Annotated in this window: 74 protein-coding genes, 1 pseudogene and 1 other annotated feature (1 of these 76 only partly in view); of the genes and pseudogenes, 16 read left to right on the plus strand and 59 right to left on the minus strand. The window is 47.8% G+C overall.

What is annotated here, in order from left to right; translation table 11 throughout:
* The 4 genes in view from ACFPXP_RS20855 to addB are tightly spaced (at most 41 nt apart) and all read right to left on the minus strand, a layout consistent with a single transcriptional unit that may run on beyond the window.
* Nucleotides 1-3,250, minus strand: the 5' portion of a protein-coding gene (locus ACFPXP_RS20855; protein WP_379896372.1) for an AAA family ATPase. It extends 188 nt beyond the left edge of the window; the window shows 3,250 of its 3,438 coding nt (coding positions 1-3,250); it begins with the start codon at nt 3,248-3,250; its stop codon lies off the left edge, out of view.
* Entirely contained in the window at nt 3,247-4,434 is a 1,188-nt protein-coding gene (locus ACFPXP_RS20860) for an exonuclease SbcCD subunit D (protein ID WP_379896373.1), read from the minus strand. Before ACFPXP_RS20860 ends, ACFPXP_RS20855 begins: the two co-directional genes overlap by 4 nt.
* A 10-nt stretch (nt 4,435-4,444) precedes the next feature.
* Nucleotides 4,445-8,290, minus strand: coding sequence for a helicase-exonuclease AddAB subunit AddA (gene addA, locus ACFPXP_RS20865; RefSeq protein WP_379896374.1), 3,846 nt, complete (start codon nt 8,288-8,290; stop codon nt 4,445-4,447).
* Nucleotides 8,291-8,331: 41 nt separating this feature from the next.
* Complete coding sequence (gene addB, locus ACFPXP_RS20870; protein WP_379896375.1) at nt 8,332-11,907, minus strand: helicase-exonuclease AddAB subunit AddB; 3,576 nt, start codon at nt 11,905-11,907, stop codon at nt 8,332-8,334.
* Between the two features lie 155 nt (nt 11,908-12,062).
* Between addB and ACFPXP_RS20875 the strand changes: the two genes are divergently transcribed.
* Nucleotides 12,063-13,031, plus strand: coding sequence for a Na/Pi cotransporter family protein (locus ACFPXP_RS20875; RefSeq protein ID WP_379896376.1), 969 nt, complete (start codon nt 12,063-12,065; stop codon nt 13,029-13,031).
* 103 nt (nt 13,032-13,134) lie between these two features.
* Here the strand turns inward: ACFPXP_RS20875 and mtaB are convergent, their stop codons facing one another.
* The 18 genes from mtaB to gpr form a co-directional block, all read right to left on the minus strand.
* A complete protein-coding gene (gene mtaB / locus ACFPXP_RS20880) occupies nt 13,135-14,475 on the minus strand; it encodes a tRNA (N(6)-L-threonylcarbamoyladenosine(37)-C(2))-methylthiotransferase MtaB (protein ID WP_379896377.1) in 1,341 nt (446 codons plus the stop codon).
* 2 nt (nt 14,476-14,477) lie between these two features.
* On the minus strand, nt 14,478-15,245 hold the full coding sequence (locus tag ACFPXP_RS20885; protein ID WP_379896378.1) for a 16S rRNA (uracil(1498)-N(3))-methyltransferase: 768 nt from the start codon (nt 15,243-15,245) through the stop codon (nt 14,478-14,480).
* A 106-nt stretch (nt 15,246-15,351) separates the two neighbouring features.
* The gene (locus ACFPXP_RS20890) at nt 15,352-16,035 is read right to left on the minus strand and encodes a site-2 protease family protein (RefSeq protein WP_379896379.1); all 684 of its coding nucleotides are present in this window, start codon (nt 16,033-16,035) and stop codon (nt 15,352-15,354) included.
* A 7-nt stretch (nt 16,036-16,042) separates the two neighbouring features.
* A complete protein-coding gene (gene prmA / locus ACFPXP_RS20895; protein WP_379896380.1) occupies nt 16,043-17,014 on the minus strand; it encodes a 50S ribosomal protein L11 methyltransferase in 972 nt (323 codons plus the stop codon).
* A 182-nt stretch (nt 17,015-17,196) separates the two neighbouring features.
* Nucleotides 17,197-17,568 carry a hypothetical protein gene (locus ACFPXP_RS20900; RefSeq protein WP_379896381.1) on the minus strand — a complete coding sequence of 124 codons (372 nt, stop codon included), beginning with the start codon at nt 17,566-17,568 and terminating at the stop codon, nt 17,197-17,199.
* A 38-nt stretch (nt 17,569-17,606) separates the two neighbouring features.
* Nucleotides 17,607-17,993, minus strand: coding sequence for a hypothetical protein (locus ACFPXP_RS20905; protein WP_379896382.1), 387 nt, complete (start codon nt 17,991-17,993; stop codon nt 17,607-17,609).
* A gap of 2 nt (nt 17,994-17,995) precedes the next feature.
* Entirely contained in the window at nt 17,996-18,151 is a 156-nt protein-coding gene (locus ACFPXP_RS20910) for a YfhD family protein (protein ID WP_379896462.1), read from the minus strand.
* Between the two features lie 215 nt (nt 18,152-18,366).
* Entirely contained in the window at nt 18,367-19,491 is a 1,125-nt protein-coding gene (gene dnaJ, locus ACFPXP_RS20915; RefSeq protein WP_379896383.1) for a molecular chaperone DnaJ, read from the minus strand.
* Nucleotides 19,492-19,574: 83 nt separating this feature from the next.
* A complete protein-coding gene (gene dnaK, locus ACFPXP_RS20920; RefSeq protein ID WP_379896384.1) occupies nt 19,575-21,413 on the minus strand; it encodes a molecular chaperone DnaK in 1,839 nt (612 codons plus the stop codon).
* Between the two features lie 74 nt (nt 21,414-21,487).
* Nucleotides 21,488-22,123, minus strand: a complete 636-nt coding sequence (gene grpE, locus ACFPXP_RS20925; RefSeq protein WP_379896385.1) for a nucleotide exchange factor GrpE — start codon at nt 22,121-22,123, stop codon at nt 21,488-21,490.
* Between the two features lie 215 nt (nt 22,124-22,338).
* Nucleotides 22,339-23,367 (minus strand): heat-inducible transcriptional repressor HrcA, encoded by a 1,029-nt coding sequence (hrcA, locus tag ACFPXP_RS20930; RefSeq protein WP_379896386.1) that lies wholly within the window; start codon nt 23,365-23,367, stop codon nt 22,339-22,341.
* A gap of 105 nt (nt 23,368-23,472) precedes the next feature.
* Nucleotides 23,473-23,946: an N-acetyltransferase gene (locus ACFPXP_RS20935; protein ID WP_379896387.1), complete on the minus strand. Its 474-nt coding sequence runs from the start codon at nt 23,944-23,946 to the stop codon at nt 23,473-23,475.
* A gap of 131 nt (nt 23,947-24,077) precedes the next feature.
* Nucleotides 24,078-25,238 (minus strand): radical SAM family heme chaperone HemW, encoded by a 1,161-nt coding sequence (hemW, locus tag ACFPXP_RS20940; protein ID WP_379896389.1) that lies wholly within the window; start codon nt 25,236-25,238, stop codon nt 24,078-24,080.
* Nucleotides 25,239-25,259: 21 nt separating this feature from the next.
* Nucleotides 25,260-26,072 (minus strand): undecaprenyl-diphosphate phosphatase, encoded by an 813-nt coding sequence (locus ACFPXP_RS20945; protein ID WP_379896390.1) that lies wholly within the window; start codon nt 26,070-26,072, stop codon nt 25,260-25,262.
* Nucleotides 26,073-26,219: 147 nt separating this feature from the next.
* Nucleotides 26,220-28,043, minus strand: coding sequence for a translation elongation factor 4 (gene lepA / locus ACFPXP_RS20950; RefSeq protein WP_379896391.1), 1,824 nt, complete (start codon nt 28,041-28,043; stop codon nt 26,220-26,222).
* A gap of 82 nt (nt 28,044-28,125) precedes the next feature.
* Nucleotides 28,126-28,476 (minus strand): hypothetical protein, encoded by a 351-nt coding sequence (locus ACFPXP_RS20955; protein ID WP_379896393.1) that lies wholly within the window; start codon nt 28,474-28,476, stop codon nt 28,126-28,128.
* A gap of 41 nt (nt 28,477-28,517) precedes the next feature.
* Nucleotides 28,518-29,759 (minus strand): stage II sporulation protein P, encoded by a 1,242-nt coding sequence (gene spoIIP, locus ACFPXP_RS20960; RefSeq protein WP_379896395.1) that lies wholly within the window; start codon nt 29,757-29,759, stop codon nt 28,518-28,520.
* A 143-nt stretch (nt 29,760-29,902) separates the two neighbouring features.
* The gene (gene gpr / locus ACFPXP_RS20965; protein ID WP_379896397.1) at nt 29,903-30,898 is read right to left on the minus strand and encodes a GPR endopeptidase; all 996 of its coding nucleotides are present in this window, start codon (nt 30,896-30,898) and stop codon (nt 29,903-29,905) included.
* Nucleotides 30,899-31,161: 263 nt separating this feature from the next.
* On the opposite strand from gpr, the gene rpsT reads away from it, so the two are divergent.
* Complete coding sequence (gene rpsT, locus ACFPXP_RS20970) at nt 31,162-31,428, plus strand: 30S ribosomal protein S20 (RefSeq protein ID WP_379896399.1); 267 nt, start codon at nt 31,162-31,164, stop codon at nt 31,426-31,428.
* A gap of 54 nt (nt 31,429-31,482) precedes the next feature.
* On the opposite strand, the gene holA is transcribed toward rpsT, so the two are convergent.
* The 9 genes from holA to ACFPXP_RS21015 form a co-directional block, all read right to left on the minus strand.
* The gene (gene holA / locus ACFPXP_RS20975; RefSeq protein WP_379896401.1) at nt 31,483-32,502 is read right to left on the minus strand and encodes a DNA polymerase III subunit delta; all 1,020 of its coding nucleotides are present in this window, start codon (nt 32,500-32,502) and stop codon (nt 31,483-31,485) included.
* A 209-nt stretch (nt 32,503-32,711) separates the two neighbouring features.
* Nucleotides 32,712-33,773: a zf-HC2 domain-containing protein gene (locus ACFPXP_RS20980; protein WP_379896463.1), complete on the minus strand. Its 1,062-nt coding sequence runs from the start codon at nt 33,771-33,773 to the stop codon at nt 32,712-32,714.
* Between the two features lie 20 nt (nt 33,774-33,793).
* Nucleotides 33,794-34,336: an RNA polymerase sigma factor gene (locus ACFPXP_RS20985; protein ID WP_379896403.1), complete on the minus strand. Its 543-nt coding sequence runs from the start codon at nt 34,334-34,336 to the stop codon at nt 33,794-33,796.
* Nucleotides 34,337-34,578: 242 nt separating this feature from the next.
* Nucleotides 34,579-34,707: a hypothetical protein gene (locus ACFPXP_RS20990; protein ID WP_379896405.1), complete on the minus strand. Its 129-nt coding sequence runs from the start codon at nt 34,705-34,707 to the stop codon at nt 34,579-34,581.
* 37 nt (nt 34,708-34,744) lie between these two features.
* Nucleotides 34,745-35,740, minus strand: coding sequence for a C40 family peptidase (locus tag ACFPXP_RS20995; RefSeq protein ID WP_379896407.1), 996 nt, complete (start codon nt 35,738-35,740; stop codon nt 34,745-34,747).
* Between the two features lie 140 nt (nt 35,741-35,880).
* Complete coding sequence (locus tag ACFPXP_RS21000) at nt 35,881-38,532, minus strand: DNA internalization-related competence protein ComEC/Rec2 (RefSeq protein WP_379896409.1); 2,652 nt, start codon at nt 38,530-38,532, stop codon at nt 35,881-35,883.
* Nucleotides 38,533-38,597: 65 nt separating this feature from the next.
* Nucleotides 38,598-39,116 (minus strand): deoxycytidylate deaminase, encoded by a 519-nt coding sequence (locus ACFPXP_RS21005; protein ID WP_379896410.1) that lies wholly within the window; start codon nt 39,114-39,116, stop codon nt 38,598-38,600.
* Nucleotides 39,117-39,140: 24 nt separating this feature from the next.
* Complete coding sequence (locus ACFPXP_RS21010) at nt 39,141-40,433, minus strand: homocysteine synthase (protein ID WP_379896411.1); 1,293 nt, start codon at nt 40,431-40,433, stop codon at nt 39,141-39,143.
* Between the two features lie 113 nt (nt 40,434-40,546).
* Nucleotides 40,547-41,005 (minus strand): ComEA family DNA-binding protein, encoded by a 459-nt coding sequence (locus ACFPXP_RS21015; protein WP_379896414.1) that lies wholly within the window; start codon nt 41,003-41,005, stop codon nt 40,547-40,549.
* Between the two features lie 144 nt (nt 41,006-41,149).
* Here ACFPXP_RS21015 and comER point away from each other — a divergent pair, with 144 nt between their 5' ends.
* A complete protein-coding gene (gene comER / locus ACFPXP_RS21020; protein WP_379896415.1) occupies nt 41,150-41,980 on the plus strand; it encodes a late competence protein ComER in 831 nt (276 codons plus the stop codon).
* A 63-nt stretch (nt 41,981-42,043) separates the two neighbouring features.
* Here comER and leuS read toward each other — a convergent pair whose 3' ends face one another.
* The 13 genes from leuS to ACFPXP_RS21085 form a co-directional block, all read right to left on the minus strand.
* Nucleotides 42,044-44,470 carry a leucine--tRNA ligase gene (gene leuS, locus ACFPXP_RS21025; protein ID WP_379896416.1) on the minus strand — a complete coding sequence of 809 codons (2,427 nt, stop codon included), beginning with the start codon at nt 44,468-44,470 and terminating at the stop codon, nt 42,044-42,046.
* Nucleotides 44,471-44,538: 68 nt separating this feature from the next.
* Nucleotides 44,539-44,766 (minus strand) — a binding site (T-box leader).
* Nucleotides 44,767-44,875: 109 nt separating this feature from the next.
* Nucleotides 44,876-45,631 carry a class I SAM-dependent DNA methyltransferase gene (locus ACFPXP_RS21030; RefSeq protein ID WP_379896417.1) on the minus strand — a complete coding sequence of 252 codons (756 nt, stop codon included), beginning with the start codon at nt 45,629-45,631 and terminating at the stop codon, nt 44,876-44,878.
* Nucleotides 45,631-46,530 carry a CvfB family protein gene (locus tag ACFPXP_RS21035; RefSeq protein WP_379896418.1) on the minus strand — a complete coding sequence of 300 codons (900 nt, stop codon included), beginning with the start codon at nt 46,528-46,530 and terminating at the stop codon, nt 45,631-45,633. Before ACFPXP_RS21035 ends, ACFPXP_RS21030 begins: the two co-directional genes overlap by 1 nt.
* On the minus strand, nt 46,527-46,868 hold the full coding sequence (rsfS, locus tag ACFPXP_RS21040) for a ribosome silencing factor (protein ID WP_379896420.1): 342 nt from the start codon (nt 46,866-46,868) through the stop codon (nt 46,527-46,529). The genes ACFPXP_RS21035 and rsfS overlap by 4 nt, the downstream gene beginning before the upstream one ends.
* Before the next feature lie 36 nt (nt 46,869-46,904).
* A complete protein-coding gene (gene yqeK, locus ACFPXP_RS21045) occupies nt 46,905-47,486 on the minus strand; it encodes a bis(5'-nucleosyl)-tetraphosphatase (symmetrical) YqeK (protein WP_379896422.1) in 582 nt (193 codons plus the stop codon).
* On the minus strand, nt 47,476-48,057 hold the full coding sequence (locus ACFPXP_RS21050) for a nicotinate-nucleotide adenylyltransferase (RefSeq protein ID WP_379896465.1): 582 nt from the start codon (nt 48,055-48,057) through the stop codon (nt 47,476-47,478). The genes yqeK and ACFPXP_RS21050 overlap by 11 nt, the downstream gene beginning before the upstream one ends.
* 21 nt (nt 48,058-48,078) lie before the next feature.
* Nucleotides 48,079-48,369, minus strand: a complete 291-nt coding sequence (yhbY, locus tag ACFPXP_RS21055; protein ID WP_379896423.1) for a ribosome assembly RNA-binding protein YhbY — start codon at nt 48,367-48,369, stop codon at nt 48,079-48,081.
* A 19-nt stretch (nt 48,370-48,388) separates the two neighbouring features.
* Complete coding sequence (gene aroE, locus ACFPXP_RS21060) at nt 48,389-49,249, minus strand: shikimate dehydrogenase (RefSeq protein WP_379896425.1); 861 nt, start codon at nt 49,247-49,249, stop codon at nt 48,389-48,391.
* Nucleotides 49,250-49,305: 56 nt separating this feature from the next.
* Nucleotides 49,306-50,421 (minus strand): ribosome biogenesis GTPase YqeH, encoded by a 1,116-nt coding sequence (yqeH, locus tag ACFPXP_RS21065; protein ID WP_379896426.1) that lies wholly within the window; start codon nt 50,419-50,421, stop codon nt 49,306-49,308.
* Nucleotides 50,418-50,939 (minus strand): YqeG family HAD IIIA-type phosphatase, encoded by a 522-nt coding sequence (locus tag ACFPXP_RS21070; RefSeq protein WP_379896427.1) that lies wholly within the window; start codon nt 50,937-50,939, stop codon nt 50,418-50,420. Before ACFPXP_RS21070 ends, yqeH begins: the two co-directional genes overlap by 4 nt.
* A gap of 170 nt (nt 50,940-51,109) precedes the next feature.
* The gene (locus ACFPXP_RS21075) at nt 51,110-53,395 is read right to left on the minus strand and encodes a transglutaminase TgpA family protein (RefSeq protein WP_379896428.1); all 2,286 of its coding nucleotides are present in this window, start codon (nt 53,393-53,395) and stop codon (nt 51,110-51,112) included.
* A gap of 4 nt (nt 53,396-53,399) precedes the next feature.
* On the minus strand, nt 53,400-54,650 hold the full coding sequence (locus ACFPXP_RS21080; protein WP_379896429.1) for a DUF58 domain-containing protein: 1,251 nt from the start codon (nt 54,648-54,650) through the stop codon (nt 53,400-53,402).
* Between the two features lies 1 nt (nt 54,651).
* Nucleotides 54,652-55,599, minus strand: a complete 948-nt coding sequence (locus ACFPXP_RS21085) for an AAA family ATPase (RefSeq protein ID WP_379896431.1) — start codon at nt 55,597-55,599, stop codon at nt 54,652-54,654.
* 461 nt (nt 55,600-56,060) lie between these two features.
* Between ACFPXP_RS21085 and ACFPXP_RS21090 the strand changes: the two genes are divergently transcribed.
* Nucleotides 56,061-57,527, plus strand: a complete 1,467-nt coding sequence (locus ACFPXP_RS21090; RefSeq protein WP_379896432.1) for a CAP-associated domain-containing protein — start codon at nt 56,061-56,063, stop codon at nt 57,525-57,527.
* 102 nt (nt 57,528-57,629) lie between these two features.
* On the opposite strand, the gene ACFPXP_RS21095 is transcribed toward ACFPXP_RS21090, so the two are convergent.
* The 3 genes from ACFPXP_RS21095 to ACFPXP_RS21105 all read right to left on the minus strand — a co-directional run bounded on the left by ACFPXP_RS21095 (nt 57,630) and on the right by ACFPXP_RS21105 (nt 62,676).
* Nucleotides 57,630-60,746, minus strand: coding sequence for a glycoside hydrolase family 2 TIM barrel-domain containing protein (locus tag ACFPXP_RS21095; protein ID WP_379896433.1), 3,117 nt, complete (start codon nt 60,744-60,746; stop codon nt 57,630-57,632).
* Nucleotides 60,747-60,881: 135 nt separating this feature from the next.
* Nucleotides 60,882-61,940 (minus strand): NAD(P)-dependent alcohol dehydrogenase, encoded by a 1,059-nt coding sequence (locus ACFPXP_RS21100; RefSeq protein ID WP_379896434.1) that lies wholly within the window; start codon nt 61,938-61,940, stop codon nt 60,882-60,884.
* A 250-nt stretch (nt 61,941-62,190) separates the two neighbouring features.
* The gene (locus ACFPXP_RS21105; protein ID WP_379896435.1) at nt 62,191-62,676 is read right to left on the minus strand and encodes a hypothetical protein; all 486 of its coding nucleotides are present in this window, start codon (nt 62,674-62,676) and stop codon (nt 62,191-62,193) included.
* 234 nt (nt 62,677-62,910) lie between these two features.
* Here ACFPXP_RS21105 and ACFPXP_RS21110 point away from each other — a divergent pair, with 234 nt between their 5' ends.
* Complete coding sequence (locus ACFPXP_RS21110) at nt 62,911-63,684, plus strand: hypothetical protein (protein WP_379896436.1); 774 nt, start codon at nt 62,911-62,913, stop codon at nt 63,682-63,684.
* Between the two features lie 76 nt (nt 63,685-63,760).
* Nucleotides 63,761-64,018, plus strand: coding sequence for a hypothetical protein (locus ACFPXP_RS21115; protein WP_379896437.1), 258 nt, complete (start codon nt 63,761-63,763; stop codon nt 64,016-64,018).
* Between the two features lie 168 nt (nt 64,019-64,186).
* Here ACFPXP_RS21115 and ACFPXP_RS21120 read toward each other — a convergent pair whose 3' ends face one another.
* The 5 genes from ACFPXP_RS21120 to ACFPXP_RS21140 form a co-directional block, all read right to left on the minus strand.
* The gene (locus tag ACFPXP_RS21120) at nt 64,187-66,295 is read right to left on the minus strand and encodes an S-layer homology domain-containing protein (RefSeq protein WP_379896438.1); all 2,109 of its coding nucleotides are present in this window, start codon (nt 66,293-66,295) and stop codon (nt 64,187-64,189) included.
* A 108-nt stretch (nt 66,296-66,403) separates the two neighbouring features.
* Nucleotides 66,404-71,575, minus strand: a complete 5,172-nt coding sequence (locus ACFPXP_RS21125; protein WP_379896439.1) for a 5'-nucleotidase C-terminal domain-containing protein — start codon at nt 71,573-71,575, stop codon at nt 66,404-66,406.
* 146 nt (nt 71,576-71,721) lie between these two features.
* Nucleotides 71,722-72,138: a DUF4386 domain-containing protein gene (locus tag ACFPXP_RS21130; RefSeq protein WP_379896440.1), complete on the minus strand. Its 417-nt coding sequence runs from the start codon at nt 72,136-72,138 to the stop codon at nt 71,722-71,724.
* A 136-nt stretch (nt 72,139-72,274) separates the two neighbouring features.
* Nucleotides 72,275-72,748: an IS200/IS605 family transposase gene (gene tnpA, locus ACFPXP_RS21135; RefSeq protein WP_379896441.1), complete on the minus strand. Its 474-nt coding sequence runs from the start codon at nt 72,746-72,748 to the stop codon at nt 72,275-72,277.
* 39 nt (nt 72,749-72,787) lie between these two features.
* Entirely contained in the window at nt 72,788-73,177 is a 390-nt protein-coding gene (locus tag ACFPXP_RS21140; RefSeq protein WP_379896442.1) for a DUF4386 domain-containing protein, read from the minus strand.
* Nucleotides 73,178-73,270: 93 nt separating this feature from the next.
* On the opposite strand from ACFPXP_RS21140, the gene ACFPXP_RS21145 reads away from it, so the two are divergent.
* On the plus strand, nt 73,271-74,140 hold the full coding sequence (locus ACFPXP_RS21145; protein ID WP_379896443.1) for a helix-turn-helix transcriptional regulator: 870 nt from the start codon (nt 73,271-73,273) through the stop codon (nt 74,138-74,140).
* A 246-nt stretch (nt 74,141-74,386) separates the two neighbouring features.
* Here ACFPXP_RS21145 and ACFPXP_RS21150 read toward each other — a convergent pair whose 3' ends face one another.
* From ACFPXP_RS21150 to ACFPXP_RS21175, 6 genes are all read right to left on the minus strand, one after another.
* Complete coding sequence (locus ACFPXP_RS21150) at nt 74,387-74,614, minus strand: hypothetical protein (RefSeq protein WP_379896444.1); 228 nt, start codon at nt 74,612-74,614, stop codon at nt 74,387-74,389.
* Nucleotides 74,615-74,660: 46 nt separating this feature from the next.
* Complete coding sequence (locus ACFPXP_RS21155; protein ID WP_379896445.1) at nt 74,661-76,709, minus strand: methyl-accepting chemotaxis protein; 2,049 nt, start codon at nt 76,707-76,709, stop codon at nt 74,661-74,663.
* Between the two features lie 334 nt (nt 76,710-77,043).
* A complete protein-coding gene (locus ACFPXP_RS21160; protein WP_379896446.1) occupies nt 77,044-80,454 on the minus strand; it encodes an Ig-like domain-containing protein in 3,411 nt (1,136 codons plus the stop codon).
* A gap of 26 nt (nt 80,455-80,480) precedes the next feature.
* Nucleotides 80,481-81,260: a hypothetical protein gene (locus tag ACFPXP_RS21165; RefSeq protein ID WP_379896447.1), complete on the minus strand. Its 780-nt coding sequence runs from the start codon at nt 81,258-81,260 to the stop codon at nt 80,481-80,483.
* A gap of 524 nt (nt 81,261-81,784) precedes the next feature.
* Nucleotides 81,785-82,558, minus strand: a complete 774-nt coding sequence (locus tag ACFPXP_RS21170) for an AAC(3) family N-acetyltransferase (protein WP_379896448.1) — start codon at nt 82,556-82,558, stop codon at nt 81,785-81,787.
* Nucleotides 82,559-82,785: 227 nt separating this feature from the next.
* Nucleotides 82,786-83,925: a 5-methyltetrahydropteroyltriglutamate--homocysteine S-methyltransferase gene (locus ACFPXP_RS21175; protein WP_379896449.1), complete on the minus strand. Its 1,140-nt coding sequence runs from the start codon at nt 83,923-83,925 to the stop codon at nt 82,786-82,788.
* 279 nt (nt 83,926-84,204) lie between these two features.
* Here ACFPXP_RS21175 and ACFPXP_RS21180 point away from each other — a divergent pair, with 279 nt between their 5' ends.
* The 9 genes from ACFPXP_RS21180 (at nt 84,205) to ACFPXP_RS21220 (ending at nt 90,013) form a co-directional block, all read left to right on the plus strand.
* The gene (locus ACFPXP_RS21180; protein WP_379896450.1) at nt 84,205-85,005 is read left to right on the plus strand and encodes an aminoglycoside N(3)-acetyltransferase; all 801 of its coding nucleotides are present in this window, start codon (nt 84,205-84,207) and stop codon (nt 85,003-85,005) included.
* 511 nt (nt 85,006-85,516) lie between these two features.
* Nucleotides 85,517-86,341, plus strand: coding sequence for a LuxR C-terminal-related transcriptional regulator (locus tag ACFPXP_RS21185; RefSeq protein ID WP_379896451.1), 825 nt, complete (start codon nt 85,517-85,519; stop codon nt 86,339-86,341).
* 129 nt (nt 86,342-86,470) lie between these two features.
* A complete protein-coding gene (locus ACFPXP_RS21190) occupies nt 86,471-86,713 on the plus strand; it encodes a hypothetical protein (protein WP_379896452.1) in 243 nt (80 codons plus the stop codon).
* Nucleotides 86,714-86,747: 34 nt separating this feature from the next.
* A complete protein-coding gene (locus ACFPXP_RS21195) occupies nt 86,748-86,969 on the plus strand; it encodes a hypothetical protein (RefSeq protein WP_379896453.1) in 222 nt (73 codons plus the stop codon).
* Nucleotides 86,970-87,002: 33 nt separating this feature from the next.
* A complete protein-coding gene (locus ACFPXP_RS21200) occupies nt 87,003-87,194 on the plus strand; it encodes a hypothetical protein (RefSeq protein ID WP_379896454.1) in 192 nt (63 codons plus the stop codon).
* A 30-nt stretch (nt 87,195-87,224) separates the two neighbouring features.
* Nucleotides 87,225-87,443, plus strand: coding sequence for a hypothetical protein (locus tag ACFPXP_RS21205; RefSeq protein ID WP_379896455.1), 219 nt, complete (start codon nt 87,225-87,227; stop codon nt 87,441-87,443).
* 70 nt (nt 87,444-87,513) lie between these two features.
* Complete coding sequence (locus tag ACFPXP_RS21210) at nt 87,514-88,434, plus strand: S41 family peptidase (protein ID WP_379896457.1); 921 nt, start codon at nt 87,514-87,516, stop codon at nt 88,432-88,434.
* 53 nt (nt 88,435-88,487) lie between these two features.
* Complete coding sequence (locus ACFPXP_RS21215; protein ID WP_379896458.1) at nt 88,488-89,084, plus strand: DUF3267 domain-containing protein; 597 nt, start codon at nt 88,488-88,490, stop codon at nt 89,082-89,084.
* Nucleotides 89,085-89,572: 488 nt separating this feature from the next.
* The gene (locus ACFPXP_RS21220) at nt 89,573-90,013 is read left to right on the plus strand and encodes a VOC family protein (RefSeq protein WP_379896459.1); all 441 of its coding nucleotides are present in this window, start codon (nt 89,573-89,575) and stop codon (nt 90,011-90,013) included.
* Between the two features lie 78 nt (nt 90,014-90,091).
* Here the strand turns inward: ACFPXP_RS21220 and ACFPXP_RS21225 are convergent.
* A pseudogene (locus tag ACFPXP_RS21225) lies at nt 90,092-90,407 on the minus strand (MerR family transcriptional regulator); the annotation flags it as partial.
* Nucleotides 90,408-90,779: the final 372 nt, after the last annotated feature.

Here is a 90,779-nt window from a genome sequence, read left to right on the forward strand (position 1 = left end):
AGCCTTCATCCAGGAAGAAAAATTCTAGAGGGAATTGTCCACGAAGCTGAATCTGTGAGCTTAAAGCAAGTGCCAACGCTAGCGAGGTTAAGAAGGTTTCACCGCCAGACAGCGTGGAAACCGGTCTTCTTAAGCCGCCATTATGCTGATCTCTGATGATAAAGCCACCTGCGGAATCCACCTCAATTGCATATCGCCCTCGTGTCAATTGTCCCAGTCGTTCGGACGCCAAGCGGCTTACCTGCATCATTTGCTCCTCGGCAATGTATTCTACAAAGGCATTTCCTCTCAGGATCGTCTGCAGATGGGCATATTGATCCAGCACATGTTTCGTTTCATCGGCCGCTTTTCTCAACTGCAGCCACAATGTATGCTTTGCGGATAACTCCTCCACATCCCTTTCAGCTTTCGCCTGCTCAGATAGCAGCGAATCCACCTGCGCTTTGACCGAATGCAGCTGTTCTGTCATTTGAACCCACTGTTCTTCACTGACCCGGTCTTCTCCCAGTTTGATTTCCAGATCTTTGATTTTTAGGAGCAGTTGTTGATGGGTCTCGCGGAATTGTTTAATTTCTGCAGCCCAACGCTGAATCTCCTCTGGAGCAGATAAAGCTTCCCTAAAGACAGCTTCGTCGTTGAATGGACTCGACTCCAACGCCTGCAGCCATTCCTTCTCGGTTCTTGATTTCTCCTCCTGCAAACGGCTGCCGGCTTCCTCCGCTCTGGAAAATGCATTATCAGCCTGGCTGACGGCCGCTCGAGCCGCATCCTGCTGGACCAACAGCTCCTGCTCCTTTTGTTTCAGTTCGTCATAACGGGTTTCCGCTTCCGACAATGCCTTCCGGGGCTCAAGTAGACCACACCAGTCCTGAAGCCTCTTGGACTTCTCAGAAATCAGCTGTCGGATACCCTGAAGCCGGGTGGAAGCTTCCAGACACTGCTTTTCCGTAACAGAAAATGCCTCTTTGAGCTGCTGGAGCTGCTCTCGTTTCGTCTCTAGAAACTCGATACTGGTATCCAGCCGTTTCCTCAGCTCTTCCGACTGCTGCTCCTTCTCTTCCATGGCGGCATGCACAGCGTCGATCTCTTCAAAGGTAAACGGCTCATATTTCTCCGCCCATTCTTTGATCGCGAGCTTCAGCTGAGTGGCTGCCTTCTGCTGCCTGTCATTGCTCTCCCGTTCCGAATCCATTAAAGCTTCTTTCAACAGCCGCCTTTCCCGCGCCTGCCACTGAAATTCTGTATACCTTTGAAGTGCTTGACGGCAATCGTCCAGCACGGTAGGAAGGCTGCTGCGATAGCGGTCTACGACTCGCTCAGTGGCTGCAAATTGTTCCATCCAGGACGTGTTATCCAGTACCGCATGGACATCCAGCTGCTCGGCCGCCGGCGCCGCCTCGGCGATCATGCCATCTTCTGCTTGAGGGAAATCCCCACCAGATACATGATTTCGCATTTCAGCCAGCAGGCGTTCCGCTTCCTTCTCCAGCGATTTATTATCGGTCAGCAAGGCTCTGCAGGTATCCAATGCTTCTCGGAGTCTGTGCATCTCATCAGAGCTTTGTACTCCGTCAAGCGGATGCCGCCGATCATCGCCTGCTAGTTCCGGGTGATGAGTAGAGCCGCAAACCGGACACGGCTCCCCATCCGCCAATTGAGCAGCCAGCTCTGCAGCGAGCCGCTCCCGTTCGCGTTCCAGACGTTCCCGCTCCAGCCGCTCCAGCCATGACGGACCCTGCAGTATAAAGCTCTCCAGCTGCTGTCTCGCGGAGAGCAAATACCCTAGCTCTTCCAGCAGCTGCAGCATATGCTGCGAAACTTGTTCCGAATGTAACTTAACCGCAGCTGCATCTTCAGCTTCTATGCGTTCGGCTTCGTTCAGCCTTTCCTTCAACTTGGCATACTCGGCTCCTGTGGTGTGAGCCACCGTCTCCAATGTTTGCAAGGGCAGCTTGTCCTTGAAGGCATCCCGAATACGCCTGCGCTGCAGAGCGTCCGTCTCGAGATTCTTCCACTCTTCCTTGAGACGGTTCTGCTTTTCCGCTGCACGCTTCAGCAAGTCTTGGAGCTGCGCCAGCTCCTGCTGCTGTTTCCCAAGCTGATCTGCATATTGTTCATGACTTTGCGATAGTCGCTTCTCTTCCCGCATATGCTCGGAGAGCTCTGATTCCAGCTCCACCGCCTGCTTGAATCGCTGAATATCCTCGAGCAGTTTAGGCTCTTCACGCTGGCGCAGCTGCTGAATGTCCAGTACCTGCTGCTGAATTTGTAAAAATGCTTGATCTTGCAGGCGTTTCGCTTCTTCGGCCTGCTTTATGTCCCGTTCGGCTTCACGCGAGCGTTTCTCCGTATCCTTCCACCTTTTCCAGTACGGCTCTAAACCGGAAGCCGCTTCTGCTTGAGAAACGCGCAGCTCCTTGGACCGAATCGCTTCCTCCTGCTGCGTCAGCTCGGACAGCTGCTTTATGTAATGCTCCCGCTCCAGTTGGTAGCCGCGGATCGCTTTCATCCGCTCATAAGATGCTTCCATACCGCGCTGCCGTTCCAGCGCTTCCTGCCGTCTGCTCTCCGCTTCCTTGAGCCTGGTCTTCGCTGCTTCAACGGTTTCTGCTGAAGCCTCCCCAAGACCTTCCAGCTTGGCGCTTTGCTGTTTGAATAGGATGTCGGTCTGCTTCACCTTCTGACTCAGCTTCATCTGCAGCTGATCTCCGTACTGCTCCAGATTAAACAGCCTTTGCAGCATTTGTCTTCGTTCGCTGCCCTTGAGCGACAAAAATTCTGCAAATTTCCCCTGCGGCAGCACGACGGCTCTGGTAAAGTCCTGCATACTCAAGCCCAGCAGTTGCTCAATCTTTTGATTGACATCCGTCCCTTTGTCGGCGAGTACATGTTCTCCATCCACGTCGAAACGAGTCAGCCTGCAGGCGCTCGTCGCAATAGACAGTTCATTCGTACGTTTAAATTGACGCTCCACCTGATAAGACACTCTTCCGCCCGGCTCCGAAAGCTCGAACGTAAACGAAACGTACAGCTTGTCCTCGCTTTGATTCATAATGCCCTGTGTCCCGCCGGAGGCTCTTTCTACTTTTCCATAGAGCGCAAGCGTCAGCGCATCGAGAATCGTCGACTTGCCGCTTCCGGTTGGGCCGAAAATACCGAAAACTCCGCCTTCGCACAGCACGGTAAAATCGATCGTCTGAAGCTCCCGATAGCTCTGCAGCCCGCTGATTTTTAACGTTACCGGTTTCATCCGATTCCCTCCAATGCCGTCTCGTCTTCCTCATCCCGGCTCGCGAGCTCCATAAACAAGCGGATCAGCTCATCACTTGCCTCCCCGCCTCCAGTCTGGCGGCTGTAGAACCTGCGAAACAGCTCATCCAGCGGCAGCGCCAGCCGCTGTCCTGGCGCATCTTGGCGCTCCATCTCAGGAAAGATCGGCCGAATGTGAATGATGCCGGAATGCAGACTTCGCAGCTTATGGATATCCTCCAGCGTCAGCGCATCCGTCAAATGGATTTTCAAATCAATCCACGCATCCGCATCGATGCCCTCTTCAAGCCAGCTGTAGACCTGCTGCAGACCGTTCTTCGCATCCCACGCGACCAATGGTTTTCCAGAACGAAGAAACCGTTCCTCATACCGAACCGGCTGCCCCGCAGCAGCTTCTATAATCGTCACCGACTTCGCCTGACCTGCTTCGGAAAAGCTGTATGCCAGCGGTGAGCCGGAATAACGAACCAGCGAAGGACCTTTCACGTTTTGCGGACGGTGCAAATGGCCAAGCGCCGTATAATGAGCGCCGACATCGAAAGCAGAAGGATCGACTGTATATGCGCCGCCCACCTGTACAGGACGTTCCGAGTCGGATTCCGCACCGCCCAATGTATAAAGGTGGCTCATGATCAGGTTGACGCTATGTGCGGAAAATGCCTTCGATGCCTGCTCCATCATGCTGCGAATCACTGCGGAGTATGCCTTTTGCAGACGCCCTTCATCCGCTTCCGCTGTCAGCGCCTGCTTCAGCCTCGATTCAGAAGGATAGGAGAACGGAATGATGATCGCCTCCTCTTCGTCCCGACCGACACGAAGCTTGAGCGGCTCCAACCGAGGCAGACCATACAGATGAATCCCGTACTTTTCGGCAATCGGGTGAGAGGCCATCAGCCGATCCGGACTGTCATGGTTGCCGGAAATAACAGCGATCGGTATGCGTCCGTTCTGCGTCAGCCTAACGATTGAATCATAAAACAGCTGTTCCGCCGCTGCCGGCGGGTTTACAGTATCGTAGACGTCGCCAGCCATAACAATCAAATCGATCTGATCGTCCTTGACGATCTCCACCATTTCATTCAGCACATCCTCCTGTTCCGGAAGACGGCTTCTCCCCTCGAGTGTTTTCCCCAAATGCCAATCCGCCGTATGAAGAATTCGCATATTTCCCCTCCTATACTTCGCGCATATCGATCACTTCTTCGGTGTCGAACAAATACAAGTAAGCCTCTACGACCTTCTGACTCAGGATTGCTTCAATCGCCTGTCGGTACAGCCGAATTTGCACCGCGTATTTTTCCTTGATGCGGTGCTTGCCAGAAGCAGCAACCGTATCGGTCTTGTAATCAACCAGCACTAATCCGTCCTTCGTCTCAAACAAACAGTCGATGACGCCTTGGATCAACACGGGTTCGTCCGTCATCGACGCTTCCGCTTCTGGGTACACTTCCCCGGCTTTAAGCACATAACTGAAAGGCAATTCCCGATACTTCCGAGGGCTGCTCAGCAATCGTTGTCCAATCTCGCTGCGGAAAAATCCGAATATTTTCTCCTGCTGAATCACTTCAGACTGCTTCTCGAGCATCAGCCTCTTCTCCACCATCATCCGGATCGTCTGCTCAACCGTTTCGAAGCTAACCGGCTCGTCCAACGGAATATGCTGCATCACGGCATGATACAATGTCCCCTTCTCTGCTGGGGTAAGCTTCTGTTCCTCCTTGAAACGGGGCCGCCGCAGCAGACTCTTGATGGAGCGGTATGATTTTACCTGCTCCTCCGCACGATCCCATTCCAATGCTTCGCCGAACATTTTCGAAGCCTGCAGCTCGGACAGCCGCTTCATTTCGGTTACGGAGGTTTTGGCATAAAGCATACCAGCCTGTGCATAAGGATACGCCCAACTCAAACGCGCTTTCACCTGCGGTTCCGCGGAAGAGCCCATATGCTGCAGCTGTGCTGCTTTCTGTAAGCTCTCGGTCAATGTTTCGGTGCGTCTCTCCACCGCTGCAGCAGCTTCCGCAAACTGCTGTGCCTTCACGAAATACAGCTTCCACTGTGAAGCGTCCTTCAGCAGCTTATCGGATTGAAGGTCCATTGCGCCGTTCGACCTGGACTGTATCTGTCCCTGTACTTCGCAATGACGAATAAGTACCGGTCCGAGCCAGTCCATATAGCTGTTTGCCTTCGAAAGCATCGAATCCGGAAGCGCCCAGCCATCTATATCCAATGCGTGCGACCATTGTTCGATCTTTTTTTCCATTTTTTTAACCGTACCGACAAGGAACAGTTTCTCCTTTGGACGAGTCAATGCCACATACAGCACGCGCATTTCCTCGGCCAGCATCTCCCATCGAAGCTTCCGCCGAATCGCTAGATTCGGAAGCGTAGGATAGCTGATTCTAAGCTCCGTATCGACCAGCTTCGGACCAAAGCCCAGCTCCTTGTGCATCAGGAATGGCTGATTCAAGTCCTGCTGGTTGAATTGCTTGCTGAGCCCGGCAACGAAAACGACTGGAAATTCCAAGCCCTTGCTCTTGTGAATCGACATGATGCGGACGACATCCTCCTGCTCTCCTAAAGCGCGAGCCGCACCTAAATCGCCGCCGGATTCTAGTATTTTCTCTATAAACCGGAGAAAACGAAACAATCCTCTAAAAGAAGTCGCTTCATACTGCTTCGCACGCTCCAGAAGCGCTTGTAGGTTCGCCTGACGCTGCGATCCGCCGGGAAAGCCTCCAACCATGTCCAGATATCCTGTCCTGCGGAAAATATCTTGAATCAGCTCGGCGACAGTCATCCCTCTAGCAATGTTGCGCCAACGCTCCAAATCGGAAATGAACAGACGAACCCGATCCTGCAAATGGATATCCTCCGCCGATGCCGATTCGCCATAAGCGATTACCGCATCGTAGAACAACCCCGTTTTATGGCCTGCCCGAACGAGCGCCATTTCTTCGGCCGTAAACCGATAGATCGGGGAGCGTAGCACGGCAGCCAGCGGAATATCTTGATAAGGATTGTTAATCGTCCGCAGCAGTGACAGCATAATTTCAATTTCCCCGGCGGAAAAATAACCGGAATTCAGATCTGCATAACACGGAATGCCGGACTGCCTGAATTCCTCCATCATGATCGGCGCCCAACCTTGCGGCGAACGCATCAGGATGACGATATCCCGATACTGAACCGGCCGTTTCCCTTTCAGCTTGCGGTCATATACCATGAACGGCTGGCGGTCTCTGCCTACCAGCTGGTGGATCTGAAGAGCGATCATTTTCGCTTCCAGCCGCGCCGTATCAAGATCCATCGCGCTGTCTTGAGAAGCGGCTTCTTCTTCTAATCCATCCTCGTCCGCATCACCTGATGCGCTCTCTTCCTCCGCGGCGTGGTCTTTCTCCAGCAGCATGCATTCAATCGTATACGGCGACTCCGCTTCGTCTGAAGGCGGATAATCCGCTCCACATACAAGCTCTGCCTGCTGATCATAGGCGATTTCTCCAATCCCTTCGTTCATCAGCTGGCGAAATATATAGTTGACTCCATCCAACACCTCGCCGCGGCTTCGAAAGTTGCGGGACAGATCAATACGGACGCCCTCATCGCTGTGCTGCGAGCTTTCTTCCGTACCATATCCCTTGTATTTTTCAAGAAATAAACCCGGCTCCGCTAGACGGAAGCCGTAGATGCTCTGCTTTACATCCCCTACCATAAAACGGTTTCCTGGCTCGTCCTTGGAAATAAGCCCTAATATGGATTCCTGAACACGGTTTGTATCCTGATATTCGTCAATCAGCACTTCCGCGAAAAATTCCTTGTAATGCAGCGCCGCTTTGGTGGGCAGTAGCTGCCCATTCTCGCCGGCTCGACCTAATACCTGCAGGCAGTAATGCTCCAGATCGTTAAAGTCCAGAAGACCGCGCTCCAGTTTTACCGTGCTGTATCTTTCAGCGAAATCCTGGACAAGCTCGGTGAATGTACACATGAGCGGCGCAAGCCGGACACATTCGCTGCGGTATTCCTCCAGGGTTCGGTTGAACAGCTGCTCCTGCAGCTTCTTCAATCGCTTTTTCGCCTCGTCTCTTTGCCCCTTCGCTTTGTCCTGCAGCTCTTTATCATAGCCGTCGCCGCGGCACGGCTTCAGCCTGCCGAAGATGTCCTGCTGCAGCGCATCCTGGAGCTTCTCCCAATCTCCCGCGGCCGCAATCGCACAAAGCCGTTCCAGCTGCTCCATTTCCTGCATGAACTGCTCGCGATATGGCTCCGGTCCAAGCGGCCTCTCCGTCCAGCGCAGCGCGGCCTGCATCGCATCCACTGCAGTGGACAGCTGAAGATGGGCATCCTGCAGCAAGCTGCGGATCCACAGCTCCATGCTGCTACCCTCCTCCAGTGTAAAGGCGCTTGCCGTTCTGCGAAGCCACTCATTCGGCGCAGGATGACTGCGGGAATATTCGTAAATGCGTTCCACCAAACGGTACAATCCTTCGTCGCTTCGCTCCGAGCTGTAGCTGTCCACCAGCTGCCAGAAGGGATGACTTGCGTCGGACTTGCCGTACCAATCTTCAAAGCATTCCTCCATGGTCTCTCTGCGCAGCAAATCCCCCTCGGCTTCGCTCGCAATGCGGAAATCCGGATCAATGCCAAGGTCTTGGATATTCTCGCGAATGACATCCAGGCAGAACGAATGCAGCGTCGTAATATGCGCGCGGTGAATCAGCGCCAGCTGTTTTCGCAGATGCTCCGATTCGCCGTACTGCTCCAGCTGCCGTTCGAGCGCTTCCCGAATACGGTGGCGCATTTCATCCGCCGCCGCTTTCGTAAAGGTCGCCACCAACAGACGATCGACATCCACAGGCTGCTGTTCGTCCGTGATGCGCCGTATAATGCGTTCTACCAGTACGGCGGTTTTTCCAGAGCCTGCCGCGGCGGCAACCAGCAAATTGCTGTTTCGGGAAGCGATCGCTTTCCATTGATCTTCAGTCCATGTCGTACCTGCCGGTTTAGGCGGTATTTGCCGTGTCAATCGGTTTCCCCCCTTCGATGTTAAACAAGGGAAAGCTGCGATTATTCCGCAGTTTCCTCTGCAATACGCTTCCAAATTTCTTCCTGCTCCAGCGCAGGCAATTTTCGATAATCATTATGTTCATACAGCGGATCGAATTGGCAGACGGCGTGATAAGGACAAAATCCGCAAGGTGTTTTCTTGCCAAATTGATACGGTTGAATATCCACGTTGCCGTCCAAGATCTCCTCCGCCGTATGCTTAATTTGTCCGCGAACGTAATCGCGAAGCTGCCCCCACTGCTGCAGACTGACGACAGAGGATGACCGGTAGAAATCACCGTCCGACTTCAAGCCTACCGGAAGAATATCGGAATAGCCTTTCTCCAGCTGCTTGTCCATTTTTTGAATAATGTCCAGATCGGACAAGACAAGGCCTTTCATTTTATAGCGTTTGAACAGCTCGTCCTTCGCTTTATCCTCATCCATCGGCCTTTCTTTTTGAAGGAGCGGATTATGAACATGAAAATAGAGCACACCCGCCGGCTGCGCCTGCTTCCCGAGCCATTTCTCCGCATGTGTGATCGCCACGTCTAAATAGGTCAGCAGCTGCAGCGACAGCCCATAGTAAACTTCCTGAAGCTGAAGCGATGTTGAGCTGGATTTGTAATCAATGACTCGAAGCAGCAAGGCACCGTCCCCCTCCGCTTGGTCCACTCGATCGATTCGTCCAATCAGCTCGACCTCACAGCCATTATCCAGCTTCATCACTAAAGGAGGGAGCTTCTGGCCGGTTCCGAATCCGATCTCCAGACCTACTGGTGAAAAGGAGCCCCTTTTGGCCTGTTCCCCTAAAACTACGGATGCGCGGCCTACGATATTTTTAAGTTTCCTCGAAATGTAGTCATAACGCTTCGAGCTCAGCAATATTTCACTCTGCAGCTTCGGTGAAAGCTGCTCGACGGCCTTCTCTGCTTCAAGCATACACTCTTCCGCGGTTAAATCTCCCCACTCCACGCCTCGTTCACCTAAATCGACTGCGATCAGGGTCAAAGCAGCGTGGAACAGCTGTCCAATATCGGGCGCTTCCAATCGGTACAGCTTCCGTTCGATCAGCTTGAGTCCGTAAGATGCGAAATGCGAGAAAGGACAGGCCGCGAATCGTTCCATCCGGGACACACTCGCCCGAAGCCGCACACCATACAGCCTTCTGCTCGTATCGGCCGACAATCTTTGCTCCTGATTCGTATAAAACAATCCGTACATTCGGGATTTCAGCAGCGGCTGCCATAACGGCTCACGGGTATACCAGTTATACACATCCCACCAGGCATCGTGAATATCCGCACCTCGGATCCATTGCCTCAGCTGCTGTACCAAATACGTCAGTGTCGTCAGCGGACGCGCGATGTAGCCTAGCTGCTCGTTTACATCGTTCGGCGAATAAGGCTCTGGGCTGCAAAATTGAATTTTGCACATCGGAAACATCATTTCCAGCCTGCGCACGAATTCCGACGGAAGCAATGATTTCCCCTCTTCATCCGCCAGGGGATACGATACATACAATCTCGCGGAAGGTACCGTAAACGTCGTATACAGCATAAACTGCTCGTCCAGCAATTTACGCTTGCTGCTGGGTGCGACTTCGATTCCCTGCTCGGCAAACCGCTCCCGCTCATCTTCGCTAAGGATGCCGTCCTCGACCAGCTTCGCAGGAATCACCCCATCGTTCACTCCGACCATAAATAAATATTTGACAACGCCTGGACGCGTTCTCTCCATGGATCCCACGACGACTTGATCGATCGCGGGAGGAACAAGTCCGAGCTGGATCTGGTCTAGTCCGGCGGAAAGAAGCTCGGAAAGCCACTCCAGCGGAAGCGTCTCTTCACCCATCACTTCAACCAGCTGATCCAGCACGTCCATGACGCTGTTCCATATTTGCAGATGCTCCCGTGCTTGTTCAGGTTCTCCTTGATCTGCAGCTTCCCGGCTCCATCGCTCCAGCCGCTCCTGTGCACCAACTTCATCCAGCAGCTGGAACAGCGCATCGGCGAATTCTTTCACATTGTCCGCCCGCTTCACTCTCCGCTGAAATGCATCCAATGGCTTCACGACCCAGCTTCGGTACACCTCGATTCGATGAAGAAAAGCCTTTTCCGCTTCATCCGCTTCCTGCTCCGAGTCAAAGGAGGATAGACTGAACCGGCTCGTCCAAGGCTTTTTGTCCACCCACTTGGAGCCTTGAATCCCAAAGGCAAGAACGTAGTTTTCCAGTTCGTCCATTCCTCTGCGCGCTTTAAGCGGCCACACTTCGAATTCCGCTCCGAATGAAAGCAGGTCGAAGGTGCTGTCCGCTCCCGCAAGTTCAGGCACCGGCTCAAGCGGAAGCAGAAATTCCGTTCGTATGCAGCGAAAAACAGAATCATATCGCCAATTTTTCACCACGGTTTCCAAGGCGGACCGAATAAACTCAATCAGCGGGTGCTGGGAAACCTTCCGATTTTGATCGAGGAAATACGGAATGCCGTGGTCCTCCAGCACCCCGGCAATAACATCTTCGTAAGACGATAGATTCCGTGAGACGATCAGTATATCCCGCCATCTTGCGCCTTCCTCCCGCGCCAATCGGATCATTTCCCTTGCGATATGCTCGATCTCCGTTCTTTTACCTGATGCGGCGAACAGCTGTAGATCCGCTTGCTGGCTCCAATCATCCAGCTCCTTGCCGCTCCCGTACCGCTTGCGGCTCCCGTAATGCTTCTCCAAATGAGCCAGCATCGGAGCTGCTTTAAAACGATGCGGCGTTTCTCCCGATCGATTCAAGTCTGTAACGCCCTCCAGTTTAATCGAATGCTCCTCGATCAGCTTCTTCATCCGAATCAGATTCGCTGCAGCGGGATAAAAAAGCGCAAACTCGTGAACCTTCTCTTCCGTTTCATAGTCACGATCCACACAGAATGTGATATGTACACTGCTGCAGTGCTTCATCAGCTTTGCGATGACCACGTATTCCAACGGCGTGAAGCCGTGAAATCCGTCGATCCAAATTTCAGCGCTTTGCAAGTAAGCGGATTGCTCTACTTGCTGGGCTAAAATATGCAGCACTTCCTCTGAATCGATATATTGCGAAAGCAGCAGCGCCTCATATTGTTCATAAATCAAATGAAGGTCTGCGAGCTTGTCCGACCAATCCTGATGCTCCGCTTGAATGGTCCGCAGCACCTCAGGTGTCACACAATATCGTTTAAATTCATTGAACAAATCCAGCATTCGCTCCATTGTCCCAAGCTGCTGGCCCGAATGCCGAAACGACAAGAGCCGCTCTTGATTGCGCTTCATCGTCAAATGAAGGAGCATCGTTTTCCCCAAATCATCGATAGGGAGCCGAGCAGTGCCTCCTGTTTCCTGCATTACCCTATGAGCAAGGCGTTGAAAGCTTAACACTTGGGCCCTCACGGAGCCACTCAAGCCCATCCGTGAATTCAAGGCTAGCTCCCCCTGGAAGCTGGCCTGCTCCGGCACTAAGTAGATCAATGGGCTGCCCAGCGGTTCCTGTTTCATTTTTTGAGCCATTTCACCAAGTACCCATTCTGTTTTGCCGCTGCCCGCTCTGCCAAGGATGAGTTCTACTCCCATAGCCGGTCCCCCATTTCTATTGTTTAATCGCCGTGAATAATCAAGTTTTCTTATATGAAAAAGGAATGATCATGCTTGTACAAATTCCATCATATATTGAATTAGGATCTTGGTCTTCAACAGGTAAATTTGAAAATGCCGCAAAGGAGTTTCATATGTTCCATTCTATCATGATCCCGCTGCTCGCGGGACTGGCAGTATTTCTTTTTGGCATGAAAGTGATGGAAATTGCGATGCAGCGTTGGGCGGGACCCTATTTAAAAGGGATACTCGAAAAGTTTACGGAAACGCCGCTGCGCGGCATGGTGACCGGGACCGTCATGACCGCCTTGCTGCAGAGCAGCAGTGCCTTAACCGCCCTCACCATCAGTCTCGTCAACGCGAGGCTCCTGACTTTTCCTAGGACATTAGGCATCATACTCGGAACGAATATCGGCTCCTGTTTAACGACCGAATTGATCAGTCTCCATATATCCGACGCAGCCATACCTATCCTGCTAACTTCTATTGGGATTTGCGGCGTGGCTTGGCTCATACCGGACGGGATCGTTCAGTCCCGCAGCAGCGCAGCGGGGAGCCTGCATGCCATCCGTTATCTAACCATGGCAGCCGCCGGCTTCGCTGCCGTTCTGATGGGAATGGAAATCATGAGTTCAATCGTTCCAACGCTGCAGACAACAGGATTTTACAGCTGGTTTTTGGAAAATGCGAGCCGCAGTCTCATCTGGGGAGTGGTCGCCGGAGCATGCTTGACAGCAATTATCCAGAGCAGCGCAGCTTCTATTGCGATCGCAATGGGTCTTGCCTCAGCACATGCGATCAGTGTGGAGCTGGGCATCGCCATTATATTAGGAGCCAATATCGGCACCTGCTTGACAGCATTTATTGCCAGCATCGGTGGCAGCCGTTCCGGCCGTTTCGTCGCGTGGTCCCATTTCCTTCTCAACGCCTTCGGTGCATTGCTGTTTTTCCCACTCATCTGGATGATGAAGGATATGGCCTTGCTCCTCTCAGACATCCCTTCCGTCCAGCTGGCCCACGTGCAAACCTTCTACAATGTAGCCTGTTCCCTGCTGGCACTGCCCTTCTGCTATCTGCCCGTATGGAAGAGATGGGAGACATGAAAGCTGCTTTCCCGTTGAAAATATAAAGGGATTTCCTTCAGAATAAGCTGAAAGAAATCCCTTTTCTTCCGTTCAAGTGCTAGTGCTCACATACAATAATTTATTACACCGCAGCCGATTTTTCCGATTCTACTATGCGTACGAACGTACCGCGGCATTCGTTCACATCGGCTTCGGTAATTTTCACTCTGCAAATTTGACCGAGCATCTCTTCGGTTCCCTCAAAGATGACATTCAAATAGTTGTCCGATGTCCCCATCAGCAAACCGCTGTCCGGTGCCCCTTTATACGGGCGTTCAGGAATGACCTCGACCACTTCACCGACGAACTGCTTCGCGTATTCCAGCTGCATCCTCTCGGATAGATCAATAAGCTGATGAACGCGCCGGTTCTTCTCTTCTTCGTCGATTTGATCCTCCATGCGTGCCGCCGGCGTTCCAGAACGCTTAGAGTAAGGGAATACGTGCATTTCCGCGAACTTCAACTGTTCCATGAAACGATATCCTTCTTGGAACATTTCTTCTGTTTCACCAGGGAAGCCGACAATAACGTCCGTCGTGATCGCAACACCCGGCATCGCTTCATGAATGCGCCGAATTTTCTCCGCGTATTCCGCCGTCGTGTACTTGCGTCTCATTCTCTTCAGCACGCCGTCGTGTCCTGCCTGCAGCGGAATATGGAGATGGCGGCACATCTTGGAAGAGGAGTTTAACACCTCAATCATGCGATCATCAATTTGGCTGGCCTCGATCGAGCTGATCCGAATTCGCTCTAAGCCCTCAATCTTGTCCAAATCAATCAGCAAATTCGTTAAATCGTAATTTTCCAAGTCGTCACCGTAACCACCGGTATGAATACCCGTCAGTACAATCTCTTTAAAACCATTCGCAACAAGCTTGCGCGCCTGTTCCAGGACACTTTCCGGTGTACGGCTGCGGCTGAGTCCGCGTGTCCAAGGAATAATACAGAAGGTGCAGAAATTGTTGCAGCCGTCTTGTATTTTCAAGAATGCCCGGGTCCGATCTTCAAATTCCGGCACATCCAGCTCTTCGAATTCTCTCGTCTTCATAATATTGCGGACCGCATTGATCGGCTTACGCTCCTGCTGAAACTGCTCGACATAGGTTAAAATCTTGTCTCTGTCCTGTGTACCTACAACAAGATCAACGCCAGGAATGTTCATGACTTCCGCAGGCGCAGTCTGTGCGTAGCATCCGGTCACTGCAATGACGGCGTCCGGGTTTTTGCGAATCGCCCGTCGAATCATTTGTCTAGACTTTTTGTCTCCGGTGTTCGTTACCGTACACGTATTAATGACGTAAACGTCCGCGTTCCCCTCAAAGTCCACCTGCTCATAGCCTTTTGCCTTGAACATGTTCCAGATCGCTTCCGTATCGTAAAAATTGACTTTGCAGCCTAGGGTGTGAAATGCAATGGTTGGCATAATTAGCTGCCTCCTATCTCGTCAAATTCATATAAAATACAAGCAGCAGCGGCCATCGCTGCCGTCTCCGTCCTAAGGATCCTTTTGCCAAGCGTAATCAGATAACAGCCGGCATGTTCCGCTTGCGCCGTCTCTTCTTCGGTAAAACCGCCCTCAGGTCCTACGATAACCGCAATAACCGGCTTACGGGAAGATTCCAAAGAGCGCTCCTTTGCGAGCTCCAACACTTTCTTCAAGCCGCCGTCCCGCTCTTTTTCATAACAAAACAGCGCACTATCCGCCTGGCCAATCATCTCCAGCATTTCCTTCCAAGAGCATAATGCCGCCACCTCCGGAACGATGCCCCGATGCGCCTGCTCTGCCGCTTCCTTGGCAATTTTCCTCCAACGCTCCAGCCGCTTAGCTTCCTTCTTGCTGTCGTACTGCACAATCGTTCTAGACGATTGAAAAGGAACGAATCGGGTCGCACCCAATTCTGTTCCTTTTTGTATGACGGTCTCCATTTTATCGCCTTTCGGCAGGCTTTGAAAAATCCAAATATCTACAGAAGGCTCCTGATCCATCGCAAGCTCTTCCACAATGTCTGCGATCACCAGACCCTTTTGTACTTCTCTAATTTCGGCGATAGCTTCCCGGTTCAATCCATTGCTTACAATGATTCGATCCTCTGGCTTTAACCTCATCACATGGCTGATATGATGAGCATCCTCGCCCGTAATTTCTACCGCATGCGCTGTAAGCTGTTCGGCTTGTACGAAATATCGCTGCATGGCGTTCTCTGCCTTTGTTTTAAAATTCAAATTCCTATATAAATCAATCTATATCTTACCTCTTTTTTAGTGCGTTTTCCACCCTCGTCCATCAAGTTCCATTTCACTACTGCCAAAATACCCTAAAATCAAACCATGATTGCATCAAAGCATCCATTTGGTCGCCAATTAGACCGCTTAAGGATAAAATCGGCTGCAGGAACGCGCGATTGAGCGGTGGAATAAATACGATTAGAAGAAATAGATAAATGCCCCAATGCTGCACTTGAAGCATCTTCAATCTCATTCGAAGCGGCGCCACATCTTCTATAATGCGATATCCGTCGAGCGGCGGCAGCGGGATAAGATTAAATATAAAAAGCAATAAGTTCAAATGAATCAGAATGGATAAAAACAGTTCAATCGCCTTGGCGACACCTAAAGATGCCGTCTCATTCAATTCAATTGCAAAATAACCGTAAAGCAGAAATACACCGATGAAGGCAATCAGCAGGTTGCTGATCGGGCCAGCGGCTGACACGATGATGCTCATGACTCTCGGGTACTTGAATCGGCTTCGATTGACAGGAACGGGCCGCGCCCATCCAAATCCTGCTAAAAGTATAAGGATCATGCCGAACAAGTCGATATGATGCATCGGATTGAGCGTCACCCTGCCTTCTTTATAAGCGGTGTTGTCCCCGAATTTATACGCCGTGAAAGCATGAGCAAACTCATGCAGTGTAAATGCGATCAAGATGACCAGGATGAAAAAGGGAAGGCCATCCCATCCGTAATATAAAACACTCATCGCTTAACTACACCTTTCTTGCGGTCAGAACCACCCAATCATCTTCCCGCTCCCTGTACTCTACACGAAACCCGGCTTTCTCCAATGCTTCCGCGACGGCATCTTCCTTGCTTGTGATCACACCCGAAACAACATATGTGCCTTCTTGCTCCAATACTTGATAAACGTCATCGATAAAGAGAAGAATAATCTCAGCTAAAATGTTGGCAACGACGACCTTTACCGGCAGTTTGACTCCCAGATCCAATGACTTCTCCCGATGATCGTGAAACACTTGAAGCAGGTCGCTCTCACGAACCGTGATCCTGCCCTCCAATCCATTGAGCTTCACGTTTTCTTCCGAGCTGGATACGGCAACGGGATCCAAGTCAATCGCAAGCACCCGCTCCGCTCCCAGCTTCGCAGCTCCAATGGCCAAAATACCAGATCCGGTTCCAACATCGATTACGTGGTCTCCTGGTTTAATAACCTTTTCCAGCGTACGCAGGCATAACGAGGTGGTCGCATGCGTCCCGGTACCGAATGCCATACCCGGATCCAGTTCGATGACTAATTCGTCAGCCGCAGATTCATATGGCTCCCACGTCGGTTTAACCGTAATCCGCTCGGAGATCTTGACTGGCTTATAATACTGCTTCCAAGCAGTAGCCCAATCCTCCTCATCGACTTCGCGAACCGATATTTCCGCTTTTCCAGCATCTAAGCCAAATTCCATTAAGCTGCCCACAAATTTCGAGATCTGCTTCACAATGCTGTCGATATCCTCCAAATCAGAAAAATAGCCTTTCATCACGGCCTCTCCTTCTGGGATATCATTCAGCGGCAGCTCGTACCACTGCCCAAGTGAGGTATCCCGCGGGCGATTCAAGCTGCCTGATTCTTCAATAGACACTCCGCCTGCACCTAATTCATGCATATAATGTGAAATCGCCTCGGTTGCTTCTTCTGTCGTATGTATTGTAATTTCATGCCATTGCATGAAACACACCTCCACTATCCTTTGTCTCGTATTTCCAAAACCATGAAAATCATTTTACTATATTTGCACGCCGAAAGAAAATATTATCCCCTTGGCTATACAAATGCACATATCTTTGCACCTAAAAAAAGACCGCCCCGTTCCAAGGGACAGCCTACACGGATGTTATAATGATTCGCATATTACAGTTGCGCCCCCGCCTGACGGCACACTTCCAGCGCTTGATGAAACGTTTCTTCCGGCATGACGGCGGTCAGCAAAATATCCTTGCCTGTCGGCCCTCCCTGACCTCCGTCACTCATGCCGCTTGCGCTCGGATCAGCTGCGGACAAGATCGCCGCTGATTTGTTCGAATAGTCGGCATCCAGTGTTAAATTGCCGAGTCCTGCAAAATCACCAGTGATTGGGTTCATATTGCGCTGCACACCTTCTCCCGGGTAGCGGCTGAACCGATCAATGCTGACATCCAGCGCGCGGAGCGCTTTTAGCTTTCTCGCCACACCTTCCGCTTCCTCTGGGGTATTAAAATAAGCTAGAATATTTTTTTCTGTCATTTATTCTTCCCTCCTTCGTTCTTCAGTACTTTAAGACGCTATAGAAGGCGGCCTCTTGCTTCATGGATGAGTTCTACCGACTTCGCCGCATCGGCTTCGTCCACGACGAATGTGAGCATCACCTGCTGATCGTTATCCTTATCATCCTGCACCTGATTTTTATACGATTCACGGTCGTCCCGATCCATAATGATGGGTGTCGAAGCAACCATGGTCTGTGTCCCAAAAGCGCCGAAATTCATAGGAGAACTGCCTTGAACACCGCCCAGCATCGCTGCCGCATATGGTCTTCCTCCCTCATATCGATCGTTATCTTCCATCCGTTCGACCGTAATATTTCGAACTCGCAGGGTATGCAGCGAAGTGGCTACACCTTCGGCGGAATCCTTGTCCTTGAAATATGCAGTAATATGTTTCTCAGCCACCTTTATTGCCCCTCTCCTTCCTGCCTAGCGTCTGCAGCTTCTGCCCGCTTCAACGCCTCCAAATCATCCTCGTCAGCAGCTTCGATGGAAAACTCTACATCCTCGTTCTTGCCAATAGGTAGCTGCTGATTTTGATTGTCCTGATGAGCCAAGCCAATCCCTCCTTCATACGTTCAGTATGCCTTGCTCCATTTAGGGTTTGCAGTTTCTCTTTTCCTATGCGCCCCGATTGGACTTCTTCAGGCTATACCTGAATTCGAAGGACAACTAGAACCTAAATACAGCAAAAGACCACAGCATTGTACTGCACCCCAAGTGCTAGATACACATCTAACAATTGGCGGTGCCGTTCAAAACAGCTGTGGTCTTAGGACTAATCGCCTAAAAAGGCTTTTTTCATCCGATCAAAGAAAGACTGATTCTGTTCATGCGTTTCTTCACCGCTCAGTTGAGCGAATTCCCGAAGAAGGTCCTTCTGCTTGTCGTTTAAACGGGAAGGAGTCACAACAACCGCTTTTACATGCTGATCCCCTTGCCCATATCCTCTTAAACGAGGAACGCCTTTTCCTTTCAGACGGAAATACGTTCCCGTCTGCGTACCTGCCGGAACTTTCAGCTTCACCTTGCCAGTCAGCGTAGGCACTTCAATTTCATCGCCAAGCGCTGCCTGTGCGAACGTAAGCGGGACTTCACAATAAATATCGTCGCCTTCCCGTTCGAAAAATTCGTGTGGTTTTACACGGATGACCACATAAAGATCCCCTGGAGGGCCGCCTTTCGATCCGGCTTCTCCTTCCCCAGAGACACGCAGCTGGGCGCCGTCATCGACACCTGCAGGCACTTTGATATGAATGCTGCGCTGCTTCTTCAGCTTGCCGGTGCCGTGGCATTTCGAGCACTTATCCTTGACGATGGTCCCTTGTCCGCTGCAGGCGTTGCAGACTCTCCGATTTACAATTCTGCCGAACGCGGTATTCTGCACGACCTCCTGCTGTCCCGTTCCTCCGCAAACGGTACATCTCTCAGGCTTCGTACCTGGTCTGGCACCGCTGCCATGGCAATCGTCGCACGTCTCGGTCCGCGGAATTTGAATATCCAGCTCTTTGCCGAATACCGCCTCTTTAAATTCAATCGTCATCGTATATTGGAGATCCGCTCCACGTTTCGGCGCATTTGGATTTCTCCTTTGGCCGCCGCCAAAGAACATATCAAAGATATCGCCAAAACCTCCGAAATCGGCGCCGTCAAAACCACCCATGCCCCCCATACCTTGATTCGGATCTATATGCCCGTAACGGTCGTAGGTTGCTCGTTTTTGATCATCGCTAAGTACATCGTAAGCTTCTTTAACCTCTTTAAATTTCTCTTCGGCATCGGGGGCTTTATTCACGTCAGGGTGATACTGCCGGGCTAGTTTGCGGTACGCCTTCTTAATCTCATCTTCGGAAGCATCCTTCCCCACTCCGAGGACCTCGTAAAAGTCTCGCTTGCTCATCATTCCACTCCCATCTAAACCAACAAAGCGAAAGTCAAAGCGTTGATAACGGCTTTGACTTTGCTTTTGGCCTATTGATCAGAGGCTTATTTCTTATCCTCTTCATCGACAACTTCATAATCGGCATCTACGACGTTATCCTTTGCTTTACCGCCCTCGGCTTGGGCTGCACCCGCATCACCAGCTTGCTGCGACGCCTGTTCATACAATTTGACAGATAGCTGCTGAACGATCTGCGTCAAATCATCAATACCCTTTTGGATCTCGTCAGCATTATCGCCTTCCAATGCTTTCTTCAAGCTTTCCTTTGCGGCATTGGCTTTATCGATTTCGGCTTGATCGACTTTGTCGCCGAGATCCTTCACGGTTTTATCCACCGTATAAATTAATTGATCTGCTTGATTGCGAATCTCGACCAGTTCCTTACGCTTCCGATCTTCTTCCGCATGGGCTTCTGCTTCTTTCATCATACGGTCAATTTCCTCATCGCTCAAACCGCTCGAGGAAGTGATCGTGATTTTTTGCGATTTGCCTGTACCTTTATCGAGTGCAGAGACGTTCACGATACCGTTAGCGTCAATATCAAAAGTAACTTCAATTTGCGGCACGCCGCGCGGTGCCGGTGGAATATCGCTCAAGATAAAGCGGCCGAGCGTTTTGTTGTCTGCCGCCATCGAACGTTCACCCTGCAGCACGTGAATTTCTACGCTTGTTTGATTATCGGCATAAGTTGAAAAGACTTGAGATTTGCTCGTAGGGATTGTCGTGTTGCGGTCGATCATCTTCGTAAACACACCGCCCGCAGTTTCGATACCGAGAGACAACGGAGTTACGTCGAGCAGAACGACATCCTTCACATCCCCAGTCAATACACCGGCTTGAACAGCGGCACCCAATGCCACAACCTCGTCAGGGTTAACCCCTTTATGCGGTTCTTGTCCAGTCAACTTTTTAACAGCTTCTTGAACGGCAGGAATCCGGGTAGATCCCCCTACAAGTACCACCTTATCAATTTGAGAAGCGCTCAGACCAGCGTCCTGCAAAGCTTGACGAGTAGGTCCCATCGTTCTTTCTACCAAATCAGCGGAAAGCTCTTCGAATTTAGCACGAGTCAAAGTAACCTCCAAGTGCTGAGGCACGCCGTCAACAACGGTGATAAACGGAAGGGAAATCGTCGTTGTAAGTACGCCGGACAATTCCTTTTTCGCCTTCTCCGCCGCATCTTTTAAGCGTTGGACCGCTGCTTTATCCTTGCTCAAATCTACGCCGTTCTCTTTCTTGAATTCAGATACCAAATAGTCAATGATCACTTGGTCGAAGTCATCGCCGCCCAAATGGTTGTCTCCGCTGGTCGCTTTAACTTCGAAGAAGCCGTCGCCTAATTCAAGGATAGAAACGTCGAAAGTACCGCCGCCCAAGTCAAATACAAGAATGGTTTGGTCCTCCGCTTTTTCAAAACCATAAGCCAGCGCTGCAGCAGTGGGTTCGTTGACAATACGCAGCACTTCCAGACCAGCGATTTTACCTGCATCCTTCGTCGCTTGACGCTGACTGTCATTAAAGTATGCTGGAACGGTAATAACGGCTTGCGTCACAGGCTGACCCAGGTAAGCTTCAGCATCAGCTTTCAACTTTTGCAAAATCATTGCGGAAATTTCTTGAGGTGTATATTCTTGGCCATCGATCACCTCTTTATGGTTCGTACCGATATGCCGCTTGATCGAAATAATGGTTCTGTCCGGGTTGGTGATCGCTTGACGTTTTGCTGTCTCTCCAACAATCCGTTCACCGTCTTTTTTGAAACCAACAACCGACGGAGTTGTGCGGTTGCCCTCCGGATTTGGGATAACGACTGCTTCTCCCCCTTCCATTACCGCTACACAGGAGTTGGTTGTTCCTAAGTCAATACCAATTACTTTACTCATGAGCACTAGACCCTCCTATTCGAATGCACAACTCAAAAAAATAATCGTTTACTTCAATCTCTCCGTGAACATTCCTACTCGCTTACCTTCACCATGGAAGGACGAATCACTTTACCGTGCAATGTATAACCTCTTTGCAGCTCCTCCACAACGATACCTTCCTCGTGCTCGTCGGACTGAACTTTCATGACCGCTTCATGGACCTCTGGATTGAAAGGCTGTCCAACCGCATGAATCGGTGTCAGGCCTTCCTGATCCATCACTTGGCTCATCTGACGGAATACCATCTCAATTCCTTTCGCCAACGATTCAAAGTCCTGCGTATTTTTACTGGAATCCAGCGCCCTTTCGAAATTGTCCAGCACAGGCAGCAGCTGCTCTATCAATTTAACGGAAGCATATTTTGCGAACTCTTCCTTTTCCTGACGGGTTCTTCGTCTGAAATTATCGAATTCGGCCTGCATCCTTAAAATCCGATTCTGCTGTTCCTCTATCGTTTTCTTCAATTCCTCAATTTGCCCTTCCTGCTCTGCAGGCTGATCGGCTTCTGATCCGGCGGACTCTTTAGCCTCGCTCGCATCCGCATTATTGTCGGACTCTGCTTGCTCCGCCTGTTCGTTCAAGTGCTCAACGGTCTCAGACGATTCTGCTGCAGTTTCAACCTCTTCATATGTAGCTTCGGAAGATGTGTTCAACTTTTCATCACTCAATCTACCTTCACCTCCTTAACAGTGTAGCCATCAAGCGTATGGATCATCCTGCATCCCATTGCTTCGAATCCACGGCAAGACACAGGGACCGCGATAGCTGCAGCCCCTGCCCGCAAAGCTTGATCGCTCTGAATGACTGCTTTCACAAAACTAGTTCATGTCATGTCAACTGCAGTGACAAGCTTAACGGAGCATTCGAATTGCGCTGAAAGCAGTTACCCGTACCATCTAGAAAGCAGAACCGCTAAATCCTTAGACAAATAATCCAGCAAACTGATGACTCGGCCATATTCCATTCGTGTCGGGCCCAAAATACCAATCGTACCGAAGGGACGTCCCTCCACAGAATAAGTTGCTGTAATGAAGCTGCATTGATGAATCGCTTCATTATCGTTTTCTTTTCCGATCCGCACCTGAATTCCATTGCCTGCTGAAGTAAACAGCTGCGCGACGGCTTCTGTCTCATCCAGCAGATCCAAGATGCTCTTCAGCTTATCAACATCTTTAAATTCCGGTTGAACGAGCATATTCGTCGCCCCGCTAAGAAACAATCGATCCTCCGTATTGTTCGATTCCATGACGGTATCTACAATATGAAGCAATTCATCATAGCGTTCCACATGGAGAATTAATTCGTTGCGAATTTCTTGGAACAGCTTGGATCTCAGCTCATTGAACGGAACATCCTTCATCTTATGATTCAATAAATTCACGAATTTCTCTAATTCAGAAACCGGCAGTCCTCTAGGAATCGATACGATTTTGTTCTCAACCTGTCCCATACTCGATACAATAATCGCAACTGCGGTATCTTCATTTAAAGGTACGAGTTGAATATGCTTCAATCTTGCCCTGTGAATATCCGGACCCATCACAATCGATGTATAATTCGTAAGTCCTGACAAAATCGATGCCACATGCTGGATGACTTTTTCGGTTTGATTTTTCTTCTCCGCGAAAAAAAATCGAACGGTATCCAAATCATGGGAGGTCAGCTTGTTGAGCTGCAGCAGATGATCCACATAATAGCGATACCCTTTGTGGGACGGAACCCGACCAGCGGACGTATGAGGCTGTTCCAAATAGCCTAACTCTTCCAAGTCGGACATTTCATTGCGGATCGTAGCAGGGCTGAACCCCACATCTCCCCTCTTTGAAATGCTTCTGGAGCCTACCGGTTCTGCTGAACGGATGTAATCATCTATTATAGCATGCAATATCAGTCTTTGACGGTCTGTCAGCAATACCATTCCCCTCCCTTACAAGTCCTTCCGCATTCGTTAGCACTCATCAATAACGAGTGCTAATTGATAATACAAAAATACCAGACTAACGAGACCATTGTCAAGTCAGTCCAGCATCTTCAATACCGCAATTTCATCACAGCAGTGCTGCTTTTTACAATGAACGCAATCGGTCCATACCTTTTCCGGGAATACTTCTTTTTCGACTACTTGGAAACCGTTTTTTTGAAAAAAACGAACTTCATACGTCAGTGCCATCAGCTTAGGAATACCTTGGCTTCTAGCCTCTGTCTCGAGCAGCTCTAACAGCTTGCTGCCGATGCCGTTGCCTTTATATTCCTTGTTGATGCCCAGCGAGCGTACCTCCACCAAGTCCTGGCCTAGCCTAAATAAAGAGCCGCAGCCTATCATTTTATCATCCTGCACCGCTACGAAAAAATGGTCCAACTGGCGAATCAGCGATTCCCGGCTGCGCGGCAGCATAATGCCTTGTTCCGCATAGGATTCTATCAATTCATATAAGGCGTCGACATCCGTATCGATCGCTTTCCTGCACTGAATACCTATTTGAGTTTCCATTTCGTCCACCACGTTTCATTCAGCATGATACGAATAAATATACGGCATGGCGAATAATTAATCAAGCAAAATTTTTAACGATTCCGTGCAGATAGAAACGTTCTCTTATTCACAACTCACTTCACATTCCATTACGTGATGGAGCCGACAAACTCACCGAATACCTCGTTGCCGATCGGGATCGCTTGACGGGATAAACGGTAGCCCTGTTCATCTCGTTCCAGTGCCTTGAGCTGTACAAGTCTCGTTAAGATTGGACCGAACACCGATTCCAATTCTATCCCGAATTGCTCTCTAAAACCGTCTCTTTTAACTCCTTCCATCATACGAAGCCCAACCATCATGAAATCCTCCATCGCTTCCTTCGGATCCACTCGGTGCTCCTCCAAGCGAGGCAAGCCTTTTGCCGCTGCATCGATATAGGCTTGAACCCCTTTCACATTCATATGCCGTATCCCATGCATATACCCATGAGCACCAGCCCCGAAGCCATAATAGCTTTTATTTCGCCAATACATGGAATTGTGGCGGCTTTCAAAGCCTGGCTTAGCAAAATTGCTAATTTCGTACTGACGGTACCCTTCCTTCTGAAGACGGTGCATGATCATCTCATACATTGCCACTTCTGTCTCTTCTTCGGGCAGTGGAAGCTCATTCCGCTCATACAGCGTATGAAACAGCGTCGATTCTTCTACTTTTAAGCTGTACAAGGAGTAATGCGTCAGATCAAGCTGCAGCGCGGAATTTAGGCTGTGCTCCATATCCGCCAGCGTTTGGCGAGGCAGACCAAACATGAGATCAATCGATAAATTGCGAAATCCGGTTTTTCGTGCCCTCTCTATACTGCGGTATACATCATCCACATCGTGAATACGACCGAGCGAGACAAGCAGTTCGTTCCGGAACGTCTGTACCCCGAAACTCATGCGGTTCACACCGCCCTCATACATAACGTTGAATTTCTCATCGTCTGTCGTTCCCGGATTGGCCTCTGAGGTGAACTCAAAATCCGTTGATCGATTCGGAAAATACGTATTCAGCACCTGGAGTAAATACCGCATCTCCTCCACACTAAGCGCTGTCGGTGTACCTCCGCCGATAAATATCGTCTCGATCGTATCTGGAGGTATTTGCTTCACCGTTTGTTCAATTTCACGTTCCATAGCCTGTAAATACTTCATCACCGGCTGATTTTTCAAAGCGTACGTATTAAAGTCGCAGTAATAACATTTATGACGGCAAAACGGAATATGAACGTAAACCGCTTTCGGTGTTTCCATTGTATGAATCATCGCCTATTTCGTTCCTTCCGATTACATAAATAACAAGACTAGAGCACCTACAACAAAACAATAGTAGGCAAAAGCTTTCAAATTCCCTTTCTGCATCATGCCCATAAACCAGCGCAATGAATAATAGGAAGCTGCCAAGGAGAAACCGAACGCCAGCAAATAAGGCAGCCAAAGCTCGGACATCATTGGATCACTGGCCAGCTCAGAGCCTTCCAAAACCATCCCGCCTAAACTAACGGGAATATATAGGAAGAAAGAGAATTTCAAAGCCGTGCTTTGCTTCATGCCCCTTCCCATCGCTGCTACGATCGTAGCGCCTGATCGGCTAATTCCAGGGATCAAAGCAACCGCTTGGGCAAATCCGACGATCACAGCATCTGAAAGTCTCAGATCATGATCCTGTTTCTTCCCCTTTAAATTCCGAATGAGCCAAAGGGCAATTCCTGTAACGAGCAGCGTAATCCCGATGACCTTAACGCCCTTCAGCTGTTCCGAAATAAAATCGTTTAACAACAGTCCGATCACGGCAGCTGGAATCGTAGCAATGAGCAGATAAATGACGAACATAAAATCACCCTTCAACTCGGTGTTTCTCGTTCGTATGTAGCCAAAAAAGCCCATTGTCAGCTGAACCAAATCTCTTTTGTAAATAAGCAGCACAGCAAGTAACGACGCGAAATTGACTAACGTTTCAAAGCTCAAGCCTTCGATATCAAGCCCTAGCAAATCTTGAGCCAGCACAACATGGCCGCTGGACGAGATGGGAATAGGTTCGGTGAAGCCCTGAAGCAATCCTAAAAAGCTGTATTTCAGCAGTGACCAAAGATCTTCCAAACGGTATTCTCCCCCATCTATATCTATGAAACTTATTCTAGTGACGCTTTTGGTACAAAAAGGAAAGAGGATCCCTTGACCGCCGCAGTACGGCTATCATCACGTTGCGGATCCCCGTCTTTCCCATAAATGAATGGTTTACGATGATTATTCGTCGATCTTTAATACAGCCATAAATGCTTCCTGCGGAAGCTCTACGCTGCCGACCATTTTCATGCGCTTCTTACCTTCTTTTTGCTTCTCCAGCAGCTTTCTTTTCCGCGAAATATCCCCACCGTAACATTTGGCGAGAACGTTTTTCCGCATCGCCTTTACGGTTTCACGGGCAATAACCTTCGTCCCGATGGAAGCCTGTACCGGCACCTCGAACATCTGGCGCGGGATAAGCTCCTTCAGCTTCTCACAGATTAGGCGTCCACGCTGGTAAGCTCGATCCTTATGCACAATAACGGATAAGGCATCGACCTTCTCGGCGTTCAGCATGATGTCCAGCTTCACCAGCTTCGACTGCTTGTAGCCAATCAGTTCATAATCAAAGGAAGCATAGCCCTTCGTGTTCGATTTCAGTTGGTCGAAGAAGTCGTATACGATTTCGGACAGCGGCATTTCATAGACGATATTGACCCGGGTCGTATCCAAATAGTCCATCGCCTTGAACTCGCCGCGTTTGCCTTGGCATAGCTCCATAATGGCACCGACGAAATCGTTAGGCACCATAATCGAGGCTTTGACATAAGGCTCCTCAATATATTCAATATTGCCAACCTCCGGCATTTTCGACGGATTCTCGATTTCGATCAATTCACCGCTAGTTTGCATTACACGGAAAATAACGCTCGGTGCTGTCGTAATGAGCGGAATGTTAAATTCGCGCTCAATCCGCTCCTGAATAATTTCCATGTGCAGCAGTCCTAAAAATCCGCAGCGGAACCCAAAACCAAGCGCCTGGGACGTTTCCGGCTCGTATTTCAAAGAAGCGTCGTTCAGTTCAAGCTTTTCCAATGCTTCACGCAGATCGTTATAATCCGATGTATCGATCGGATACAGACCGCAGTACACCATCGGATTGATTTTCCGATAGCCTGGCAGCGGTTCAGCCGCAGGCTTGTTCGCATACGTCACCGTATCTCCTACACGAGTGTCACTCACATTTTTAATTCCGGCAACGATAAAGCCGACGTCTCCCACTTTCAGCTCGTCTACAATCGTCATGCGCGGCATAAACGAGCCAACCTCAATAACCTCGAACGACTTGTTCGTCGCCATCATTTTAATTTTGTCTCCGGCTTTAATGGATCCGTCGACCACCCGAACGTATACAATAACTCCTTTATACGCATCGTAATGCGAGTCAAAAATCAAGGCCTTCAGCGGATTGTGTGGATCACCGCTTGGTGCAGGAACCTTCGTCACGATCTGTTCCAAGATCTCCTTGATGCCAATACCCGCTTTCGCAGAGGCTAGAACGGCATCACTGGCGTCCAATCCGATAATATCTTCGATTTCCTGTTTTACCCGGTCCGGCTCCGCACTGGGAAGGTCAATTTTATTGATCACCGGCAAAATTTCCAAATTGTTGTCGAGAGCCAAATAGACATTGGCCAGTGTCTGTGCTTCAATGCCTTGAGCTGCATCGACAACAAGCAGCGCTCCTTCACAGGCGGCCAAGCTTCTGGATACCTCGTACGTAAAATCGACGTGCCCCGGTGTATCGATCAGATTCAGAATGTACTCTTCACCATCGTCTGCTTTATAATTCAAACGAACGGCCTGCAGCTTGATCGTGATCCCTCTTTCCCGTTCCAGCTCCATCTGATCGAGCACCTGCGCCTGCATTTCCCGGGAGGTTAAAGCACCGGTATATTCTAGAATTCGATCCGCTAAGGTCGATTTTCCATGGTCAATATGGGCAATGATTGAAAAATTTCGAATTTTCTTCTGTCTTGCTTCAACATTCTGCAGCTCCGTCATGCGTTACCCCCACTAAAACTACAAGGTTAAATACAACTCATTATACCAGTTGTTTCAATGAGATTTCAATGCATGCGCAAGTCTAGCTAAATAAACCTTCAAAGAAAGACACGACGGCTTCCACACAGGTTTGCGAGCTTCGCTGCAAAATCTTCCCGGCGTTTTCGGCCGTTCGGCTCAGCATCCCTTGCTCTGACGGTGTATTCACAGCTGGAGCAGTGGCCGCCGCAGTGGATTCCTGCTCCGGATACAGCGGCATGGACGGCTGCAGTTGCAGTGCTTCCTGCGGCGGCAGAGTTTGTGTGGAAGAGGCCGTCCCATCAAAGGGACCATGCACCTCTTCCAATCCGCGGGAGGCAAGATCAAATCCGACAAACAACCCGACACCCAATAAAAATACGATCCACAGCATTTTGACACTGAATCGGTTCATTATCATTCACTGCCTTTCTACTCGAATGAAATCGAAATGGTTTATTTCGTCACTACCTGCTGACCTGAAGAAGCTGGCGCATCGACCTTCTCTGCCTCCCAAAATATTTCAGCAAGTACTTCAGCGAGCACATCGGCCGTTCGATTCGTTTCCTCCAGCGTATTTTCCGGCCCGCCGATTTCAACAACAAGACTGCGCGGTGAAATGCTCTGATTGTATTCCCCGTTGCCTGTCGTTCCATCCTTTGCGTAGATGCCGCGGGAAATACCCGGATACTTTTCATCTAAGCGCTTCAAAATTTCGTTGGCGAATTCCTCGTTTTGCTTCCAATTCGGATTTTTCAGCCCGATGATGAAATAAAGCTGAGCATAATCGACTCCATTAATATTGACTGTCGTCAAATCACGCGTTTGCGAATCCCGGTGCACATCCAGAAAATAATCTAATTCGGGATTTGTGGCGAATGCCTCCTGTACCGTCTTTTTAGAATATTTATAAGAATAGTTGTAATTAAAGTCCTGCTCCTTTGTTTGATAGTCTGTCGCAGAATGGGTCGTGCCAATACCTAATTCCTGTAGACGATCCGCCATTCGTTTGCCCACTAATGTAATATTGATACTAGAATCGTATGCCTGATCCAGCTCCGTCACGCCTTCCAGCTCAGGCACCCATGATTCACGATTATGGGAATGGTATATGAATACTTTACTTTTGCCATTCGTCGTATTCTTTGGCGGTTCTGTAGTATCCGGTTCCGGATCCGGTACGGTATCGTTGGGCACGGAAGGAGTTGCATTCGGATCATCCTTCGGCGGTTCCGGATTTGTCTGCTGCCTTGGGGGAGATTCCAGCACTTCCTTCGATGGCGTGTAATCTGCTGGAAGAGCGACTGCTCCATCATGAGAGCCTTTGCGCAGCACGACGATCTTCTCATGCGCCATGCCTGGTACTTCTCTAGCTAATAGAGTCTTCGGATCGGAAGGATTAATATTGGTTACAAATTCAAAGAGAAAATGGCCTACCTTTGTCTTAGAGAACGTGGTATTTTCCTCATCGCTCTTTAATCTTGGCATCTCTAAAGCTATCATATCCAAAAAGAAGTTACTGGAAACCGTTGCGGTCAAGCCTTTCATTGAAGAGATCGGCGACGTCACCCGCTTCGCTTGAATGATACCGCCAATGCTCAGAATCACAAACAGGATCAGGGTGCAGCAGGAGAGGGCTGTAAACAGTTTGACGAATAGGGGTGCGGATCCCAGCCTAAAGCTGTGGATAGCTTTCATGATTTGTTCCTCCTCATTCTCTTCATTCTCGAAATCTATCTGTTTTCAATCTATGAAATGATAGAGTAGGATAGAACATGAAATTTTCTGCGAAATATTTTGTTGCTTTCTTATCATAAAAAAAAGATCCCTCACGGGATCTTCTAATGGGTGTATGCGGATAAATTCTCTTGGCTGACCGCTTCATGCAGTCCTGCGTTCAAGCCGTTCGCGATGACGTTCGCGGTATCTTCAATGAACTGGTCAATTTCTTTAGGCGTCACCAGCAAATCATGGCCGAGTGGATTGAGCACTTCTTTGACCATGCTAAGCCGTTCCTGCTCCGACATATTCGGCAGCATCCCTAGGATGGCTGCGGTATTCTGTGTTTGCTTTCCAAAATTCGCGGCCAGCATTTCAATCGTATTGTTGACAATGGTGGAAGCGTAGACGACCGTTGGAACGCCAATGGCAATAACAGGAATCCCCAACTCCTGCTGTGTAATCCCTTTTCTTTTATTTCCAATGCCCGAACCAGGATGAATCCCGGTATCCGCAATCTGAATCGTCGTATTCACCCGTTCCAGCGCTTTTGAGGCTAAGGCGTCAATACATATAATGAAGTCAGGCTTCGAACGCTGCACAATGCCGTGCACGATTTCACTGGTCTCAATCCCTGTAATGCCTAACACGCCCGGAGCAACCGCACTGACCTGACGGTATCCGGGACTGACTTGGTCCGGCGTCAATTCGAAGTAATGGCGGGTGACCAGTACATTCTCCACGACCATTGGTCCGAGCGCGTCTGGCGTAACGTTCCAGTTGCCTAGACCTACAATTAATGCCTTCGCGTCCTTCGGTATGCCCAAATCACGCAAAAACTTCTCAAATACAGCGGCCATCTTGGCTGCCACTTGATCCTGTAAATCCGAGTCATGGTAGCGTAAACCCGGCACCTCTATCGTGATATATCTTCCTTGAAGCTTTCCTAATGTTCTGGAGCCTTCTTCGTTCATCACGTGGATATGTGTGACGGTAATTTCCCCGTCTTCTTCCACATTCATGTCAACGCCAGGCAGGCGGTCGCTCACATTTTCCGAAACCATTTCCTTGGCTTCTAAGGCTAAATCGGTACGAACGGAATAATTGCTTAAATCCATCTTTCTCCCCGCTTTCGAATTCCTGGTTCATTTCGCTTGACCAGTGAAGTTTCGCTTATTTTGCCTCGAAAGGAATCAAGATATACGGGAGGCTCTTGAACACGTTGCCATGCAGGGCGAGTGTATTGCATTTTTCAAATGAGCGTGATAGAATGTTTAAAGTTGTGAAGAAGTACTGATTCCGTATGGAAGAAGCACTTTCTGGACGGTTGTTTATACAACTGCAAGACAGCTACTGGGAAATCTGGTAGGAGGTGAATAGTATGCCGAATATTAAATCTGCGATCAAGAGAGTAAAAACCAGCGAAAAACGCCGTTTGCAAAATGCATCTCAAAAATCTGCTCTTCGTACAGCTGTGAAAGCTGTTGAGGTTGCCATTGCTGGTAACGATGCAGAAACTGCGAAAAAAGCGCTGCTTCTAGCAAGCAAAAAGCTGGACAAGGCTGTAACCAAAGGCCTGATTCATAAAAATGCGGCAAACCGCAAAAAGTCCAGATTAGCGAAAAAAGTGAACACTTTAGCTGTGTAACCCACAGTTAAATACAGCCCGGTGCGACTGCACCGGGCTTTTTCGTGTGATATGTTATCCAGCTGTTTTTAGAATGAACAGTTCCAGACCAAGTGCCTTATCGACTTGTCCGGTCTTCATCTCGTAGTCCAGCTGTGAAATATGACTCAATAGGTTAGTTAATGCTTTCTCGCTATACTTCCCTGCCTGCTCTCCAGCAAGCTTGACCCGATATGGATGCACTCCGATCCGAGAGGCCATCTGCTGATCTGAATAACCGCTCTGACGAAGCTGTTTGACCTGCAGCAGAAGCCGGAACTGCTGAGCCATCAACGCTAAAATTTTGATAGGCTCTTCCTTCTGCTTCAATAAATCATAAAACATGGAAAGCGCTCGATCTGTTCTGCGTTTGACAAGCTCCTCAATTAACAGAAACACATTCTGTTCCATCGTTCGAGGGACGAGAGCTTCTATCGTTTGAACGGTAATGGTCCCCCCGCTTCCCGCGTACAATACTAGCTTCTGGATTTCCGCGAGCAAATGCTGCAGGTCAGTACCTGCGGTCATCAATAGAGCATCGACTGCCTCTGAGTCAATCGAGCATTGCGCCTGCTCGAATTTCTGTTCGATCCATATCCGCAAGTCCTGATCCCTCAACGCCTGGAAGTCAACAACTTGTCCGCGTTCCTTCAGCAGCTTGACGATTTTTTTTCGCTCATCCATCTTCTCCGCTTCAACCAGCAAGACGATAATCGTGGATTCTAATGGAGCGTCCAAATATTGCTGCAGACGATCTAATTGATGTTCTACCTTAGAGGAATCCTTAGAGCCGGTTAAAAACAAAGCATTGCGAGCTATAATCAGCTTGACAGGCACCATAAAAGGAACCGTCTCCGCATCATCTATGACCTCTTGGATCGGCGATTGCGTTAAGTCATATTTGCTCATGCCGAATTCGGCATGCTCCGGAGCCATGCAACGCTCCTCAAGACGCCTAATAAATTCATTCATGAGATAGGCTTCCGTTCCGTAACATACGTATACCGGCGATAATTTGCCAGATTTAAGCTGCTTGAATGCTGCTTTATAATCCATCTAAACCCCTCTTTTCCAACACCTTTCATCATAACGCAGCAAAGGGACTGCGTCAAAAAACGGACGGCAGCCCCCTTGCGGCAGCAACATCTATATAAACACTCTAGAGAAGGCCTAGGAACTTCTCCCCGAGTGGTCATACGACGTTTGCACGTCGTCTGACTTTGTTGCTATACTATACGCAATTTCCATTCCATGTGTGCATTCAATTATGGCGAAACCGCTAATTTTTCCTCTTTCGTCTCCGTATCAAGCTCATATACCGTCGCTTGATCGCCCGTCGTGACAGTCACCGTCAACACGGTATCGCTTTTCCAAGCCACCTGCAGCTCTCCTTCAGCATGCACAGAAGACTCCATCACGATCTCACCTTCTGGATCCGTTATGCTTACAAATTGCCCTTCCTCCGCTTGTTGAACAACGGCCTCATAGCTTCCGTCCGGAGAATCGGTCACTGCAGGCTCAACCGGAACAGAAGCAATGCCGTATCCTCCATGCGGTGCGCCAATCGTCGGCGGGTGTTCCATGGATCCACCCTCTTCCGAGCCAGCGGAGAATGCGTCGGGGGTATCCGGGGCGACCGTCGGTTCCCCGGAGTCCATAGCGGAAGGAGACTTCCCGGACGAAGGATCGGCTTGTTCGAACTCGCCGACTTCCAAAGGCTGCGGAGCATCCTGTTCTCCCTGATCCAAGCCTTCGAAAGCTCTGCTGCGTTCCTCGGCATCGGTGGATGGATCTGGAACAGGTTCGGATTCAGGCTGTCCGGCAGCAAATTGTTTCTGCTGCGTCTCCCCAGTGTTGTATGTCTCCACCTTATAGAGCTCCGCATCTCCTGCATCCGCGGCGGAGTCGGAGGCAGACTCGTTGCTTGCGGAACTGCGAAGGAACACTTGATTCATTGCGCTGTCGCTCGAATCATCCTTAGAAGGCAGCATGCCGTTCACAATGAATGTTAAAAGTACACCTGCTGCCACTACACCGCCTAAAGCACGCAGGGATATCGAATCCTTCAGCTTATGAAGCCAGCCGACTGGCGGCTTTGAAGACGGATTTGCCGTCTGTACGGCCTCCGGTAAATCCAACTGAGGCAGTATGCTGTCCACAATACTGAACGGCGGTTCGATCTTTGGCATGCGGGTCAGTTCCTCCGAAAGGCGGCTCAACCGTTCATACATAAGGGAGCATTCTGGACACCCATCCAGATGACGCATCGTTTGATCCAGTTCCTCTGGAGTTAGATCATGATCTAAGCTTCTTTGCATGAAATCCATCACCTCATGACAGTCCACCCTTACACACCACCTTTCTGATATTCTTGGAGCATCGATTGAAGCTGCTGTCTTGCCCGGAATAAGTAAGATTTCACCGTATTCAGAGGAAGGCCGAGAGATTCAGAGATTTCATTATAGGAGAAATCCTGCAAATATCTAAGAACAACGACCGTCCGATGGTGCTCCGGAAGCTGTTCAATCGCCTGCCTGATGTCTTTGGCTGCGATCGACGAAAGGAGCTCCTTCTCTACATGATTATCCGTGGCGAACACCATATTATGCTGATCGATGGATACGGTGGATTTCGCGCGACGAAATTTATCAATACATATATTCGTGACAATACGCTGCACCCACGTTTTGAATTGGGCTTTTTCTTCGTAAGAGTTGATTTTGTTATAAATTCGAATCAGTGCTTCCTGTGATGCATCCAAGGCGTCCTGTTCATTACCGAGCATATAGTATGCTGTGCGATACACATGAGACTCGACTTGGCGCAGAAGCGTAACCAAAGCTTCGCGATCACCGGCTTGGGCAGACCTGATTAATTCGGGCTCTACCACTAGGATCCCCCTCTCATGCAACTTTTTAGACGGAAAACATATTTAAAATGTTGCACTTTTTTTGTCGTAAGTTGAAATTGGCTCTTCTGACGTTCTGGAAGAGCTTTATTGCCCCATGAATGGTGTGAAAATAGGACTTTTAGAGCAACCTCTTATAGCATATCAAAATATCAATATTCGGTATATGGGCTGCCTAAAAATTCCCTTTTGTAAAATCGAGTCAATAGGTATAAACTCTATATTCAGACGATCCAAATGACAGCACGGTTGTCGAAGCCGCACATGATATGTACACCTGCCAATGCAGACAGCAGATAAAGAAAGTTATACGTTCCAATGAAAATGAAAAAAGGTGCCCCTGTCATTTTCATGACTTTCGGGACACCTAACAATGTTAAATGATCATTTTTATAGGGCGCTGCCGCCAAATACGAATCGATATTCCCAATGTCTTCCATCAATATTGTCGATTCTTACTCCGCCGGAATCTTTGGAATACGTATGCAGAATCTTACCGTCTCCCAAATAAATTCCAACGTGAGTGATGCGCTGCTTCGATTTGTTTAACCCTGTATACTTGCTCTTGCTTGTCCCTTTGTAAGACATGAAGAACATTAAATCGCCCGGCTTTAAATTCTCCCAATTATATACGGCATTCCCTTTGTCCTTCACATAATCGGCTTGTTTTCTCGAATCACTAGGAAGCGTAATTCCTGCGCCTTCTTTAAAGGCTTGTCTTACAAAATCAGAGCAGTCAAAAGTACTTGTGTTGTATCGGCTGGAACCAAACTCATACGGCGTACCCAAATACTTCTTTCCGCTGGCAATGACTTCTTTAATCACGGAAGAAACATTCGTATTGCTTACAGATGTACCTGCGGAAGTCGATGCTTGATTCGAGCTTCCTGCCGTATATTGAATATATTTAGACGATGAAGAAACATAACCGATTTTACCATTGCTGTCTTTAATTTTAATCCAATAATTGTTGACTTCGTCGATCACTTGCACGCGCTCACCTGTCTGAAGCATCCGGATTTTGCTGGCATCTGTGGAAGGAGATGTACGGAAATTCACTCCTCTAACAATCTTTGCTTGATTGGCTGACACCGTGCTGTCATTGTATTGAATGTACTTGGACAATGCGGAGACATAGCCCACCTTGCCGCTGCGGTCTTTCACTTTATACCAATATGAATTCACTTGTTCTACAACATCGACCGTTTCCCCGGCCTTTAATAGACGAATTTTACTAGAGCTCGTAGCAGGCGCCGTACGAAAATTCACACCTTGTACAATTTCCGCTTCCGCCGCATCAGCAGTGTTCATCCCCATGCTGCCAAATCCGCTGAAGGTAAATGCTGCTGTCAAAGCGATCGCAGTCATCTTCTGTAGTTTATTCATTCCGGCTTCTCCTCCTGAGAAAAGATTGGACATCCGCCTTAGCTTGTCCGGTTTCTAGCCTAACATAGACTTCGTCCGAAATGGGGAGGTAAATGTTTCCTTCACGAATATGTAAACGTTTCCTGAGGTATATATTGCGTTCAATTGACGTTCATTTTAAGTGACTTCTGTGACAGTTTCGTACGGATTTCCATGTTTTCTTCGTCGATAAAAATTTGAATTTCCCCGTGCTGATCCGTCCGGAATATGCTGCTGTCTGCTTTGTTCAATCGCTGCAGCACTTCTTCTGTAGGGTGACCGTACACATTATTTCTGCCCGCGGAAATTACGGAATACGTTGGATTCCAAAAACTCAGCCACTCATCGGAGGTGGAGTATTTGCTTCCGTGATGAGCCACTTTCATGATATCCACCTGTTGGCGATACGTCGCCGTCTCTAAGTCAATCGATGACTGGCTGTCCGTGTAAGAAACGCCCTCCTGCCGATTCGTTCGCTGCCGAAGCCATTCCCTCTCCTGTACCTCGCCGATGTCTCCTGTGAACAGCAGCTGCCTGCCAAATACCTCGAGCATCAATACGACAGAAACGTCATTTTGTTTTTCAGCGATGTAGGGGTGATGGCTGTCTTCCTTAGATACCGGAAGCAGTACCTCGATCCGGGTCTCATCATCTACGCTGTATCTTTCTCCTGCTGTTGGACTGTAAATCGGTATACCTCGTTCCATCGCAAGTTCTAAAAATTCTTCATATACCCCTCCCGTATCGTACGTCCCGTTCATCCATATCGCATGAACTGGAAAGGATTCAATCACCGCTCGCAACCCTCCAATGTGGTCTGTGTCCCCATGTGTAGCAATCATCAGATCAATATCACGGATTCCCCTTTTCTTGAGTAACGGGACCAACAAATCCTGTCCTACCTCATAGGGGTCTGACCTCAGCTTCCAATCTTCTCCCTGCTTCATAAAAGAAAGCGTGCCGCCTCCATCAATCAATATGGTTTGTTGAGATGGCGTCACGATGAGCGTGCTGTCACCTTGTCCCACATCAATAAAATAAATTCGAGCACGAGAATCCGTCCATGGTGAAATATACTGATACCCGATCATCAGTAAGAGTGCCAAAACCCCTGTACATAATACCCACCTTCTTGGCTGGAGCGAATCGAATGGCAGTCCCTTTTCCCACAGCTTCTCGGACTGATAGCCCTTCATTTCATAAATTAGCCACAGAGATAGTGCAAAATAGACTAAAATCCACTCCAGCCTCGGAGAGGACCATACGAGATGAAATCTGTCAAAGCTGGCTAACAGCTCTACGCCGTTAAAGACAAGCTCGAGTCCCCAAACGACCGCAGCCGAAATCATCTTACCTAACCATGGCCATAGAAAGCTCAGCGCAAAGGACAGCAGTGCGCCTGGAAACAATATCGTGCTGATAAAAGGCACAATGAGAAAATTCGCCAAACCTGATAGCAGTGAAAAAGAGTTGAAATAATAAATAGAGATAGGAAATGAAATCCACTGCGCTGTAATCGTCACACTGAGCAGGGAACGAACAGACTTCCACCAGCTGTCTGGCAAAAAGGAATAAACTACTGGCGTACATATGATTAAACCTAATGTCACAATAAATGAAAGTTGAAAGCTGATACCTACAATAAAATAGGGATTCCACAAGGTCATCATTACTGCGGCCAAAGCGACCAAATGTATACTATTTCCAAGCAGCTGCCGCTTCATGGCATATAAAGCTAATACGGTCATGATCCCCGCTCGAACAGCGGAAGGCGAAGCTCCCGTCAGGAGGACGTAGATGGGGATCCATATCATGCTGATGGTATACGAAGTCTCCCGAGTCAATTTCAACCATCGGCATAGGAGCATCATGATCGATGCCAAAACACCAACATGAAGCCCAGAAATCGCTAAAATATGAGTTAGGCCTAATGAGGAAAATTGATTGAACTGCTCCTCGTTCAAATCATCTCGGTAGCCGATCAGCAATCCCTTTAAAAAACCGCTGAACGGCTCTTCATAGATGGAATCGAGTTGATCTGCAAGAAGCTTTTGAAATTGATCTCTCCAGCCGAGCCAAGCTTGAGGGTCGCTTTTCTCGCCTTGCTGAATGCTCACGCCGCTGATTCCTTTCAGCGACAGCTGCCAATGTATGCCCTGATCGTGAAGATAACTGCGGTAATCAAAGGCGCCAAAATTACCCGCTTCACTTGGAAGCTTCAATTCTCCTTGCAGTTGAATCCGGTCCCCCCGTCTCCACTCTTCAGCTGTCCGCGTCTCCGGCTCTTCCATCAACCGAATCTGCACCTGAAGCTTCTCATCAATCCGCTTCACGCCTTGTCCAAAGTCGACTTGAGAAGTTCGAAGCACGAAACGGACCCGATCTCCATCGATTTCCACCGAACTCACAATTTGACCGGTTGCTGTCACCACAGCCGCTTCCATATGCTGCGGAATAGACGATATGTTCCGGTTTTCCACCCATGAGGCATATCCCCAAGCACTGCTCAAACTCAAACAGACGACCACAGACAAGGATATCCATTGTGATCTTTTCAATTGTCCTGTAACCAAGGTAATTGCCGTGTAGGCACACACCACGAGAAGCCCGAACACCCAGCTCAGCCGTTCTAAACCAACGGACATTCCTACGGTCCAGCATACTGCGATAACTGTGAAATATTTCACCTTTCCTGTCGAACCTTCCTTCCATTTCCGGAATACTGTAGCTTGCCGCGTCGCAGGCACAAAAAATCCAATATGTTCCTTATTCATAAAAAAAGAAGCACGACAATGCTTTGATGCATTGAGGTGCTTCCTCTTCCAGTTCATAAGTGTGATTAATGGGTAATATCTTCTACGATACCAGCCGGAATTTCATAGCTCTCCAGCCTCCGAAACAAGATCCCTTTTTGCTTCATCATTTCGGTCACTTTATCGCTGTCCTTCGGATATGGCCTATGATATACAATTTCCACAATACCGCTGTTGGCCAGCATGTTAGCGCAAGTCCAGCAGGGCTGATCCGTTACATATACTGTAGACCCTACCCGGTCACTTCGATCGGTAAACAGCAGCAGATTTTGCTCCGCGTGAATCGTGCGCACACAGCGCTGCTTCTTGACCATTTCTTCTTTTCCATCCACCAGCTTCACTTCATATTCCTCTACGATCATACATCCCGCTTCAGAACAATCCGGTACACCTGACGGAGCGCCATTATAGGCGGTACCGAGCAGCTTCTTGCCCTGCACAAGTACCGTCCCCACTCTTCGGCGGCTGCATTGGGAACGAGTGGAAGCCATATACGCAATATCCATAAAATAAGTATCCCAATCTTTTCTGACTGACGTGCTCATTAGGTCAATTCCTTCCAGTGTATTTTAAGATTGGCTCGCTTGAATCGCCTGCTCTAGATCGTGAATGATATCTTCGATCGATTCCGTGCCTACTGACAATCTTACCATACCTGGCGTTACACCTGTAGAGGCGAGCTCTTCGCCTTCCAATTGGGAATGTGTCGTGCTCGCTGGATGAATAATCAGCGACTTCGAATCCCCAATATTGGCCAGATGAGAGAACAATTTGACAGAGTTGATCAGCTTCTTCCCTGCTTCCACGCCGCCTTTAATTTCAAAGGTCAGAATGGCGCCTTGTCCTTTCGGCATATATTTCTGAGCCAGCTCGTAAGATGGATGGGAAGGAAGACCTGCATAGCTAACCGATTCAATCGCCTCATGCTTCTTCAAATACTCCGCAACCTTCAGCGCGTTCTCACTGTGGCGATCCATGCGCAGATGGAGCGTCTCTACACCCTGCAGCAGCTGGAACGAGTTGAATGGGGACAGCGGTGCGCCAATGTCCCGCATCAGCTGGACACGAGCCTTGATGATATAAGCAACAGGACCTACAGCATCTGCATAGACGACGCCATGGTAGCTCGGATCCGGCTCCGTCAGGCCTGGGAATTTGCCGCTCGACTTCCAATCAAAGTTGCCGCCGTCTACGATCACGCCGCCAATTGAGGTGCCATGTCCGCCAATAAATTTCGTAGCGGAATGAACGACAATATCTGCTCCGTGCTCAATCGGTCTAAGCAGGTACGGGCTTGGAACGGTGTTATCTACGATCAGCGGGATACCGTTCTCATGAGCGATGCCGGCAACCTTTTCAATATCTAAAATGTCCCCTTTCGGGTTTCCGATCGATTCGGCATAAAGCGCTTTCGTCTTATCTGTAATCGCTTGTCTGAATTGCTCAGGATCTGAACCATCGACAAATTTCACTGTGATCCCCAGCTTCGACAGTGTATTCGCGAACAAATTGTATGTACCGCCGTAAAGACTGGAGGAGGAAACAATTTCGTCACCCGCTCCGGCAATATTTAAGATAGAGAACGTAATCGCAGCTTGGCCGGAAGCAGTTGCGAGCGCAGCCACCCCGCCTTCCATCGCGGCAATTCTTTTCTCAAACACATCATTCGTCGGATTCATCAAACGGGAATAGATGTTGCCCATTTCTTTCAGCGAGAACAAATCTGCAGCATGATCCGTGTCCTTGAACCCATAGGATGTTGTCTGATAGATCGGTACGGCTCTCGACATCGTTGTCGGATCAATTTCCTGTCCCGCATGTACCGCAAGCGTTTCCAACCCTAATTTTCTTTCTTCTGCCATATGTTATATTCTCCTCTCATCTCTAGTGTTCTACGGTAATACATGTCCAATCTTCAATATTCTCTCATACATTTCCAATCTTGAAAAGTGAGTTTTGTTTTGATGAGCTCATTTTAATCGAATTCCAGCATGTCCTTGAACTTAGCCAGTGTTTTCTCCCCGATCCCTTTAATCTGCAGCAGATCCTCCGCGGCTTTGAAAGGACCATGTTCATTTCTGTAATCAATGATCGCTTGCGCTTTGCTCGGACCGATCCCCGGCAAAAGATCCAACTCAGCAATACCTGCCTCATTTATTTTTATTTTTCCATTTCCAGCATCCTGTTCGTCCGGCAGATCCGATTTCGCCTTGTTCTCGGCCGGTGCGGAACTGCCAGCAGTCCCTTGATCTGATTCTTGTTCCGTTCCGCCGTCCTCCTCCGGCTGCAGCACATCCTCTAGCTGGGAATTGATCGGCAGATCACCTGCTTCCATAGAAGTACCGCTCGGCCACATCATCATAGCCAATAGTACAGCCGCAAACAAACACATCACGATCCATACGAGGATGCGGCTGTTCCATCTGTTATACATACATATCGCTCCTTCCACTTTTCAAGAAAAAATCCGACATCATTTCGCTGATCTCATGAAGTTCGCTGTCATATTTTCACATTCTGCGAATATTCATAGGGTAACAAAACCGGTTGGTTATTTTTAACATAAGGAGGGATCCTCTTGAATATCGGTTTTATAGGCACAGGCAGTATGGGAACGATTCTTATTGAATCCTTTATTAAGACCGGTGCCATCAAGCAAGAGAACATCAACATCCATAACCGGAGCAAAGAAAAGGCTGAACTGCTGCAGATAAAGTATCCTGGAATCCACATCGCCGAAAATTGCCAACAACTGGCGGCAGGCAGTGACTTGATCATGATTTGCGTAAAACCGCTCGAGTATAAAAATGTATTGGAGCAAATGTCCTGCAGTTTAACCAAAGAGCACATTATCGTCAGTATCACCAGCCCTGTACTCATCAAGCATTTGGAATACCAGACCCCTTGTAAGATCGCGAAAGTCATCCCTAGTGTAACGAACTTCGCCTGCAGCGGCGCTTCGCTCTGCATTTTTGGGGAACGGATGGAACCTGACGATCGAACTTACGTGCATCAACTATTCTCTGCCATCAGTACGCCCATCGAAATTCAAGAAGAGTATACACGGGTCACATCCGATATATCCAGCTGCGGACCTGCGTTTATTTCTTATTTCCTGCTTCAATTCGTTCAGGCTGCTGTAGATGTGACAGGTATTTCGAAAGAACATGCTACCAAGCTCGCCTCCGAAATGCTGCTCGGCACTGGAAAACTGTTAACCAGCGGAAACTTTACACCAGAGACGCTCATTCAGAAGGTTTCTGTACCTGGAGGCATTACCGCTGAAGGTATACGATATATGTCGCTGCAATTGGATGGCGTGTTCAATCAGCTCATCCATACGACGCATACGAAATACAATGAAGATCTGGAAAAAGTAGAAGCGATGGTCGGCACCAAAGTAGATTAGCCACTAACTTTGGAGCGATGCCATCGCTTCTTGGTTCAACCGTATATGCTTAACCAGCCAACCTTAGTTGGCAACAATATTTACAAGCTTGCCCTTGACGGCGATGACCTTGCGTACCGATTTACCTTGGATAGCCGCCTTCACCTTGTCATGATTTAGCGCCAGCTCTTCCATCTGTTTTGGTTCGGTATCGGATGCAATACTCATGCGCTCAACAATTTTTCCGTTCACCTGAACGACAATCTCAATTTCATCTTCTACGGTCAGCTTCTCATCATAATCTGGCCAAGGAACATATGTGATCGATTCACTGTAGCCTAAACGCGCCCACAGCTCCTCTGCAATATGCGGCGCCAGCGGAGATAACATCTGAACGAAGTTCTCCATCGCTTTTCTTGGAAGCACGTCCGCTTTATACGCTTCATTGACGAAGATCATCAGCTGGCTGATTGCCGTATTAAATCGGAGCCCCTCCAGATCCTCACTTACTTTCTTCACGGTTTTATGCCAAGTTCGCTGGAATTCCGCGCTGCCTTCCGTATCCTGAATTTTCTCATTCAATTCACCAGATTCATTGATGAACAATCTCCAGATTCGATTCAAGAAACGGTACGTACCTTCCACGCCATTCGTATTCCAAGGCTTGGTTGCTTCCAGAGGTCCCATGAACATCTCATACATGCGCAGCGTATCCGCGCCAAAGGTTTGCACAATATCATCCGGGTTGATGACGTTGCCGCGAGATTTGCTCATTTTCTCATTGTTCGTACCCAAAATCATCCCTTGGTTAACTAGCTTGTGGAAAGGCTCTTTCGTCGAAACAACGCCTAGGTCATACAGGACCTTGTGCCAGAAGCGTGCATAAAGCAGGTGCAGCACAGCATGCTCCGCACCACCGATATAAAGATCGACAGGAAGCCACTGCTCCTGCTTCTCCTTGGAGCACAGCTCTTGATCATTGTGCGGATCAATATATCTCAGATAATACCAGCAGCTTCCTGCCCACTGCGGCATCGTGTTTGTCTCCCGGCGAGCCGGCTGGCCTGTTTCAGGATCCACTGTATTGACCCAATCGGTTACATTGGCAAGTGGGGATTCCCCAGTACCAGATGGCTTGATTTGGTCTACATCCGGAAGAAGCACCGGCAGCTGATCCTCCGGCACCGGCTTCATCGTTCCATCCTCCAGATGGAGAATCGGAATCGGTTCGCCCCAATAACGCTGACGACTGAACAGCCAGTCTCTAAGTCGATAGGTCACCTTGCCTTGACCTAATCCTTTTTCCTCCAGCCAGCTGATCATTTTTTGGATCGCTTCATCATTGTGAAGGCCATTCAGAAAATCGCTGTTCACATGCGGACCGTCCCCAGCAAAAGCTTCTTTCTCCAAGTCGCCCCCGCTGACCACCTCAATAATAGGCAAATCGAATTTACGTGCAAATTCCCAGTCCCTTTGATCGTGTCCAGGAACTGCCATGATGGCCCCTGTACCGTAACTAGCCAGCACATAATCAGAGATCCAGATCGGAACGTTGCTTCCATTCACAGGATTGACGGCATACGCTCCAGTAAACACGCCCGTCTTCTCTTTTGAGAGCTCTGTTCTTTCCAGATCGCTCTTGTGTGCAGCCTGCTCCTGATACTGTTTAACGGTTTCCTTCTGCTCTTCTGTCGTAATCAGATCAACGAGCGGATGCTCTGGCGCCAGTACGCAGTAGGTTGCGCCAAATAAGGTGTCCGGACGTGTCGTAAACACCTTGAGCGGCTCATGTCCTTCCACACGAAATTCGACTTCCGCACCGGTCGATTTGCCGATCCAATTGCGCTGCATGTCTTTGATGCTTTCCGACCAATCCAGCTCTTCCAAATCCTCCAACAGACGCTCTGCGTATTCGGTAATCTTCAGTACCCATTGACGCATCGGCTTGCGAATGACCGGATGACCGCCGCGCTCGCTCTTCCCATCAATGACTTCCTCGTTAGCCAGCACAGTACCAAGTGCCGGGCACCAATTGACCGGAATTTCTGCCACATAGGCCAAGCCCCGCTTATAAAGCTGCAGGAAAATCCACTGTGTCCATTTATAATACTGCGGATCTGTTGTGCTGATTTCACGATCCCAATCATAAGAGAAACCGAGCGATTTAATTTGTCTGCGGAAATTGTTAATGTTCTTTACGGTAATATCGCGAGGATGCTCTCCAGTATCCAGCGCGTGCTGCTCCGCAGGAAGACCGAATGCGTCCCATCCCATCGGATGCAGGACGTTGTATCCTTTCATTCTCTTGAAACGGGATACAATATCCGTCGCCGTGTAGCCTTCTGGATGGCCGACGTGCAGCCCGGCACCGGAAGGATATGGAAACATATCCAATGCATAAAATTTTGGTTTATTCGGATCTTCTTCTGTCTTAAATGTCTTGTTTTGATCCCAATAGGACTGCCATTTCGGCTCGATCACTAATGGATTGTACCCTTGCTCCTGAGACATTCCGAGGTCCCCCTTCATATTGATTCACAAGTCAAATTACAATAAAAAAACTCCCATCCATAGCCAATGCTAGGGACGAGAGTATATTCCCGTGGTACCACCCTAATTAGCGCTGTTTTCAATCAACAGATCGCTCACTTTAGACCCTTAACGCGGGGTAAACGGAACTCTCGCAGAAAGGGGCGAGTCGTTCAAGGCTCCAAGGCAAGTTCATTCTTATTCGCTGCCGGCTCGCACCATCCGCCGGCTCTCTGAAAGACGAAATTGGAATTACTACTCCTCTTCCAAGCCATATATATGTGAGTGCTGCAGTTCTAGATCGGGATGACTGTGAAGATGCTGCTAGCATCTGGTTTGCTATGATTATATGTAATCATTGGATACCCTGTCAAGCGTAGGACCACTCTATTTTAAGGCTGCAAAAAAATAGCGGGAGGTCGCCTCATGCGGAGGCCGGGTCGTAAAATCCGACGAACAGCCAATGTCATGGAAACCGGCTTGCTGCAGCAAAGAGATGATTACCGGATAAGGATAGGCCCGCTGTGTATGAAATTCCTCCACTCTTTCAAAACAAGTGCTTCCTTCCCGCTGAATGAAAAAGGTGAGATCGTGATCCACTTGGTGCAGTTCCTCATCATATTCGCACAGCCATATATACGCAACGTCGTCCTCATTGTATACGAAGGGCTGGCATTCTCCATACAGCTGCAGTTGTCGAGGAGCATGCATGTCGAACAGAAAACAGCCACCAATCCGCAGACTATCATGGACGCGGCGGAATACCTGAAGCAAATCATCTTCTTCCAGCAGGTAATTCATGCTGTCACAAAATGAGATCACGCTGTCAACAGGCTCTGGCAGACTCAGCTCCCTCATGTCCTGACACAACCACTGAAGGTGAAGCTTAGAGCTGGAAGATGCGGCGGACATCCACTTTTCATTCGCAACGGCCAGCATATCCTCAGAGTAGTCTACACCGAACACCCGGTAACCTGCCTCTCCTAATGGAATGGCTACATTTCCGGTGCCGCATCCTAAATCCGCAACCGTTTGGATATGACCCAACCGGTTCCATACCCCTTGAGCATACTCCAGCCATTTGCGGTAAGGCATATCTTCCATTAATCGGTCATATACGTATGCGAATTGTTCATATGCCATCACTGCTTCACTTCCGCTTCTTCGTTTTCAGCCAGATGCGTCCAGCTGCCCTTCTGCACAACCTTTCCTTCCTTCATCAGCTTGCCGAGCGCGCGCTTGAATGCGCCTTTACTCATTTGAAACCGCTCTTTAATAATTTCGGCAGGCGTTTCATCGGAGTACGGCATGGCCCCATTAGGACGAGCTTTCAGAAATTCATACAACCGATCTGAATCCTCATCCCGGCTCTTTTCCTTCCGCTGCCTCATGGAACAGTTAACCCGGCCGTCCTCTCGCACGAAGGTAATTCTTACTTCCAGCTTCTCTCCAATCCGCAGCGGTTTTGTGCGCTCCGATTCGTGGATGAACCCTAACGCGCCAAAACCGATTTTTCCTCCTTCCACCAGCACGAAGGAACCCATTTTCAATGTGTTATATACGATGGCCGGCAGCCATTGATTCTTCCATAGATCCGGTGCACGGAAGGTTAGACGAGAAAGCTCCTGCTCACCGGCCAGCTTGCCGATCATCCTTCCCTGCTTATCAGTACTAAGCGTGACAAATACTTCATCGCCTGTCATAGGGCGGTATTCCGGCTCCTCCGGCAGCTGTTTGTAGGGAAGCAGCAAATGCCTGCTGAGACCCATTTCCAGATAACAGCCAAAACGCGGATGGATATCAACCACGGTGAGAAGCCCAGTCTCTCCCAACGTTAACAAAGGCTCGCGCATCGTCGCGGCGAGCCGGTCTTCACTGTCGTGGAACAGGAACACCTTAAGTTCCTGACCCATCTCGATGGATCCCTCAATCTCGGAGTAATGAAGGAGCACCTCATGCTCTCCATCTCCGAGAAAATATCCGTAAGGCGATTTTTCCCGGTTCACTTTCAGCGTTTTATACTGTCCAGCCTGCAAGCTCATACCGTTTCCACAACTTTAGCATCCGACCAAAGACGCTCGATATTATAGTATTCGCGATCTTCGCGATGGAATACATGGACAACGACATCTCCGAGATCAACGAGCACCCATCTAGCGGTATCCATACCTTCAACCCCTCTTACCGTAACTCCTTCGGCATCAGCTGTTTTCTTAATTTCATTCGTAATCGCTTGAACTTGCGTGTCGGAGTTCCCGTGACAAATCACGAAATAATCGGCAATTAATGAGATTCCCTGTAAATTCAACGTCACGATGTTATGGCCTTTTTTGTCCTCAATCGCCTTTACGACTTTTTGCATTAATTGATCTGATTTCATGTACGCTGCATTTCCTCCTTTATTCATTGAAAAGATTTATTTATGTTTCGTTTCTTTTGCTTCTTTCAACAGTGCGTTTCTTGCTAAGATCGTCATCGGATATACGATCTGTTTCTGTTCCAATAAAAATCGAATGGTACCATCAAGTCCTTCCACCAGCGCTTCCTCCAAGCTGCTTGCCGACAGCCGGCGAATGTCCTCGACCCCCGGAAAATCTCGTCCTGGTTCAATATAATCGGCAAGGCAGATCACTTTTTCCAGCAGGCTCATTCCAACGCGACCCGACGTATGATAACGAATTGCATTTAATATGTCTTGATCCGCAATACCATATTCTTTTTGCGCCACGTAGGCGCCGACGGGACCGTGCCATAGTGGCTTGTCGTATGCAAGGAGATCCTCGGCATAGCCCGATTCAATCAACACTTCTCTCTGCCGTTCTACGGGCCAATATTTTGCGACATCATGCAGGATCGCAGCGAGCTCGGCTTTGGACGGATCAGAGCCATACTGCTTCGCAAGCTGGATCGCGCTTTGAATGACTCCTTCGGTATGCCTCCACCTTTTTTCCGGCATCTGCTCTCGCACCGAATTCATGATCCATTCTTTATGTGCCATACCATCCATTCTCCTCTATATAATCATATACTGCATCCGGAACGAGATACCGAATACTTTTTCCGCTTTGCAGCCTCTCCCTAATATCGGTCGAGGATATCTCAATGAAAGGCATAGGCGCGGTGCGAATGTATGGCTGCAGCCAATCGGGTAGTGCTTGGAGGTTCATGGTGTGTCCTGCCCTCTCTAATCCGATAAAGGACATATATTTCACAATTTCTTCGACCTTAAACCAATGGGGGAGATCGTTCACCATGTCCGCACCGATAATAAAGTGAAACTGGTGCTCTGGAAACCGCTGAAAGAGCTCCTTTGCGGTATCTACCGTATAGGATTTCCCCTCTCTCTCTAGTTCCATCGGTTCAAGCTTGAAGGCGGGGTGATTCTCAATGGCGAGCTCTACCATATGACATCGCTGCTCAGCTTGAACAAGGGGTGAATGCTGTTTATGCGGAGGCAGGTTGGAAGGCAAAAACCATACCTCATCCAATCCAACCTCCAAGCGGGCCTGCTCCGCGGCAATCAGATGGCCCAAATGCACCGGATCAAACGTCCCTCCCATAATCCCCACATTCAATGTGTATCCGCTCCCTTACGGCAGTTCAATCGTTTTATGTTCCTTGGATTCTTTATATAAAATGATGACCTTGCCAATGACCTGAACAAGCTCTGCGCCGGCACCCGATGCCAATTCATCGGCGATTTCATACCGATCGTCAAAACAGTTGTTCAGAATAGAAACCTTGATCAGCTCTCTTCTTTCCAAAGCTTCTTGAATATGAATGATCAATTGATCATTCACTCCGCCTTTACCCACTTGAAAAATAGGGTCTAAATGATGGGCTAGTGAACGCAGATGTCTCTTTTGTTTTCCTGTCAGCATGCGGTTACCTCTATTCTATTCATGATGATTGAAGGGATTCCAATACGGTTTCCCTCATCGCTTTAATCGGCGCCGGGAGTCCAGTCCAATATTCGAACGCATAAGCGCCCTGATAAATAAACATGCCAAGACCGCCGTGTGTGGTGCATCCTCGCTTCTCAGCCTCTTGCAGAAGCTTCGTTTTCAATGGATTATAAATCAAATCACTTACGATCATGCTTGGTGTAAGCAGGTCCGGATCGATCGGAATGTCCTCCACATTCGGGTGCATCCCAACCGGTGTATGATTAATCAGAAGATCTGCCTGCTTCAGGATATGAGGCAGTTCATCCATCTGGACTGCCTCCACTTCTGCAAAAGCCTGCAGATGCTCTGCAAGCTCCGCTGCCTTAGATGGCGTTCTGTTGGCGATTACGATGCGTGCAGGCTTCTCCTGAGCCAAAGCATATAATACGCCTCGTGCCGCACCTCCCGCACCCAGTACAACAATTTGTTTCCCTGAGAGCTGGATACCCGTTTCTTCTTTTAAAGAGCGAACATATCCGATCCCGTCTGTATTATAGCCTTTCCAAACACCGTTATCGTTAACGATCGTATTCACCGCGCCGATAAAACGGGCAGCATCATCGATCTCATCCAAATACTGCATCACTTCGACTTTATGAGGGATTGTTACATTCGCGCCTTTAAAGTTCATCGCACGAATGCCCGCTACAGCGTCTCCCAGCTTATCAGCCTTGACATGAAGCGCCGTATATACCCCGTCGTAGCCTGTTTCCCTAAAAGCTCGGTTCAGCATAATCGGAGATTTGGAATGCTTGATCGGATCCCCAAATACACCGAACAGCTTCGTCTCACTATGAATCGTAAATGTGCTCATGAGATGTTTCTTCCTCTCCCGTACCTGTTCTAAATCGGGTTGGCTGAACAGGATCCCTAAATAATGGAATCGCGGATTGACACTTTTACGCCCTTAGGTACATAGACGTCGATTTCCGCTCCTTCCGTACTGTTCACCTTAATCCAGCCCAAGCCGGAAATCGAAATATCGCTGAACTTCCCCTTCGGAATTTTGATCGATTGCCTGCTGAGCGGAGGCAGTGCTTCTACCCCTTCCTTATCCGGAGGCGCCAGCATTTCCCCTTTATGCATGTCATATAATTCATCCGCTCTTTGCAGCTTGGTTCGATGAATCGGGATGGAATTCGCCACATAGCATGTGAAGGATTGTCTAGGACCGCGAACAAAATCAAAGCGTGCATAGCTGCCGAAGAATAGGGTCTGTTCCTCGTTCAATTGATAAACCGCAGGCTTAATCGGCTTTTGCGGCAGCAGCGCCTGCAGCTCCTTTTTACGCACCATTTCCGTTAACCGGTAGTGATAGACCACTCCAGGCGTATCGATCAAATAATTTCCATCATCAAGCGGAATCTTGATGATATCCAACGTCGTTCCCGGAAATTGAGAGATTGTCAATTCCTCTTCCATTTCGCTGTAATCGCGGATGATCCGATTAATGACCGATGATTTCCCTACATTCGTCGCTCCGACGACGTACACATCGTGCCCGTCTCTATAATGCTCGATTGCGGATACTAAACGGTCAAAGCCTATATTTTTTTTCGCGCTAAGAATGATCACTTCAGCCACCTTGACGCCGTTCGCTTTCGCTTGCTGCTGAACCCAATTGACCAGCTTGTTCGGATTCGTTACCTTAGGCAGCAGATCGAACTTATTTAATGCCAGGATGACCGGGTTACCTCCAACAAATCGATGCAGACCTTGTACAAAGCTGCCTTCAAAATCAAACAAATCTACAATATTGACGACAAGGCTTTCTGTCCCGCCAATTCGATTTAAGATTCGCAAAAAATCATTTTCATCCAAAACGGCTTCAGATGCCTCATTATAATGCTTTATCCGATAACACCTTTGGCAGATGGAGTTTCCTTTCTCTAATGACTGAGGAGGAATATACCCCAGCTGCTTTGAATCCGTGGCCTGAAGCTTCACTCCGCAGCCGCTGCAAGATTCCTTTTGTTCCAAGCTCATTGCTTTTCCTCCCAATGCAAGCCTTTTTTTCTTAATCTGGCCCGGACGAACTTTTCTAACCTGCGGTTGATTCTGGTGCCAAACCCTTCATCTGCCATCGATACAGGATCAACCAAAACCGTGTAAAGTCCCATCCGGTTGCCGCCGAACACATCGGTCATCAGCTGGTCTCCAATCATAATGGTCTCCTTCGGAGAAGATCCCAGGATGCTCAAGGCATGGCGGAACGCAGAGAGTCTTGGCTTGCGCGCACTGTGAATAAAAGGCAGACCCAGCGGATTCGCGAACGTAGCAACCCTCGTTTCGTTATTGTTGGAAACGATCAGCACCTTAAATTCAGCCGATTCCAGCTCTTTCAACCAAGACAACAGCTTCGGCGTCGCTAAAGGATCTTTTGCTCCTACCAAGGTGTTGTCCAAATCTGTAATTACCGCTTTGTAGCCCTGACGGAACAGTTCTTCCATCGGGATATCAAATACGGTTTGAACCTTCAAGGAAGGTATGAATTTTCTGATCAAACCGTGTCACCTCAACTGTTTCATACGACAAACTATACCATATATGTCCTTTTTGTTGCAAAGCGCCGTTTCGTGCTGTTCACCTAGATAAACAGATCAAAGGCTGCTGAACGCAATTCTCGGATAAGGCATCCGATCCATACATTCAACAGCCTGTCAAATCCGCTTTCTTACGAGGCTTTAGGCGGCTTTAGCGCTTGCTTCAGCTTGTCGATCACTTTCCTTGCCTGTTCCCATTCCTGAGCGCTTAGCATATTACCAGAATACTTCGCCTTTTCAAACCAGTACACGAGATCTTGAATGTCCTGCTCTAAATCTCTGCGATGCTCAATCCATAGAACGGACAATTCTCTTGCGGTACGCTGTTCTTCATAGCTCCAACCGTATTTATGAACAAATCGAATCCATTTCTCAAACTCGGAGATGAGCAATCGGTTGTAGTCCGTTTCCTTAGCAAGCTCTTTTCCAGAAGCGAAGCGTCGGAAAACAAAGCCTTTTCTGCGTGCACGCCAGAAAAATGCAGCCAGTATAAGCGCAAGCACAACAAATCCTGAACTAATATAGATCGATAGATTTGTGCTGCCTTCTTTCGTATTCGCATCCTTCGCAGCGGACTCCTGCTGCGGGTTCAATTCCGGTGTGACGGTTTCTGGAAGTGCGCTCTCAGCTTCCTTATAAACAACCGGCAGAGAGAACTGCGATGTCGGCTCGAAAGGAATCCAACCGAATCCTTCAAAATAAACCTCCACCCATGAATGTGCGTCCGAATTCAGCACGGTATAAGTTCCTGAGGTGTCTTGACTGTTCACCATATATTCCTCTGGAATGCTCATATATGGATCCATCTGCTGCAGATGGCCGGATGTGTAACCCTTAACCCATCGAGAAGGAATTCCGAGAGTCCTTGTCATGATAGCGAGTGCGGTAGAGTAATAGTCACAATAGCCTTCCTGCAGTTCAAACAAAAAGGCGTCAACAAAGTCTCCACTCTCTGCTTTGCTTAAATCCGGTTCATTCGTATAGGTGAAATTATTTTGTAAATATGCTTCAAGAATTTTCACTTTTTCATAAGGGGAGCTTTCCATCTCGGTCAATTGTGCCGCAAGCTCCCTAACTCGATCCGGCAGCGATTCCGGCACCTGCAAATATTCATCCATTTGATTTAGCCTGCTATAAGTGAGCGGTGCCTGCTGGATGCGAGCGACATCGATGACTGGTATTTCGGATACAATCGAATAGGTCTCAGGATAAGACTGTTCGTCATTCAAAGGTGTCCAAAGAATCGAGCCATCCTTTCTGGAAATCGACAAGTTCTCCATTCCTGAAGGTTCCTGATTGATCATGTCGATTCGTGTCATCGGATAAGCTCCGAATAGAACCGGATAAGTCTCATCGTCCGTCAGCACCGTAACCGTCTGCTCCACCTGCATCGTTTCCCTTTGGGAGACGTCAATACCTTCTTCTGCAGGCAGCTCCTGGCCCGAAAGCGAACCGCGCAGGGATACATGCCTGTCACTGTCGGTCAGTTCCCAGCCTTTGCCCGTATAAAGTGACCTCGTCTCCCCGCGCAGGTAGCTTTTCTCATCGGTCGTCACTTGGAAAACCGGTGTATAATCAAATTCGAAACCGCCTCCCAGCTCGCTGTCGTCTCGAGAATAACCGGACCTGTAGTTCTTCTCTCCGCCGACCGCTTCAATAACGCCGAATCCTTTGCCGCTCTTAACGACTTCAATACCACGCAATTGTTGTATCGCGGTATACGGGTCCATGAGCGTCGGTCTAATCGAAGGAGTAAAATAAACGATCGCCGCAACCACAAGCAGCAGAACGCCTATACGAGCAATAAGCGAAAGCGGATATTCTATCAAATCACGCCAACCATTCGGGTGTTTTTCGCTGAATTGTTTGAAATGAAACAAAATCACAAGCAGCAAGCCCGCTATCAGAATAAGACCAACCTGATCCCATAAATACAGATGACTGTATGAATCCGTGACACTAAAGATCAGAATGCTGATGAGCAGCGCGAAGAGTACCTTTTTCTTGCTGGTCCCCCAAATCAGAACGGCCTGATAAAGCAGCCAGGCCCCAATAGCATAAGGAAGAAAGGTCCAGAAAAGAACATACCTCTCCTCACCGATATCCACTGCGCCATACGTTAATCGCGAGTATACATCGTAGTCCAAAAACCGGACATACAATGCCAACCCAAGGATGATGAGTGTCCCTTGCACCGCTCCACGCAAAAATCCGCCGCCTCCGGCCAGCACTTGAACGGCAGTGCATAATATTAAGGTGCCATAGATGACCCAGATGGTTTCGGTCAATAAATAATAAACACCGCTGTAGGTTACATCTGCGAGCAATACGGCATACTGCATTAAAATAACAAACCAAAGCAGTGATGCCACTTTCCGATGCCAGTCTTTTTTTAGATAGGAAATAAGCCAATTCATCTCATTAACGCCCTCCTAACACATAGGGCAATTGCTCCAAACTATCAATCCGGTATGCGATAAACTCTTGATTCAGACCTGGCTGAGATGCAGTCTGTCCCTTTTGAGAAACGTTCGAATCTTTTTCACCTACTGCGATACTGCACACTGCGGCAGACTTAAGCCGCAGCAATCGGCATGCATCAGCTAATTGTTCATCAGATCTTTCCGTTACGATCACAACCATTGAATTGTGCAGCAGGATTTCCGGCAATTCCGTCATCGTTTGGGTGAATAAAGCAGCATTTGTCGGTTGAATGTCGACGAGCTGATCCATCATCGCGGAATAGTGCTCCCGTCCTCTGCCAAACTTCGGCATATAGTGAGGCTTGTGCTTTAGTCCATGAACATAGAGGCTGTGATCAATGCCTTTACTCCAGGCGTATTTCAATATCGATGCTGCAGTGGAGACCGCCGTTTCGAATATTTCACCCTTCGTATAAGATGCCTTGCTGTGATCGAGAACTAAGAGCAGCCTTGGCATGGCTTCTTTCTCGTATTCCTTCGATTTCCAGTTGCCTGTCTTGGCAGATGCCCCCCAGTGTATTCTGGAGAGACGATCTCCATAGACATAGTCGCGAACACCGTCGAACTGAGTCGTTTCCCGCAGCATCTGCGTCGATGCCGCTTGATGATGAATGCCTCGGGCAGCCCTGTCCTGGGCCTCCCAATTTGCAATCGTGACTGTTCTCGGCATCACTTTGAACGTCTGTTCCGTTCTCGTGGCGGACTGATGCTCTAGAAATCCAAAAATATCCTCTGTGGAGCAGATCGTCTCTTCAAAATGATAAACACCTCTTCTTAATGGAGGAGTCGTATACCTCAGCGTTCCTTTTCTTTTGAAATTCGGCACGACTGTAGAATCGAAAACAAATCGGTCTCCGTTATTTGCCCGTAGTTGATCCTTCACTAATACATAAAGCAAGGGCCACATTCCGGGAATATGAATATCTACTTCAACCTGCATGGACTGTCCGGCATGGATGACTTGGTCTTTATCATTCAACAGCAATCTGCGTGTGCACTGCGCGCTGCGAATCCCGCTCCAGCGTCCCATTAAGATATAAATAGACAAAATCGTTGCAATCAAAAACAGCATGAAAGCAAGTTTTCCGCCTTGAAATAATACGAAGAGAAAGCTGCTCAGCCAAACGATGACTACAATAGACAGACGGGATTTGTCGCTTACGACAGCGCCTGTTTTATATACTGTCATCTTATCTCTCCATTCGTACAGGCGCCCGTACCTGATCCATAACAGATTGGATAATGGACCCCTGACTAATGCCGTTATACAGCGACTCCGGCTGCAAAATTAATCGATGCGCCAGTACGGATGGAGCGAGCTGCTTCAAATCATCGGGAATCACATAGCTTCTTCCTTGAAGAATAGCGAATGCCTTCGAAGCATGAATCAAGGACAATGTAGCTCTTGGGCTCGCTCCTAGACGAACGGAAGGATGGGTGCGGGTCGCTCTCGTAATTTGCACCCCATACTCTACTACCGCTTCATCGATATGTACGTCATATACCTGCTTTTGAATCTGCAGTATCGTGTCCATATCGGTTACAGGCTGCAGCTCATCCAGAGGATGGCCCTTTTTCTGACTTTGAACCATTCTCAGCTCTGTATCTTCGTCGGGGTAACCTAAACTAAGCTTAAACATAAACCGATCCAGCTGAGCTTCAGGAAGCATATAAGTCCCTTCAAAGTCAACCGAATTTTGCGTAGCCAGCATAAGGAATGGGTTGGGCAGCGGATGGCATTCTCCATCTACACTTACCTGCCTTTCTTCCATTGCCTCCAGCAAGGCGGATTGCGTCTTCGTCGTCGCTCTATTAATCTCGTCGACCAGCAAAATATTCGCCATCACGGGACCCACTTTAAACACAAAGCTCTCCGTTTTCGGATGGTATATGGAGACGCCTGTCACATCGCTTGGCAATAAATCCGGATTACATTGAATTCTATTGAATTGACCTTGAATCGACTTTGAAAGCGCTTTGATTAAAACGGTTTTCCCAGTCCCTGGTACATCTTCAAGCAGGACGTGGCCTTCCGCCAACATCGCTGTAATAATCAACTCAATTTCATTTTTTTTCCCCAAAATGCATTTGGATACGTTATCAACAATCTGCTCCAATATTTGTCCACTTGACGTCATGTTCTTGGCCTCCATTTCCCTGCAACCGCTTCTCTATAAAATGATATTTATGATTCCTGTGAAGCATACGTATTCTGCCAATCTATGAATCTACAATATTTTGCAAAAAAAGAAAAAAGTATATATTCTCCCTTCTTCATTCTTACATTTAATATTATCGAATTCTCACGGGCTATACAACATTTGTATGCAAAAAGTGGCGGTTCATTCGTACCAGCCAATACGCTTGATTTTCTAGTTAAATCGGTTCTTTGAATTTTATGGGTCACACGGGTTCGACTTATTTCATCATTCATCGCTAGTGGTGTCGTGCTGTTAAAATGATGACCTCTCCTACGAAGGATTTTCTCCTTAAAGGTCGAAATATCCATTATAAAGTTGTCTGCATAGGTTTCCTTTCATGATCGTATGGATGTACAAAAAGTATATGAACAACTTGTCTGAGAGAGGAAGATGACACCGTGAAAACCTTAAAAATGTGTATGGCCGTACTGCTCATCTATTTACTAGCATTTCAACCCGTATCTGATGCAGATGCGGAAAGCGCCTTTACCGACACGGAAGGGCACTGGGCCGAACAAACTTTGTACTGGGCGAAGCAGAACGATATTGCTTCCGGCTTCCTGGACGGCTCTTTCAAACCTAACTCATTGATTGGAGAAGCTGAGTTTATTACGCTGCTCTACCGCACCATGGGGGTAAAGGCAGAAACCCCTCCCGGCGCCAGTCATTGGGCTGATGGTTCATACCTTTTTGCCGCGGAGATGCATTATCCGCTTCAGGGAATGCAGACGATAGAGGACCGTAACTCGCCTATAACACGCACATATGTCGCAGAAATGCTCGCGTGGGCCGACGGTGAGGAGCTTTCGGGGACAAGCGCTGTCGAATATATTTTGGAACAGGGGTACAGCAAAGGAAAAACATCAGCCACTGTAGAGGGTTACTTCGGGGCCGATTATTTATCTCGCGCAGAAGCGATCCAGTTTATCAAAAACACTTTGGATGCGGGGATGAATCAGCTTCAACCGCTTCCTGAAAATACGAAGGTCGAACCAAAGGACAACGAATACGGGATTGGAGGCATATCGATCGGCGACTCCTCCTCGGATTTGCTGGAGCATTGGGGACCTCCAAGCCGCAAGGATGCGAGCAATTACGGGTTTACTTGGTATGTGTACAACGAGCACTTCTCTGATTTTGCGATGTTCGGCATTCAAAATGGTGCGGTTGTCGCCCTTTATACGAATGCTCTAAACTGGCAAGGACCCGGTGATATTCATGCAGGGACCTCCAGAGCGACGATTGAAGCTCTGTTAGGAGAGCCGCTTGATTCAATCTTAAAGCAGAATACGTATTATCAGCTCAGTCATTCATCAGATGAAGCCGGTGTATACCTGATCGACGGAAGCTTCATCACGTTCTATTACGATATCCATGAAAACGGAAAAATTATGGGCATTAAAATCGTAAAGGAACAAACGGAAAAAGCAATGTCAGGCTTCTACGGAACTAGCTCTACTCAAGTGGAAGCGGCCTATGAGAAGCAGCTATTCGATTTTGCCAATGTAGAAAGAGTCAAGCGGAATTTGCCAATTTTCGAATGGGACGATCAAGCCGCCGCCACTGCTAAGAAGCACAGCAAGGATATGGGCGTCCGCAGCTTTTTCGATCATACGAATCCGGATGGCGTTGATCCTTTCGAACGCATGGAGAATGGCGGGATTGACTATATGCTTGCCGCGGAAAACATTGCCGCTGGCCAAGTGGATGCTATGCAAGCCCATGCTGATTGGATGAATTCGAAAACAGGCCATCGCGAAAATGTGCTGGGTGAAACGGCGAAATTGGGTACCGGGGTCGTCTTCGTAGAGGGCAGCAATTATGATGTTTATTATACTCAAAACTTTTTTACGCCGATGCCGTAAATCATACGGAATACGGCCTGCTCCATTCAAACTGGAGCAGGCCGTATTTTTTTATACACTCGATTCCACTTGTTGTTATTACTTACAAAATGAATTACCCATTCATTTCGTTCCTTCCAAAACAAAACAATACTCGTATGTTCGGTTCGCATACAATGTAAACTCCGGATGTGTCCTCGCGTTCCAGCTGTCGTCACCGGCGACGCCCATCTGTTTGTAATGGATACGTACGGCCGTTTTACCGCTGGCTGGCAGCTTGTAAGGATGATCATGAGCTTCGAGTTCAAACGGTGAATAAGGCAAAGCACTCATCTCGATCGTCGGTTGGCCGCTGATACGAAGTCCGATGCCATCCTGATTGGTGATCTGCGCCCAACGCACATCAGTTTTGTTGCCGCATTCCTGCGGCTTCAAGTAAGGTACCATCTGCTCAGCCACCGTACCCTCATAGATGCCGACCTTCGCTCCCGTCTTCCGATCCCAATAGTTCTCATGAGGACCTCGGCCGTACCAGTTGAGCTGTTCGAAGCTTGCGGGCATGTCGAATCGAACTCCGACTTCCGGAAGCTCCGGCAGTCCGTTACCTGGGACGAGCACCATATGGACATTCACTTTACCGTCGCCAGTCACTGTATATGTCAATTGGCAGGTGGATGCAGCAGGCTCAGTTGCCAGCGAATACAATGCCTGGAAACAAGCCTTTGTGCCGCCAACTTCTTGCTGAAAGTGAACGGACGATAGATGGCGATTCAAGCTGACCTCCCGCCACGTTGCACAGCGAACATCCAGTTTGTTGCCTCGATCGTTATCCGTTACTGCTCGCCAGAAGTTCGGTACGACAGGTCCTTGCAGACACTCCGTGCCTTGTACTTGATATGATGCTAGACTGCCTGTTCCGCAGTCGAATATGGCTTGGAACCCGCTGCCCGAAACGGTAACTTGATCGTCATTTTCATTTATCGTCAGTGGAATATTTGCACACTGAAGAACGGTAAGCTTAGCGGATACGGGCAGTTTGAACTGCTCCCATGCGATTTCATATCCCGCAGCAGCCCACAGCGTATCCTGCTTCAACCTCAGGCTCACATTCAGCAGGTATTCACCTTGCGCATCTGCTTTCCCTGGCAGTGTAAACGGAATCGCGATTTTCCCGCTCTGAAGTGGCTCTACATCTGCAATCAACGTTCCTGACTGCAAAACAGCGCCTTCCTTCCACACTTCCCAATACACATCGTATGCGTTCGTATTCGTAAACAAATGACGGTTCGTCAGCTTCACGATGCCTTTGGCCAGATCGACCGCCTCGAACCAGACATTTTGATAGCATTTTTGCACTTCGAAAATTTTAGGAGAAACGGTACGATCTGCAAAAATAATGCCGTCGCCGCAGAAGTTGCCGTCATTCGGCGTATCGCCGAAATCTCCTCCGTAAGCAAAGTAAGGCTGACCTTCGTCGGTATACGCGATGATTGATTGATCGATCCAATCCCATATAAATCCGCCCTGCAGGACGTCATATTGATAGAACAGATCCCAATACTTGAACAGATTGCCGTTCGAATTGCCCATCGCATGGCTGTACTCGCACAGAATGAACGGCTTCTGCGGGTTATTCCTGGCGTAATGCTCCACCTGCTGCACGGAGGAGTACATTTGGCTTTCAATTTCCGAGGCATCCTCCGACGGTCGATAATGAAACACACCCTCGTAATGCACGATACGTGAAGGATCGTGCTCCTTCAAAAATTGCTTCATGTAGAGAAAATTGTCTCCTCCGAACGATTCATTGCCCAGCGACCAGATGACGATGGACGGATGATTCTTATCGCGCTGAAACATCGAATTGCAGCGATCCAGCACGTTCGCCGTCCACTGCGGATTGCTGCCCGGAATCGCCCCGCCGAGTCCCTTCTGACCATATGTCCATGAACCGTGCGTCTCTAAATTCGTCTCGTCGATCACATATAGACCGTATTCGTCACATAATTCATACCAAAGCGGATGATTCGGATAATGCGATGTCCGAACCGCATTCATGTTATACTGCTTCATGAGCTGGATATCCCGTACCATGTCCTCATAAGTGACAGCTCTACCCCGCTCTGGATGAAACTCGTGACGGTTTACCCCCTTGAACATGATCGGCTTGCCATTTATCATCATCTGCTTATCTTTGATCTCAAAGGAACGGAAGCCAACCCTGCAGCTGATAAATTCCTCCGATTCTCCCGCTTCGTTCTTCAGCTCCAGCACCAGCGTATAAAGTACCGGCGACTCTGCGCTCCATTTCTGTGGACTTCGCACAGGCGCCTTTAAACTCCATTCCAGCTTTTCTTCTCCACCGATAGGCACCGTCACCGCGACGGGAGCGGCCCAGACCGGGATTTGATTCGAATCATAGAGAGCGGCTCCTACCGTTAGACTGCCAAGCTCCAAGCCAAGCGCATTCATGACGAGCCCTTTTATTTCGAGTTGTGCATGCTCATAGTTCTCATCCAGGTGCGGAACGGCGAAGAAATCATAAATGTGTGCTTTCGGTGTTGCATATAGATAAACGTCCCTAAAAATACCGCTCAGCCGCCAAAAGTCCTGATCCTCCAGCCAGCTTGCATCGCACCATCGATACACCTCCACCGCGAGCTTGTTCTCACCTTCTTGAAGATACGGCGTCAGATCGAACTCTGCCGGCGTAAACGTGTCTTCACTGTATCCGACGAGCTCCCCGTTCAGCCATACATAAAAGGCCGATTCTACGCCCTGGAAGCTTATGTACACAGGCAATCCCTGCCAAGTATCAGGCACCGCAAATGTACGAACGTAAGAGCCTACGGGATTGTAATTTACAGGCGCGAACGGCGGCTGAATGTCCTCTTTTCCCGTCCATGGATAGGTCACATTCGTATACTGGGGGTAGTCGTAGCCCTGCAGCTGCCAATGCGACGGAACCGGGATTTCATCCCAAGAACTGCAATCGTAATCCGCTTCGTAAAAATGGCGAATGCGCTGCTCCGGATTTTCGGCAAAGCTGAATTTCCACGTTCCGTTCAAGCTTTTGAAGTAATCCGAGGCATAACGTCTTCCCGCCAGTGCTTCTTCCCGCGTCCGATACGGCATCAGTGTCGAATGCGCTTCCATCCGGTTCAGTTGAAAAATCTCGGGGTTGTTATTCCACTCCGGATAACCGTTCTGCGGTGGAGTATAATGAAATTTCTTTTTCAATCCTATCACCTCAAGATCCGTTAATACCTCTATATTAATATAGGATGGCAGTAATGCCATCCAACAAAATCAATATAAAATAACACGATATTTCACTGCTAGAACCCGTGTACCTGCGAATACTGCCAGAGAGACTCAATCCTTCATTTGGGGATAAATCATAATTTTAATGCTCGTATCTTTCTGCGTTCTTGCCATCTCTACGGCTTCCTTTATGCGAGACAGCGGATATCGGTGCGTAATCACCTGCTCGATATCGACTTTTCCCTGCTGCAGTGCCTGAATCGCTGCCGGATACGTGTTGGCGTAACGGAATACGCCATACACATCCAGTTCTGCATCAATCAGCTGGTTCATATGAATGGAAATTTCATCTTGGGCGGGGAGTCCAACGAATACAATACGGCCGCCTCGCTTCACCGTTGTCACTGCGTCACTGATGGCCCGAGCGTTTCCTGACGTTTCCACGATAACGTCAACGCCTTCTCCCTCGGTTAATTGCTCAATTCGCTCCTTCACATTCTCCTTGCTCGGATCGAAAACACCTTTCACGCCAATTTCCTTGGCCAGCTGCTGACGAAACGGAACAACGTCGCTGCCGTAGATTTCGCCTACACCGTACAGCTGTGCGGCTTGCGCCGCCAATAAACCGATCGGCCCGAGCCCCGTGACCAGTACGCGGTCAGCCGGACTGACTCTCCCCCGCTTCATCGCATGCATCCCGACGGACAGCGGCTCCAAGAGCGCTCCCTGCTCGAAGCTCATGCCATCCGGCAGCTTGAACAAGAAATCACTGCGAATCGTGACGTATTCCGCCCAAGCACCATTCACCGGCGGTGTCGCCATAAAGACGACGTCAGGGCACAGATTATAGCGTCCGGATTTGCAGTAAGCGCATCGCCCGCAAGTCACTCCCGGCTCTACCGCCACACGATCACCCACCGCAACATGACTAACTTGATTTCCCACCTGAACGACTTCACCCGCAAGCTCATGTCCAAGAATAAGTGGGGATTCAACCACATAGCGGCCAATTTTTCCGTGTTCGTAATAATGAACATCCGAGCCGCAAATGCCTATGCAGTATACTCGAACTAGAGCTTCGTCCTCCTTCGGATTCGGTATAGGTACCTGCATGAGTTCCATATCCAACGGCTTGTTCAATACAGCCGCAGTCATCATATCTGTTCCCATCTCATTCGCCCCTTTTTGCTGCTAAAATATATAGTATGCGCCGACTTATAAAACCAAACCGAAAATACTGTTTTGTTTTCTCATGAAGTGCTCAGTTCCATTAAAGCACTTGAGCGGATGGATGCGCAATGCTTGCTTTTTAAAATCGCCCGTGAAAACAAAAAAGACATGCTGTATCTCACGAAAGATACGCATGTCCTGTGTCCTTAATCTAAGTTGTTAAGTTAAACAATAATAATAACCGTGACCATTAAACCGTCTTTACGAACCCCAACTCTTTAACAAATCGATTAAATACATATCGAACGATCGGTCCCATAATCAAAAGCTGCAGCGGAAGCGCCGCAATAAAGTTCATCATAACGTTATGCAAATAAGTAACCGCGAGTTGATTCGAATCCAGATTGCCTGCAAAGTAGGATGTCCCTAAACCGAAAAACGACATCATCACAACCATACCTACGACCATGCAAATGGACATCGAAAGCACCATCCCTATTTTGCTCGATTTAGCGAAAGGCATTGAAAATGCAATTTTCCGTGCCGCAGGCCCCACAATAAATAGCTCCAGTACATAAGCGATCATGAATCCAATCACAAATTGGAACAGCACTTTCGTAAACGAGACTTCCCCCATCAACCCATTAATGATCAAATTATACACTGTCATCACGGTAACCATCCTGAAACACATCATAAAACCAAAATAAAGCTGCTCTTTCTTCGTTGTTGGCATTTCCTTCATCCTCTCTTCATCACAAGTAGATGAATTATAGCAATGAGAAGAATCCGGTCGTAAGTGAACATTATGTGAATATTCAGTTGGTAAAAGGGTTCTATTATTATCTAATTGATCCTACAAGAGTCAACCACAATAACTCTAACTAATTTCTTCCTCCCTTCGTCTATATATTGATACTGCCTGACCTGTATGAAACGGGCTTTAGATTTCAAAAAGGAGAGAGTCCTTATGCGATATATACAATCCGCACTGCTGCTTTCCATAATGATGATCATGACGGCTTGTTCCGGGGGCAATGCGTCTTCGAAAGTGAGTGACTTAAACCATCCTCCTACCCACATGAGCGATACGGAGTTGCTGGAACAAAATTCCACTGACCGCGAAAAATCACAAAAACAGCTTCCTCAAAGCGTAACTCTCGACTATACAGCTGCCAAAGAGGCTGAAGTACATGTCAAACAAATTAAAACCGATCCATCAGCAGAAAAGCTTCGTCTCCACGAGAACATCATTGTATACGCCAGAGAAAGCGAGGGGACGGCATTATTCTTGGGACAGCTCCAAGAAGATACCATCCATGAGTTGGGAGAGATCGGAGAGGAGCACTATCTGCCTGAAATTTCCGCTGCGAAAGATCAAGTTTTTGGGGAAGAAATGAATATCGTCAGCGGCTTATGCGGTGCAAACTGTATGGTCAATTATATCTTCTCAAACACAGACGATCATATGAAGATGCCTATAGTGGTGTATGGCGGGCTGTTTATTACGGACCTTGGCGAAGACGGAAACCATGAAGTCGTTACCTCTTCGGGGACCATCGCTGAAAAAGTCATTTATAAAATGGTGGATGGTCAGATTATGAGTGTCCAAGTTAACAAAGCGCTCGGTATTACAGACAGTGTTGGATTCGATCCAGAGACTGGCACGTTTGAAGTATATATCGAAAACGAAAAAGTTCAATATCAATACATCGGAGAAGATCAATTGGTTCAAGTTGAGTAAAGGGTGTCCTATCTTGCCCGTTCGGTCCGTTCGGTTGCTGTAAGTAAGGATGCTGCTTTTGAAACTAGCAAGGACTATGAAAACCACACAACATGGCCCCATGATCGATGCCAATCATAAGCTTCCGATGGTCAAAGGGGTGTCATTGGACACGCTGATGTCTAATTATGATGATGTGATACTTGTTGAAGGACACATGTGCTCAAATAAAAATGCGGGTCAAGATCAAGTTGTCACTTTCGGTCACGAAAATGAAAAGCAAGCAACCTTTCGTTGGGGATTGTGGCATATGGCTGACTACAGCCGCTATCATCAGCTCATATCCATCTGCTAAGAAAGTGGTATCAGGACAAATCCCGTCCGGATAAATAGAGACATATATTAACAGTGGGTCTTTACGACAGACCCGCGGCTTCTTGAATGCTGTGCGCGTTAGATTATACTCATAGCGAAGGAACCCGCTGTAAGACGGGTTCCCTCTAATGGATTCATGATCTGCTCTCTAGTCTTGCAATTGCGTGAGCAGATTATAGATCGCCTGTGCCGCTTCGGCTCGAGTCGCGAATGCTTTCGGTGAAAATCGATGATTGCCTGCCCCGGTCATCAGCCCGGCTGCGGCCGCCCGGTTCACATAACCTTTTGCCCATGCAGCGATTTCATCTTGATCATCATAACCTGCCGCGCTGCCTCTTGTTGGCTTCCCGCTGGCAGCTTCATAAGCCCTGACGAGCATGGCTGCCATCTCCTCGCGCGTGATGTTCGCATTCGGCAAGAAGACGTCCTCCGATCTGCCGCTGATGACACCTGCTTCATAGGCAGCCGCTACATCGACGGCATACCATGCTCCGGATGGGATGTCCTTGAACAGCTGTTGATTCAAATCCGCTGCATCCTTTAGCCCCAGCGCACGGACCAGCAGGGCCGTGAATTCTGCACGGCTCACCTCCTGCTGCGGCGCGAATTCTGTATCTGTAATCCCGCTGATCACATGCTTGGCCGCAAGCGTTCGAATCGTCCGGCTCGCCCAGTAGTCTGCAGGAACATCGTCGAAAATCTTATCGTATGCCAGCACGGCGTACATGCTGAAGTGAGTTAGATTCACAGCGATTCGGTTATGTTCCTCGTTAAGATCCCCGCCGATATATTCCCATTCACCTGACTCTTCGTTGTAATAGTAGACACCGAGCAAATTTTTGTCCGCATCCTCATCGTAGCTGAAGATTACCTCTATCGGTTCGGAGAAATGGGACAGCCTCCTTGTAACGCCATCCTTCGCCATAATCCCGAGGTCAAAATGCACTAATTGACCGGCTATTCTCATCGTTGTTCCGTTTTGACCAATTGGCAGCATTACGTCAGCGTCCTGCCGGTTGCCTTGCTCGAATAGGAACGAGATCTGAGCATCTTCATGCTCCTCACTGCTTACGAGCTGCAGAAGTTCAGCCAATACTTCTGAAGGTATAGTTACCGTCAATTGTCCGCTCTGGATCAACAAACGGTTGCTTCCTATAAGCTCTGCCGCTTTATGCGGCAGCAGCACCTGATCTTTCCCGTACGGGACATCTACAAGGACGAAATGGCTGTTTGGATCGGATGGGTTCAAGCTTTCTTCATCCACGATATGCCAGCCTGGATTGTCTCCTGGGTTGTCTCCTGGGTTGTCTCCTGTATTGTCGCCCGTATGCGGCATGTATACACCGTTACTGCTAGAACGTTTGGTTTTTACATCCAGTCTCGCTGCTTCGGAAACATTCCCCGCGCCATCCTTGGCCTTCACTTGATACGAATAGGTCGTACCCGACTTTAAGCCCCTGTCCGTAAAGGCCGTATGGGTAACAGGAACCGTCTTTAGAAGCTTATTCCCCTGCCATACTTCCACTACATAGCCTGTCACCTCAACATTATCTGTTGAAGCCTGCCAATTTAAGGTGACGACACTTCGCGCAGCCGTCCCTCGCAAATTCATCGGTACCGTTGGTGCTGTTGCATCCTTTACCGTTACATGGACCGTATCCTGCTTACCGCCGTCCTTCGTCGTAACGGTAATGATCGCAGTGCCTGCTCCCTGTACCGTCACCACGCCGGACGGACTAACCTTCACCACGGATTCATCGGATGAGCTCCACTCCACCTGTTTGTTCGCCGCATTTGGCGGACTGATCACCCAAGTTAATGCCGCGGATGTCACATCCTCCGTATCCAACATCAGCGTTTCAGGCGATACGGTGATTCCTGTTACCTCAGCCGCCCCGCCATGCGCCGCATACGTAAACGTAGTTGCCGCTGGACTGCTTACTCCGCTGCCACCCACCTTAACTGTATACGTTCCGCTCTCGTCATCATCCAGCATGTATTGGAACGTATAGCTCCCGTCATTCGCGCTGATCGACTGATCGATATAATCCACATGGCCGGACGGACCTGTCACGACTACCGACACCTGCTGCCCCGCTCCACTTGAGATGTTACCGCTAACCGTCACAGTCCTCGTATGTTGGTCTACTTGTGCAGAAACCGTCAAGCTCGCACCTTCTGCACTCGCTAGTGGTGCCAGCAGCGCGGTCATGGTAAGCAAACAGATTATTGCAAGCGGAAATAATCGCTTCTTCATAGCATCTCCTCACAGTTCAAAATCGCTCATGATATCCAACACCTGATTGTACTTATCGCAAAATCGGCAGAAATGGTGGCTTCCCCCATTCCTGCCGAACGTGTTCCGTCATCGCAGCAATGATTCCGGGAACACCACTACTTCGGACAACGGCCGCATACCGCTGAAGCTGTCCCATACAAAGACTTTCATCACATAACCATCGACATGCTTTGACAGACTGAATCCCGCAATCAGCGTTTCCGTCCCGCCTGCTCCAATTCGCTTCTCTACATAAGAAATGTTCCTTACGCTGCCATTCCCATCATAAAGAGCAACGATCAGAGAAGCCTGCTTGTCCTCACCTGTTCGGTTCGTCATCGCGACACTAGCCTTAATAAAGCCGTTCGGTGTGAGTGCCGTCACGGGTTCTCCGGCAAAGTTCGTAAAGGTTGGCGTTCCCATCTTGAAATCAGCAGCCGGTTCTTCGTCAGCCAGTACGAAATCTTCCATCCTTCTTGGCTTCAGTTCGTAGCTGCCGCTGTAAGGAAGGACGATGCCTGTAATGTGCAGGGTATCTCCTTCCGCGTAGGTCGAAGCAAATTCCTCATGGCTGATGCCTGTACGGCTGTCGACGTAAATCATCGTCGAACCATCACCTTTTACCGCCTGAAAGCTAAAGTTGCCGTAATTGTCTGCGCCAGAAATATTCGCCACAGAAACACTTTGCAGTGTCACCAGCTCATATTCCAAAGTACCATCCAACTCGCTCACGAGCTGCGGCACAGGATTTACCTGACCTTGCACTTCTAATGCCGCAATGCCATGAAGCTGCGGCGCACCTTGATACGTATTTTTCACCGACTTCAGCTTGACATGATCCCCGATGCTCACTCCAGGCTCATCATACGTATACACTTGGATCGCACCGGTTGCATCCTCCAAGTAAAAGCTGTGATTTGCTCCAAAACCGCCCGGAGTGCTTGTCACTACGCCTTCTACTGTAACCTCGGTATCGTCAGCAAGAAACTTCGCATCCGTAATGTCCATGACTTGTCCAAATTCCGAACCGCTTCCCTCCACTTCAGAGATCCGGCCTTCTGCTGTATAGCGAATCGGCTCATCAAAGCTTTTCACAAAGTTGACTAGCGCCTCAAGATCCTCAGTGCCCATCACTGGATTACTGCCCAGCTGCCCGATCGCTTTGTATTTATCTCCGGTAGACGTTGCCATATAATTGTTCACTGCCACCGTATACGTTGCGTCAGGATCAATCGGACTGCCGTCTGGAAGTGTCATATCCACCACAGCGACTGTCGAGCCATCCCATGTATATTTGAATCCACTGATGCTGAAATCCGGTCCATAATAGCCGTCTAATTGGGCGCCTACGATTTCTTTCAACTCACTTCCGGTCATCTCCAGTTTCATTAATACATTATTAAACGGCAAAATGTTGAACAGCTCTCCATATGTAATCTCACCGGCATTCAGACGATCGCGGATCCCTCCGCCATTCATCAGCGCAAAATCGCTGTCCATCGCCCAAGCCATGCTGTCTGCGATGAGATTGCCTAGTGCATTGTCGCCGATTTCGCCTTTAACGCCATAGCCGCCTTCCATCTCATGTGCTGCCACGCCAACGACTTCGTTTAGCAGCGGCGCTACTTGCTCTTCGTATTGGGCTAATATTTCGCTAACTTGTGGATCAGGCTGGATCTGTCCGTTATCTACCCAAATGATGTCGGCGCTCTTCTCTACGATATCCCCAGTAGTGGGATCAATCATGACATGCACATTGCTGAGCGCCTTGCCATATTCGGAGGCTTGTACAATCAAAGTATCGCCTGCAAATCCGTTCACAACTTGATGATTATGCGCTGCAAAAATGACATCCACATCCGCATCGATTTGATTTACATAATCTGCGGATTCCCCGGTAATGTTACCCAGCTCGTCCTGCTCTGCTGCGCTGTGAGCCAATACGATCATTGCATGTACGCCCTGTGCCTGCAGCTCTTCCACCGCATCGTTAATAGCTTGGGCCGGGTCCGTAAACGCAATATCTTGAATGCCTGCGGGCATCACCATGCCCGCAGCACCTTCCGTTACAACACCAATGAATCCAATCTTCTGTCCTTCCACTTCCTCAATCTCGTATGCCGGAAAAATGGTTTCTCCCGCACGATCACCTGATCTCCAAACCACATTGGCCGCTAACTGAGCGTTATTCATCCCTGCATAATCGCGTGTAACCTCAGCACCTGGATAATCACCGCCGTATGCCATTCGCAGCAGCTCCGTGGTGCCTTCGTCGAATTCATGGTTGCCCACGGTATTTACGGCCATATCCAAAACGTTCAAAATTTCAACCGTCGGTTCGTCTTGAAACAGCGCGGATACCGGTGAGCTTCCTCCAATCAAGTCACCTACACCTACGAATAGGACATCGGGGTTCGCATTTTGTCTCTCTCGAATATATGCTGCCATATACTCTGCTCCGCCGTACGTACCGTCAATAGACCCATCCCCATCGATATCCAGCTCATAGTGCTGATCGATTTTGCCGTGCAGATCATTGAGGCCGATCAGCTCTACTGCAACCCAATCCTCTTCTGAACCTGTATCGGACAAGGCGATATCCTCTGCGAAGCGAGGCTTCAACTGAAACGTGCCGTTATAGATACTGGATACACCGGTTAAATCCAGCACATCTCCTTCAGCATACTCAGCAGTAAAGGCATTATAGTCAACCCCTGTACGGTTATCGATGCGGACGAGCGTGCTGACATCGCCTTTCAACGCACGTAACTCAACCGTTCCATAATTGTCTGCCTTCACGATATTCGAAATCGTCACATCTTCCAATTTCACAATTTGACCTTGGTTGCTGGCATCCACCGTCGTCACGACCTTTGGTTCTGGCAGTGTTCCCGTTCCTATGACGCTGATCTCCGAAACGTTCGCCAATTCCAATTCCGTATTGTACAGCGTCACATCCCCTGTCACCTGTACACGCTGCCCCAACTGATATCCCTCTGAAGTTTGGTAAATATAAATACCGCCCGTATCATCCTGTAAATAGAATGCCTTTCCGCCCCAAGCTCCCGGTCTGGAAGTGATGGTCCCTTCTACCGTAACCGTTGTATTCACCGAATGCTGTCTCGCATCCGCAATGGAAATCACACCTGGAATAACTACGTTCCCCGGAGCGTCCTCACCCGAACCATAAGACCCTGGCGCAAAGGTGGCCGGATCATACCACTTGTAGCCGCCGCTTGGCGTCGACCACGGCTCTGGTTCCGGCTCGGTCGAATCGGCAGGATGCTCAAACCCCAACAGAGGCGTTACAGGGCTTAATGGGACCCGACCTTCAAAACTGGTATAGTCCTCCTGAACAGCCAACCATTTCACTACATTTAGCAGGAACTCGCTGTTGTCTCCCTCTTCTAGAAACCCATCATATGTCGTTTTATTTGAACCGCTGTCTTCCCGCAGGTATTTCGGCGTTGCGTCTTCAACCGGTGAGGAATCGCCGATAAACGCCGCTTTACCTAAGCCTACTTTCGAAATAGCAGCAAACGGTCCTTCATCCATACCTCCACCGTTATACACCCCTTGATCCACAGCGGGTCCCCATGCAGGCGGGTTCTCCGGCATGTACACCAGCCCTTTGGCGATCGTTGGATCGAGGATCGCCAGCGTACCCCCAGCGTGTGATTCTACGACCCCTACGCCTTCTGTAATTCCAAAGGATTCGCTTGGAGGAACGACGGTTTGCCCGCTCTCAATATCCCCCAGCGCATTGAACCGGAAGCGAATGCCAAAATGCGTGCCTAACCAATCCGTGCTCGTCACATTCTGCATCGCACCGGAGTTCGCTTCTTCTGCCGACATCCCTTTCGTCGGATCTCCGTATGCACCGCGGCGATACCCGTTGAACACCTCCGTGGAATCCCAACGGTTGTAGTTGCGGTCTGCATTATAGTGGTCGCCGATAAAGAAGATGCTTCCTCCGCCCTGCACATACTGCAGCATCGCATCTTGTTCAGAAACTTTAAACGGAATATTCGCTTCGCCTATAATGAATACGTCATATTCTTGAAGCTTCTCGAGCGTAATCGCTTGTTCGCTGAAATCAAACGGAAACTCGCGCTCAAGCTGATCCACAATAAAGCCTCCCGCTCTTAATCCATCCGCAAAGTCAGAAAATGCGCCGTCGATGATCCAGTCTGCCGCACCTGCTGTTTGACCGTGTGTATTGTCGAACAATACTTTTTTGCCGGAGCCTTCAGCAAGGGCCGGACTGATGTCATCTACTTTTGTCGGCTTGATCTCCAAGCTGTCGCCATAAGGCACGACCACACCTGTTACATTCACGACAAGTCCCTCAGCGACTTTGTCTTTAGTCAGGCCTGTCCGATTGTCTACGTAAATGAGAATTCGGCCATCTTCGCCGTTCGCATAGAAAGAATAGGATCCGTATGTGCCAATAACCGTAATATCGCTAACCGTCACCTTAGAGAGCTTCACTAACTGACCATAGACTTCACCCGTTACGGCTGCTGGAGTAAGGCCGATCGGAGCCGGAACGTTATCTATACCTACGATCTCAACAATTGGATCAACGATCTCTACTTCATTGCCATATGTCGTTTTTGTACCGGTCACCTTCACCTTGTCGCCAGGCTCAAGATCTACGCTGTTTTGATATAACAAGATGCCCGCTGTATCATCTTGAACATATACGCTTTTACTGCCGAATGCGCCGGACGGGGTCGTCACGACCCCATTAATCACCACAGGTTCGCCATCATTCAGCGCCCGTGCCTCTGCGATAGAGATGACATGGGGATCCGTGACATCTTGGACAAATTCAATCGCTGTCGGGCTTTTTAGTCCTGGTATGGCGAAGTAGGGCTCCAGACTTCCTGTAATCCTAACCTTTTTTCCGATGTTGTCAGGGTTCGTTTGAAGACCGAAATCTGCGCGATAACTACTTGTCAGCTGAATCGGAAGCATTTTACTTGTGTCTTGTTCATCCGCCGCGTCGGCAATGACCATATTCGTATTCCCGGAAGCGGACTTCGTTACCATAAATGGGGATGATCCTCCTCCGCTTCCGTAACCCACAATGTACCCTTCGACCGTACCGCTGCCGCTATTGTTTGCGATGGCCTCAGCGACCGTCATGGCATCGCCGGCAGCCGATACTTGGTATGGAGCAAGCATGAGGAAATTAGAGAATACTAGCGTGATGCCTAAGAAGAGTGCCATCCACTTCCTTTTCATCTGCTTCATCGAATCATATCCTCCCAACCTTTTATCTTTCTTCCAAATTATAGCTAATGGGATTCTATGAAGCTTCTATTCCATGTAAAAATGGATTGAAAGTTTTGTAAAGCCGGACAAAATAAAGACACTCTCACGGAGTGCCGATCACAAGATTAACTTCTTCTTAGTCGTTCAAGATTCTGTTTAGAAAATCCTTTTACTATGAGCCAGACGGCCAAACTCATTTCATAGACTGCCACCGGAAGCGCAATGATTCCTTTAGCTGTTGACATCGGTTCTACGATCTCAAACATGTCTAATAAACCGGCTATGATTACCAGTACAGCCGTGATCATCCCAAAAAGTGCTAATCCTCTTGGCACGATACCCGTTCTAAACAGCAAATAACTATAAAGGAATGTGTTTAAGCCTAACATGAAGTTCGGTCCCAACATAAATGTCCACCGATGAAAAGCTTGCAGCAGGAAACCTGCAGTGTTCAGTGCTTCTTCACCTGCCAAACTTCCTGCTTGATACTCTATACTTAGATGCAATAAGCCTAATATGCCGACTGCCCCAATGGCAATCATAACCACCCGTCCAACGGGTGGTTTGCTCTTCGGGTATAACCCTCTGTTGCCAAACTGCGCCTAAAGACGCCAGCCTGACAACAAAGTTGTTCAGGCTCAGTGTAATTTGTCACCTTCACTTACCCGTTAAACGGGTTTATTTCTTTTTGCTCCTATTGCTGATAAACGGATCCTCGTATTCTTTTACACTCAACTTATCTATTGCCTGGTCGTGTGCTTCTTGTTCACGAATATACTTTGCTACTGTTGCTTCATTTAGACCTACTGTACTTACGTAATAGCCTTCTGCCCAAAATTTCCGATTCCCATATTTGTATTTGAGTTGTGCATGCTTTTCAAAGATCATTAGCGAACTTTTACCCTTCAGATATCCCATGAACGATGACACCGATATCTTTGGTGGAATCGCCACCAGCATATGTACATGATCTGGCATCATATGACCTTCTAGAATCTCCACCCCCTTGTACTTACATAGACGTTTGAATATCTCGATCAAATCTCTTCTCACTTGATTATAGATCTCTTTCCTTCTATACTTCGGGGTGAACACGATGTGGTACTTGCACATCCATTTCGTGTGGGCTAGGCTGTAATTCTTGTTTGCCATCTAAGACCATTCCTTTCATTGAGCCTGAACATCTCAATTTTATCGGAATGGCCTTGGTGGTAAAACCCTCGATCCCTCCACCCGCATAGCGGGTGGTTTTTTGTTTCGCGCGTTGCACGCACTCAACAGGCTAAAGCCTATAATAAAAACGGCCTCCATAAAACGAAAGCAAAGGTACCCTAAAGCAGCGTGCTCATTCCAGCGTCTTAGATAAGGAAACAGCATCACCGCCGTTCCAATGGCTGACACAATGAGCAAAAGATCATGCACTACACCGATCAGTACTTTTGTTTTCGCCCCATCAGCCGCGGCCAGATACCACTCTTCTGACAAAACAGGTTCATAAAGAACGACGGCTATGATCGAAGTGACCGCCGCTGTAATATAAAATAATCCTATGATCATTCCATTCATTCGATCTCGCGTCATAAGCTTAACCTCCGTGATATATCATTTTTTCAATTTACATATGTTATACTAATCCTGAATCAGCTTTATAAACTATGGTGAGAGGGACTTATTATGGACCATTATGAAATCATAGAGCATGCATTGATCCATATCGAGGACAATTTACAGCATCCCATATCGGTGGATTCTGTTGCGGATACCTTCCATATGTCCAAATACTATTTTCATAGACTTTTTTCTGCCATGATGGGCTGTTCATTAAACCAATACATATTATCCAGAAGATTAAATGCATCATTGGGGTTCATTCAAGACAGCAGCTTAGCACTAACCGATATTGCATATCAGCTTAATTTTGGGACGCAATCCTCTTTTACCCGCGCATTCAAGCGTAAATACCGCATCTCCCCAAGCTCCTTAAGGCAGGGACAAATGACGATTCCTCAAAGCCCCATCCCTTCCGTGGTTAAGAGACCTGTGAAAAATCTTAATGGTGATATTGTCACCGAGTTCACCCTAACGAAACTGGAATCCATCCGAGTAAGCGGTATAGCCTTTGAAGTAGATCTAGCATCGGATGATTACAAGACGAAGATTCGCTCCCATGCTCAGATGCTATTAAATCAAATGGATGAAACGATACATGGTTCATGCTATATGATTTATTCCAATTGTCAGCCGGGTTCAACCCGCTTTAAGGCGCTGTTCGGTATTCCACGCGACATCCAGATCGATGAACCTTATTTTTTCACTGTAGATGTCCCCCAACTCTTTTGTGCCAAATTCAAGTATTTCGGTGATCTTCTAGAGATTGGAGATGTTCTCAAAACGGATTATGCAAGATTCTTAAAGATCTCCAAGCAGGAAACGGAAGATTCACATATCGAGCTCATTCAAGCTTTTGATGATATTCACAATCTGGAATCTGCCTATCACATCTATGCACCAATCAAAAAGCTTCCTATCGATTCCGAGATTTAATTTCGCATAAGTTTCATTATTCTCTCCCTTTGCTCCCTTCGTTTATATTTGCCGATGAGCATAATGTAACAAAAGCCGGTCGAAGTTGACTTTCCAATTCTTGCTGTAATTTGTGGTAACAAAAGAACACCTCTCTTGTTGTTCTGGAGGTGAACTTCCCCCTCCACTCCTAACATCTGCAATCCAGCCTAAAAAAACAACCATTGACGACTTCCCATGTCATCAATGGTTGTTTGAGTAGCTAGATTATTTATCAATGAGGTCGGTCACTTTCAGCATTCTTGCAATGAGTGCCGCGACTTCAGCACGCGTCATTTGCGCTTTCTGACTTAGAACCTCAGGTCCGTTGCCTTGAATAATTCCCGTATAGATCAATTTCGCAGCATTTTGGCCCAATTCGATACGTCTGCCCCATCCGAATATTGAGCCAGTGCCAAAGCGATCTGCTTCAGCTAGGACCCCCGGTTTACGCATATTTCACAGTTTCCTTTGGCTTTCTTCATCGATATCCGTTATGAATTTAGAGCTTAAACTTCGATGCGGCCTGGGCCAATTCTTCGGTCAGAGCATCGATCGTTTGAACCATTCCCGCAAGCTGTTGAACCATCGCCGATTGTTCTTCCATCGTTGCGGTCACTTCCTCAACCGAAGCAGATACCTCTTCCCCTGTTGCAGACAGGCTTTGTGCCGAGCCCATGACATCATCCTTATCTTGCTCCATTTCCATCACACGTTCCGCCATTTCGCCAATTTGTTGAGCGATTTGTGAAACATTCGAGAAAATCGTTTGGAACGATTCTTTTGTGTTTTCTACATACTGATCTTGAAGGGTTGAGATTTGTTGGATTTCAGCTACACTCTGATTATTCTCCGTCACAAAAGATAGATTCTGCATAATGATATCTTTAATATCCTGGGATTGCTTCGTGCTTTGTTCAGCGAGCTTACGAATCTCAGATGCGACTACCGCAAAGCCTCTTCCATGTTCTCCCGCTCTTGCGGCCTCAATCGAAGCGTTTAATGCAAGTAAATTCGTTTGATTCGCAATATCCGCGATCGCCCCTGTAATGGTTCCGATATCATCTGAGCTTTGCTTCAACTTGCCCGTAATTTCAGCGATCTTCTGAACCTCTGCTTCATTCTTGTTTTTCACTTGGATCAGGTTTTCGATCACGGAATGACTTTGATGGAAGACCTCTATAATACTTTCAGCTTGCTCCTTGATTTTGTCCGTTCTCTCTCTCAAGGTTACAAACTGTTCACCAAAACCATAAAATTTATCTACGATCTGATCCGTATCTTTGGACTGTGTCTCCATCGCTCTGGCAATTTCGGTACTTGTTGTTGTCGTTTCTGTAACAGATACCGCGGTTTGTTTTGCCGTTTTATCTAACTCATTCGTGCTCGCATTCAATACGTTAATCGATTGATTCATTCTAGTGATTAAAGCTTTGTTGTTCTCCGCCATCACATTGAAACGATCTGCTAGTTGTTTAAATTCACTCTTATACTTACCATCGGCTACGACCGTTAAGTCCCCTTGAGCCAAGGTACCGAATAGGTCATTTAGTTTCCGTATCGGACTTGTAATGGTTCTAGAAATTCCGATCCCCGCTGCAATCGCCAGAACAATCGCAGCGAAAGTAATGATCAGCAAACTTTTTACCATGTCTTGTACAGGCTGGTAAATGGAATCATAAGGCTCCAACACACTTACCGTAATATCTGCATCAGGAATTTTGGTGAAGCTCACATAACTATCTTCAAGATCTACTTCACCTTGAATCGGTTCACCTATCGCTCTTTCTTGAAGAAATAATTGAATACCCTCTTCCGCGATTTGTTCTCCTACACTCTCCGTATTTTCCGAATCATAAAGAACAACTCCCGAGCGGCTCAGTATGGTTATATTTCCATCTGTTTGTACTCGTTCAAGCTGATTGACGAAGAAAGAAGCATCTACAGTCGCACTAAACATACCGATGATCTGTCCATTATGATCAGCAATTGGTTCTGTCATCGGCATAACGATTTTTCCTGTGCTTTTTGAAACCAGCGCATCGCTAATAAACGGCTTTCCTTTCATCGTTTCCTGGAAATACTCGCGGTCAGCTCGGTCTCCTTTAATGTCGTCGGGAGAAGAGGAGGCTACAATCATCCCTTTTGCATCGATAATCTGAAATGCTGTTATCCCCATTGTCTTATCCAGATTCGCCTTTAAAATTCGATTGCTCTTATCTACTAATTCATGATGATTTGAAAAAAACTGATCATCGCTCATTGCCTCCGAAGCCCTTAGCTCAAGCAACGATTTAAACTCATCGTGGTTGGAAGTAACTGATATTAATTGCTTCATCGATATAATCGAGCCCATTAACGTCTCACCAATCAAATTGCCGTTTGAAGTCAATGTCTGTTTGCTTTCTTTAAGCAATAAATCAGAATTCGATTGATATAAAAATACGCTCGTTCCAGAAAGGATGAATACCATCAATAACGAAATGTAAAGCGGAAGCTTTACTTTGAGAGAGATATCTTTCTTAAAGATTTTGAACTTCGTTTTCTGCATGTCGTTTCTCGCTCCTAGAATGAAATGATTTTGAAAGTGAAAACTTGCTTATGTATGTAAAAAATCATTAACGATGATTTCATTTTTTCATTCCATGTTCATAATTCATATTATAAATCCGGATATAGCTGAAAATCAACGAAAAATAAGGAATTATGTCGAATAATGTTGTCGATAACCGTCGAATTCTTTATATTCCTTCTTTTTCATGCAAAAACAATACGAAATCTGCTCTGCTCGGCAATCATATCTCCGACTATGCAAATGCTGCCTAATAAAAAACAACCATTGAAGACGTCCCACCATGTCATCAATGGTTGTTTGAGTTACTAGATTATTTATCAATGAGGTCGGTCACTTTCAGCATCCTTGCAATGAGTGCCGCTACTTCAGCACGCGTCATTTGCGCTTTCGGACTTAGAACCTCAGGTCCATTACCTTGAATAATCCCCGCATGGATCAATTGCGCAACATCTGCTTTCGCCCAATTCGATACATCTGCCCCATCCGAATATTGATCCAGTGCCAAAGCGATCTGCTCCTGATCAGGTGCTCCCTCGGATTGAACCAGGCGGTACGCACGGGCGATCATCGCGAAACCTTGCTCTCTCGTGATTTGCTGATCTCCTCTGAAATGACCGTCACTATACCCCTCAACGATGGTAAATTCATCCGCTATCGCTACCGAATCTTTGTACCATGCAGAAGTCGGCACATCGGAGAAATTCGTCTGCGGTGCATCCTGGTTCATCAAGTCCAGACCCAATACGACGATTTCGGCAAATTCAGAACGTGTAACAATGCGATTCGGCGAAAACGTATTATCACCGTTTCCTTGAAGATCAAGTCTAGCCGCAATATTGTTGATATCTTCTCTGCCCCAGTGGCTTCTCACATCATCGAAATCCTGCGGATTCCAAATAACCGAGTACGTGCCGCTGCTGCGCAGATCATTAATGAGTGCATAGTAACGAGAATCGAGCTTCGTCACAACCGTCGGCACATGGTATACGCTGCCGTCAGGATTAACGATAACGCCTGTCGTGATCCGGTTCGGATCGATGCCTTCCGGAAGCGCGATATATTTCGGCGCATAACCGTTCAGCTGTTCCGATTTTACCGTTTTTCCATCTTTCGTAAAAGTCAGATCCAGATCGACCGGAGTCACCAACAGTTCGTAGCCTTGTTCGATCGCATTACTCTTCGCACTTTCGATCAAAGCATCCGAAGATCTCGCAATTGCGACATGTACTGCAATATCGTTAAGCGCAGCGTCATCCAACTGCTTGGACACTCCACCCAAATCCATTTTGCCGCTAGGTATCGGATAAATCGCCAGCGGGTTACTAATGTTCAGATTCGTGCCTGTGTCAGCCATTTGTTTTAGGGCATCTGCCATCAGACCGTCGACTTGTAAATTCCCCTCGTTTGGCGAGTGAATCGCTAGTTTCTGTTCGTTAGCACCTGCTAGAATACTAGAAAGCTTGTCTGGATCTACGGTAACTGTGGTTCCCGTTTGTGTCGCGGTACCTGATGCGAACGAAGCACTGGAATCATTGACCGTTGAAACAATATCTTCCGGACTTTCGCTCGGAGTCCACGGTATCACGATACCTCCACCAGAATTGGATGCTCTTGTTACCGTCAAAGTATATTCTTTAACATTTCCGTCTTGACCCGTCACTTTCACGATAATCGTGTTACTGCCAACATTCAACGCTAGATAGTCGCTGGTATTACCGCTGGTCACTTCCTGCCAGCTTCCGTCTATCCCTCGAATCTCAATTTTGGCATTTGAGTCAAATACAGTTGGTGTTAATTGTAGCTGATTTACCCTATTCGCTACACTCATCGTATAGGAATCTCGGTTCGGATCAAAAGACGGACTAAGGCTTCCTACGGATGGTACCAACGATTGTAATTTGTTGTCTGCAATGACGGCAAGACGATCGATTTCAATCGTATACTGGTTTAGTAATTCCCCATTTTTGTCCTTAACCGTAACGACGATCGTGTTCTTGCCATCTCTCAGCGGTAAGTTATCCCATTGGCCAACTGGAACTTCTGTATCGTTCAAGCTTACTGCCACAGTCGTATCGTTCGGGTAAAGAGCCGACGGATTGATACTGATGCCATACACATCGCTCGTTACCGTTCCGGAATAATGATTGTATTGATTCGGATCGAATTCTGGGCTAAGCGTAATCGCTTGTTCGCCATCATCCGTCAGACCGACCAGATTCAGTTCTTGCAGCTCCCCGTTCAGTTTCACAAGATCCAACTCCGCCTGCTGCAGAGTGGCCAGTGCCTGATCCACTGCTTCTTGCGCTGCATTCGGATCGTTAAATACGTCTACCGCTTCTTCAAGCGCTCGGCTTAGGTTTGCCCAGCTTTCTATGGTGTAGTCGGAATCGGTCCATTCACCGGCAGTGATCTTGCCTTGGATCTCATCTATTTTCTGTTTAAGAGCGGTTTTGTCAACATTCTCCACAGTAAAGTTTTTGCTTACTGGTGTTGACGTCTTACCGTCTTTGCTTGCTGTAATTTCAACATTATAACTGCCATCCGGCAAATCTGCATCCGGTGCTACGTTCCAGCTTCCATTCTCGTCTGCGGTTGCTGTGAGTGTAATTTCCTCTGTAATTTTTACCGTTACCGTTGCCCCAGGTGTCGCTGTACCTGAAAACTCCGGCTTCCCAGTAAATACTTTATCTCCGGATGGTTGATCGAGCTCTACCGTTGGTAGAGTTGTGTCTACCACTAAGTTCTTCGACACTGGAGTTGAAGTTCTACCGTCTTTGCTTGCTGTAATTTCAACATTATAACTGCCATCCGGCAAATCTGCATCCGGTGCTACGCTCCAGCTGCCGTTCTCATCCGCGGTTGCAGTCAGCGTAATTTCGTCTGTAATTTTCACCGTTACCGTTGCTCCAGGTGTCGCTGTACCTGAAAACTCCGGCTTTCCAGTGAACACGGTATTTCCGGATGGTTGTTCAAGCTCGACCATGACCGTTGTATCTATTTCTAAGTTTTTGTTTACTGTCGTTGAGGTTTTACCGTCTTTAGTCGCCGTGATTACAATGTTGTAAGTGTCATCCTGCAAATCTGTATCCGGTGCTACGCTCCAACTGCCGTTCTCATCCGCGGTTGCAGTCAGCGTGATTTCGTCTGTAATTTGTACCGTAACCGTTGCTCCAGGTGTCGCTGTACCTGTGAACTCCGGCTTCCCGGTGAACACTTTGTCTCCAGACGGCTGTGTAAGCTCTACCGACGGTGGTGTTGTGTCTACTATTAAGTTCTTTGATTCAGGTGTTGATGTTTTACCGTCTTGGTTGGTCGCCGTAACTTCAATACCATATGTACCATCCGCCAAATCCGCATCCGGCATTACGCTCCAGTCACCATTCTCGTCTGCAATTGCAGTAAGAGTAAACTCTTCTTCACCATGTGTGAGCTTTACCGTTACCGTTGCTCCAGGTGTCGCTGTACCAGCAAATTCTGGCTTCCCGATGAATACTTTATCTTCGGACGGTGTTGTAAGATCGACCGTAGGCAGGGATTTCCACACCAAAGCATCACCTTCACCATAAGCCGCATAAAGCGACGGATCGTTGTCAGCAATCAGATTGTCCAGACCCGCTAAACCTACTGCGTCTGCTTCTCCAAACTTCCCCCCCTCAATCATACGCCCATTCGCAGTAATACCCGCTTGTCCGGTAAAATTACCGCTTAGAGTAAGGATCATAGTACCTAAAAGATTAATGTTTCGGTCTACTGGTTGACCAGATACTTCAATCGTATTCCCCGTGATGCGTGCGTCGCCGGAAAGAGAGAACTCACCTCCCTGGAGATCAACTCCCCCCCACCGCTATTGTCTATCACTTTGCCACCAGTCATATTGAATGTGCCACTAGCAATATAGATCGCATTTTTAATCGAAGAACCCGCAGATCCACTAAACTTATTGTCTGTAATTACTCCGCCCGACATTTCTATAACGGCATCACTGCCACTTAGATAAAGTGCGGTTCCACCATATATCGAGTTATTATTACGTAAAATAGTGCCTTCCTCAATGACTAGAGTTGAAGAAACATTAATTATTCTTCCGTTGGACTGATACGTTTCGCCCTTGCCGTCAAAGATAATGTTTTTTAGAGTAAGCTGTCCACCGCTCTTTATATCAATAAGCGTGCCTACTCCACTACCACCTGTCCCTCCACGTTGAATCACAGCAAGTTCTGTAGATTCAGGGGCAGTAGTGATCGTAATGTTCTTGCCCTTGTCAAAAACAAGGAATCTTCCGTTACCATCCTCCAATAATGTGATATCGTCCTTGATATATATGGTTCCCCCGGTATTAACTTCTGCATAGGCCTTGCTCAATGTAGCATAAGGATTCTCCAGGGTTCCATCACCAGTGGTGTCATCGCCACCGCTAGCTACATAAACATCCGAAGATGCAGCATAGCTGACAGGAGTTCCGAAGCTAAACCCCATGCCCGTGAAGACAAGCGCAAAAACCAAAAACATCATTACAATTTTCTGCAAACTCTTGTTGCTACTTAGCAATTCAATTCATTCCCTTCTGAGCTTTGTTTATTTTTCACTGCTCTTATGTGAACCGGCCTTTTTCCTTTCATTTTTACTTTTCAACTGCTTTGTCAGGTTCACACAAGCTGCAGTATTTGACTGGTAGAAAACCGGTAAGGTTTGCTGACAGTCTGACATCATCGGACATGTTTCAACATTTTGTGATTATAGCAATGAAATCTCTACAAAAACTCTACAACATCTATACAACGGGAAAGGCCAAGAAATGTTCAATATGTTGTAAAGAGGATATACGAGAAAACGCAAAGCGGAAGTTGTTACATTTTCCCTTCTTCCATGACTCCCGCACGCAAGCACTCCATGGGAGTGCTTTTTTAGATCAAGCTAAATATGTTCTTAGTCATCATACGAGCAGCGGTTGGTCCGCTTTGGAACTGATAATACTAATCGTTACGAATCTATAGACTGTTTTCGCTAGAACCAAATCATTAACTTGGGATTTTTTCATGGTCACTGAACGTTCAACTTGTAAAGGAATTTACAATAGGTTCATTATCCGAGAACAAATCTGGATTGTCCTTCAGCATGTCGGTTAGAACGTTCGCCACCCCCGCGGCATCGCAAACCCTTACAACCGCATCGCCAAGCTGGCCCTTATACATTGCCCCCTTTCTTTCCAGGACCCCGTCGACTTTCCAAAAATGCTGCGACCAAGACAATCCGCAATGTCTGCGTGAAGGTACGGGTATCTCCGTTCCATCCGGCAAAACGGTATATAGCATTTCGTGATCATCTGTCATTCTGCCCGGAATGTCCGCCCACTCTTCTACGCCATGGATGAATGTATTGCGTCTTAAATCAACCCCAACCAGCAAGATGGTCGCCTTTCGATCCAGCAGCTTCCCCCAAGCAGAGCCCCTCGCGCATGGCGTATCGAAAAGGTGGTCACCTGTCGTGAACTCGATTGCATCTCTACCCCAAGCCGCCACCGAATGGGTGGGATGCAGCGATCGGACCACACCAGGCCGCTTTCGGAAAAGCTCGGTTAGTATCCCCACGTTGGAAGGGGACTTGTCCACATCAAATTTTGGATTCTCCGCATTAATATATTTCCAGGTATGGGTTGGAAACACCAACAACCCGTCCTTCATATATTCAGTAAATGCATCCAGGACGGTGTCTGCTCCGCCCTCTACCTGCCCCATGCTTTTCATCGAAGAATGGATCAGCAAGGTGCCCTCTGGGTCAATGCCTAGCCTCTCTAATTGCTCTATTAAACTTTCTTTCGTATGCATATGCTTCCCCCCTCCCAATTTGTGTATTCTTCACTGATGATGAATCCATGTCGATAGCTTTTTCTTTATAGGATATATTACACGGCCGTTAGGCCCATTCCTGCTAATGAAAAGGCAAAGTGTGACAAATAGGAGAACGCTGCGGAAATACATATAGAAACCTCCCATCAGGCCTTATCAATTTTGATTGACCCAATGAGAGGTTTGTTTGAATGAATAATTTCCCTTTATTCCCAGATTTCATCGGCAATTTCTTTAATAAAAGCAAGCTTACGCCATTGCTGTTCCTCTGTCAGGTGATTTCCTTCTTCTGTTGAAGCGAAGCCGCATTGCGGGCTGAGGCAAATCCGGTTCAGATCGACATATTGCGTGGCTTCCTCGATCCGCTTCAAAATATCTTCCTTACTTTCCAGCTCTCCAAATTTGGAAGAGAACAGTCCAAGTACGACCTGCTGATTATTCTTCAGGAAGCGAAGCGGCTTGAAATCGCCTGCGCGCTCTGTATCAAACTCCAGATAGTAGCCGGAGTAGTTATCGATACCAAGAAGTGTTTGCGCAATCGGCTCGTAGCCGCCGCCGACGCCAGCATAAGTTGAAACATAGTTGCCGCGGCACACATGTGTCGTTACAACGAGATCCTCCGGCAAATCGGATACAACTGCCTCGTTCAGCTTTGCGAATTCTTTCGCATATTCGGCTACGCTCACGCCGGCCTGCTCCATGATGGCCATAAACTGCTCATCGCATAGCGCTCCCCACGTGCAATCGTCGAATTGAATGCTGCGGCATCCCGCTTCGTAGAAGGCTAGAATCGCTGCTTTATACGCTTTGGCAATATCCGAAACTAGCTCTTCCCTATTCGGATATACGGCCTTCGTACTCTCCTGATTTTCTGCTCGGTCCAGTTCAAACAGAAACTGAGCCGCCGCCGGAACCGATTGACGTGCTATGACATCCTCGCCTGCAGCTTCTTTCAAAAATGCATAATGCGGAACAAAAGGATGGCTGCTGCAGCTTATTTTGCCAGTCAAACGGGCTGTTTCAGGTCTAGACTCAGCACCTTGAAATTGGTAGCCTTGATCAATGATTGTCCGTTCTACTCCGTCGAAGCCCCAAAAAAAATCCAGATGCCACCAGGAACGACGGAATTCGCCATCGGTTACAGCTTGAAGGCCAATCTCCTTTTGTTTCTGTACGAGCTTAATGATTTCGGCGTCCTCTACTTCCTTCAACTGCTTGGCCGTAATTTCACCGTTACTGAATTTTAATCGAGCCTCTTTCAACACGCTTGGCCGCAGGAAGCTGCCTACGATATCATATCGAAATGGGGTAACCGTTCGCTTTTTCGGTTTGATTTGAGTGTTCATCGGTTTTCTCTCCTCTTTGTCATCATTTGATATATTCAATATAGCAGATGGAACCTGATATAACGTCTTACCAATAAGTTATATCTGGTTATAGTGTTTAACTATAACTAGAAGAGTTTCTTGAATAGATGTAAAATATTGTATACCGATTCGTGAGCGAACGAGCTTCGGATGCTGTACGATTTTAATCAAAGGGCACTGTATCTCTATGCAAGAGACAACCCCGCTGCTTATATGTAGCGGGGTTTTTTCTATATTTCATACAAGGGGATGGATAAGTTGAATCAATTTGAAACTAGAGCAATACTAACGAAGGAAGACCTGATCACCCAATTCCGAGCATGCGGTTTACAAGAAGGACAAGTTATATTCGTTCATGCTTCTTTAAGCAAGCTGGGATTTGTTGTCGGAGGAGCCGAGACACTCATTCGTGCCCTGCTTGAAATTGTCGGGGCTGAGGGGACTTTGGTCATGCCCACACAAACATGGAAGAATCTCGATCCTGCCACAGGTGTACACTGGGAGGAGCCTGTAGAATGGTGGCCGGTCATCAGAGCGCATTGGCCAGCTTATGACAAAGACATTACTCCTTCGATTGGAATGGGTGCCGCTGCCGAGATGCTCCGTACGTGGCCAGGGGCCAGGAGGTCCGATCATCCTGCGCGTTCGGTCACGGCCGTCGGCAGGCATGCGGAGTATATTACGGAAAACCACGATTTATGTAATATATTCGGTGATGGGTCACCGCTCGATAAAGTGTATCAATTACATGGTTATATCCTATTAATTGGCGTAGGGTATGACAAGAACACCTCCTTGCACTTGGCGGAAACTCGTGCGGGTTTCCCTGGGAAAACGTTCGTTGAAGAGAGCAGTGCCGTCATGACCGATGGCAGGCGGGAATGGATCACTTACAAAACCCAAGCGGTTGACGATCGAGACTTTATCCAATTGGGCCAGCAGTATGAACTGGAAATGAACATACCCATTTACAAGGTTGGGGGTGCCGAGGTGAGATTCCTAGAGCAGCGTCCCTTCGCAGACTGGTCCGTAAAGTGGATGGAGCACAACCGTGTATAGCCCAATGATTGTCTAATACATCGACAGGACACCTGCATGAGATCAAGGAATGGATTATTATTCCAAAACTTGTTCTGTTCACCGGTGGATTGTACATGGACCTTTTTTATTTCCTTATGTATACTTACATAAAGGCCGCATTTTTGCGGCCGTTCATACCTCTACATACAACCCACATAGATTTACGAAGACGAAGATTCCTGCCTAAGAAAGCGGATTCTGTTTAGAAATTGAGCCCGCTCTGGGAATTGAATACCCCCAACATGTGTTTTTAGCTCATTCAATCTTATAAAACTTCCACATTACATAATGGCAAGCCGAAATTAAAAAGCTTCTATTTTTCGCATTATTCTATTCTGGATGGACCCTATTAAACAATAGACCATAATATGCTGCATGAAGTGAGGTGAGGCTTATCTAACTAACACCTTTGTATCAAGCTGCATCCAATGACTCTACTTCTGAGACCACGAAGATGACGTGAGCCACAAATGCTGTAAGGAGGCCAATCATGTCTGTTTTCACATTGAATCCATACATATACAATAAATACTGGATCGGACTGGAGGACATTGCTGCTTCTCATTTGGATGCATGGGGAGAAACCGTCATGAAAAATGCAATTGACCCAACATCCCCCCTCGTACCATATCGGCATCCGATAACTCTATGGGAAACATCAATCAAAAGACATCGTACGCTGCTGCGGTTTGTGAGCCAAGAAATTTCTGTATTTGCCCCAACCATACTTAAGCCTCATTTTTATATGCTGACTGACACTACAGGGATGATGCTTCGGACATATGGAAACTCGGTTATTCTCGAGAAGCTGGTCAGCATCGGCATGCTGGAGGGCGCTTCATTTCAACTCGAGCATGCAGGGATTAACGCAGTGGCTGCTTCCATACATACTGGACATATCAGCGTGGTTCGTGGAGAAGAACATACCTTACATATTTTTTCGGACTGGATGTGCATTTGCGGCCCGATCACAAATGGCGCCCGAATTGTGGGATACTTAGATTTTTCCATGCATAAAGATGAGGATGCATCTTTAGCTGCCGCGATTTTATACAGAATCATTTCTGACATTGAAAAAAGACTGCAGTATTTTGACGACACAATGAATGCAAGAAAACATAAGCTGACTCAATACAGCCTAACTCCCCGCGAAGCAGAGGTTGCTGCACGGTGGCTAGCTAATAACACCACGGCGCAGATCGCAGCCGATTTGTTTATTTCAGAAGAGACCGTACGGACATACATTAAAAAAATTTATAAAAAGACAGGTTCGAATGGGAAAGGAGCATTTTTGCAGAAATTTCTGCTTTCTTAAATTAATTTTTACCTTAAATTACCTAATTTGGGGTATAGAGGTTTATTAGTAAACTTTATATAATCACATTGCACGATATTTTCTTACTATCCCATATTAATTTTGCGAATGGCGGAAAGGGGGGTAACCATGGAGGAAATGAAGTTTATTGAATTGTCCGAACTCGAAACCCGCGAAACCACTGGCGGAGCCATTTGGGGAGTCATTGCGGGTGCGGCTGTAGGCTACCTTGTTTATGAACTGGCGGACACCGTTGTCGAGAGGTACACAGGAGATACGATTCCAGAGCACGTTTCTAACGGGATCGGTTATGGAATTGAAAAAATCGGAGAAGGACTTCAGCACGCAGGAAATTTCATCTCTGGTAGATAAGGTTAAATTCTCGTATCCGAACGGAGGGTAAACGATGAATCAGCTGGAACAATTTCAGTCGCTTGAGACAAATGAGATGCAGGACATTAACGGCGGCATCGGCTTTTTAGCGGGGGTGGGAATAGGCTTTGTGACTACAGTCGTAGTAGCGGGTGTGAATGAGGCTGTTAAAGATGCAACCGGCAAAGATATTTTTGATCATGCGGTAGACGGAGCTGAAGCTGCATGGGATACGGTTTCAGGATGGTTCAATTAAGGTAAGCCATTTGAATCCTATGGAGGGGTAACAATGACGCAATTTTTGGAACTGAATGAGGCTGAAATGGTTGACACCAATGGCGGAGGCATTTGGGCCGTTGCGGGAGCATTTGTGGTAGGTATCATTGTGGATGAGGTTGTCGAGCGCACCACAGGATCCGATATTGCGACACATGTAGGAAACGGTCTTAAGGCTGCAGGAGAATGGATTTCTGGAAATTAGAATGGAATGACTGAAGGGAGTACGAGCGGTATGAAAACAAACGGATTTTCTGAGTTGAATGAGCTCGAAATGCTTGACACCAATGGCGGAGGGATCTGGGCCGTTGCGGGAGCATTTGTTGTGGGCATCATTGCAAATGAAGTCGTAGAAAGAACGACAGGCTCCGATATTCCTACCCACATCGGCGATGGTCTTAGCTACATAGGCGGGAAATTGAACGAGCTCGGCGAAAAAATTCAATTTAACTAATCAAACAAATGGCGGCAGGGAACAGGAGAAATCGGTTTCCTGCTGCTTATTCAACAAGGGGATAGTTACTGTGCGCAAAAAGAAGTGGTTAAAAAATACATTGGCCGTATTGCTCGGCGTGTCCTTAGCATTCCTTGGCTCGTATTATTGGGACACTCGAAATGACAAATTAATTCAATTGCGTAGCGATCTTACTGATCATTATTATAATCAAGATCAACTGCAATCGTTGATGGAGGAAACGCTGGGCAAAGGATATTCCGGCGACTTGGAGAAAGATTTTGATCATTTTGTAATTTCACTCGTGATGGAGAAGCTTAGTGAGAAGGAAGACGAAAAATTCCAGCGGTATAATGATTTTATGTCGAAGGACAGATTAGAAACGATGAGCGAAAGCAGGAAACAATCCGTCCATCAAATCCAGGGTGAACCCTTGGATGACGAGAGTTACTATATCAAGCTGAGCAGCTTTGTGGACGGGGAAACCTATGACCGTTTCAGCGATCTTTTGGATGAAGCTAAGCCATACAAACGGATCCTGATTGATTTGAGAGATAACAGCGGCGGTCATTTCAATGATTATAGAAAAATATCCGAGCTCTTTCTTAGTGAAGGAAAGGTCATATATAGACTGACGAACTCAGAGGGCGAAACTATATTCAAGTCAAAGGAAAGCAAGGATGACCTCCACTTTGATGAAATCGTCCTTTGGGTGAATCAAAATACAGCCAGCGTTGCTGAGCTGTTTGTCCTGTCTCTAAAGGAAAACCTTGACCATGCCACGGTCATCGGAACTCCTACTTACGGCAAACCATTCTCCTATGCATTGCGGGAATTTCGCGACGGTTCGGGTTACATCTTCATTACGAATCAAATGGCAGGACCGAGCGGCAATCCCATTCCTACGGATGGAATTAGTCCAGACATCATCATGGAACAGGATGATCCGAGACTTGTATTAAAATCACTTGCTGAGGCGAAGCAAGAATAATCCTGCTCCTCGATATACGAATTGTACGATGGCGAAAATGGAGGGACCGAAATATGCCATTCATTATCGGCAAAGTGTACGAGAACGAACATTTCACTCCCGAATTAGAGGGGTGGACTCGGATGGACGACGGCAATATCCTCAAAGATCAACTAAAGGCGCTGCCGATCGCACTTATGACAGTTGTCGTAATGACCTTAATCTACAGAGCATACGAAATTGAAATGGGAGATTCCCTTCTAGTATTGTTGGCGTTATTTATAATCATCGTTCCGCTGCATGAATTCATTCACGCCTTTTTCCTGCCAGACTCGCTGCGATCAGATAAGGTATTTTTCGGATTATACCCAAAAGGGATGGCTTTCTATGTTCATTATGAAGGCGGCCTTTCAAAGACTAGATTTCTTGTTGTCATGATAGCGCCATTTGTCATATTATCCATTGTTCCGATGATCATCTTGATCGTATTTGACTTGCATATCAGTTATATCGCTAGAATGTCGGTGTTGAATGGACTGTTAGCCTGTGTTGATCTATTAGGTTTTTCCACCATCGTAAGGAAGATTCCAAGGAACGCGACCATCCGCAACAAAGGCTCCAAAACGTACTGGAAAGTGCAGGAGATTCGCAATTTTGAATCTGGAGCTTGAATGTGCTGTCAGCTTGCTTAAATATCTCAATTAGGCAGTTGGTTATACTCCATTACATATCGAACCAGTTTAGATTTCATAAAAAAGAGAAAAGTAACACTCCCATACAGCGAAATGACGGAAAACAGCACCAGGGACGAAATCCGACTATGGCTAGATCAATATGCCATGAAAGAGTCCATAAAGGAAGCCCTCCAAGCCTTGGAGGAAACCAACAAAACAGCAGTTGTACTCTATTATTTAAGTGATTGGACTCAGTATCTCATATGGATGACCTGCGGTCTCAATTGTACAGCAACGGCGTCATCACTGAACCCATACAGACGAACGAACTATACGGCAAGTCTTTTGCATTTTATGATCCTGATAAAAATAAATTTCTTGCAGTGGAAAATGAGTAAAAAAACTTGTTGGCTTGCGACGGATTTAGCGAAATTCAATCATCTATATATCGAAAAGACCTACAAACAAGTGAAAGGTGGAAACAGGTGGAAGAAAGAGACGCATTAAAGCAGCAACAAATGCTGCAAAAACCTGTGCTAAAGAAGGTTCACTGCAACTACTTGCCAGTATCTAATCTGGAGGCTACTACAAAGTGGTATCAGGAGATTTTTGGATTACAAGTTCGAAAATGTGACCCGGATGAAGGCTCAATCCTGATCTTAGGAGACGGGCAATGGTTGTTCCTGCTAGAAAGCAATGAAAAAAGAACAGCGAACTTTATGACCCATCAGTGGGAAGGTAAGGCGTATGAAATGTTCTCCTTGACATTCGAAGTTGAGAACATTGTAGAGCTTCATAAAAAAATGCGCGAACATAAAGTCGAAGTTGAACCGTTGGTGGATCACGGCAGCTGTGGACTGCAGTTCAAATTTAAAGATCCCGACGGAAATAAGTTCAACGTATGGCAGGATCCGATGACCCTATGAACAAAGACAAGCTCTTCCCTATAAGTGAAGAGCTTGTCTTTTTTTTATTCGCTGAGAAGGCTGTTCAACCGATCACTAGGATACATTCTGGAGCTGTTCAAGGAGTTTCTTCTGCAGCTTGATTTGTTCCTTGATCCGAGCTATTTGACGATCTCCAGCGGGCTGAACTGTTCGCCGCTCAGAACGTACTTGATTTCTTCCAGGGTTAAGCCCAGCTCCTTCAACGACAAAAAATTGGCTGCAAGCGTGACAGGTCGTATTCATTGTAAAGCCTGTGACCAGACTCTGTCTGACCGGATGGCGTGAACAAGCCGATTTGATCGTAATACCTCAAAGTTCGTATAGTGAGACCCGTCAGTTTGGCAAGGTCCCCCACCTTCCAATGTCGTCTTATAAGGAACTCCTTCGTTAGCGCTAACTGTTTACCGGTAATTTAAGTATATAAAAGATAACGTTACGTAAGGTGCAAGAAAAATTTAATTTGGGCTCTATTAATCTTAAATGTTGATTTTCCGCTCAAAAAAGACACCTCATAAAAGGGTTTCCTCAATTTTTTTCCGACTAACAACCTTTTGTCATTGATAACTATTATTAATGGAAATTTTGAAACAGGGAGATGGTTATTATTATTGTTGATAATGATGCTAGACTTTAAATTGGACACGGAGAACCGAGAGTGCGACAATAAAAGCATTCATAATCGAGGTGTCCGAAATGACGAAAAAGTACGACAAGGAATTCAAACTTCAAACCGTAAGACTCATCC

It is taken from the genome of Marinicrinis lubricantis (genome assembly GCF_042658665.1).
In the GTDB taxonomy this organism is placed as follows: Bacteria; Bacillota; Bacilli; order Paenibacillales; family KCTC-33676; genus Marinicrinis; species Marinicrinis lubricantis.

Coding starts and splice junctions, on each gene's coding strand:
- ACFPXP_RS21010 (WP_379896411.1), bottom strand. CDS start 40,433: ATGGCAGAAGAAAGAAAATTAGGGTTGGAAACGCTTGCGGTACATGCG.
- ACFPXP_RS21110 (WP_379896436.1), top strand. CDS start 62,911: ATGCGATATATACAATCCGCACTGCTGCTTTCCATAATGATGATCATG.
- ACFPXP_RS21080 (WP_379896429.1), bottom strand. CDS start 54,650: ATGACAGTATATAAAACAGGCGCTGTCGTAAGCGACAAATCCCGTCTG.
- prmA (WP_379896380.1), bottom strand. CDS start 17,014: ATGCAATGGCATGAAATTACAATACATACGACAGAAGAAGCAACCGAG.
- ACFPXP_RS21140 (WP_379896442.1), bottom strand. CDS start 73,177: ATGACGCGAGATCGAATGAATGGAATGATCATAGGATTATTTTATATT.
- addB (WP_379896375.1), bottom strand. CDS start 11,907: ATGGGAGTAGAACTCATCCTTGGCAGAGCGGGCAGCGGCAAAACAGAA.
- ACFPXP_RS21030 (WP_379896417.1), bottom strand. CDS start 45,631: ATGGCATATGAACAATTCGCATACGTATATGACCGATTAATGGAAGAT.
- ACFPXP_RS20935 (WP_379896387.1), bottom strand. CDS start 23,946: ATGGAAACTCAAATAGGTATTCAGTGCAGGAAAGCGATCGATACGGAT.
- ACFPXP_RS20980 (WP_379896463.1), bottom strand. CDS start 33,773: ATGGATTTCATGCAAAGAAGCTTAGATCATGATCTAACTCCAGAGGAA.
- ACFPXP_RS20995 (WP_379896407.1), bottom strand. CDS start 35,740: ATGAATAAACTACAGAAGATGACTGCGATCGCTTTGACAGCAGCATTT.
- ACFPXP_RS21185 (WP_379896451.1), top strand. CDS start 85,517: ATGTCTGTTTTCACATTGAATCCATACATATACAATAAATACTGGATC.
- ACFPXP_RS20990 (WP_379896405.1), bottom strand. CDS start 34,707: ATGAAAATGACAGGGGCACCTTTTTTCATTTTCATTGGAACGTATAAC.
- ACFPXP_RS21200 (WP_379896454.1), top strand. CDS start 87,003: ATGACGCAATTTTTGGAACTGAATGAGGCTGAAATGGTTGACACCAAT.
- dnaK (WP_379896384.1), bottom strand. CDS start 21,413: ATGAGTAAAGTAATTGGTATTGACTTAGGAACAACCAACTCCTGTGTA.
- ACFPXP_RS21130 (WP_379896440.1), bottom strand. CDS start 72,138: ATGATTGCCATTGGGGCAGTCGGCATATTAGGCTTATTGCATCTAAGT.
- ACFPXP_RS21035 (WP_379896418.1), bottom strand. CDS start 46,530: ATGAGCTTGCAGGCTGGACAGTATAAAACGCTGAAAGTGAACCGGGAA.
- ACFPXP_RS21120 (WP_379896438.1), bottom strand. CDS start 66,295: ATGAAGAAGCGATTATTTCCGCTTGCAATAATCTGTTTGCTTACCATG.
- ACFPXP_RS21075 (WP_379896428.1), bottom strand. CDS start 53,395: ATGAATTGGCTTATTTCCTATCTAAAAAAAGACTGGCATCGGAAAGTG.
- ACFPXP_RS21170 (WP_379896448.1), bottom strand. CDS start 82,558: ATGCATACGAAAGAAAGTTTAATAGAGCAATTAGAGAGGCTAGGCATT.
- ACFPXP_RS21215 (WP_379896458.1), top strand. CDS start 88,488: ATGCCATTCATTATCGGCAAAGTGTACGAGAACGAACATTTCACTCCC.
- ACFPXP_RS21195 (WP_379896453.1), top strand. CDS start 86,748: ATGAATCAGCTGGAACAATTTCAGTCGCTTGAGACAAATGAGATGCAG.
- gpr (WP_379896397.1), bottom strand. CDS start 30,898: ATGGATTTAAGCAATTATTCCGTTCGTACCGATTTAGCCTTAGAAGCC.
- rsfS (WP_379896420.1), bottom strand. CDS start 46,868: ATGAAATCAGATCAATTAATGCAAAAAGTCGTAAAGGCGATTGAGGAC.
- ACFPXP_RS21175 (WP_379896449.1), bottom strand. CDS start 83,925: ATGAACACTCAAATCAAACCGAAAAAGCGAACGGTTACCCCATTTCGA.
- hemW (WP_379896389.1), bottom strand. CDS start 25,238: ATGATTCATACAATGGAAACACCGAAAGCGGTTTACGTTCATATTCCG.
- ACFPXP_RS21125 (WP_379896439.1), bottom strand. CDS start 71,575: ATGAAGCAGATGAAAAGGAAGTGGATGGCACTCTTCTTAGGCATCACG.
- ACFPXP_RS20890 (WP_379896379.1), bottom strand. CDS start 16,035: ATGAGTGTTTTATATTACGGATGGGATGGCCTTCCCTTTTTCATCCTG.
- dnaJ (WP_379896383.1), bottom strand. CDS start 19,491: ATGATGAGCAAGCGAGACTTTTACGAGGTCCTCGGAGTGGGGAAGGAT.
- holA (WP_379896401.1), bottom strand. CDS start 32,502: ATGGATTATAAAGCAGCATTCAAGCAGCTTAAATCTGGCAAATTATCG.
- ACFPXP_RS20885 (WP_379896378.1), bottom strand. CDS start 15,245: ATGCAGCGATATTTCGTACAAGCCGAACAGCTTACAGCGCATGCGGTA.
- ACFPXP_RS20875 (WP_379896376.1), top strand. CDS start 12,063: ATGTTCCATTCTATCATGATCCCGCTGCTCGCGGGACTGGCAGTATTT.
- ACFPXP_RS20900 (WP_379896381.1), bottom strand. CDS start 17,568: ATGACAGAAAAAAATATTCTAGCTTATTTTAATACCCCAGAGGAAGCG.
- ACFPXP_RS21205 (WP_379896455.1), top strand. CDS start 87,225: ATGAAAACAAACGGATTTTCTGAGTTGAATGAGCTCGAAATGCTTGAC.
- ACFPXP_RS21085 (WP_379896431.1), bottom strand. CDS start 55,599: ATGACGTCAAGTGGACAAATATTGGAGCAGATTGTTGATAACGTATCC.
- ACFPXP_RS21000 (WP_379896409.1), bottom strand. CDS start 38,532: ATGAATAAGGAACATATTGGATTTTTTGTGCCTGCGACGCGGCAAGCT.
- ACFPXP_RS21150 (WP_379896444.1), bottom strand. CDS start 74,614: ATGCGTAAACCGGGGGTCCTAGCTGAAGCAGATCGCTTTGGCACTGGC.
- mtaB (WP_379896377.1), bottom strand. CDS start 14,475: ATGCCAACCATTGCATTTCACACCCTAGGCTGCAAAGTCAATTTTTAC.
- yqeK (WP_379896422.1), bottom strand. CDS start 47,486: ATGGCACATAAAGAATGGATCATGAATTCGGTGCGAGAGCAGATGCCG.
- yhbY (WP_379896423.1), bottom strand. CDS start 48,369: ATGCTGACAGGAAAACAAAAGAGACATCTGCGTTCACTAGCCCATCAT.
- rpsT (WP_379896399.1), top strand. CDS start 31,162: ATGCCGAATATTAAATCTGCGATCAAGAGAGTAAAAACCAGCGAAAAA.
- ACFPXP_RS20955 (WP_379896393.1), bottom strand. CDS start 28,476: ATGAACCGATTCAGTGTCAAAATGCTGTGGATCGTATTTTTATTGGGT.
- ACFPXP_RS21015 (WP_379896414.1), bottom strand. CDS start 41,005: ATGTATAACAGATGGAACAGCCGCATCCTCGTATGGATCGTGATGTGT.
- leuS (WP_379896416.1), bottom strand. CDS start 44,470: ATGTCTCAGGAGCAAGGGTACAATCCATTAGTGATCGAGCCGAAATGG.
- lepA (WP_379896391.1), bottom strand. CDS start 28,043: ATGACGGAGCTGCAGAATGTTGAAGCAAGACAGAAGAAAATTCGAAAT.
- ACFPXP_RS21160 (WP_379896446.1), bottom strand. CDS start 80,454: ATGATCCTTACTCTAAGCGGTAATTTTACCGGACAAGCGGGTATTACT.
- tnpA (WP_379896441.1), bottom strand. CDS start 72,748: ATGGCAAACAAGAATTACAGCCTAGCCCACACGAAATGGATGTGCAAG.
- ACFPXP_RS20860 (WP_379896373.1), bottom strand. CDS start 4,434: ATGCGAATTCTTCATACGGCGGATTGGCATTTGGGGAAAACACTCGAG.
- ACFPXP_RS21145 (WP_379896443.1), top strand. CDS start 73,271: ATGGACCATTATGAAATCATAGAGCATGCATTGATCCATATCGAGGAC.
- ACFPXP_RS21100 (WP_379896434.1), bottom strand. CDS start 61,940: ATGGGAACAGATATGATGACTGCGGCTGTATTGAACAAGCCGTTGGAT.
- yqeH (WP_379896426.1), bottom strand. CDS start 50,421: ATGAGCTTGGAACAAAAGGAATCTTGCAGCGGCTGCGGAGTGAAGCTT.
- ACFPXP_RS21105 (WP_379896435.1), bottom strand. CDS start 62,676: ATGCCAACAACGAAGAAAGAGCAGCTTTATTTTGGTTTTATGATGTGT.
- ACFPXP_RS21005 (WP_379896410.1), bottom strand. CDS start 39,116: ATGAGCACGTCAGTCAGAAAAGATTGGGATACTTATTTTATGGATATT.
- ACFPXP_RS21190 (WP_379896452.1), top strand. CDS start 86,471: ATGGAGGAAATGAAGTTTATTGAATTGTCCGAACTCGAAACCCGCGAA.
- spoIIP (WP_379896395.1), bottom strand. CDS start 29,759: ATGAAAGCTATCCACAGCTTTAGGCTGGGATCCGCACCCCTATTCGTC.
- ACFPXP_RS21115 (WP_379896437.1), top strand. CDS start 63,761: ATGAAAACCACACAACATGGCCCCATGATCGATGCCAATCATAAGCTT.
- aroE (WP_379896425.1), bottom strand. CDS start 49,249: ATGAGCACATTTACGATTCATAGTGAGACGAAGCTGTTCGGTGTATTT.
- ACFPXP_RS21155 (WP_379896445.1), bottom strand. CDS start 76,709: ATGCAGAAAACGAAGTTCAAAATCTTTAAGAAAGATATCTCTCTCAAA.